General features: G+C 71.6%; 112 protein-coding genes (2 of these 112 running past the window's edge). 56 read left to right on the top strand and 56 right to left on the bottom strand.

Annotation, left to right across the window (positions count from 1 at the left end):
- A protein-coding gene (locus ACNYS0_RS39805; RefSeq protein WP_422481279.1) for a tetratricopeptide repeat protein crosses the window boundary here: on the top strand, positions 1–116 show its end. It extends 1669 nt beyond the left edge of the window; the window shows 116 of its 1785 coding nt (coding positions 1670–1785); its start codon lies off the left edge, out of view; its stop codon occupies positions 114–116.
- 387 nt (positions 117–503) lie between these two features.
- Here the strand turns inward: ACNYS0_RS39805 and ACNYS0_RS39800 are convergent, their stop codons facing one another.
- Positions 504–1328 (bottom strand): class I SAM-dependent methyltransferase, encoded by an 825-nt coding sequence (locus tag ACNYS0_RS39800; RefSeq protein ID WP_422481277.1) that lies wholly within the window; start codon positions 1326–1328, stop codon positions 504–506.
- An 80-nt stretch (positions 1329–1408) separates the two neighbouring features.
- On the opposite strand from ACNYS0_RS39800, the gene ACNYS0_RS39795 reads away from it, so the two are divergent.
- Both ACNYS0_RS39795 and ACNYS0_RS39790 read left to right on the top strand, forming a co-directional pair.
- Positions 1409–1999, top strand: a complete 591-nt coding sequence (locus tag ACNYS0_RS39795) for a TetR family transcriptional regulator (protein ID WP_422481275.1) — start codon at positions 1409–1411, stop codon at positions 1997–1999.
- Between the two features lie 200 nt (positions 2000–2199).
- A complete protein-coding gene (locus tag ACNYS0_RS39790) occupies positions 2200–3483 on the top strand; it encodes a phytase (RefSeq protein ID WP_422481273.1) in 1284 nt (427 codons plus the stop codon).
- On the opposite strand, the gene ACNYS0_RS39785 is transcribed toward ACNYS0_RS39790, so the two are convergent.
- Entirely contained in the window at positions 3461–3934 is a 474-nt protein-coding gene (locus ACNYS0_RS39785; RefSeq protein ID WP_422481271.1) for a MarR family winged helix-turn-helix transcriptional regulator, read from the bottom strand. The two genes, ACNYS0_RS39790 and ACNYS0_RS39785, sit on opposite strands and share 23 nt — an antisense overlap.
- A 113-nt stretch (positions 3935–4047) precedes the next feature.
- On the opposite strand from ACNYS0_RS39785, the gene ACNYS0_RS39780 reads away from it, so the two are divergent.
- The 3 genes from ACNYS0_RS39780 to ACNYS0_RS39770 all read left to right on the top strand — a co-directional run bounded on the left by ACNYS0_RS39780 (position 4048) and on the right by ACNYS0_RS39770 (position 6702).
- Entirely contained in the window at positions 4048–4605 is a 558-nt protein-coding gene (locus tag ACNYS0_RS39780; RefSeq protein ID WP_422481269.1) for a quercetin 2,3-dioxygenase, read from the top strand.
- A complete protein-coding gene (locus ACNYS0_RS39775; RefSeq protein ID WP_422481267.1) occupies positions 4590–5474 on the top strand; it encodes an alpha/beta hydrolase fold domain-containing protein in 885 nt (294 codons plus the stop codon). Before ACNYS0_RS39780 ends, ACNYS0_RS39775 begins: the two co-directional genes overlap by 16 nt.
- Before the next feature lie 70 nt (positions 5475–5544).
- Positions 5545–6702, top strand: coding sequence for an alpha-hydroxy-acid oxidizing protein (locus tag ACNYS0_RS39770; RefSeq protein WP_422481265.1), 1158 nt, complete (start codon positions 5545–5547; stop codon positions 6700–6702).
- Here the strand turns inward: ACNYS0_RS39770 and ACNYS0_RS39765 are convergent.
- Positions 6682–7545 carry an N-formylglutamate amidohydrolase gene (locus ACNYS0_RS39765; RefSeq protein WP_422481263.1) on the bottom strand — a complete coding sequence of 288 codons (864 nt, stop codon included), beginning with the start codon at positions 7543–7545 and terminating at the stop codon, positions 6682–6684. The genes ACNYS0_RS39770 and ACNYS0_RS39765 overlap by 21 nt on opposite strands.
- A gap of 128 nt (positions 7546–7673) precedes the next feature.
- Between ACNYS0_RS39765 and ACNYS0_RS39760 the strand changes: the two genes are divergently transcribed.
- The 5 genes from ACNYS0_RS39760 to ACNYS0_RS39740 are packed head-to-tail and all read left to right on the top strand — an operon-like array spanning position 7674 to position 12985.
- Positions 7674–9689 (top strand): CocE/NonD family hydrolase, encoded by a 2016-nt coding sequence (locus ACNYS0_RS39760; RefSeq protein ID WP_422481261.1) that lies wholly within the window; start codon positions 7674–7676, stop codon positions 9687–9689.
- 2 nt (positions 9690–9691) lie between these two features.
- On the top strand, positions 9692–10588 hold the full coding sequence (locus ACNYS0_RS39755) for an ABC transporter substrate-binding protein (protein ID WP_422481259.1): 897 nt from the start codon (positions 9692–9694) through the stop codon (positions 10586–10588).
- Between the two features lie 23 nt (positions 10589–10611).
- A complete protein-coding gene (locus ACNYS0_RS39750; protein ID WP_422481256.1) occupies positions 10612–11574 on the top strand; it encodes an ABC transporter ATP-binding protein in 963 nt (320 codons plus the stop codon).
- Complete coding sequence (locus ACNYS0_RS39745) at positions 11571–12335, top strand: ABC transporter permease (protein ID WP_422481254.1); 765 nt, start codon at positions 11571–11573, stop codon at positions 12333–12335. Before ACNYS0_RS39750 ends, ACNYS0_RS39745 begins: the two co-directional genes overlap by 4 nt.
- Positions 12335–12985 (top strand): ABC transporter permease, encoded by a 651-nt coding sequence (locus ACNYS0_RS39740; RefSeq protein WP_422481252.1) that lies wholly within the window; start codon positions 12335–12337, stop codon positions 12983–12985. The genes ACNYS0_RS39745 and ACNYS0_RS39740 overlap by 1 nt, the downstream gene beginning before the upstream one ends.
- On the opposite strand, the gene ACNYS0_RS39735 is transcribed toward ACNYS0_RS39740, so the two are convergent.
- Complete coding sequence (locus ACNYS0_RS39735; RefSeq protein WP_422481250.1) at positions 12982–16221, bottom strand: amidohydrolase family protein; 3240 nt, start codon at positions 16219–16221, stop codon at positions 12982–12984. The two genes, ACNYS0_RS39740 and ACNYS0_RS39735, sit on opposite strands and share 4 nt — an antisense overlap.
- A gap of 223 nt (positions 16222–16444) precedes the next feature.
- Positions 16445–17416 (bottom strand): esterase/lipase family protein, encoded by a 972-nt coding sequence (locus ACNYS0_RS39730; protein ID WP_422481248.1) that lies wholly within the window; start codon positions 17414–17416, stop codon positions 16445–16447.
- Positions 17417–17735: 319 nt separating this feature from the next.
- Between ACNYS0_RS39730 and ACNYS0_RS39725 the strand changes: the two genes are divergently transcribed.
- Complete coding sequence (locus tag ACNYS0_RS39725) at positions 17736–19142, top strand: PucR-like N-terminal domain-containing protein (protein ID WP_479685803.1); 1407 nt, start codon at positions 17736–17738, stop codon at positions 19140–19142.
- Between the two features lie 121 nt (positions 19143–19263).
- Positions 19264–19605 carry a tetratricopeptide repeat protein gene (locus tag ACNYS0_RS39720; protein ID WP_422429113.1) on the top strand — a complete coding sequence of 114 codons (342 nt, stop codon included), beginning with the start codon at positions 19264–19266 and terminating at the stop codon, positions 19603–19605.
- A 102-nt stretch (positions 19606–19707) separates the two neighbouring features.
- Here ACNYS0_RS39720 and ACNYS0_RS39715 read toward each other — a convergent pair whose 3' ends face one another.
- On the bottom strand, positions 19708–20598 hold the full coding sequence (locus tag ACNYS0_RS39715; protein ID WP_422481244.1) for an alpha/beta fold hydrolase: 891 nt from the start codon (positions 20596–20598) through the stop codon (positions 19708–19710).
- A gap of 176 nt (positions 20599–20774) precedes the next feature.
- On the opposite strand from ACNYS0_RS39715, the gene ACNYS0_RS39710 reads away from it, so the two are divergent.
- Positions 20775–21410, top strand: a complete 636-nt coding sequence (locus ACNYS0_RS39710) for a TetR/AcrR family transcriptional regulator (protein ID WP_422481242.1) — start codon at positions 20775–20777, stop codon at positions 21408–21410.
- A 270-nt stretch (positions 21411–21680) separates the two neighbouring features.
- Positions 21681–21989: a hypothetical protein gene (locus ACNYS0_RS39705; RefSeq protein WP_422481240.1), complete on the top strand. Its 309-nt coding sequence runs from the start codon at positions 21681–21683 to the stop codon at positions 21987–21989.
- A gap of 146 nt (positions 21990–22135) precedes the next feature.
- Here ACNYS0_RS39705 and ACNYS0_RS39700 read toward each other — a convergent pair whose 3' ends face one another.
- Positions 22136–22588 carry a class I SAM-dependent methyltransferase gene (locus tag ACNYS0_RS39700; protein WP_422481238.1) on the bottom strand — a complete coding sequence of 151 codons (453 nt, stop codon included), beginning with the start codon at positions 22586–22588 and terminating at the stop codon, positions 22136–22138.
- Between the two features lie 127 nt (positions 22589–22715).
- Here ACNYS0_RS39700 and ACNYS0_RS39695 point away from each other — a divergent pair, with 127 nt between their 5' ends.
- From ACNYS0_RS39695 to ACNYS0_RS39685, 3 genes are all read left to right on the top strand, one after another.
- Positions 22716–23144 (top strand): cupin domain-containing protein, encoded by a 429-nt coding sequence (locus tag ACNYS0_RS39695; RefSeq protein WP_422481236.1) that lies wholly within the window; start codon positions 22716–22718, stop codon positions 23142–23144.
- A 99-nt stretch (positions 23145–23243) separates the two neighbouring features.
- Positions 23244–23621 (top strand): VOC family protein, encoded by a 378-nt coding sequence (locus ACNYS0_RS39690; RefSeq protein ID WP_422481234.1) that lies wholly within the window; start codon positions 23244–23246, stop codon positions 23619–23621.
- A gap of 123 nt (positions 23622–23744) precedes the next feature.
- Positions 23745–24950: a methyltransferase gene (locus tag ACNYS0_RS39685; protein ID WP_422481232.1), complete on the top strand. Its 1206-nt coding sequence runs from the start codon at positions 23745–23747 to the stop codon at positions 24948–24950.
- Positions 24951–24956: 6 nt separating this feature from the next.
- On the opposite strand, the gene ACNYS0_RS39680 is transcribed toward ACNYS0_RS39685, so the two are convergent.
- The 3 genes from ACNYS0_RS39680 to ACNYS0_RS39670 form a co-directional block, all read right to left on the bottom strand.
- Positions 24957–25700, bottom strand: coding sequence for an HAD family hydrolase (locus ACNYS0_RS39680; protein WP_422481230.1), 744 nt, complete (start codon positions 25698–25700; stop codon positions 24957–24959).
- A gap of 12 nt (positions 25701–25712) precedes the next feature.
- On the bottom strand, positions 25713–26828 hold the full coding sequence (locus ACNYS0_RS39675) for a PP2C family protein-serine/threonine phosphatase (protein WP_422481228.1): 1116 nt from the start codon (positions 26826–26828) through the stop codon (positions 25713–25715).
- Positions 26829–26912: 84 nt separating this feature from the next.
- The gene (locus ACNYS0_RS39670; protein ID WP_422481226.1) at positions 26913–27272 is read right to left on the bottom strand and encodes a hypothetical protein; all 360 of its coding nucleotides are present in this window, start codon (positions 27270–27272) and stop codon (positions 26913–26915) included.
- A 390-nt stretch (positions 27273–27662) separates the two neighbouring features.
- Here ACNYS0_RS39670 and ACNYS0_RS39665 point away from each other — a divergent pair, with 390 nt between their 5' ends.
- On the top strand, positions 27663–27884 hold the full coding sequence (locus tag ACNYS0_RS39665) for a hypothetical protein (protein ID WP_422481224.1): 222 nt from the start codon (positions 27663–27665) through the stop codon (positions 27882–27884).
- Positions 27885–28031: 147 nt separating this feature from the next.
- Positions 28032–28709, top strand: a complete 678-nt coding sequence (locus ACNYS0_RS39660; protein WP_422481222.1) for an AIM24 family protein — start codon at positions 28032–28034, stop codon at positions 28707–28709.
- A 117-nt stretch (positions 28710–28826) separates the two neighbouring features.
- Here ACNYS0_RS39660 and ACNYS0_RS39655 read toward each other — a convergent pair whose 3' ends face one another.
- Positions 28827–29303 carry a MarR family winged helix-turn-helix transcriptional regulator gene (locus tag ACNYS0_RS39655; RefSeq protein ID WP_422481220.1) on the bottom strand — a complete coding sequence of 159 codons (477 nt, stop codon included), beginning with the start codon at positions 29301–29303 and terminating at the stop codon, positions 28827–28829.
- Positions 29304–29370: 67 nt separating this feature from the next.
- Between ACNYS0_RS39655 and ACNYS0_RS39650 the strand changes: the two genes are divergently transcribed.
- Complete coding sequence (locus ACNYS0_RS39650) at positions 29371–30294, top strand: alpha/beta hydrolase (protein ID WP_422481218.1); 924 nt, start codon at positions 29371–29373, stop codon at positions 30292–30294.
- Between the two features lie 490 nt (positions 30295–30784).
- Here the strand turns inward: ACNYS0_RS39650 and ACNYS0_RS39645 are convergent, their stop codons facing one another.
- Positions 30785–31678, bottom strand: coding sequence for an NADP-dependent oxidoreductase (locus ACNYS0_RS39645; protein WP_422482894.1), 894 nt, complete (start codon positions 31676–31678; stop codon positions 30785–30787).
- 123 nt (positions 31679–31801) lie between these two features.
- Here ACNYS0_RS39645 and ACNYS0_RS39640 point away from each other — a divergent pair, with 123 nt between their 5' ends.
- Complete coding sequence (locus tag ACNYS0_RS39640; RefSeq protein ID WP_422481216.1) at positions 31802–32446, top strand: TetR/AcrR family transcriptional regulator; 645 nt, start codon at positions 31802–31804, stop codon at positions 32444–32446.
- Here the strand turns inward: ACNYS0_RS39640 and ACNYS0_RS39635 are convergent.
- A complete protein-coding gene (locus ACNYS0_RS39635) occupies positions 32443–32901 on the bottom strand; it encodes an SRPBCC family protein (RefSeq protein WP_422482893.1) in 459 nt (152 codons plus the stop codon). The two genes, ACNYS0_RS39640 and ACNYS0_RS39635, sit on opposite strands and share 4 nt — an antisense overlap.
- Positions 32902–33089: 188 nt before the next feature.
- On the opposite strand from ACNYS0_RS39635, the gene ACNYS0_RS39630 reads away from it, so the two are divergent.
- On the top strand, positions 33090–34610 hold the full coding sequence (locus tag ACNYS0_RS39630; RefSeq protein ID WP_422481214.1) for an MFS transporter: 1521 nt from the start codon (positions 33090–33092) through the stop codon (positions 34608–34610).
- A 20-nt stretch (positions 34611–34630) separates the two neighbouring features.
- On the opposite strand, the gene ACNYS0_RS39625 is transcribed toward ACNYS0_RS39630, so the two are convergent.
- Together ACNYS0_RS39625 and ACNYS0_RS39620 are read right to left on the bottom strand one after the other, a co-directional pair.
- Positions 34631–36115 (bottom strand): sensor histidine kinase, encoded by a 1485-nt coding sequence (locus ACNYS0_RS39625; RefSeq protein WP_422481212.1) that lies wholly within the window; start codon positions 36113–36115, stop codon positions 34631–34633.
- Positions 36112–36846 (bottom strand): response regulator transcription factor, encoded by a 735-nt coding sequence (locus tag ACNYS0_RS39620; protein WP_422481210.1) that lies wholly within the window; start codon positions 36844–36846, stop codon positions 36112–36114. Before ACNYS0_RS39620 ends, ACNYS0_RS39625 begins: the two co-directional genes overlap by 4 nt.
- 127 nt (positions 36847–36973) lie before the next feature.
- Between ACNYS0_RS39620 and ACNYS0_RS39615 the strand changes: the two genes are divergently transcribed.
- From ACNYS0_RS39615 to ACNYS0_RS39585, 7 genes are all read left to right on the top strand, one after another.
- Complete coding sequence (locus ACNYS0_RS39615; RefSeq protein WP_422481208.1) at positions 36974–38341, top strand: ferredoxin reductase family protein; 1368 nt, start codon at positions 36974–36976, stop codon at positions 38339–38341.
- A gap of 7 nt (positions 38342–38348) precedes the next feature.
- Positions 38349–38798, top strand: a complete 450-nt coding sequence (locus ACNYS0_RS39610) for an FMN-binding protein (RefSeq protein WP_422481206.1) — start codon at positions 38349–38351, stop codon at positions 38796–38798.
- Positions 38791–39546 (top strand): FAD:protein FMN transferase, encoded by a 756-nt coding sequence (locus ACNYS0_RS39605; protein ID WP_422481204.1) that lies wholly within the window; start codon positions 38791–38793, stop codon positions 39544–39546. Before ACNYS0_RS39610 ends, ACNYS0_RS39605 begins: the two co-directional genes overlap by 8 nt.
- Before the next feature lie 147 nt (positions 39547–39693).
- Positions 39694–40128: an Hsp20/alpha crystallin family protein gene (locus ACNYS0_RS39600; RefSeq protein WP_422481202.1), complete on the top strand. Its 435-nt coding sequence runs from the start codon at positions 39694–39696 to the stop codon at positions 40126–40128.
- 25 nt (positions 40129–40153) lie between these two features.
- Complete coding sequence (locus ACNYS0_RS39595) at positions 40154–40366, top strand: DUF2180 family protein (protein WP_422481200.1); 213 nt, start codon at positions 40154–40156, stop codon at positions 40364–40366.
- Positions 40367–40386: 20 nt separating this feature from the next.
- Positions 40387–41169: a universal stress protein gene (locus tag ACNYS0_RS39590; protein WP_422481198.1), complete on the top strand. Its 783-nt coding sequence runs from the start codon at positions 40387–40389 to the stop codon at positions 41167–41169.
- An 85-nt stretch (positions 41170–41254) separates the two neighbouring features.
- Positions 41255–42019, top strand: coding sequence for a GNAT family N-acetyltransferase (locus ACNYS0_RS39585; RefSeq protein ID WP_422482892.1), 765 nt, complete (start codon positions 41255–41257; stop codon positions 42017–42019).
- 23 nt (positions 42020–42042) lie between these two features.
- Here ACNYS0_RS39585 and hypE read toward each other — a convergent pair whose 3' ends face one another.
- The 17 genes from hypE to ACNYS0_RS39500 all read right to left on the bottom strand — a co-directional run bounded on the left by hypE (position 42043) and on the right by ACNYS0_RS39500 (position 58899).
- Complete coding sequence (gene hypE / locus ACNYS0_RS39580) at positions 42043–43077, bottom strand: hydrogenase expression/formation protein HypE (RefSeq protein ID WP_422481196.1); 1035 nt, start codon at positions 43075–43077, stop codon at positions 42043–42045.
- Positions 43074–44189, bottom strand: a complete 1116-nt coding sequence (hypD, locus tag ACNYS0_RS39575; RefSeq protein ID WP_422481194.1) for a hydrogenase formation protein HypD — start codon at positions 44187–44189, stop codon at positions 43074–43076. Before hypD ends, hypE begins: the two co-directional genes overlap by 4 nt.
- Positions 44186–44839 carry a CBS domain-containing protein gene (locus ACNYS0_RS39570; RefSeq protein ID WP_422481192.1) on the bottom strand — a complete coding sequence of 218 codons (654 nt, stop codon included), beginning with the start codon at positions 44837–44839 and terminating at the stop codon, positions 44186–44188. Before ACNYS0_RS39570 ends, hypD begins: the two co-directional genes overlap by 4 nt.
- 9 nt (positions 44840–44848) lie before the next feature.
- Positions 44849–46192 (bottom strand): Ni/Fe hydrogenase subunit alpha, encoded by a 1344-nt coding sequence (locus ACNYS0_RS39565; protein ID WP_422481190.1) that lies wholly within the window; start codon positions 46190–46192, stop codon positions 44849–44851.
- Positions 46189–46956 carry an NADH-quinone oxidoreductase subunit B family protein gene (locus tag ACNYS0_RS39560; RefSeq protein ID WP_422481188.1) on the bottom strand — a complete coding sequence of 256 codons (768 nt, stop codon included), beginning with the start codon at positions 46954–46956 and terminating at the stop codon, positions 46189–46191. Before ACNYS0_RS39560 ends, ACNYS0_RS39565 begins: the two co-directional genes overlap by 4 nt.
- Positions 46957–46961: 5 nt before the next feature.
- Positions 46962–47771 carry an FAD/NAD(P)-binding protein gene (locus tag ACNYS0_RS39555; protein WP_422481187.1) on the bottom strand — a complete coding sequence of 270 codons (810 nt, stop codon included), beginning with the start codon at positions 47769–47771 and terminating at the stop codon, positions 46962–46964.
- Complete coding sequence (locus ACNYS0_RS39550) at positions 47768–48232, bottom strand: Crp/Fnr family transcriptional regulator (RefSeq protein ID WP_422481185.1); 465 nt, start codon at positions 48230–48232, stop codon at positions 47768–47770. The genes ACNYS0_RS39555 and ACNYS0_RS39550 overlap by 4 nt, the downstream gene beginning before the upstream one ends.
- Positions 48229–49383: a 4Fe-4S dicluster domain-containing protein gene (locus tag ACNYS0_RS39545; protein ID WP_422481183.1), complete on the bottom strand. Its 1155-nt coding sequence runs from the start codon at positions 49381–49383 to the stop codon at positions 48229–48231. Before ACNYS0_RS39545 ends, ACNYS0_RS39550 begins: the two co-directional genes overlap by 4 nt.
- 123 nt (positions 49384–49506) lie before the next feature.
- Positions 49507–49725 carry a hypothetical protein gene (locus ACNYS0_RS39540; RefSeq protein ID WP_422481181.1) on the bottom strand — a complete coding sequence of 73 codons (219 nt, stop codon included), beginning with the start codon at positions 49723–49725 and terminating at the stop codon, positions 49507–49509.
- Between the two features lie 100 nt (positions 49726–49825).
- Positions 49826–50353 carry a flavodoxin domain-containing protein gene (locus ACNYS0_RS39535; RefSeq protein WP_422481179.1) on the bottom strand — a complete coding sequence of 176 codons (528 nt, stop codon included), beginning with the start codon at positions 50351–50353 and terminating at the stop codon, positions 49826–49828.
- A 15-nt stretch (positions 50354–50368) separates the two neighbouring features.
- A complete protein-coding gene (locus ACNYS0_RS39530) occupies positions 50369–51103 on the bottom strand; it encodes a CBS domain-containing protein (protein ID WP_422481177.1) in 735 nt (244 codons plus the stop codon).
- Between the two features lie 33 nt (positions 51104–51136).
- On the bottom strand, positions 51137–53821 hold the full coding sequence (locus tag ACNYS0_RS39525; protein WP_422481174.1) for a bifunctional acetate--CoA ligase family protein/GNAT family N-acetyltransferase: 2685 nt from the start codon (positions 53819–53821) through the stop codon (positions 51137–51139).
- A gap of 45 nt (positions 53822–53866) precedes the next feature.
- Positions 53867–54223, bottom strand: coding sequence for a HypC/HybG/HupF family hydrogenase formation chaperone (locus tag ACNYS0_RS39520; protein ID WP_422481172.1), 357 nt, complete (start codon positions 54221–54223; stop codon positions 53867–53869).
- A gap of 9 nt (positions 54224–54232) precedes the next feature.
- The gene (gene hypF, locus ACNYS0_RS39515) at positions 54233–56530 is read right to left on the bottom strand and encodes a carbamoyltransferase HypF (protein WP_422481170.1); all 2298 of its coding nucleotides are present in this window, start codon (positions 56528–56530) and stop codon (positions 54233–54235) included.
- A gap of 4 nt (positions 56531–56534) precedes the next feature.
- Positions 56535–57035: a hydrogenase maturation protease gene (locus ACNYS0_RS39510; protein WP_422481168.1), complete on the bottom strand. Its 501-nt coding sequence runs from the start codon at positions 57033–57035 to the stop codon at positions 56535–56537.
- 29 nt (positions 57036–57064) lie between these two features.
- A complete protein-coding gene (gap, locus tag ACNYS0_RS39505) occupies positions 57065–58087 on the bottom strand; it encodes a type I glyceraldehyde-3-phosphate dehydrogenase (RefSeq protein WP_422481166.1) in 1023 nt (340 codons plus the stop codon).
- Positions 58088–58206: 119 nt separating this feature from the next.
- Positions 58207–58899 carry a response regulator gene (locus ACNYS0_RS39500; protein WP_422481164.1) on the bottom strand — a complete coding sequence of 231 codons (693 nt, stop codon included), beginning with the start codon at positions 58897–58899 and terminating at the stop codon, positions 58207–58209.
- Positions 58900–59199: 300 nt separating this feature from the next.
- Here ACNYS0_RS39500 and ACNYS0_RS39495 point away from each other — a divergent pair, with 300 nt between their 5' ends.
- Positions 59200–60966: a GAF domain-containing sensor histidine kinase gene (locus ACNYS0_RS39495; protein WP_422481162.1), complete on the top strand. Its 1767-nt coding sequence runs from the start codon at positions 59200–59202 to the stop codon at positions 60964–60966.
- A 15-nt stretch (positions 60967–60981) separates the two neighbouring features.
- Here the strand turns inward: ACNYS0_RS39495 and ACNYS0_RS39490 are convergent, their stop codons facing one another.
- Positions 60982–61983, bottom strand: a complete 1002-nt coding sequence (locus ACNYS0_RS39490) for an Acg family FMN-binding oxidoreductase (RefSeq protein WP_422481160.1) — start codon at positions 61981–61983, stop codon at positions 60982–60984.
- A gap of 189 nt (positions 61984–62172) precedes the next feature.
- Here ACNYS0_RS39490 and ACNYS0_RS39485 point away from each other — a divergent pair, with 189 nt between their 5' ends.
- Positions 62173–63036, top strand: coding sequence for a universal stress protein (locus ACNYS0_RS39485; RefSeq protein WP_422481158.1), 864 nt, complete (start codon positions 62173–62175; stop codon positions 63034–63036).
- 48 nt (positions 63037–63084) lie between these two features.
- On the opposite strand, the gene ACNYS0_RS39480 is transcribed toward ACNYS0_RS39485, so the two are convergent.
- Genes ACNYS0_RS39480 through ACNYS0_RS39470 form a run of 3 tightly spaced genes read right to left on the bottom strand, consistent with a single transcriptional unit; the run spans position 63085 to position 67609 of the window.
- Positions 63085–63978, bottom strand: a complete 894-nt coding sequence (locus tag ACNYS0_RS39480) for a universal stress protein (RefSeq protein WP_422481156.1) — start codon at positions 63976–63978, stop codon at positions 63085–63087.
- Positions 63979–64026: 48 nt separating this feature from the next.
- Entirely contained in the window at positions 64027–66714 is a 2688-nt protein-coding gene (gene ppdK / locus ACNYS0_RS39475; RefSeq protein ID WP_422481154.1) for a pyruvate, phosphate dikinase, read from the bottom strand.
- Between the two features lie 10 nt (positions 66715–66724).
- Positions 66725–67609 (bottom strand): universal stress protein, encoded by an 885-nt coding sequence (locus tag ACNYS0_RS39470; RefSeq protein WP_422481152.1) that lies wholly within the window; start codon positions 67607–67609, stop codon positions 66725–66727.
- Positions 67610–67768: 159 nt separating this feature from the next.
- On the opposite strand from ACNYS0_RS39470, the gene ppk2 reads away from it, so the two are divergent.
- The gene (ppk2, locus tag ACNYS0_RS39465) at positions 67769–68605 is read left to right on the top strand and encodes a polyphosphate kinase 2 (RefSeq protein WP_422481150.1); all 837 of its coding nucleotides are present in this window, start codon (positions 67769–67771) and stop codon (positions 68603–68605) included.
- Between the two features lie 195 nt (positions 68606–68800).
- Here ppk2 and ACNYS0_RS39460 read toward each other — a convergent pair whose 3' ends face one another.
- The gene (locus ACNYS0_RS39460; RefSeq protein ID WP_422481148.1) at positions 68801–69466 is read right to left on the bottom strand and encodes a septum formation family protein; all 666 of its coding nucleotides are present in this window, start codon (positions 69464–69466) and stop codon (positions 68801–68803) included.
- Positions 69467–69731: 265 nt separating this feature from the next.
- On the opposite strand from ACNYS0_RS39460, the gene ACNYS0_RS39455 reads away from it, so the two are divergent.
- Positions 69732–70373, top strand: a complete 642-nt coding sequence (locus ACNYS0_RS39455; protein ID WP_422481146.1) for a DUF4389 domain-containing protein — start codon at positions 69732–69734, stop codon at positions 70371–70373.
- A 28-nt stretch (positions 70374–70401) separates the two neighbouring features.
- Here the strand turns inward: ACNYS0_RS39455 and ACNYS0_RS39450 are convergent, their stop codons facing one another.
- From ACNYS0_RS39450 to ACNYS0_RS39420, 7 genes are all read right to left on the bottom strand, one after another.
- On the bottom strand, positions 70402–73680 hold the full coding sequence (locus ACNYS0_RS39450) for a glycosyltransferase (RefSeq protein WP_422481144.1): 3279 nt from the start codon (positions 73678–73680) through the stop codon (positions 70402–70404).
- A 48-nt stretch (positions 73681–73728) separates the two neighbouring features.
- The gene (locus tag ACNYS0_RS39445) at positions 73729–73977 is read right to left on the bottom strand and encodes an acyl carrier protein (RefSeq protein WP_422481142.1); all 249 of its coding nucleotides are present in this window, start codon (positions 73975–73977) and stop codon (positions 73729–73731) included.
- Positions 73974–75305: a dihydrolipoamide acetyltransferase family protein gene (locus ACNYS0_RS39440; protein ID WP_422481140.1), complete on the bottom strand. Its 1332-nt coding sequence runs from the start codon at positions 75303–75305 to the stop codon at positions 73974–73976. Before ACNYS0_RS39440 ends, ACNYS0_RS39445 begins: the two co-directional genes overlap by 4 nt.
- Position 75306: 1 nt before the next feature.
- Positions 75307–76359 carry an alpha-ketoacid dehydrogenase subunit beta gene (locus ACNYS0_RS39435; protein ID WP_422481138.1) on the bottom strand — a complete coding sequence of 351 codons (1053 nt, stop codon included), beginning with the start codon at positions 76357–76359 and terminating at the stop codon, positions 75307–75309.
- Positions 76356–77411: a pyruvate dehydrogenase (acetyl-transferring) E1 component subunit alpha gene (pdhA, locus tag ACNYS0_RS39430; RefSeq protein WP_422481136.1), complete on the bottom strand. Its 1056-nt coding sequence runs from the start codon at positions 77409–77411 to the stop codon at positions 76356–76358. The genes ACNYS0_RS39435 and pdhA overlap by 4 nt, the downstream gene beginning before the upstream one ends.
- Positions 77408–79222 (bottom strand): acetate--CoA ligase, encoded by a 1815-nt coding sequence (gene acsA / locus ACNYS0_RS39425; RefSeq protein ID WP_422481134.1) that lies wholly within the window; start codon positions 79220–79222, stop codon positions 77408–77410. The genes pdhA and acsA overlap by 4 nt, the downstream gene beginning before the upstream one ends.
- A gap of 101 nt (positions 79223–79323) precedes the next feature.
- Positions 79324–79614 (bottom strand): hypothetical protein, encoded by a 291-nt coding sequence (locus ACNYS0_RS39420; RefSeq protein ID WP_422481132.1) that lies wholly within the window; start codon positions 79612–79614, stop codon positions 79324–79326.
- 245 nt (positions 79615–79859) lie between these two features.
- Here ACNYS0_RS39420 and ACNYS0_RS39415 point away from each other — a divergent pair, with 245 nt between their 5' ends.
- The 13 genes from ACNYS0_RS39415 (at position 79860) to ACNYS0_RS39355 (ending at position 91083) form a co-directional block, all read left to right on the top strand.
- Positions 79860–80312: an OsmC family protein gene (locus ACNYS0_RS39415; protein ID WP_422481130.1), complete on the top strand. Its 453-nt coding sequence runs from the start codon at positions 79860–79862 to the stop codon at positions 80310–80312.
- Between the two features lie 22 nt (positions 80313–80334).
- Entirely contained in the window at positions 80335–81408 is a 1074-nt protein-coding gene (locus ACNYS0_RS39410) for a DUF475 domain-containing protein (protein ID WP_422481128.1), read from the top strand.
- Positions 81383–81658 (top strand): hypothetical protein, encoded by a 276-nt coding sequence (locus ACNYS0_RS39405; protein WP_422481126.1) that lies wholly within the window; start codon positions 81383–81385, stop codon positions 81656–81658. Before ACNYS0_RS39410 ends, ACNYS0_RS39405 begins: the two co-directional genes overlap by 26 nt.
- A 628-nt stretch (positions 81659–82286) precedes the next feature.
- A complete protein-coding gene (locus tag ACNYS0_RS39400; RefSeq protein WP_422481124.1) occupies positions 82287–82931 on the top strand; it encodes a universal stress protein in 645 nt (214 codons plus the stop codon).
- Positions 82931–83197 (top strand): SHOCT domain-containing protein, encoded by a 267-nt coding sequence (locus tag ACNYS0_RS39395; protein ID WP_422481122.1) that lies wholly within the window; start codon positions 82931–82933, stop codon positions 83195–83197. Before ACNYS0_RS39400 ends, ACNYS0_RS39395 begins: the two co-directional genes overlap by 1 nt.
- Before the next feature lie 160 nt (positions 83198–83357).
- On the top strand, positions 83358–83813 hold the full coding sequence (locus tag ACNYS0_RS39390) for a hypothetical protein (RefSeq protein WP_422481120.1): 456 nt from the start codon (positions 83358–83360) through the stop codon (positions 83811–83813).
- Positions 83814–84043: 230 nt separating this feature from the next.
- Positions 84044–84337, top strand: a complete 294-nt coding sequence (locus tag ACNYS0_RS39385) for a dsRBD fold-containing protein (protein ID WP_422481118.1) — start codon at positions 84044–84046, stop codon at positions 84335–84337.
- Complete coding sequence (locus ACNYS0_RS39380; RefSeq protein ID WP_422481116.1) at positions 84334–84840, top strand: flavodoxin domain-containing protein; 507 nt, start codon at positions 84334–84336, stop codon at positions 84838–84840. Before ACNYS0_RS39385 ends, ACNYS0_RS39380 begins: the two co-directional genes overlap by 4 nt.
- A gap of 153 nt (positions 84841–84993) precedes the next feature.
- Positions 84994–85875, top strand: coding sequence for a universal stress protein (locus tag ACNYS0_RS39375; protein WP_422481114.1), 882 nt, complete (start codon positions 84994–84996; stop codon positions 85873–85875).
- A 58-nt stretch (positions 85876–85933) separates the two neighbouring features.
- Positions 85934–86929, top strand: coding sequence for an Acg family FMN-binding oxidoreductase (locus ACNYS0_RS39370; RefSeq protein WP_422481112.1), 996 nt, complete (start codon positions 85934–85936; stop codon positions 86927–86929).
- Positions 86930–87043: 114 nt separating this feature from the next.
- Positions 87044–87925, top strand: a complete 882-nt coding sequence (locus ACNYS0_RS39365) for a universal stress protein (protein ID WP_422481110.1) — start codon at positions 87044–87046, stop codon at positions 87923–87925.
- Positions 87926–87946: 21 nt separating this feature from the next.
- Positions 87947–88693 (top strand): HAD family hydrolase, encoded by a 747-nt coding sequence (locus ACNYS0_RS39360; protein ID WP_422481108.1) that lies wholly within the window; start codon positions 87947–87949, stop codon positions 88691–88693.
- On the top strand, positions 88690–91083 hold the full coding sequence (locus tag ACNYS0_RS39355; RefSeq protein WP_422481106.1) for a glycoside hydrolase family 65 protein: 2394 nt from the start codon (positions 88690–88692) through the stop codon (positions 91081–91083). Before ACNYS0_RS39360 ends, ACNYS0_RS39355 begins: the two co-directional genes overlap by 4 nt.
- 35 nt (positions 91084–91118) lie before the next feature.
- Here ACNYS0_RS39355 and ACNYS0_RS39350 read toward each other — a convergent pair whose 3' ends face one another.
- Positions 91119–91706: an Rv1733c family protein gene (locus ACNYS0_RS39350; protein WP_422481103.1), complete on the bottom strand. Its 588-nt coding sequence runs from the start codon at positions 91704–91706 to the stop codon at positions 91119–91121.
- Between the two features lie 692 nt (positions 91707–92398).
- Complete coding sequence (locus ACNYS0_RS39345) at positions 92399–93322, bottom strand: universal stress protein (RefSeq protein WP_422481101.1); 924 nt, start codon at positions 93320–93322, stop codon at positions 92399–92401.
- Positions 93323–93640: 318 nt separating this feature from the next.
- On the opposite strand from ACNYS0_RS39345, the gene ACNYS0_RS39340 reads away from it, so the two are divergent.
- Entirely contained in the window at positions 93641–94057 is a 417-nt protein-coding gene (locus tag ACNYS0_RS39340; protein WP_422481099.1) for a response regulator, read from the top strand.
- Positions 94058–94089: 32 nt separating this feature from the next.
- Here ACNYS0_RS39340 and ACNYS0_RS39335 read toward each other — a convergent pair whose 3' ends face one another.
- Entirely contained in the window at positions 94090–94272 is a 183-nt protein-coding gene (locus tag ACNYS0_RS39335) for a hypothetical protein (RefSeq protein WP_422481097.1), read from the bottom strand.
- A gap of 203 nt (positions 94273–94475) precedes the next feature.
- Here ACNYS0_RS39335 and ACNYS0_RS39330 point away from each other — a divergent pair, with 203 nt between their 5' ends.
- Complete coding sequence (locus tag ACNYS0_RS39330; protein ID WP_422481095.1) at positions 94476–94913, top strand: NfeD family protein; 438 nt, start codon at positions 94476–94478, stop codon at positions 94911–94913.
- Between the two features lie 45 nt (positions 94914–94958).
- Positions 94959–96074 carry an SPFH domain-containing protein gene (locus tag ACNYS0_RS39325; RefSeq protein WP_422481093.1) on the top strand — a complete coding sequence of 372 codons (1116 nt, stop codon included), beginning with the start codon at positions 94959–94961 and terminating at the stop codon, positions 96072–96074.
- Positions 96075–96108: 34 nt separating this feature from the next.
- Here the strand turns inward: ACNYS0_RS39325 and ACNYS0_RS39320 are convergent, their stop codons facing one another.
- The 4 genes from ACNYS0_RS39320 to ACNYS0_RS39305 all read right to left on the bottom strand — a co-directional run bounded on the left by ACNYS0_RS39320 (position 96109) and on the right by ACNYS0_RS39305 (position 100260).
- Positions 96109–96606, bottom strand: coding sequence for a quercetin 2,3-dioxygenase (locus ACNYS0_RS39320; protein WP_422481091.1), 498 nt, complete (start codon positions 96604–96606; stop codon positions 96109–96111).
- A 103-nt stretch (positions 96607–96709) separates the two neighbouring features.
- A complete protein-coding gene (locus ACNYS0_RS39315) occupies positions 96710–97705 on the bottom strand; it encodes a 3-hydroxyacyl-CoA dehydrogenase NAD-binding domain-containing protein (protein ID WP_422481089.1) in 996 nt (331 codons plus the stop codon).
- Positions 97702–98814: an NAD/NADP-dependent octopine/nopaline dehydrogenase family protein gene (locus ACNYS0_RS39310; protein WP_422481087.1), complete on the bottom strand. Its 1113-nt coding sequence runs from the start codon at positions 98812–98814 to the stop codon at positions 97702–97704. Before ACNYS0_RS39310 ends, ACNYS0_RS39315 begins: the two co-directional genes overlap by 4 nt.
- Before the next feature lie 54 nt (positions 98815–98868).
- Positions 98869–100260: a spinster family MFS transporter gene (locus ACNYS0_RS39305; protein WP_422481085.1), complete on the bottom strand. Its 1392-nt coding sequence runs from the start codon at positions 100258–100260 to the stop codon at positions 98869–98871.
- A gap of 294 nt (positions 100261–100554) precedes the next feature.
- Between ACNYS0_RS39305 and ACNYS0_RS39300 the strand changes: the two genes are divergently transcribed.
- Complete coding sequence (locus ACNYS0_RS39300; protein WP_266719140.1) at positions 100555–100761, top strand: EF-hand domain-containing protein; 207 nt, start codon at positions 100555–100557, stop codon at positions 100759–100761.
- Positions 100762–100821: 60 nt separating this feature from the next.
- On the opposite strand, the gene ACNYS0_RS39295 is transcribed toward ACNYS0_RS39300, so the two are convergent.
- Positions 100822–101286, bottom strand: coding sequence for a VanZ family protein (locus tag ACNYS0_RS39295; RefSeq protein WP_422482891.1), 465 nt, complete (start codon positions 101284–101286; stop codon positions 100822–100824).
- A gap of 370 nt (positions 101287–101656) precedes the next feature.
- On the opposite strand from ACNYS0_RS39295, the gene ACNYS0_RS39290 reads away from it, so the two are divergent.
- The 5 genes from ACNYS0_RS39290 (at position 101657) to ACNYS0_RS39270 (ending at position 106957) form a co-directional block, all read left to right on the top strand.
- Positions 101657–102175: a lytic polysaccharide monooxygenase auxiliary activity family 9 protein gene (locus ACNYS0_RS39290; protein ID WP_422429142.1), complete on the top strand. Its 519-nt coding sequence runs from the start codon at positions 101657–101659 to the stop codon at positions 102173–102175.
- A 128-nt stretch (positions 102176–102303) separates the two neighbouring features.
- Positions 102304–103029 (top strand): chitinase, encoded by a 726-nt coding sequence (locus tag ACNYS0_RS39285; protein ID WP_422481083.1) that lies wholly within the window; start codon positions 102304–102306, stop codon positions 103027–103029.
- A 175-nt stretch (positions 103030–103204) separates the two neighbouring features.
- Entirely contained in the window at positions 103205–104407 is a 1203-nt protein-coding gene (locus tag ACNYS0_RS39280; protein WP_422481081.1) for an MFS transporter, read from the top strand.
- Between the two features lie 89 nt (positions 104408–104496).
- Positions 104497–105984 carry a glycine betaine/L-proline transporter ProP gene (proP, locus tag ACNYS0_RS39275; protein ID WP_422481079.1) on the top strand — a complete coding sequence of 496 codons (1488 nt, stop codon included), beginning with the start codon at positions 104497–104499 and terminating at the stop codon, positions 105982–105984.
- A gap of 115 nt (positions 105985–106099) precedes the next feature.
- Positions 106100–106957 carry a maleylpyruvate isomerase family mycothiol-dependent enzyme gene (locus ACNYS0_RS39270; protein ID WP_422481077.1) on the top strand — a complete coding sequence of 286 codons (858 nt, stop codon included), beginning with the start codon at positions 106100–106102 and terminating at the stop codon, positions 106955–106957.
- A gap of 15 nt (positions 106958–106972) precedes the next feature.
- Here the strand turns inward: ACNYS0_RS39270 and ACNYS0_RS39265 are convergent, their stop codons facing one another.
- The 4 genes from ACNYS0_RS39265 to ACNYS0_RS39250 form a co-directional block, all read right to left on the bottom strand.
- Entirely contained in the window at positions 106973–108193 is a 1221-nt protein-coding gene (locus tag ACNYS0_RS39265; protein ID WP_422481075.1) for a cation:proton antiporter, read from the bottom strand.
- Between the two features lie 180 nt (positions 108194–108373).
- Entirely contained in the window at positions 108374–110104 is a 1731-nt protein-coding gene (locus ACNYS0_RS39260; protein ID WP_422481073.1) for a family 43 glycosylhydrolase, read from the bottom strand.
- Between the two features lie 50 nt (positions 110105–110154).
- Positions 110155–110664 (bottom strand): hypothetical protein, encoded by a 510-nt coding sequence (locus tag ACNYS0_RS39255; RefSeq protein WP_422481071.1) that lies wholly within the window; start codon positions 110662–110664, stop codon positions 110155–110157.
- Between the two features lie 173 nt (positions 110665–110837).
- Positions 110838–111400: the final stretch of a coagulation factor 5/8 type domain-containing protein gene (locus tag ACNYS0_RS39250; protein WP_422481069.1), read on the bottom strand. It continues 1219 nt past the right edge of the window; 563 of the gene's 1782 nt are visible here — the last part of the coding sequence; its start codon lies beyond the right edge, outside the window — the gene reads right to left on this strand; its stop codon occupies positions 110838–110840.

Raw genomic sequence — 111400 nt, 5'->3', positions numbered from 1 at the left:
AACTGACGACGGCACTCGCGGTGGCGGACGTCCCGGTCCGCTCGTCGTGCTACTGCCGTCTGGAGACAGCCGACCCCAAAGAGGAGGACGACGACTGCTGCTCAGGCCCGGCGTAGCCCCTGAGCACCCCCTCCCGTATGTCCCCCTCGCTCACTCCTGTTCCTCCAGCAGACAGAATCCGCCGCCACGGCATTCAGCACACACCTCCCCCTCACGCCTCCCGTTCCCATGGCAGGCACCGCACAGCCCGTCGTGCCACGTCGTCCCGTCCAAGGCGTGGTGCGGGCGCGGATAGTGCGTATCGGGCAGCACGCACTCCACCTGTGTGTCCGGATGCCGCCGGACACACAGGTCCCGACCGGGCTGCCGACGCCGGATCTCCTCTGTCATGACTGCCGCTTCCCCTTCCGCTACGACTCCAGGTAAGCACCCGCCACTGACAATCGGGGGCCGTCGGCGTCTGTTCGGAGGAGGAGCCGGATTCGGCGGTGCACTGAGCGCCGTCAGGCGGCGCCGGCCCGCTTCGCGGTGACCGCCACCGCCGTGTACGGCAGCGTGAATCCGCCGCCCAGCGCGTCGATCGCGGCCCCCGTGCGCGCGAGCAGGTCCTCCAGCTGCTCGGGCCGGTACGTGCCCGCCTCCCCACTGGTGCGCATCTGCTCCAGCCACGCGTCGCGCGTGTACGTGGCCGTCCAGTCGACGTGCCACTCCTCGGGTTCGCCGAACAAGGCGGTGTCGCTCAGGCCGTCGGCGACCTTGGCGAGGATCGCGCCGTACGCGTCGAGGGTGGGGCGGGCCCAGGGGTTGCGCGGGGAGTCGGGCAGGGCCGAGCGGTGGGCGGCGGCGAAGGCGTCCGCGAGTTCCGGGCCGGGGCGGAAGACGTTCCAGATGAGCGCGAGGCGTCCGCCGGGCCGCAGCACCTCGGCGGCTTTCGCGGCGCCCGCGACGGGGTCGACCCAGTGCCAGGTCTGGCCCGCGACGACCGCGTCGAAGGTGCGGCCCCGCGCGTCCCAGGTCTCGAACCTGCCGACTTCCACGTCGAGTCCGAGGCCGCGCGCGTACTCCGCCATGCGCGCGTCGACGTCGACGCCGAGAACGGTGCTGCCCGCCGCGCGGAACTGGCGGGACACGATGCCGGTTCCGCAGCCGACGTCGAGGACGTCCGGGCCGGGAGCCGCGGCGGCGATCCTGGACACCAGGGCGTCGGGGTAGCGGGGCCGAGTCCGGTCGTAGCGCTCGGGATCGGTGCCGAAGGACTCGGCCATGGCGCGGGCCTTGTGCGGTTCGTTCGGGGCGGTTCCGGGCTGCTTGGACTCACGAGTGGGCATGCGCCCACCATAGTGGGCACTCGCCCACTCTTCTACCCTGGGCCGAACCCGAATCCAGGACCGGCAAAGGAGACGCGCAGGTGCCGACCGGTGTGGCCATACGAGATGCGCGCGAGCAGCTCTTCGACGCGGCCGAGCGCGTCCTCATGCGGGACGGAGCCGCCGCGCTCACCAGCCGGGCGGTCACCACGGAGGCCGGCTGCGCCAAGGGCGTGCTGCACCGCCACTTCGCGGACTTCGACGCCTTCTTGGCCGACCTCGTCATCGACCGCGCTGGCCGCATGGAGGAACGGGCCGCCGCGCTCGTCGCGTCCGCCGGCACCCGCCCGGTCGTCGACCTCCTCACGGACGCCCTGACGGACCTGTTCACTCCGGTCGTCGTCGCCATGGTCGGCCTGCTCACCTTCCGCGACGGCCTGCGCGCCCGGCTGCGGGCGGCGGGCCGCCCCGGCGTCACGGTCCTGTCGGACGCCACCGCGATGCTCCGCTCGTACCTCGAAGCGGAGCGGCGGGCGGGCCGGTTGGCCCCCGACACCGACATCGACTCCCTGGGCCTCACCCTGATCGGCTCGGGCCACCTGCTGTACGCGAGCGGGGAGGACGGCTCACCCAGCGACGCGGATGTCCGCCGGGTGGTCACATCGGCCGTCGCCGGGGCCCTCCCCCGCTGAGCGTCGGCCCGCCCCGGAGTCCGGACGAGCTTCTCCCGGAATCCACCCTCCCTGAGTGAGTGCGCGTCGACGCTCAGGCGAGCGATCCCGCGCCGCGCGTTCACCCCGCGTACGCCTCCGCTTCGTGCGTCACCCCCTCGCCCCTCACGCCAAGATCACAGAATGCGGATGCCATGTACGCGACATGAAGGAGCTTTCACGTGGGCATTCCACGGACCTCCCTGCCGACCCTCGCCATCGCCGTCGCCGCGCTCGCCGTCACCGCGACGGGCCCGGCGCAGGCCGCCTCCCGGGCACTGCCCGCCGTCCCGCCGCGCGCCGAGACCGCCGCCCTGCACGACGACGACGCGGGCGGCGACGCGGACGCCGACGACCCGGCGATCTGGCGCAATCCCGCGGACCCCGACCGCAGCCTCGTCGTCGCCACGGCCAAGCAGGGCGGCCTGCGCGTCTACGACCTCGACGCGCGCGAGGTGCAGTCGCTCCCGGCCCCCGCGGGTCCCGGCGCCGACGACGCGCCCGGCCGCTTCAACAACGTCGACCTGGTCCACAGCGCGGGCCTCGGTGACCTGGCCGTCACCTCGGACCGCGGCAACGACCGGCTGCGCCTGTACCGCATCGACCGCGACCGCTCCGGCGGCCCGCTCACCGATGTCACCGACCCGAAGGCGGCCCCGGTCTTCTCCGCCTCGCAGGACGAGATCAACGAGCAGCGCACGGCGTACGGCCTTGCCACCTGGACGGACCCGGCGAGCGGCCGCTCGTACGCCGTGGTCAGCCAGCGCGAGCGCACCCGCCTCGCACTCCTGGAGCTCAAGGCGAACGCCGACGGGACGGTCGGCTACACCAAGGTCCGCACCCTCGAACTGCCGTCCTCCTTCCGCCTCCCGAACGGCAGTTCCTGGTCACCGTGCGGCGAGCCCGGCGAACTGCCGCAGGTCGAGGGCATGGTGGTGGATCCGGCGACCGGCACGCTCTACGCAGGGCAGGAGGACGTCGGCATCTGGCGGCTGCGCGCCGACCTCGGCGGCACCCCGAAGCTGATCGACAAGGTGAAGGAGTACGGGGTTCCCGGCACCTACGACGAGGCGAGCGAGGAGTGTGTCGCGGGCGCCGACCCGGGCTTCGGCGGCAAGCACCTCACCGCGGACGTCGAGGGCCTGACCCTGGTCGACGAGGAGGACGGCGACGGCCTGCTGCTCGCCTCCAGCCAGGGCGACAACACCTTCGCCGCCTACGACCGCGAGGTGTCCGACGCCAACGCGCACGAGGGCGGCTTCCGCGTCACGCCCGCCTCGGCCGGGCTCGACGGCTCCGAGGAGTGCGACGGCGCCGCCGCCCTGAACGAGCCGCTCGGCCGGCGCTACCCGAACGGCCTTCTGGTCGTGCAGGACGGCCACGACGCGCCGGGCGACCCGGACCGCCCGTCCACCAACTTCAAGTTCGTCGACCTGGGAACGGTCACGGACGCGGTCGACGACTGACGGCCGCGGCGGGCCGCTCGTCGACCGGCCCGCCCCACGGCGCCTCCAGCGCCGTACGCAGCGCGCCGAGCGCGTCCTCGCCGATCCGCTCCGCGAGCCGCGCCTCCAATCCGTCCAGCGCGCGCCGCGCCCGCTCATGGGCGCGGCGCCCCTGCACGGTGCGGCGCACCAGGCGCTGCCTGGCCGACGCCGGATCGGGCACCTGCTGCAACAGTCCGTCCTCGATCAGCGTCCGCACGGCCTGGTGGACGGTCTGCCGGGTCACGCCCATGCGGCGGGCCAGCTCCGCGACGGTGGTGCCGTCCGCGTCGAGCATCGCGAAGAGCTGCACCTGGGTGGGCGTTATCGGCGCGATGCCCTCCGCCTCGAGGGTCGCGAGCAGACCGTCCTCGAACCAGCGGCGGGCCTCGCCGAGCAGTTGCGGCAGATCACGTCGGGGCGAGCTCGTCACTGTGTCCGTCCTTCCGGGTGGGTCTCGTCACGGCCCCTTGCCTCCCGGCCGCTCACCGTGTCAGGCTACCTGACATGAATCGTCAGGCACCCTGACACAGTGAGGACGACACCATGACCATGGAATTCGCGACGCGTTACCGCAGCGCCTCCCGCATACCTGCCGACCCGTCGAAGCCGTACGTGATCGAGAAGGGTGAGGGCGACCGGGCCCACCTCTTCGGTGATCTCGTCACCGTCTACGCGGGCGGCGAGCAGACCGACAACACCTTCAACTTCTTCACGGTCGAGGGCCCCAAGGGCGACATCATCCCGGCACATGTGCACGCGGACACCCACGAGGTGTTCTACGTGACGCAGGGCGCGGTCCGGCTCTTCGCCGAGGACCCCGAGGGCGAGCAGCTGGAACGGCTGCTCACACCGGGCGACTTCGGGTTCGTGCCGAAGAACTGCGCGCACGCCTACCGCATGGAGCGCCACCACTCACAGGTCGTCGGAGTCGCCGCGGGCCCCGGCGGCACCTTCGAGCGGTTCTTCGAGACGCTGGGCACTCCGGTGGAGGGCATGGGTCTGCCGGCCCAGCCGTTCGTCCCCGAGCCGAGCAAGTTCGGCACGGTGCCGCAGCAGTACGACGTGCGCTTCCTGGCCGACCACCAGTGGCGGACCTCGTGACGCCGGGCGAGTTGCGGCAGTTGATCGCCGCGCCGCACCCGGACATTGCACCGCTGCCCCGGGCGACGTCGTACGCGCACGGCGTGCGGGCGCTGCGCGGCGTCCCGTACGCGGACGTGGAGGGCGCCCGCCCGCTGGAACTCGACCTGTGGCTGCCCGCGTCGGCGGCCCCCGCCCCACTGGTGCTGTTCGTGCACGGTGGGGCGTGGCGGCGCGGCCGACGCGACGACATGGGTGTGCGTACGCGAGGGTGGACGCCCGGCCCGTTCGAGCGGCTCGCGGCGGCGGGCCTCGCGGTGGCCTGCGTGGACTACCGGCTGAGCGGCGAGGCGATATTCCCCGCGCCGCTGGAGGATCTGCGCTCGGCGCTGCGGTGGCTGGGGCTGCGCGCCGATGAGCTGGGGCTCGACCCCGAACGCACCGTCGTGTGGGGCGAGTCGGCGGGCGGCCATCTGGCCTCGCTGCTCGCCCTCACGCACGACGAGCCGCGGCTCGCGGGGGCGGTGATCTGGTACGGCCCGGCGGACCTGACCTCGCACCGGCCGCCCTTCGACCCGGCGGACGCGGCGACCCCGGAGGCCCTGCTGCTGGGCGGCGCGCCGGCTTCGGTGCCGGAACTCGCGGCGGCGGCGAGCCCGTTGAAGCGGGTGCACGCGGGCGCCCCGGCCTTCCTCGTCGTACACGGTGAGGCCGACACGATGGTGCCGTGCTCGCACGGCCGCGACCTGGCGGACGCGCTGCGGGCAACCGAGGTGCCGGTCGAGCTGCGGGCGATACCGGGCGCCGACCACGGCTGGCACGGCGCGACCGAGGACGAGGTGACACGGATCTTCACCGCGTCCCTGGACTTCGTACGACAGCACACCTGACCACCCCTTTGCTCGGCACCGCCCACCTGGCAGATTGGGGTGCCCCTGCCCCCTGGTGAAGAGGTACGTGATGAGCCCGCAGTTCGGTGACTACCAATTCGAGATCTACCTCGACGGACTGCGCGGCGTCACGCCCACGCAGCCGATGGACTACGCCACCCTCGAACAGCGGGCCCAGGCGGCCCTCTCCCCCTCCGTGTGGTCCTACGTCGCCGGGGGCGCGGGCGACGAGCACACGCAGCGCGCCAATGTGCGGGCCTTCGAGCGGTACGGGCTCGTGCCCCGGATGATGGTGGGCGCCACGCAGCGGGACATGTCCGTGGACCTGTTCGGGATGCGGCTCGCCTCGCCGCTGTTCATGGCGCCGGTCGGTGTCATCGGGCTGTGCGCGCAGGACGGGCACGGGGACCTGGCGACGGCGCGGGCCGCGGCGCGCACGGGCGTGCCCATGGTGGCGTCGACGCTGACGGTCGATCCGATGGAGGACGTGGCGGCCGAGTTCGGTGACACACCCGGCTTCTTCCAGCTGTACACACCCACCGACCGTGCGCTCGCCGAGAGTCTGGTCAAGCGGGCGGAGGCGGCCGGCTACAAGGGCATCGTCGTCACGCTCGACACCTGGGTCACCGGCTGGCGCCCGCGCGACCTGTCGACGTCCAACTTCCCGCAGCTGCGTGGCCACTGCCTCGCCAACTACTCGTCCGACCCGCGCTTCCAGGAGATCGCGGCGAGCACCGACCCCACGGACCTCGTCCGTTCCTGGGTCGGCCTGTTCGGCAACCCGCTCACCTGGGACGACCTGCCGTGGCTGCGCTCGCTCACCGATCTGCCGCTGATCCTCAAGGGCATCTGCCACCCGGAGGAGGTGCGCCGTGCCAGGGACGGCGGCGTGGACGGCATCTACTGCTCCAACCACGGTGGCCGCCAGGCCAACGGCGGTCTGCCCGCGCTCGCCGCGCTGCCGGGGGTCGTCGAGGCGGCGGACGGCATGCCGGTGCTCTTCGACTCCGGGGTGCGTTCGGGCGCCGACATCATCAAGGCGCTCGCGCTGGGTGCCACGGCGGTGGGAGTCGGCCGCCCGTACGCGTACGGTCTCGCGGTCGGCGGCGTCGACGGGCTCGTGCACGTCCTGCGTTCCCTGCTCGCCGAGGCCGACCTGATCATGGCGGTGGACGGCTATCCGACGCTGGCGGATCTCACGCCCGAGTCACTGGTCACGCTGGGCTGAGCCCGCGATCGCGCGCGTCACCGCGTCGACCAGGTGCGCGAGCGCGTCGGCGGCCTTCGCCAGACCGTCGTGCGGGGTGACCGGTTCGTCGAGGTAGTGGTCGCGCCGCAGCTCCAGCATCAGGGCCGTGACGCGAGGTTCCTGGCCGTAGTACGCGAGTGGGACGTATGTGCCCGCGAAGGGTGTGTTCTGCGCCGTCCCCCCGTAGGGGGCGAATGCCTCACGGGCCGCGGCGAGGAGCGCGTCCGGGGTGTGGAACGGGTCGACGCCCAGGCAGACCGGTGGGCGCGGGTCGCTGCCGTGGAGTTCATAGGGCAGGGCGTGACTCGGGTAGGAGTGGACGTCGATGACGACCGCCCGGCCGGTCGCGGCCAGGCGGTCCGTCACGGCCCCTGTCATGGCCTGCGCGTAGGGGTGGAAGTACGTGTCCAGCAGGGTGCCCTCGTCCGCAGGGGGTTCCGGGCGCAGGGGCTCGCGGTGTGTGGTGCGGGTGTAGACCGCGCCCATGCCGACGGCCCGCATCTCCTCGCGTTCGCCGGGGAACCGCTCCGGGTCGACGACCAGGCGCGAGCGCTCGTTGACGAACCGCCAGGGTGTGACGGACGCGGCCCGCGCTGCACGTTCCGCGATGACCTCGGTGTGCGCGTCGGTGATGAGGTCCAGTTCGTGGGCGAGTGCCTCCCCTTGGAGCAGCAGACCTTCGCGTACGTGCGCCGGGATCGCGCGAGAGGCGTGCGGTACGTGCAGGAGCACCGGGGAGGTCGGGTCGCCGGGGTGCAGCCGGTAGGGCGGAGTGCCGGCGCCGTCCTGTACTGAAGTGTCCGCGGAGTCCGAGGTGTCCATGCGCCCCACTCTCCCACCCCGTCCACTTTCTGGGACACGTGGTTTCGAGGTGTGGGCGCGGGGTAGGGAGCGGTCCGCTACTACTGAATGGACAGTGAGTAGCTGGAGCGCGACAGGAGTACCTCACCTTGCCCGAAGCACCTTCAGAACTCGTGCGTCATCTGTGGATTCCGCTCGCCGACGGCACCCGCCTTGCCGCCCGCGTCTGGCTCCCGGAGGGTGCCGCCCGCCCGGCACCCGCGATCCTCGAGTACATCCCGTACCGCAAGAACGACGGTACGGCCGACCGCGACAACAGCCTGCACGCCCGCTTCGCCGCGAACGGCTACGCCGCCGTCCGCGTCGACCTGCGCGGCAGCGGCGACTCCGACGGGCTGATGCTCGACGAGTACGCGCAGCAAGAGCTGGACGACGGCGTCGAGGTCATCGCGTGGCTCGCCGCGCAGGAGTGGTGCGACGGCACCGTCGGCATGATCGGCAAGTCGTGGGGCGGCTTCAACGGCCTCCAGATCGCGGCCCTGCGCCCGGCAGCCCTGAAGGCGATCGTGACGGTCTGCTCGACGGACGACCGGTACGCCGACGACGTGCACTACACGGGCGGTTCGCTGATCGCCTCGGAGATGCTGCCGTGGGCATCGACGATGCTCGCCTACAACGCACGGCCCGCCGACCCGGCCGTCGTCGGCGACGAATGGCGCGAGCGGTGGCTTCAGCGGATGGCCGACACCCCCGTGTACGTGGAGGAGTGGCTGCGGCACCAGACCCGCGACGCCTTCTGGAAGCACGGCTCGGTGTGTGAGGACTTCTCGGCCATCGAGGCCCCGGTGCTCGCGGTGGGCGGCTGGTACGACCCGTACTGCGGGGCCGTGCTGCGGCTCCTTGAAGGCATCGACAACGCTCCCGTGCGCGCGCTCATCGGGCCATGGGCGCACACCTATCCGCACCAGGCGGCTCCCGGTCCCGCTATCGACTTCCACGGTGAAGTGGTGCGCTGGTTCGATCAGTTCCTGCGCGGCAAGGACACCGGCGCCCTGGAGGATCCGGCGCTGCGGGCGTGGCTGCCGGAGTGGGCGGCGCCCGGTGGTGACCGGGACGAGCGGCCCGGCCGGTGGGTGGCCGAGGAGCGGTGGCCCTCCGAGCGCGTCGAGCGGCAGGAGTTCGCGCTGGCCGGCGAGTCGACGGGCGAGGCCGTCGGGCACGACCCGCTGCGCTTTCGCGACGCACACCTCGACAGCACACGGGTGCTCGGCACGGCGGGCGGCAGCTGGCTCCAGTTCGGCGACGCGGCCGGGCAGTTCGGGCCGCAGGGCGGCGACGACGGGTTCGCGCACTGCTTCACCACCACACCGCTGGACGAGCGCGCGGAGATCCTCGGCGCGCCGTCGGTGACGCTGCGGGTGAGCGCCGACCGGCCCGCCGCACAGCTCGCGGTGCGCCTGAACGACGTGGCCCCGGACGGCAGTTCGCGGCTCGTCACGCGCGGACTGCTCAACCTCACACACCGCGAGGGCCACGAGGAGACGCTGCCGCTGGAGCCCGGGCAGGCCTACGACGTGACCGTGCCGCTGGTGGCGACCGCGCACGCCTTCGCGCCCGGACACCGCATCCGCGTCGCGGTCTCGTCCTCGTACTGGCCGCTGGCCTGGCCGTCCCCCGAACCGGTCACGGTCACCCTGCACCCCTCCCCCGCCGCCGCGCTCCACCTCCCCGTACGTCCGCCGCAGGACGCGGACGCCGAGCTGCGCCCCTACGGGGAGCCGCAGCCGGACCTGCCCGTCGACCTTTCCACGTCCGGCGACGGCTCCTCGCGGCGCATCGAGCACGACCCGGTCACCGGCCGCACCACCGTCGAACTCGTCGTCAACGACGGCGACTTCAAGGACCTCAGCGACGGCCTGTGGAAGTCCGGCGACGCCGTCGACCGCTTCTCGCTCACCGAGGGCGACCCCTCCTCCGCCGTCGTGGAGTGCGAGCGCACCGAGGAGGGCGGGCGCGGCGAGTGGCACTGGAAGGTCGTCACGCACAGCAGGATGACCTCCGACGCCACCTCGTTCACCGTCGTCAACACCCTCACCGCCTACGAAGGGGACACCCGCGTCTTCCATCGCACCACGGACGCAGTGATTCCCCGGCAGGGAGTCTGAGCATGCGCAGACGCACGTTCCTCACCGGCTCGCTCGGTGTCGTCGCGGCCGCCGGGGTGGCCACGGCCACCGGGTCGGCGGCCGGCACCGGGCCCGTGATCACGGTCGGCTCGAAGCAGTTCACCGAGTCGTGGGTGATGGGCGAGCTGTACGCCCAGATCCTGCGCGAGCGCGGCTTCGACGTCGTCCTCAAGTCCAACGTCGGCAGCGCCGACCTCATCGACCGCGCGCTGCGCAACGGGCAGATCGACCTGTACCCCGAGTACACGGGCGTCATCCTCCAGACGTTCGCGATGCCCAAGCACATGCCGACGACGGCGCGCGGCACATACGAGGCGGCGAAGAAGTTCGAGGCGGGGCGCGGCATCTCACTGCTGCCGCCGACCCCGTTCCAGAACCGCAACGCCGTCGCCGTGCGCACCGCGGACGCCCGCAAGCACGGCCTCAAGACCGTCGGCGACCTGAAGAAGCTGGGCAAGATCTCGTACGCCGAGTACCCCGACAACATCACGGGCCCGCTCGGCTTCGACGCCATCGTCAAGGCGTACGACCTGCACGACATGAAGGTGCGGCCGCTCAACATCGGCCTCCAGTACCCGGCGCTGAAGAACGGGGACGTGGACGCGGCCGACGTGTTCACCACCGACCCGCAGCTGCGCCGCTACGACTTCACCATCCTCGACGACGACCAGGCCATCTTCGGGTTCCAGAACGTCTCCCCCGTGGTGCGCACCTCCCTCGTCGAGAAGTACGGCGAGCGGCTCACCGAACCGCTGAACGCCGTCGACGAACTGCTCACGGAGGAAGCCATGCAGGCCCTGAACGAGGCCGCCGCGATGATGCGGCTCAGCCCGGCGAAGGTCGCCGACCGGTTCCTGAGAGCGAACGACCTGATATGACCGTGACCGAGGAGCATTCCACGATGCAGACCGCCGGCGCCGCAGCAGACATCGTCTTCGACGCGGCCACCAAGACGTACGACGGAACGGACGAGGCTGCCGTCGACGCACTGTCCCTGACGGTTCCCGCGGGCGAGATCTGCGTCCTGCTGGGCGCCTCCGGGTGCGGCAAGACGACCGCGCTGACCCTCGTCAACCGGCTCACCGAGCTGACGAGCGGCGACATCCGGATCGGCGGCAGCAGCATCCGCGAGCAGGACGTCATCGAACTGCGCCGCGGCATCGGCTACGTCATCCAACAGGCCGGTCTCTTCCCGCACTTGACGATCGAGGAGAACGTCGCGACGGTGCCGCAGGTGCTCGGCTGGAAGAAGCCGAGAATCGCGGAGCGCTCGCGCGAGCTGCTCGAACTGGTCGGCCTCCCGCACAAGGAGTACGCCCACCGCTACCCCTCGCAGCTCTCCGGCGGTCAGCGCCAACGCGTCGGCATCGCACGGGCGTTGGCGGCCGACCCGCCCATCATGCTGATGGACGAGCCGTTCGGCGCGCTCGACCCGGTGACGCGCGAGCACGTGCAGGACGAGTTCCTGAGGCTTCAGGAGCAGGTGCAGAAGACGACGCTGTTCGTCAGCCACGACATCGACGAGGCCGTCCGCATGGGCGACCGCATCGCGATCCTGGCCAAGGGCGGCAAGCTGCTCCAGTACGACACCCCGGAGCGGATCCTGCGCGAGCCCGCCGACGACTACGTGGCCCGCTTTGTCGGCACGGACCGGGGCCTGAAGGCACTGACACTGCGCACGCTCGGCGATCTGAAGCTGGACGCGGCGGACGACGGCGCCGAGGGTTCCCTGCGCACGAGCGACACCCTGCGCACCGCCCTGTCGGCGCTGATGGCCGGTGGTGCCGAGCGGCTCTCGGTCGCGGACGAGGCCGGCAAGCCGGTCGGCTCCGTCACCGTCGCGCTCATACGGGAGGCGGCGTGAGCGGCCTGCTGTCCCTCGCGGCCGGGTCCCTGGCAGCCGGGCCCTTGGCGGCCGGCTCCGACCCCGTGATCCCCGACTTCGGCACGGCCAGTTCGTGCGTGCGCGACAACGGGGTGTTCTGCGTCGACTGGTTCACCGCGAACTTCTCCAGTGTGTTCGGGCCCGCCCTCGTGCAGCATGTACGGCTCACGGTGATCGCGGTCGGGATCGGTTTCCTGATCGCGTTCCCGCTGGCGCTGCTCGCACATTTCCGCAGGTGGCTGGTCCGCCCGCTGGGCGGCCTTACGTCGTTCCTGTACACGATCCCGCCGATGGCGCTGTTCACGCTGCTCGTCCCGGTGACGGGCCTGTCCGTGCTCACCGCCGAGATCGCGCTGGTCGGGTACACACTGATGGTGCTGTTCAAGTCGACGGTCACCGGGCTCGGCGAGGTGCCGGAGGACGTGCGCCGTGCCGGGGTCGGCATGGGCCTTACCCGGCGCGAGGTCCTGTGGCGCATCGAGCTGCCGCTCGCCCTGCCCGCCGTGATCAGCGGTCTTCGGGTGGCGACCGTGACCACGATCAGCGTGGTCGAGATCGCCGCGTTCATCATCGACCAGGGGCTCGGTTCGCCGATCATCCAGGGCCTCCAGTCGCCGTTCAACACACAGTTCATCGGGGCGGGGCTGCTCGCCGTGGCGCTCGCGCTCGCCGCCGACGGACTGCTCGTGCTGCTCGGCCGGGTGCTCACGCCGTGGGCCAGGACGCGGAGGACCGTCTGATGCACACCTTCCTCGCGAGTTTCTCTTTCATGGCCGACCACTTCGGCCTGCTGCTCAGCCGGACCGTCGACCATCTGCTGCTCTCGGCGGCCGGTGTCGCCGTGGCTCTGGTGATCGCGGTGCCGCTCGGTGTGTGGCTCGGGCACCGCGGCAAGGGCTCGTTCCTCACCGTGAGCATCTCCAACATCGGCCGGGCGCTGCCCTCGCTCGCGCTCATCGCGATCTTCCTGGGGCTGCTCGGCATCGGGTTCGTGAACGTGATGACGGCGCTGGTCATCATGGCGATCCCGCCGGTGCTCACCCACGCGTACCTGGGCGTGGAGCAGGTGGACGCCGATCTGGTGCGTGCGGCACGCGGCATGGGGCTGACGCAGTGGCAGATCCTGTGGCGGGTCGAACTGCCCCTCGCGCTCCCGGTGTTGTTCACCGGCATCCGGATCGCCGTCGTCTACGTGATCTCCAGCGCGACCCTGGCCGCCGTCGCCGGCGGTGGTGGGCTCGGTGACATCATCCTCAACCAGGTGTCGTACGGCCTGTCGGGGGTCATCGCGGCGGCGCTGTGGGTGGCGGTCCTCGCGCTGGTTGCCGACGGCCTCTTCGGGGCCGTCGGCAACCGGCTCGCGCCACGGGGAACGAAGGCTCAGGCCTAGATTCCCGCGTCGCAGCAGCCCTCGCGGCGCATGAGGCGGCCCACTTCCAGCCAGTCGTCACCGGTGGCCTTCAGTGATCTGGAGGCCACCGGTTCGAACGAACCGACCAGGTCGGCCTGCTGGAAGGGGACGCCGCCGCGCAGCACCGCCGTCGTACGGATCAGGTCGTCGAAGTCGGTGAACGGATCGCCGTCGACGATCGTGAGGTCGGCGAGCTTGCCCTCCTCCAGGGTGCCCAGGTCCGCGTCCGCCCCGAAGACCCGGGCGGGCATCAGCGTCGCCGTGTGCAGGGCCTGGGCCGGGGAGAGTCCGCCGCGGTGCAGGGCGCGCAGTGCGAGGTGGAGGTGCAGGCCGACCGGGACGAGCGGCTGGTCGGTGCCGAGCGCGATGTGTCCGCCTGCGGCGAGGATGCGCCGGTAGACCGCGAGCTCCGTGTCCAAGGTGACGAGCTGGGCGGCCGTGGGCGGGGTCTTGGCCAGCTTCTCCACGGCGGCGGTGTCCCACGGCGGCATCAGCCGCGTCACGCGCGGGTCCTCGGCGATGGCCGGGTCGGCGCCGATCAGCGGCTGCGCGGTGAACGGCGTGGCGATGAGGTGGAAGTCGCCGGTCTTCGAGTAGATCTCCTGGACGTCCTGGCCGGAGTGCCCGGTCGCCGTCGTCGCGTGCCCGAACTCCAGGCGCTGCGTGGCTTGCAGATGGGTCGTCAGGTCCTGGCCGAGCTGGATTCCCGGTGTGCACAGGTGGCTTCCGCTGCGTACGCCGAGCCGCTCGTGCGCGAAGGTGGCCGCTTCCTTCATCACCCAACCCGGCGCCCGTACATAGGTCTTGACGAAGTCCCAGTCCAGCTCGGCCGCCCGGTCGAGCGAGCGGCGCAGTCCGGCGCGGGTGCGGTGGGCGCGGCCCATGCTGTAGGCGACGCGCGGACCGTCGAGCAGTTCCCCGGTGGCGAGCAGCCGCGGCCCTGCCAGTGCGCCCGCGTACACCGCTTCCCTGATGCGGGCCTGCTCGTAGGCGAAGCCGCCGAGGGAGACCGCGGTGGTGATGCCGTACGCGAGTTGGAGCGCGGTCTGGCGGCCGCCGTAGGTGGACTGCCAGGGGTGGGTGTGGGCGTCGAAGAGGCCCGGGAGCACGGTCCTGTCGGAGGCGTCGATGCGCTTGACGGACGCCCGGCCACCCGCTCGGTGCGGGGCGACGGCGGTGATGCGGCCGCCCTCGACGGTGAGGTCCACGTCGTCGCGCACCTCGGACCCCGTGCCGTCCCAGAACCGACCGGCGTGCACGACGGTGTCGGCGGGGCGGGGGCGGCGGTGGTCGAGCGGGATCCTGACCGTACGGGCGGTGCCCTTCGCGACGTCGAGGAGGCGGAGCCTGCCCGCGCTCAGGTACAGGAGCCGGCGGCTGTCGGCGGACCAGCTCGGGTGGTCGGCGGCCTCGTCGGTGACCTGGCGGGGCTCGCCGTCCGGGGTGCCGTCGGGGCGGACGGGCAGCAGCCACAGCGCGGACTCGACGACCACCGCCATGGTGCGGCCGTCGGGCGACCAGGCGGGCCCGGAGTCGTAGCGGTCGGCGATCGAGACGTGCGGGGCGACGGCGTGCACGACCGCCTTGCCGGTCTTGGTGTCGACGACGCGGATGAGGTTGTAGCCCTCGCGGAAGCGCTGGTTGAGGCGGCCGCGGTCGCACAGCGCCACGTATCTGCCGTCCGGGGACCAGCAGGGTCTGCCGGGCAGTCCGCCGCTGCCCATGGGCGCGGCGAGGACGCGTTCGGTGCCTGCGGCCGGCTCGCGCAGGACGAGGTTGCCGGACATGTCGATGCACGCCAGGCGCTGACCGTCGGGCGAGAGCGCGGGGAACACCCGGCCGCCCTCGGCGAGCACCGTCTCCTTGCCGCTGTCCAGGTCGTGGCGGCGCACGGAGAACAGACCCGCCCGGTCGTCGGCGTAGACGAGTGACTTGCCGTCGGGCGTCCAGGTCGGGGCGAGGACGTAGCGGGTCCGTGGGGCCTGTACGACCTGGCGTGGGGCGCGACCGCCCGAAGTGCCGCCGACCCACAGCGAGTTGAGGGCGGCGAAGGCGACCTGCTCGCCGTCGGGCGACAGGGCGGGCAGGTGCGGGGAGCGGACCGGGCGGACTCCCCCGGCCTCGAAGTCGTAGCGCTTGACGCGGTAGCGCGGCCGGTCGACGGGGAGCTTCGCGGTGAACGCGATCTGTTCTCCCTCGCTCGGGGCGGCGGGGCGCACGAGTCGGAAGCGGCCGTCGACGGTGAGCAGCAGGGTGTCGGGCCCGGTCCAGCGGGGCGGCACGGGGGCGACGTCGCCGGGCACGTCGACCGGTTTCCCGTCGACGACGAGGGTGCAGGTGGCGGCCCCATTGATGGCGGCGGTGGTCCGCAGGTAGGCCAGTGCCCCCTTCGCGCGCGGGGCGACGGCGGGGGTCATGACCTGGGCGCCGGAGTCGTCGGTGTGTTCGGCGGTGACGGCTCCGGTGCCGTCGGCGGCGACCGAGGCGACGGTGGACGCCTGGAGGGTTCCCGCGTCGGTGACCATTCCCCGTACGAAGAGCACGCGGGTGCCGTCGGCCGACCAGGTGGGGTCGAAGTCCTCCCAGGCGCCGCCCTGCCCGGGGCCGTCCTGGCCGGGAGCGCCGGTGAGGCGGGTGAGGGTTCCGTCGCGTACGTCGATGGTCCAGATGCGGTACGGGGCGGCGTGCTCGGGGTCGCCGCCGCGCTCGGAGGCGAAGGCGATCCGGTGGCCGTCCGGGGACCAGGCGGGGCCGCGGTCGTCCCACGGCCCGTCGGTGAGCCGCTTCGGTGTGCCGCCGTCGGCGTCCAGGAGCCACAGGTGGAAGCCGCCGCCCTGGTAGGCGCAGACGACGAGCCGTCTCCCGTCCGGGGCGAACTCGGGGCGGGTGGGCTCCAGTTCGGGGGTAGTGAGCGGTCTGGCGGTGCCGCCCTTGCGCGGGATCGACCACAGGATGTTCTGGATCTCGGCGACGAAGCGGTCGCCGGACGGGGCGAGGGTGGCGGCGCCGTTGGTGGCGGCGGTGAAGGAGAGGGAGGCGGGGGCGTTCCCGGCGGCGGCCGCTGTCGCCGCTGTCGCCGGTTCGAGGAGGGCTCCGGCGCCCGCCGCGAGGGCTCCCGCCGTGACGGTGGTGGTCTGAAGGAAGCGGCGGCGGGTGACGGAGGGGCCGAGGAGGGGCGTGTCGCTGGGGGTGGCGGTGACGGGGGTGTTGTCCATGAGACTCCCATTGCACGGAGGGCGTGTGGACCCACGAGGCCGAGGGGACCCATGGGTCGTGCGGGACCGAACTGTGCGCGAGTCGAACAGGGAACGCACAGCAACATACGTGGCACCCGCAGTGAGTCAACATGGCCGACGGCGCGAACCGGCCGACGAACACACGGAAGCGGCCCGCCGGGGTGAGGGCGGCGGGCCGCTCGTCGCTCGGGCTGCCGGGTGGTTACTGCTCGACCGGCCCGGTGGGCCCGGTGAGCGGGAGCACCGTCCGGCACTTCACCGCGCGGGGGTGCTCGGGGTTGAGCGCGTTGAGCACATGGGTGAGGGTGACCGGGTCGTACGGGGCCTCGAGGTGGTCGGTGTAGTCCTTGGCGCACGTGTCCTGGAGCCGGATGTTGCGCACGCTCGCGCCGGGGCCCGCCTTGAGGAAGGCGTTGGTGTAGGGCGAGACCACCTCGTCGTACTTGGTGGCGATGACGGTGTAGCCGACGCCCGGCACGGTGTCGCCGCCGGCGTCGAGGGCCTTGTTGAAGTCCGAGCCGACCTCCTGCTCGACGAGGGCCGGGGCGGTCTTGTCGAGGAACCCGTTCGCCGGCTCCAACAGGTGCAGCTGACGGCCGAGTTCGGTGATGCCGGACAGGGTGGTGCCGTGGTTGGAGGGGGTGATGCCGATGAGCTTGCCGACCTTGCCAGCGGCGCTCGGGTCGTCCTTGAGATAGGTGCGGGGCAGCGGCCCGCCGCCCTGCGAGTGGCCGACGAGATCGACCTCGGCCGTACCCGTCGCACCGCGCACCTTGTCCACGAAGGCACCGAGCTGCGCCGCGCTGTCCTTCATGTGGGCGGTGCCCTGGATCGGCGATGTCGCCTTGTCCGCGCCGTAGTTGAAGGCGAAGACGCAGTATCCGTTGTTCGCGAGGAGCGGCGCCGCGCCTCGCCAGTTGTCGTTCATGTTCTCGAGCGTGCCGTGGACGAGGACGACGGGCCTCGGATGCTCGGCGCTCGGCTTGCAGCCCCAGTCGTTCGCACCGGGCGGCGCCTCGCCGGCCTTGAAGAATCCGGCCAGGAATCCCTTGGTGAAGTTGTACTCGACCGGCCGCTGTTCCTCCGTGGCGGTCGCATGCGGGGTGCCGAGCGAGACAAGTCCCGCGATTCCGAGGGCGCCCGCGGCTGCCGCGCCGAGAATCCTGCGTCTCATTTTCCAGTACCGTCCCTTGTTCTGGAATGCCGCGTGCTGAGCGGCGTCGGACGGCGTGAAGCTAGGAGAACTCCGGGGCGCCCGGCAATGATGTGGACGCGGTGGCGCTTCGGGCGCGCAGAACGGTGCCAGGATTTCTCGCGCGGGCCGGACGAAAGTGTCACGAAGGTGAGCGCTTCACCGTCCACACACCCCCGGTGGTCCGCAATACCGCTGGTGAAAGACCGACTAGCACTGGTAGTTGACTTCGTGTCAACACCTTGACCGGCGAGTAACCCCGGCCCATACTCGGCGGACGGACGGACCTGGGAGCGAGGGGATGAACGGTTCCGGCACGATCGGCACGCCGAGTTCCGGGGGCGCGTGGGCAGCTTTTCCGCAGCGACTCCCGGACGAGCTGCGCAGAGAGAACCCGACCCTCGCGGCCGAGATCATCCACGAAATCCGGCGGCAGATCCCTGAATTCTCCCGACCGTTGTCCGGGCAGTTCGGAATGTCCATTCAAAGCGGCGTGGAATCCACTCTCGCGGAATTCGTGGATCGGGTCGGCAATGGTGGCGGGGAACTCGACGCGCGGCGCCTTCCGATCTACCGGGCGCTCGGCCGAGGCGAGTTGGCGGAGGGGCGCAGCCTGGACGCGCTGCAAGCCGCGTACCGGCTCGGCGGCCGGGTCGCCTGGCGGCGCTACGTACGGGTGGCACGGCGCCTGTCCCTGAGCACGGACGCGCTGGCCCGGCTCGCCGAGGCCGCGTTCACGCACATCGAGGAGATCGCGGCGGCGTCCGTCACCGCGTACGCGCGCGCCCAGGCCGACGCCGCGGGCACCCTCGGCCGCCGCCGTCACCGCCTCCTCGCCCTCCTGGTCGCTCCCGCACCTCTCGGGCCCGTGGCGCTGGAACAGGCGGCGCAGGAAGCGGAGTGGGAACTGCCGGAGCTGGTGGCCGCGGTGGCGCTGGGGCCTCGGGGAGCGGAGGATCCCAAAGCCGCGGGAGGCGCCGGGACCGTGGAAGGCACCGGGGCCGTGAAAGGCGCCGGGGGCGGACGGTCATGGGGCGCGGCTTCCGGACCGGGGAGGGCGAGCCCCGCGGCCTCCGCCACGGCGCGAGCCTCGGGACGTGTCGGGGAAGGCGTGTCCCCGGTCCGCAAGCCGCTGCCCGAGGCCGTGCTCGCCGATCTCGATGGACCCGCCCCCTGCCTGCTCGTCCCCGACCCCGGCACACGGCTCACCGACCCACGCCTGCGTCGGCTCCTGGACGAGCGGTCGGGCGTCATCGGCCCCGTCGTCCCCCTCGCACAGGCCGCCGATTCACTGCGCTGGGCGCGCGCCCTGCGCGAGCACGGACCCGCAGGCGCCGGCATGGAAATGGGGCAGCCGGAAGCAAGGCCACTGGAGGCGGGGCGACACCTCACGGACCTGCTGCTGCTCGCCGATCCCGCGCTCGTCCGCCTGATGGCCGCGCGCCGCCTCGCGCCCCTCGCGGGACTCACCCCGAAGCAGCGCAGCCGCCTGGCCCACACCCTCCTCGCCCACCTCCAGAGCCCGCACGGCAGCGCACCCGAGCTGGCCGCGCGCCTGGCCATCCACCCGCAGACGGCCCGCCAGCGCCTGCACCACCTGCAACGCCTCTTCGGCCCGGCCCTGACCGATCCCGACGCCCGCTTCGAGCTGGAGGCGGCGCTGCGCGCGCAGCCGCCGGGCACACAGCCTTCGAGCACCCAGCCCTGAGGCGGTGACCTGCGCGGACACCGGAAGACCGGGCCCGTACGACCCGGGCCTGCCCGCCGCGCACCACCTGGGAATACCCCACCCCTTGCCCCCGTTGAAGGCGTCGAGCAAGGAGGCAACAGTGGAGCAGCAGTACTACACGCACGGGACGGCCGCGGAGCGCTGGGACCGTGCCCAGATGTTCTTCGAGGCGAAGGAGTACGCGAACGCCGCCCGGATCCTCGACGGCCTCGTCGAGGAGGTTCCCGAGCAGGTCGGCCCCCGCCTCCTCCTGGCCCGTTCGTACTACCACTCCGCCCAACTGCGCCGCGCGGAGACCGAGTTGCGCACGATCGTGGAGCGCGACCCGGTGGAGCACTACGCCCGCCTGATGCTCGGCCGCACGCTGGAGCGCCAGGGTCGGCACGACGAGGCGGCGCCGCATCTGCGGATGGCGTCGGCGCTCGCGGGCGACTTCGAGTAACCGGACCGGACACCGAGCACGAGACACGCGGGTCCCGCCTTCTGGGCGGGACCCGCTGCCGTTTGCGACTCGACAGAGGGGCGTCAGCTCGACAGACGGGCGTCACCCCTGGCGGGCGACGAAGTCCGTGATCGCGGCGGCGACAGCCTCCGGCTGCTCGTCCGGGATGAAGTGTCCGGCGCCTGGCACGACGATCCCGGTGGCGTTGTCGGCCCACGGGCCGATGGAGGCGGCCATGTCCGGAATGGAGCCGTGGCTGCTGGACATCCCGAGGACGGGCACGGACAGGCGTCGCCGCTCGAGCGCCTCGCGGTTCTTGCGCGCCGATTCCGCGGCGTCCCGGTAGTAGGCGAGGGAGGCGCGCAGGCCACCGTCGGCGGCCTGGGCCGCCGCATAGTGGTCGATCTCGGCGTCGTCGAACGTGTCGGGCGACAGGGCCTTCGCCTTCAGGAACCAGCCGACGTACTCGCGCTCCCGTCCGGCGAGCAGCGTCTCGGGCAGGTCGGGCACGGTGTGGAACGCGAAATGCCAGGTCTTCCACGCACGTTCCGGGTCGGTGGGGATCGTCTCCGGGAGCGTGATGCCGGGAATTCCGGCGTCGAGCAGGGCGACCCCGTTCAGGTCGCCTTCGAAGGTGAGGGCGAGGGAGAAGGCGACCCAGGCACCGACGTCGTGGGCGACCAGGGTGTAGGTCGACACCCCGAGCGCCTGCACGGCGGCGTGGACGTGCGCGGCGACCGTGTGGGTGTCGTAGCCGCGCTCCGGACCCTCGGAGTGCCCCTGCCCCGGCAGGTCGATCGCGATGACACGGAACCGGCCCGCGAGGCCGGGCATCACCTTCCGCCAGGCCCACCAGGTCTGCGGAAATCCGGCGAGCAGGACGACGACCGGACCGCCCGGCCGGCCGCCCTCGACGGCATGAAGGCGGACCCCGTCGGCGTCGACCCAGCGGTGAGTGAATCCATCCAGGTGCTTCAGGGGCAGGCCGGTCACGGGGTCCTCCGTCGGTGTGAGGGGTGTGCGGTGGGGCCTGTGCAGCCCACGCCGGAAAGCTAACACATCTTGGACTGATCAGTTCAAGATAAGATGGCGCACAGCACAGCCCGAACCTTCGAGACACCGGCACACCGGCACACCGGCACACCAACCAGGAAACGAGGAAGTACCGCGTGGCAGGCAAGAAGCAGTTCGACATGGACGCGGCGCTCGACGCCGCGATGATCCAGTTCTGGCGCTCCGGCTATGCCGACACCTCGCTGGACGACCTGTCCCGGGCGACCGGCCTGAACCGCAGCTCCATCTACTCCTCCCTCGGCGACAAGGACACGCTCTTCCTGCGCTGCCTGGACCGCTACGCCGCGCGCTACGGCGAGAAGTACGACGCCGCCCTGTCGTGCGCGGCGTCGGACCCCGTCGCGGCCGTTCGCGCCTTCTTCGACGTCACGCTCGAGCGCATCTCCGATCCCGAAGTGCCCGATGGCTGCCTGATCGCCCAGTCGACCATGGCGATCCCCGTACTGAGCCCGAACGTCGCGACGCACGCCACGCAGTCACTCGGCCTCCAGCGCCGGCGACTGCACGCCGCGCTGAAGGCCGGCCGACTGCCCGACCAGCACGCCGAGTCCTTCGCCGTGCACGTGGCCGCCGTGAACCAGTCGCTCGCCGTCATGAGCAGAGCCGGTACGAGGCCGACGCAGCTCCGGGCCATCGTGGACGTGACTCTCGACGCGCTGTCACAGGCGGTGGACGCGCGGAAGGGCCGCCCGAACCGACTCCGCCGAGAAACGGGCGAGGCGGATCTGTGAGTGCCCGTCAGGCGCCGGTGCGTGTCCTCGTCGACGCCACGGGCAACACCGGCTCCAACGACTGACGCAACAGAAGCCCCCTCTGCCGCGAAGCGACGGCAGAGGGGGCTTTCGCTGTGGGCACTGAACCGAAACCGCAGCGATCCCATCCTCCAGGGCACACGCGCGAGCGATTGACACCTGAGAAGTCGATCTCTTCGTATACAGTGACAGACCGCTATGAACCACCCCAAATGGGCCGAACGGCCCGCCACTTGGAGAGGGACACCCTTGCTTCGACGTTTCGCCACACTCGCCGCGTCCGCCGCCATCGCGGGCGGCGTCCTGTTCTCGGCCGTCCCCGCGCAGGCCGCCCCCACTGCCGACCAGGCCGGTGTGTCGGCCCGTGGCCCGATCACCTGCAACATCCCCAAGATGCGCAAGCAGGCCGACAACTTGAAGTCCAAGGCCGCCAAGTTGGACGCGCTCGGCTACCACAAGTCGGCGGCGAAGGAGCGCGCGAAGGCGCGGGCGATCCAGGCGCGCATCAAGCAGTGCCAGGACGCCGACAACAACAACCCGGGCCCGATCGGCGGCTGAGGCCGGGCCACTTCGGGGCGTCCCGAGGACGGCGCCGAGGATGAACGAGCCCCCGCCCGGCAGCACCGTCGCCGGGCGGGGCCTTTTCGTACCGGCCCATCAACCGCGCCCGCGCTGGGCCATGTTGAGACACAACCCCTGAACGGCTACCGGCGAAGCACGATGCACCGGAGCCCATCCGGCTCCAAGTCCACCCAAGCGCCGCTGCCCCAGCCCGACATCAACTCCCCCACCTCGACCGCGGACAACGCGATGTGCCTGCGCGAGGACAGCCGCTCGACCAGAGGTGTCGTCACGACCCAGGCGCCGCCCGGTCGCAGCAACCGCCGTACGTGTTCGGCCACTTGCTGCTTGTCCGCGAAGAACGGGTGGACGAGCCGCATCGTCACCACGTCGAAGACGTCGACGCCGAGCGTGCGCACGGCCTGCTCGTCGGTGAAGTCCAGACGCCGGGTACTCAGGTTGGGCAGGAGCCCCTGATAGCGGTCACGGACGGCGGACACCGCGGAGGCCGCCCAGTCCACCGCGAGTACGTCGTACCCCCGCCGGGCCAGGGCGGCGGCGTAGGTACCCAGCCCGCACCCCACGTCTGCCGTCACATGCCCTCCCCTCGCTCGACATGGGCACCGCCCGCGCCTGCCGTTCACCGGCCGGGAACTTCATACGATGTCGCACGCCGATGGGGAATGACCGTCCCCGTGGGGGTTACCTGCTACCTTCCGGGCCGTGATCGACAACGTATACGTGGGCAACGCCGGCAAGGACGCGGCACTGGACCGGGGCTGGCTGCTGGGACATTTCAAGGACGCCTCCGACCCTCGGCACAGCGAGGACGTGGAGATCAAGTGGGGCGTCCACCCGCCGGGCGACGAGCGGGCCCAGTGGGTGACCGGCGAAGAACGCACCGCCCTGCTGGTCCTCATCAGCGGCCGCTTCCGAGTGGAACTTCCCGGCCGCAGCGTCCTCCTGGCCGAGCAGGGGGACTACGTCGTGTGGGGCCATGGCGTCGACCACTCCTGGTTCGCGGAGGAGGAGTCGGTGGTCCTGACGGTCCGCTGGCCCTCGGTGCCCGGCTACAAGGTGCCGACCGGGGACGATTCCACGGCCGCCCAGGGCCCTTCGGGCGGACCTTCGGCGGGGACGGTTGACCTGTAGCCGACTGGGGCGTCGCGTCCGGGGGCCGTACGTCGAGCCACTGGTCCGCGCCGCCAAAATCGGTTCGTCACGGCGGGCCGGGTCCCCTACCGTTCCGTCATGCAGATCGTCGTGACGCTGGACTGTGTCGACATCGAGGCGCAGGCGGAATTCTGGCTGGCCGCGCTCGCCCCGCTGAACTACCGGCGCGGCTTCGAAGGACCGCCGTATCTGAGCCTGGTCGCTCCCGCCCCCGCACCCACCCTGCTCCTGCAACAGGTCCCGGAAGCGAAGCAGGCCAAGAACCGCATGCACCTCGACCTCGACTTCGACACCGGGGACCTGGGCACGGAGGCCGAGCGCCTCCAAGAACTCGGCGCCCGGCGCATCTCACCGGAACAGAGCGAACACGGCTTCCGCTGGATCGTCGCCGCCGACCCGGAAGGCAACGAGTTCTGCCTCTTCGCTCCCCCGCCCAAAGTCGACTCGACGGAGTAGCCGCAGCGCCGCCCCGGGCCCGGGCGTCTACGCCACCACCAAGGCGGCGATCCGCAGCCGCCCCGTACTTCGAAGGACCGGCCGCACTCCACTGAGCTGCGTCTCCGCTAGCCTTGCTGCACGATGAACCGCACAGATCAGCCCGCTTCGGCCCCTCTCCTGACCACTCCCTGGGGAGACCTCGGCCTCACCCGTTTCCCGGAGAACCCCCGCGACCAGCTGCGCGCGTGGGACGCCGCGGACACGTACCTGCTGCGGCACCTCGCCGAAGCCGGCACGGACCTGACCGGTGCGGTGACGGTGGTGGGCGACCGTTGGGGCGCGCTGGCCGCGGCGCTCACCGGGGTGCCCGGCTGTTCGCCGACCGTGATCTCGGACTCGTACCTCGGCCAACGGGCGACGGCCGCGAACCTGACGCGGAACGGGCACACGGGCGCGCGCCTGTTCACCACGCAGGACGCCCCGCCCGCGCGCATCGACGTACTGCTCGTCCGCGTCCCGAAGAGCCTCGCCCTCCTTGAGGACCAGCTGCACCGGCTGCGTCGCGCCGTGCACGAGAACACGGTGGTGGTCGGCACCGGCATGGTGAAGGAGATCCACACCTCGACGCTGAACCTGTTCGAGCGGATCATCGGCCCGACGCGTACGTCGCTGGCGGAGAAGAAGGCCCGTCTGATCTTCAGCGAGCCGAGCCCGGCGGTCGACCCCGGCTCCGTTCCGAATCCGTGGCCGCACACCTATCGGCTCCCGTCCGACATCGGACCGTTGTCCGGCCGACCGGTCGTCAACCACGCGGGGGTGTTCTGTGCCGAGCACCTCGACATCGGCACCCGCTTCCTCCTCCAGCACCTCCCGCGGGGAACGGACGCCCGCACGATCGTGGACCTGGGCTGCGGCAACGGCGTCGTCGGCACGAGCGCCGCGCTCACCCACCCCGACGCGGACGTCCTGTTCACGGACGAGTCGCACCAGGCGGTGGCGTCGGCGCGGGCCACGTACGAGGAGAACGCCGGTGACCGCCCCGGCAAGGCCGAGTTCCGCGTCGCCGACGGCCTCGCCGACACACCTCCCGGCTCGGTCGACCTGGTCCTCAACAACCCCCCGTTCCACAGCCACCAGGCCACGACGGACGCGACGGCACACCGCATGTTCAGCCAGGCCCGTGCGGCGCTCCGCCCCGGCGGCGAACTGTGGGTGGTGGGCAACCGTCACCTCGGCTACCACGTGAAGCTGCGCCGCCTGTTCGGCAACAGTCAACTCGTCGCCAGCAACGCCAAGTTCGTGATTCTGAAGGCGGTCAAGCGAGAGGCACGCGGCCGGCGCCCCTGAAGGCGTTCAGGCGTGACCCGGCACGTCAGGTGTGCCGGAACACGCCTCGGTCCGCGCCAGTACGTGGTCGATCGCGGCCGCGACGTCGACGGCGACATGGGTGGGCCGGAAGCCGTCGAACGGTCGGCGTCGCCCGTTCGAGACCCACACGCTGCGCAGCCCCAGGGCGTCGGCACCCGCGATGTCGGCGTGCGGTGAGTCGCCGATGACCCATGCGCCGTCCAGCGGGGCACCGACGGCCGCGGCCGCCGCCCGGAAGATCTCCGGTTCCGGCTTCTTGTGGCCGACCGCCTCGGAGACCACCCATCCGTCGACGATGCGGTCGAGTCCGCTGGTGCGCATCTTCGCGTTCTGCTGGGCGGTGCGGCCGTTGGTGACGACGGCGCAGGTCCAGCCGTCCGACCGAGCCCTGGCCAGCGCCTCGCGGGTCGGCTTCGTCAGGGCGACGCGGTCGGCGCCGCCTTCGCGAAGAAGGCCCTGGACGGCAGCGGGAGGCACCTTGTCGCCATATCGATGAATCATTGCTGCGGCGACATCCTGGCGCGTCGCGTATCCACCCTCGTCCACGCCCATCAGCCAGTCGGCATCGGCGCTCGCCAGGCCGTGCTCCGCAAGGAAGTCGACGACGGCGGCGCGGAAGGCCGCGTCCCGGTCGACGAGGGTGTTGTCCAGGTCGAGCAGCATCAGCGGCATGCCCGGTAGTAGATCACGCGCTTCGCGGGCGCCGGCCTTCTCGGGCCCGGCGGTCACGGGCGCCGCTGTTCACGCCGAGGGCAGCGCCGGGCGCTCTATCGCGATCATGACCGCGTCGTCGTCCAGCTCGCCGCCGACATGGCGCAGCAGGTCGCGCCGGAAGCGGTCGAGGAAGGCGTCGGAGTCATGGCCGGTCCAGCCGGTGATGCGCTCGGCGAGCGGGTAGAAGGCGCCCGCGGTGTCGCGGGCCTCGGTGACCCCGTCCGTGTACAGCAGCAGGAGGTCTCCCGGCTCGAAGTCGAAGCTCTCGACGTGGCGGCTCGGGTCCGTGAGTTCTCCGAGGCCCAGCGGAGGGGCGGGATGCTTCGCGTCCACCGTCATCGGCTTGCCGTCGCGGAGGACCACCGGCGGTGGGTGACCGCAGGACACCATGTGCACCGGGCCGTCCCCGTCCGGGATGTCGAGGACGGTGGCGGTGATGAACGTTTCCGCGTAGCGGCCCGCCTCCCCCGGCTCCATCAGGCCCCAGCACACGCTCCGCTCGAGGTAGGCCACCAGTTCCCCCAGGCCGGCCTGGCGGTGGGCCGCGCCGCGGAACGCCCCGAGCAGCAGCGCGGCGTCGCCGACCGCGGTCATGCCCTTGCCGCGCACGTCGCCGACGATCAACCGGGTGCCGGTCGTGGTGCGCACCGCCGCGTACAGGTCCCCGCCGATCCGGGCCTCGGCCTCCGCGGCGAGGTAGAAGGAGGCGGCTCGCAGGGGGCCGAGCTGCCGGGGCAGCGGTGGAAGGACCACCCGCTGGGCGGCTTCGGAGACGTACCGCACCTGCGACAGCTCCTTCGCGCGGCGCTCGCGCAGCACGCAGAAGACGACGAGGCTGATCCCGACCACCAGCAGCGCGACGATCTGCGCCTCGTGATTGGCGGAGAGCAGCTCGTCGGGGTCCCGCAGGATGCCTATGACCGTCTGCGCGACAACCGCGAGCGCGGCCACCAGACCCACCGTTCGGGGCCCGCCGAACAGCGGTGTGATCGCCGGTGCCGCGACGAGCAGCGGCCCCAGGTGGATATGGGGCGGTGCGAGCACATCGACGACGGACACGAGGACGATCCAGGCGACCGGGACGGCGACCAGCGCCCGCCCCGCTCGCACCGGCGGGCCAGGCACGTCGTGACCTTGCGACATGCCTCCTCTCTACACTGCCCCCGCCGCACGTGCAGCGGCAGCCCCCGGCGTCCGGGCGGCAGCGGACCGGCACACGGGCGACGGCTACCGGGCTCGCCGGTCGTACCTCGCCCTGGCGACGCCTCGACAGACACCGCTCCCGACCGCCACGCAGAAACTGATCAGCGTGGCGGTGCCCCAGCGCGCGTGGTTCATGACGCCGCCATGGACCGCGATGTACAGCCACAGGGTCATGAAGAAGGTCATCGAGCACAGAATGCGCAACGGGACGAGGTACCACGCCGGCTTCCCGACGTTCGCGGCCGTCGCATGCCGAACACGGTCGACCGGGTCTTCTTCGGGTCCCGCGTCAGCCGCCGTGTCCCGTACCCCCTGCCGGACGATGGCGGCGAACTCCCGGTCGATGTCCGCGTCGGAGAAATCTCCCCTGCGTTCCTCGCTCACCGCGACCCCCGATCCGCTGGGCAACGCCCGATGTCGGCGGATTTTCCCGTGGCCGGGAGGGGACCGTCAATGCTGTCGGCGCCGGCCCGGCCCCACCCTTTGTGGTGGCGCCGCAGAACTTGCACAGAGTGTGCGCAACTCCTGAGGCGCTTCGTATCCCCGGTTGGGAAATGTCGCCCTTGGTACGCCGGAGGCAATGCCTGTGATCCGCACTGTGCGGGACGCGAGGTGGAGGAACCGACCCGATTTCGTGCGCGCCTCCACATGATGGTCGGCTCGGTTTCATCAACTGCCCCGGTGGGACCGGCCCTTGACTGGCCGCCTGGCGCGCTCTGTGGTGTGATCGCCCGCGCCACTCCCCTATGAACCCCCCGTACGAAGGACTCCCCCATGAACTCCGCTCAGCAGATTCAGGCCCTCGAGATCTCCGACGCCGACCTGGACGGCGTCTCCGGCGGCCTGAGCCCCGAAGGCAGCATCACCATCGACGACAAGACCGTCGGCACCGCCGACCTGATCGGCCTGGCGCAGGGCACCGCCCTCGGCGCCGCCGCCCAGGCGCAGAACGCCTTCGCCCAGCCGCACCAGATCAGCATCAACGGCTCCCTCTGATCGCAGCACCGAGCCCCCTGCCGACCGGGCAGGGGGCTCGATCATTTCTCCCGGCGCACGCCGGTCGGGCGGTGCCGGGGTCAGCCGGCCCTCATCAGCCCGCCCCCACTCTTGTAGGAATGATTCCCTCCGGGCCACGATGCCCGCATGAAGGGTGATCTTTTCGCGAGTGAGCACATGGTGCAGCCCGCCGCGGCGCCGGGCATGACCGTGCAGAACGCCAAGTCGATCCGGTATGTGATCGACGGCGAGATGCTGGCCCGGCAGGGGGCGATGGTCGCCTACCGGGGGAATCTGCAGTTCGAACGGAAGGGGCAGGGCGTCGGCGGCATGCTGAAGCGGGCCGTCACCGGGGAGGGGCTTCCCGTGATGAAGGTGCGCGGGCAGGGTGAGGCCTGGTTCGCGCAGGAGGCCCAGAACGTGTTCGTCGTGGATCTCGAACCCGGCGACGTGTTCACCGTCAACGGCCGCAACGTGCTGTGCTTCGACGCCTCACTGTCGTACGAGATCAAGACGGTGAAGGGCGCCGGGATCAGCGGCGGCGGACTGTTCAACAGTGTGTTCACCGGGCAGGGGCGGCTCGGCCTTGTCTGCGAGGGCAACCCGCTCGTCTTCCCCGTCTCTCCGCAGCAGCCGGTGTACGTGGACACGGACGCGGTCGTCGGCTGGAGCGCCAACCTCCGTACCTCGCTGCACCGTTCGCAGTCGCTGGGCTCGATGATCCGGGGCGGATCCGGAGAGGCCGTGCAACTGATGCTCGAGGGCGAGGGGTTCGTGGTCGTACGCCCCAGCGAGGCCACTCCGCAGAAGCCGCAGCAGCACTAGGTGTGCTGTTCGGGAGCACTGGGGCGCGTATCGCGTCGTGATCAGTCCGAGGGATTCACCCTCGTGACGAACGCTGCTCACGCGGCTAGGGGCAGTCGCACTGGATGCGCATGCCGGTCAGCCTGTGGGCAGGCCGATCTGGTCGCGTTCGAGTACAGAGCGCAACTCCGAGAAGATCTGTGCGGCGGCCAGTCCTGAGGGACCACTCAGGACGTCTGCGGTCAGCTCGGTCAGTGTTTTGGTGAAGGTCGCCTCCGCCGCCTCGACGAGTTGCAGGCCTCCGGCGGTCAGGTCCAGCAGTGATGAGCGGCGATCCGATGGATTAGTTCGCCGTATGACCCATGCCTGCTTCTCCAGGCGGTCGATGCCCTTGCTGGTCGCGCCGATCCCGATGGCGAATTCGGTGGCGAGGTCCGCGATCCGGGACCCGGGGTGGTCGCGCAGGAAGCGCAGGAACTCGAACTGCGAGGTGACGATCCCGTGCCGCTCGCGAAGGCGGTCGTTCAGCGCGTTGTAGAGGCGTGTCTCGCAGCGGACGAGATCGGCGAAGAAGCCCGGGAGGTCGATCGGGCCACGGCTTGACTTAGATGCCATGGCATATATTCTAACCTACATGCCTAGGCATATAGTTCCTTGGCATGCACTCGCGATGGGGGCGACAATGAGCAGGCAGCAGCGCGCGGAGATCGACGCGATGGTCCGACGGCCTCAGCCGGAGGCCCTTCGGTCGGTGGAGGAGATCCGCGCCGGGTTCAGGGCGATGATGGGGGAAATGATCGTCCCGGCTGGGATCCGTACCCGGACTGCGACGCTCGGCGATCGCCCCGCGGTGCTCGTCGAGCCGCCCGGCACTCCGAAGGCCGGGATGATCCTCTACTTTCACGGCGGCTCTTACGTGGTCGGTTCACCGGAGACGGCGATGTCGCTGACGGGGAACCTGGTGACCAAAACAGGGTTCAGGGCGTTCTCCCTGGATTACCGGCTCGCCCCTGAGTATCCGTTCCCGGCCGCGATCGAGGATGGAGTGAGCGCCTACCGCGCACTTCTCGACAGCGGCGAAGACCCTTCGGCGATCGCGTTCGCCGGGGACTCCGCCGGTGGCGGCCTCACCGTTACCACCTGCCTCGCCGCCCGCGATGCGGGCCTGCCCATGCCCGCCGCAATCGTGGCGTTCTCCCCCGGACTCGACATGACCAGGACGGGCGAGAGCATGGACACCAAGGCGGGCATCGACCCGTTCTTCACGCGTGAGGGCCTGGAACACACCGCGACCATGTACCTCGCGGGACAGGATCCGCATCAGCCCATGCTCAGCCCCGCCGCCCTCGCCGACCTGACCGGCTTCCCTCCGATGCTTCTGCAGGCGGGCACCAACGAAATACTCCTGGACGACTCCGTACGCATGGCCACGCGCGCGAGGGAAGCCGGAGTGGACGTCATCCTTGACATCACCGCTGACGTTCCACATGTCTTCCAGGCGTTCACAGGCATCCTGGACGAGGCCGACGAGGCACTGGACCGCGCCGCTCTCTTCCTCAGTCAGCACATCCGCACCAGGGGCACGGCACGCACGTCGGCGGGCTGACGCCCGCAGGCGGTCTCATACGGACCACGGTCCGAACCCCAGGCCCTGGCTCGCCGTTCCTCTTCCCGACGGCCGGCACCCCACCCCGCTCCGAAGGCCGTTCAAGACTCCGGGGGTGCGTTCTCCGTGGGCGGTGGCTCATGCCGGGATGCCAGATCTTCTTACGTGACGCGAGTGCAACTGGCCGACAACGAATGGGAGTTCGTCGAGCCGTACCTGCCGATCGGCGGGAATGGTCAGGAACCGAGTTCCTGCCGCCGTCGGACGCGTCGCCACTCTTCCCGCTCGGGTCCGATCCCGCCCCCTGGGAGGACTTTGGCAGGTGGTGTCGTAGGGCTGCCAGGGTGCGGGGTGGTGGCAGGTCGGGCAGGAACAGGTGGGCCGTGGTCACCGGCAGCAGGCTGGGGAGCCAGTACTTGACCAGCTCGTCGGCGTTCCTGGGCCACCGAGCGATCAGCCACCTAACAAAGTCCCACTAGGGGAAAACCACTCAGACGACCAGGACCCGGCGCCCGCGCGTGTGACCGGCGTGGCTGTCGACGTGTGCCGCCGGGGCCTCGGCCAGTGTGTACGACGTCTCGACCGGGATGTGCAGCTTTCCCCGCGAGATGAGGGCCACGGCCTCGGCGAGGGCTTCCGGCACGCTCCCGGCCACGCCGGAGAACCGGACCCCGAACTCGGGTGCTCCCAGGTCGGCGATGGTGATCACCTTCTGCGGGTCACCGGTCAGTTCGACGAGTTCGCGGATCACGCCCGAGCCGGCCAGGTCGAGCGCCGCGTCGACCTGGCCGAGCTGCCGTACCCGCTCGACCCAGCCCTCTCCGTACGTCGTGGCACGGGCGCCGAGGCCCCGCAGGTAGTCCTGGTTCGCGGCCCCGGCCGTACCGATCACCTCGACGCCCCGATCGCGGGCGATCTGGAGCACCGCGGAGCCCACTCCCCCGGACGCGCCGCTGACGAGCAGCGTCTGCCCCGGCTCGACACCGACCTCGCTGATGAGGCGCAGCGCGGTCTCCACCACGGAGGGGTACCCGGCGGCCTCCTCGAACGTCAGCCCCTCCGGCATGTGGGCCCAGGCCGTCAGCACGGCGAACTCCGCGTAGGTGTCGATGCCTTCACCGAAGACCCGGTCCCCGATCTCGACTCCTGCGACGCCCTCGCCGACCTCGTCCACGATCCCAGCGGCGTCCAGCCCGAGCCCTGAGGGCAGCTGGGTCGGGTGGGCCCCGAGGACCTGCCCTTCGCGGATCCGCCAATCAACGGGGTTCACACCGGCCGCACGCACGGCGATGCGTATCCGGCCGGGGCCCGTACGGGGCTTCTCCGCATCGATCAGGTGCAGCACGTCCGGGCCGCCGAACTCGTCGAAGTTCACTTTTTTCATGGTCTTCGTGGCCTTCATGGCCGTTGCGTTCTCCATGCGGCCGACCGTAGCACTAACCGTTAGCTTTTCATGACGGTTAAGTTTTCAGAGTTGTTGTTCTTTTGGATCTGCTAGCGTTCGCGCATGAACGAGCCGCAGCCCGGACGTCGCGAGCGCAAGAAGGCCGCGACCCGCCAGAAGATCGCCGAGACCGCTCTGCGGCTCTTCCTGGAGCGCGGGTACGACGCGGTGGGGATCCGCGACGTGGCGGCCGAGGCCGACGTGGCCGTCACCACGGTCTTCTCCCACTTCGCCTCGAAAGAGGCCCTGGTGTTCGAGCAGGACCAGGACTTCGAGCAGCGGCTCACGCGGGCGGTCTCCGACCGGGGTCCCGACGAACCGCTGATCCCCGCACTGCGCCGCGAGATCGAGGCGCTTGTCCGGCACTGCACGGCGGACGGCTCCGTACCGATCTGGCAGATGATCGAGTCTTCCGCGGCCCTGCGGAAGTACGAGGAGTCGATGCGGCTGCGCCACGCGGAGTCGCTGGCCGCGGCCATCGCCGCCGACCCCGGCCTGCGGCACACCGCGACGGCCTGCCGGACGATCGCGAGGTTCGTGATCGATGCGTTCGCGCTGGCCCGCGAGGCGGCCGAACCGGATTCCGCGCTCGACGAGATCTTCCGGATGGTCGAGGCCGCCTGGGAGGCCGGACGCCCGGCGGCCGATTGCGATACCGGTGCCGATACCCATGCCGACAGCGGCGCCGCCGCCCGGAGTCGGCGCTAGAAGGCGGTGCGCGGCGCGTTCGCGTGTTCCTCCACCGCGATCCGCGCCAGCTTCGTCAGCATCATCCCGTTGCGGACCGCGACGAGGTAGTCGACCGGGAGCCCGTGCATCCGTGTGCCCGGCCCCCTCAGCGGGTGCCAGTCGAGGACGAAGAGGGTGTGTTCGGCCCACGGGATGAGGTTCATCGCGATGCGGGCGGCACCGAACGGGTCCGCCTTCGCCTCCAGTTCGAGGCGGTGTTCCGGCTCGCAGATCCGGACCGTACTGGTGTCGTCGAGGGTCAGCGGGCCGAGGCCGACCCGCACCTTCAGCGCGGTGCCCACGTCCGGCCAGGCGGGGTCGACGTCGAGCACCCGCTTGGTGCCCGTCACCCACTCCCCGTAGCGATAGCCGTCCGAGAGCAGCGCCCAGACCTCGGCGGGCGAGCTCAGGATCAGTCGGCGGGTCCTGGCCATGGGGTCGGTCACGCTCCTGTTCCCAGGTTCCCGGCGGGTGCCGGCGAAACCGGCGACACGTGCGGATACGGCTGGCACATTTCAGGACAAAGCTAGCAGCGGGCTCCTCGCCGCGCCTGGGAGGCGTACGCCGCCGGAGGGGATACCGACAGTCGCGTACGGACGGTGGCTCGGCGAGAATGTGCGCCATGGCAGCGACGGCCGGTCCTCCACCCGACACCGCCCCCGGCGTCCGGCTCTCGTCGGCGCGCGGGCGGTGGATCCTCGCCTGCGTGGTGCTGGCGTCCGGGATGGCCATGCTCGACGGCACCGTCGTGAACGTCGCGCTGCCGACCATGGGGCGCGACCTCGGTGCCTCCCTGTCCGCGCTGCAATGGGTCGTCAACGCCTACATGCTGACCCTGTCGGCGCTGCTCCTGTGGGGCGGCGCGATGGGCGACCGGATCGGGCGGCGGCGGGCGCTCGTACTGGGGGTGGCGTGGTTCGCTGTCGCCTCCGCGGCGTGCGGACTCGCCCCGAACGAGGGCACGTTGATCGCGGCGCGGGCGCTCCAGGGGGTCGGCGGGGCGCTGCTGACTCCCGGGTCGCTCGCGCTCGTGCGGTCGGTGTTCCATCCCGACGACCAGGCCCGCGCGGTGGGCGCCTGGTCGGGGCTCACCGGTGTCGCGGGCGCGCTCGGACCGTTTCTCGGCGGGTGGCTGATCGACGGGCCCGGGTGGCGGTGGATCTTCCTCATCAATGTGCCGATCGCCGCCGTCGTACTGGTCATCGCCGTGCGGTACGTCCCCGAGAGCCGGGACGCCGCGGCGGCGGATGCCCCCTTCGACCAGCTGGGCGCCGTGCTGGCGGCGGTGTGTCTGGCCGGGGTGAGCTACGCGCTGATCGGATCGTCGGGCGGTGGCGCGTCCGCAGTGTCCACCGGAGTGCCCGCGCTCGTCGGCCTGGCCGCCGGTGCCGCCTTCGTGGCCGTGGAGCGGCGGCGGGCCGCTCCGATGCTGCCGCTGTCACTGTTCCGCTCGCGCCTGTTCAGCGCCGCGAACGGGATGACGCTGTGCCTGTACGCGGGGATCGGCGGCATCCTGTTCCTGCTGCCGGTCCAGCTTCAAGTCGCCCTGGGGTACGACGCGTTGGAGGCGGGGGTGGCCACGTTGCCGGAAACCGCGCTGATGCTGCTGCTCTCCCCCAGGGCCGGCGATCTGGCGCGCCGGGTGGGGCCGACGCCTCCGCTGGTCGTGGGGCCCGCCGTCGCCGCGGTCGGGGTGCTGCTGATGCTGCGGATCGGCCCCGGGTCGTCGTACGCGGCCGATGTGCTGCCCGCGGTCGCCGTTCTCGGGCTCGGCATGAGCCTCTTCGTGGCCCCGCTCACCACGACGGTCCTCGCGTCGGTGGAACCGGAGCACGCCGGTCTCGCGAGCGGGGTCAACAACACCGCGGCGCGGGTGGCGCAGTTGCTGGTGGTCGCGGCGCTGCCGCTGGCCGTCGGCCTGTCGGGCGATGCCTATACGCGGCCCGAGGCGGTGGACACGTCGTTCCACCGGGCGGCGGTCGGCTGCGCTTCGCTGTTCGTGCTGGGTGCGGCCACCGCGGCCCTGTTCATCCGGCCACGGGCGGTGCGCCCGCGCCTGGCGGACGCTCCCCGCCCGCAGTGCCGGTCCCATCTCGGCGTCTGCGCACCGGCGTTGGAGCCGGGCGAGGAGTCACTCCGGTAGGGCGCCGTCGAGGGCGAACCTCAGTCGGGTCGCCCGTGGTCGCGCACGCTCCGCGGCAGTCGCACCGTGAACGTCGTCGCGCCCGGCTCGCTCTCCACCGCGACCGACCCGTCGTGCGCGGCCACCACCGCCGCGACGATGGAGAGCCCCAGGCCGGTGCCCGCCGTACCCGCCGTGTCCTCGCGCGGTCCTTCGCCGTGCACGAACCGTTCGAAGAGGTGGGGGCGCAGCTCGGCGGGGATGCCGGGGCCGTTGTCGGAGACCGTCAGCTCGACGGTGTCTCCGGTGACGGCCAGACCGGAGGTGACCTCCGAACCGGGCGGGGTGTGTCGGCGGGCGTTGGTGAGCAGGTTGGCGAGGATCTGCTGGAGGCGGTGGGCGTCCCCGACCACGGTCACGGGCTCCTCGGGGAGGTCGAGGAGCCAGCGGTGGCCGGGGCCCGCCGCCCGTGCGTCGGTGACGGCGTCGAGGACGAGCCGGGTGAGGTCCACCGGTTCGCGTTCCAGGGGGCGTCCCGCGTCGAGGCGGGCGAGCAGCAGCAGGTCGTCGACCATGGCGCCCATCCGGCCCGACTGCGCGGCGATGCGTTCCAGCGCGTGGGTGACCTCGGGCGGAACGGGGCCCCGGTGGAGCAGGGCGAGTTCCGCGTGGCCCCGCACGGAGGCGACCGGGGTGCGCAGTTCGTGGCTGGCGTCGGCGGAGAAGGTGCGCAGCCGCTCCTCGCTGCGCTGGCGTTCGGTGAGGGCGTTCTCGACGTGGCCCAGCATGCGGTTGAACGCGAGGGTGACCTGGTCGACCTCGGTGCTGCGGGGCCGGGTGTCCGGGGCCCGGGCGGGCAGCGCCACCTCGCCGCTGGCCAGCGGGAGTTCGCTGATGTGGGTCGCGGTCGAGGCGATGCGGCTGAGCGGGCGCAGCGACCAGCGCACCCACAGCGCGCCCGCGACGCCCGCGCCGACGAGGACCAGGCCGAAGACGCTGCCCGCCACGAGTTCGAGGCGGTGCACGGCGGCCTCCACCGGTTCCAGCGGGAGGCCGGTGAGCAGCACGTCGCCGTCCCGTCCGGTCCAGGCCATCACCCGGTAGTCGTCGAGCGAGGACAGCTCCACGCTGTGGCCGCGCCCGTCCACGGGGACGGCGGCAAGCGCCCGTTCGTCACCGGTGTCGAGGTCGACGGCGACGAGGTCGCTGGTGTCGCTGCCCTGGCGGACCACGGCGGCGTTGGTGACGGCGCCGTCGACCAGGCGGATGCCGAGGGTGCCGGAGGCCTGGCGGCGGGTGTCGCCGTGCTCGTCGCCGTCGTGGTCGTCGTGTCCGGAGACCGGGTGTTCGAGGCTCGCGGGGAAGGCGCTGCCGGTGTCGGAGAGCTGCTGGTCGAGCCGGTCCGTGAGGAAACCGCCGAGTTCCAGGACCGCGGCGAGGCCCACGGCGGCGGAGCCGACGGCCAGCAGCACAAGCAGCGCGGCGGTGAACCTGGCCCGCAGGGTGCGCAGCCGCGGGTACCTCACCGGCCGTCCGCCGGCTTCAGGACGTACCCCGCTCCGCGCACCGTATGGATCATCGGCTCGCGACCCGCGTCCACCTTCTTGCGCAGATACGAGATGTACAGCTCCACGACATGGGCCTGGCCCCCGAAGTCGTAGGACCACACGAGGTCGAGCAGCTGCGGCTTGCTCAGGACGCGGCGCGGGTGGCGCATGAGACAGCGCAGCAGCTCGAACTCCGTTGGCGACAGGTCGACGGGAGCGCCGCCGCGGGTGACCTCGTGCGCGTCCTCGTCCATCTCCAGGTCGCCGACCACCAGCAGCGAAGAGCTGGCCCGCTCCCGGGTCATCCCCGCCCGGCGCAGCAGTCCGCGCAGCCGGGCGACCAGTTCGCCGAGGCTGAACGGCTTGGTCACGTAGTCGTCGCCGCCCGCGGTGATCCCCGCGATGCGGTCCTCGACGGTGTCGCGCGCGGTCAGGAACAGCACGCACACATGGGGCTGCACGGCGCGCAGGTCGCGCAGCACGGACAGGCCGTCGCGGTCGGGCAGCATGATGTCGAGGACGACGGCGTCCGGCAGGAAGTCCCGGGCCTCGCGCTCGGCCGCACGGGCGGTGGCCGCTGTGCGCACCTCCCAGCCCTCGTAGCGCAGGGCACCGGAGACGACCTCCGCGAGGTCGGGCTCGTCGTCGACGACGAGGACACGCACGGGCGTGCCGTCGGGGCGGGTCAGTGCCGCTGGGCGTGAGGTCATGGCCGCTCCAGCATCTCTCGGTTCCCTCTGAGTTTCCTCTGAGCCTGCCGCGCGTGTCCGCCGTTCAGAGCCGGCTCAGAGGTTCGCGCACCACAGTGGGCAGCCCACCGCCCGTGAGGAGCAGCCCATGGCCACCACCCACAGTCCACCGCCGGTGCGGCACCGGCTGTCCGCCCCGCGCCGTCACCGCTCCCCCGCCGTACCGCTGCTCGCGGCGGCCTGGGCGGGGGGATGCGCCGTACTGGCCCTGTGGTGGCACGACACCGGCTCGGTGCTGGGCCAGGCGGGCTGGCTGAACGGCGCGGGCCGGATCACCGGACTGCTCTGCGGCTACATGTGCGCCCTGCTGATCATGCTGATGGCCCGGGTGCCGTGGCTGGAGCGGGGGGTCGGCAGCGACCGCACGGCCCGCTGGCACGCCTCGGCCGGCCGCTGGACGATCGGCCTGCTGCTGGCCCACATCGTGCTGATCACCCTCGGTTACGCGGCCCAGGCCCACCTGAACCCGCTGCGGGAGCTCGGCACGATCGTCCTCGACCTGCCGGAGATGCTGAAGGGCACGGCGGGCGCGGTGATCCTGCTCGCCGTCGGCTACACCTCGGTGCGGGCCGTGCGCCGCCGGATGCGCTACGAGACCTGGTACTACCTGCACCTGCTCACCTATGCCGCCGTGTTCCTCGCCTTCTGGCACCAACTCGCCCTTGGCGCGGACTTCGTGGCGAGCGCGCCCGCCCGTGCGGCCTGGTACATGCTGTACGGCGCGGCGGCCTGCCTGGTGTTGTGGTTCCGCGTCCTGACGCCCCTGCGGCTGAATCTTCGCCACCGGATACGCGTGGAGGCCGTCGTCCGCGAGGCACCCGACGTCTACTCGGTGTGGCTGCGCGGACATCGACTCGACCAACTCGGCGCCGTGCCGGGGCAGTTCCTGCGTTGGCGGTTCCTCTCCCCCGGCATGTGGGGCGCCTGCCATCCGTACTCGCTGTCGGCGGTGCCGAACCCCGACCACCTGCGGATCACGGTCAAGGCGCTCGGCGACCACAGCGGGGCCGTCGCCACGCTGCGGCGCGGCACCCGCGTCTGGGCGGAGGGCCCCTACGGGGCACTGACCGCGGGCCGCCGCAGCCGCGGCAAGGTGCTGCTGATCGCGGGCGGCACCGGCATCACCCCACTGCGCACCCTGTTCGAGACGCTGCCCGCGGCGCCCGGCGACCTGACGCTGCTCTACCGGGCGCGCACCGCCGAGGAGCTGGCGCTGCGCGGTGAGCTGGAGGCCATCGCGGCGACGCGCCGGGCCCGCCTCGTGTACGCCCTCAACGGCCCGGACGGCGCGCGCACCCCGATCACCGCCGAGCGGCTGCGAGCCCTGCTGCCGGACCTGGCCCGGCACGACGTGTACCTGTGCGGGCCGCGCGGCATGTCGCTCGCCGCGTACGACGCCCTGCGCGCCGCCGGGGTCCCGGCCGGGCGCATCCACTACGAGTCCTTCGAACTGTGAGGCCCGCATGCGCGCCCATTCCGTCCGCCGCACGGTCCTGACCTGCGTGTCCACGGTCGCCGTGACGGTTCTCGCCCTGTCCCTCAAGCCGCACCACCCGGCTTCGGCGACCACGCCGTCCGCCTCCGCACCCTCCACGAGCAGCTCGTCCGGATCCTCTGGTTCCTCGGGCTCCTCCGGTACGCGCACGGTCACCGGTCCCACCGTCCGGACCCGCTACGGTCCCGTGCAGGTGGAGCTGACACTCGACGGTTCGAAGATCACGGCGGCCCGGGCCGTGCAGCAGCCGAGCGGCGATCCGCACAGCCGGCAGATCAACGTGTCCGCGGTACCGACCCTCGTACAGGAGACCCTCGACGCCCAGAGCGCCCGGATCGACGCGGTGTCCGGAGCCACCTACACCAGCGAGGGCTACATCAACTCCCTTCAGAGCGCGCTGGACCAGGCCCATGCGTGACAGCGACACGCTCCACCGGGTGGTGCACACCATGGGCACGGTCTTCTCCTGCGCCGTGCGCGCGGCACCGACACCCCGGCTCACGCGCGCCCTCGACGAGGCCGAGGCGCTGCTTCACCACATCGACGCGGCCTTCTCCCCGTTCCGGGAGGACAGCGCGGTGTGCCGGGTCCGGCGGGGAGAGCCGGTGCCCGAGGCGTGGCGGGACGAGCTGAACGAGGTCCTGTCCCTGTGCGAGGACGCCCACCGTCGTACCGACGGCTGGTTCTCCGCGTGGCATTCGGGCGTCTTCGATCCCAGCGGCGTGGTCAAGGGCTGGGCGGTGGAGCGCGCGGTGCGGCTGCTGCGGGAAGCGGGCGCCGAGAACGTCTGCCTCAACGGCGGAGGGGACGTCCAACTGCACGGCGGGCCCTGGCGCATCGGGATCAGTCACCCCCTGATTTCGGGGAAGATCGCCGCACACATCGAGTCCGCCGCGGGCCCACTCGCCATCGCCACCTCGGGCCCCGCCGAACGCGGCTGCCACATCGTCGACCCGAGCACCCGGGAACCGGTCACCGGCACACTCGCCTCGCTCACCGTGGTGTGCGAGTCCCTCACCGACGCGGACGTCCTCGCAACGGCCGCGTACGCACGGGGAGTTCAAGCACAGGAGTGGCTGGAGCGGCTTCCCGGAGTCACGGCCTTCGCGGTCACGACGTCCGGCGCGACCTGGGCGACACGCGGCCCGGCTCCCTGCGCTCCCTGACCTGTCGGCTCGCGGGAAGGGCCCTCGCGGGAGGGGCCACACGTCCCGCATTCGGGCCGATACGGCCCTGGGCCGACGGCGCCGTCGGCGGGACCCTGAAGGTGACCGGCCCAGTGAACCGGTACTGAACCGGATGGGAGGTTCCACATGACCGGCATGCTCGAATGGCGGCCTCCGATGCTGCCCGATCTGTTCGACTGGATCGAATCGGGGCTCGGCGGCCTGCCCGCGCACCGTGCCGCTCCCTCGCTGCACGGCATCCGCATCGAGGAGCAGCTCACGGACGACGGGTACACCTTGTCCGCCGAACTGCCGGGCCTCGACCCGGAGAAGGACATCGAGATCAGTGTCACCGGCGATGTCCTGACGCTGCGCGCGGAGCGCACGGCCCAGACGGCACAGAAGCGCCACACGGAATTCCGCTACGGCAGTTACGCCCGCGCCGTGCGGCTCCCCTCGGGAACGCGTTGGGAGGAGGCGAAGGCCGAGTACAAGGACGGCATCCTCATGGTGACCGTTCCCCTGGCCCAGACCGCGAAGGCCGACACCCGGACGATTCCCGTGCGCCCCGCGAGCGGCTGAGCCCGGGGTCCCTCACACGGAGAGGATGTCCATGAACTGCTACGACTGCGCCGCAGCGGACACATCGGTGTCCGCTGTGGCGGTGTGCCGACGTTGCGGGGCAGGCATCTGCGTTCAGCACGCGCACGTCGGCCATGTCTCCGTCCCGCGGACGGCAGGCACGGGGCTCAGCGAGAGCCATGCCCTCGCACGTCACCTGACGTGCGACGTCTGTCACCACGCCGAGGTGGCCGAGTAGCAAGCAGGAAAGGGACGGCGATGACCGTGCGGTGCGTTGTGGTCGGGGTCGACGGTTCGGTGCATGCCGATGCCGCCGCCGAGTGGGCGGCCGAAGAGGCACTGCTCACCCGGGCGGTGCTGCGGGTGGTGCATGCGGGAATGCCCGGCGCCGCCGACCAGAGTGCCCGCACGGTTCGTAAGCTGTCGGCGACCCACCCTGCGCCGGCGGTCGACCCCGTGCACACCGACGGCCCGCCCGTCCGGCGGCTCCTGGAGCAGGCACGCGACGCGGACCTGCTCGTCCTCGGTGTGCACGGCGCCGGGCTCCGCGCGGGGTCCGTCGCCCGCGCCGTGGCCGAGAGGTGCCCGGGCCCCGTCGTGCTCGTGCCGGTTCGGCCCTCGGCGGAGGCGTCCCGCCTCATGGGCCGGATCGCCGTGGGGGTGGACGCCCCGCACCCGGCCGAACGGGCGCTGGAGTTCGCCTTCGAGCGCGCCCGGGACCGGGCTACCGGGCTGCGCGCGATCCGGGCGTGGAAGCCGCCGGTGCCGACCGGCCCGCTGCCTCCGTTGGAGGCGGACCGGGCCACATGGGAGGACCAGGAGGTGCAGTCGCTGTCCGACACCCTGCGCCCCTGGGAGGAGAAGTATCCGGAGGTCCGTGTCCTGGAGGACGTCGTGCTGCTTCCGCCGGAGCGCGCGCTGCTCCTGGCGTCCGAGCGGGCCCGGCTGCTGGTGGTCGGCCGGCGCGGGCAGCGGCTCGGCCCGGCGACCACGCGGCTCCTCGCCGGGACGCGTGCGGCGGTGGCCGTGGTGCCGGAGTGAATTCACGTGCGTTCTGCACCCGGACATGTTGGGGTCGTTCCTTGTGAACGACGATTGCCTCGAGCCCGCGGACCTGATGGACAAGATGGAGCGGAATCTGGCGGAGCACGCCTGCCACCTGCACCGGAGCATGGCCGGTGCGACCGTCACGGAGGCCGAAGACCTCCTGCTCGCCGACAGCGGCCTGCACGACGACACCTTCAACATCGTGGCCGCGGCCCGCTTCACCGACGGCACGGCGACGACCCGCATCGCCGAGACATCACGGGCGCTGGCGCGCACCGGGCGCCCGTTCTCCTGGTGGGTCGGGCCCGCCTCCACGCCGCCGGACCTCAGCGACCGCCTGACGGCGGCGGGCCTGCCGGTGGCCGAGCGCGAGACGGCGATGTGGGCCGAGCTGGACGACAGCCTGCCGCTCCCCGCCGCGCCCGGCCTTGACATCCGGGCGGTGGCCACGCCCGAGCAGCTCGCCGACTACGCCACCGTCCTCGCCGCGAACTGGGACCCGCCCGCCGACACGGTCCGCCGCTTCTTCGCCCAAGCCGCCCCGCAGGCCCTCGCCGCGCACAGCCCGGCCCGCTATCTGGTCGGCTACGTGGACGGCCGTGCGGTCTGCTCGGCCGAGGTGTTCCGGCATGCCGCGGTGGCCGGGATCTACAACATCAGCACCCTGACCGCCCACCGCCGGCGCGGCTACGGCGGTGCCATGACGCTCGCCGCGCTCCACACCGCCCGCGACCGCGACCACAGGATCGCGGTCCTGCAAGCGTCGCGGGACGGCGAGCCCGTCTACCGCAGGCTGGGATTCCGCACCTGCGGTCGCTTCACCGAACACGCCGTCACCGCTTGACCGGGCCCCGGCGAGTACACCCCTCAGCAAATACGCGGCAGTTGCTCCCCCAACGGCATGTCCACGATGCGCTGCGAGCCGACGAGGGTGCGCAGGGTCACCTTTTCGGGCCGGTCCGCGACCGCCTGCCCGATCCAGGTGGCGTTCCAGCCCTCCGGCAGCCCGCGCAGCGCCTCCAGCGCCGCCTCGGCCGAGCTCCGCGCCACGAACGCGACGAAGCAGCCCTCGTTGGCGACGACCAGGGGGTCGAGGCCCAACAGGTCGCAGGCCGCCGCCACTTCGGTCGGCACGGGCAGCACGCTCTCCTCGATCTCGACGCCGACCCGGGCGTCCCGGGCGATCTCGTTCAGCACGGCGGCGAGTCCGCCGCGGGTCGGGTCGCGCAGCACGTGGACGTCGGGGCCCAAGGGGGCGAGCGCGGCGACCAGCCGGTGCAGCGGTCGGGTGTCGGATGCGATGGCGGTCTCGAAGCCGAATCCCTCGCGGGTGGAGAGCACGGCCGTTCCGTGCAGCCCTATGGGGCCCGAGACGAGGACCTGGTCGCCGGGCCTGGCGCGGGCGGCGGACGGCTGGAGGCCGGGGATCCGGCGCCCGACGCCGGTGGTCGTCAGGAAGAGACGGTCCGCCGCACCTCGTCCGACGACCTTGGTGTCACCGGTGATCACCGGGACGTCGGCATCGCGCGCCGCCTTGCCCGCGGAGTGCAGGACGGCCCGCAGTTCGGCGAGCGGGAGCCCCTCCTCGGCGATGACCGCGAGGGCGAGGGCGACCGGCAGCGCCCCGCGCATGGCGAGGTCGTTGACGGTGCCGTGGACGGCGAGCGAGCCGATGTCGCCGCCGGGGAAGACCAGGGGGTCGACCACGAACCCGTCTGTGGACAGCACCAGTTGACCGTCGCCGGGCAGCGGGGCCGCGTCCTCCAGGATCCCGTCCGGCGGAGCACCGAGGGCGGGCAGCACCACCTCGCCGAGGAGCTCGGCGGTCAGCCGCCCACCCGCGCCGTGGCCCAGCAGCAAGGTCTCCTCGTCGTGGTGCGGCGCGGGGCAGGCCGGGGTCATGGTGTGCTCCTCGTGGTGGACTCGGCCCGGGTGCGGCCGGCGGTGTGGAAGGCCGCGCAGGTGCCTTCCGTGGACACCATCGGGGCGCCGAGCGGGGTACGGGGTGTGCAACGGGTGCCGTACGCGGGGCAATCGGTGGGCAGTGCCGCACCGGTCAGGATGGCGCCCGCGATGCAGACGGGGTCCTCGACCGGGCGCAGGTCCGCGACGTCGAAGCGGCGGGCGGCATCGAACCGCTCGTAGGACGCGGCGAGTTCGAGTCCGCTGGCGGGCAGGACGCCGATGCCGCGCCAGGCGCGGTCGGTGACGCGGAAGACGCGGGACACCGCCTGCTGAGCCGCGGTGTTTCCGTCGCGGCGTACGGCGCGCGCGTACTGGTTCTCGACGGTGTGCCGCCCGCGCTCCAGCTGCCGCACGGCCATGAGGACGCCCTCCAGGAGGTCGAGCGGCTCGAACCCGGTGACGACGATGGGCACCTCGTAACGGGCGGCGATCGGTTCGTACGCCCTCCAGCCCATGACCGCGCAGACGTGCCCGGCGGCGAGGAAGGCCTGCACCTCGCAGTCGGGGTCGTCGAGCAGAGCCGTCATGGCGGGCGGTACGAGGACGTGGCTGACCAGGAGCGAGAAGTTCGCCAGGCCGAGCCGCTCCGCCTGGAGCACGGCCATGGCGTTGGCGGGGGCGGTCGTCTCGAAGCCGACCGCGAGGAACACGACCTCGCTGTCCGGGTGTTCGGCGGCGAGGCGGACGGCCTCCATCGGACTGTAGACGACGCGGACGTCCGCGCCCCGGGCCCGCAGCGACAGCAGGTCCGTCGTCGACCCGGGCACGCGCAGCATGTCGCCGAAGCTCGTGAACACGACACCGGGGCGGGCGGCGATGGACATGGCCCGGTCCAGGGTCTCCAGCGGGGTGACGCAGACCGGGCAGCCAGGTCCGTGGATCATCCGGATGCCCGCGGGCAGCAGTTCATCGATGCCCTGGCGGACGAGGGTGTGCGTCTGGCCGCCGCACACCTCCATGATCCGCCAGGGCCTGCTCGCCGCGGCCGTCAGTTCGGCGAGCAGCCGCCGGGCCAGGGCGGGATCGCGGTACTCGTCCAGGTACTTCATCGCGGCTTCGAGGACGGGTCGGTGAAGTCCATGCGGATGTCCACCACTCCTTCGACGGCCCGGGCGAGCCGGGCGGCCACGGGCACCAGATTGCGGTTGGCCAGCGTTCCTCCGAAGGTGACGACGCCCTCGGTGACCGTGACGGTCACCGGCTGGTCCGGGAACAGGTACGCGGCGACCGTGCGCCGCACCTCCTCCTCGATGTCGGTGTCGCTGCGCAGGAAGACCTTCAGCAGGTCGGAGCGGCTGACGACGCCTTCGAGCATGCCTTCGGCGTTGACGACCGGCAGCCGCTTGACCTTGCGGTGGGCCATGATGCGGGCGGCCTCGGCGAGGGTGGCGTCGGCCCGCACGCAGACGGCGGGACTGGACATGAGCTCGCCCGCGCTCACGGCGCCCGCCTTGGCCAGGTCGGACAGCCGGCGCAACTGGTCGTAGCGGGTCGGGTCGGCGTCCCGGAACTCCTCCTTGGGCAGCAGGTCCGCCTCGGAGACGACGCCGACGACCCGGCTCTCGCCCTCCAGGACGGGGACGGCGCTGACCTTCCACTGCTCCATCAGCTCGACGACCTCCTTGAAGGGGGCGTCGCGCCCGACCGCGACCACGGTGTGGGTCATCACGTCACTGACGATGTGCGGGCTGTGGTTCACGGGAGCCTCCTACGGGGCGGGCACGCGCTCGACGGTGAGGTCGAGGAAGTGGGTGGAGCAGGAGATGCACGGGTCGTGGTTGCGGATGGCGCGCTCGCACAGGTGCGTCAACTCCGCGTCGTCGCAGTGGTTTTGTGCCAGGGCGTCCTCGGCGATGCGGCGCAGGTCCTCTTCGATCGCGCCCTGGTTCTGGGAGGTGGGCGGCACGAGGCGGGCGTCGGTGACGGTGCCGTCCGCGTCGAGTACGTAGCGGTGGTAGAGGAGACCCCGGGGCGCCTCGGTGGCTCCGTGGCCGGCGCCCGCGCGCGGCGGCACCTCGACGCAGGGGCGTGCGGGCGGTTCGTAGGTGTCGATGATGCGCAGGGCCTCCTCGACGGCGTACACGACCTCCACGGCCCGGACGAGGATGCTGCGGAACGGGTTGCGGCACACGTCCCCTGCGCGCGGGTCCCCGAGTCCGGCCTCCCGTGCCGCTTCCAGCGCGGCGGGGGACAGAAGCCCGCCGTTGATCGCGTAGCGCGCGAGGGAGCCGGTGAGGTGGCGCCGGCCGCGCAGTGCGGCGTGCAGGGCCGTGGAGTGCTGGACCTGTGTCTCGACGACCTCGTGGGTGAAGTCGGCGAGGGCGAACCGGCGGGTGCGGTCGGTGCCGTGGGCGAGGACGGTGGGCGTGCCCGTGTCGATGGCGTACCGGTCCGGCTCGGACAGGGCCAGGAGGTCGTACGGGCTCGTCGCGTCGGGGAAGTCGAATCCCGTCACCCACCGCACCGTCGCCCACGCGTCGTCGAGCGCGCGGCGCAACTGCTCGGCGAGCGGGCGCAGTTCGCCCTTGGCCGGGGCGCGATGGAAACCTCCGACGCGGACGTTGACGGGGTGGATCGCCCGCCCGCCGAGCAGCTCCAGCAGGGCGTTGCCCGCCTGCTTCAGGCGCAGTCCGCGCTCGACGTCGGTGCGGTGGGTGCGGGCGAGGTCGATGGCGCCGTCGCGACCGAGGAAGTCGGGGGCGTGCAACAGATAAATGTGCAGCGTCTGGCTCTCGATCCACTCGCCGCAGTACAGCAGCCGTCGCAGCTCCTGTATCTCGTAAGGCACTTGGACGCCGCAGGCGTCCTCGATCGCCGCGCAGGCGCTCATCTGGTAGGCGACCGGGCAGATGCCGCACACCCGGGCCGTGATGTCGGGCGGCTCGGTGTGGGCGCGGCCGCGCAGGAACGCCTCGAAGAAGCGCGGGGGCTCGTAGATCCGCAGCCGGGCCGCGGTGACCGCCTCGCCGTCCACGGTGAGGTGCAGGGCGCCTTCTCCCTCCACGCGGGCGAGGGAGCCGACGTGCAGCACACGGGTTCCACGGTGGGTCACGGCCTGGGCTCCTCGTCGAAGGCGGCGAACGCGGCGGCGTTGAAGGTGTGCAGGAGTCGTTCGGTGTCCCGGTCGTCGAGTCCGTCGCGGTGCAGCACGGGGATGAGTGCGGGCAGGTTCACCGATCCCGAGGGGCCGAAGCAGCCGTAGCAGCCGCGCCCGTACGCGGGGCAGATCGCGCCGCATCCGGCGTGGGTGACGGGCCCCAGGCAGGGTGTGCCGTGGGCGACGGTGACGCACACCGTGCCGCGCCGTTTGCACTCGAAGCACACGCTGTGGTCGGGGACGTCGGGCTTGCGGCCGGCCAGGAACGCCGTGCTGACCTCGATGAGTTGACGGCGGTCGATGGGGCAGCCGCGCAGTTCGAAGTCGACGTCGACATGGGCGGAGACCGGGGTGGAGGTGGCCAGGGTCTCGATGTAGTCGGGGCGCGCGTAGACGGTGCGCCGGAACTCCTCGACATCGGCGAAGTTGCGCAGTGCCTGGATGCCGCCCGCTGTCGCGCAGGCCCCGATGGTGACGAGGTGGCGGGAGGCCTCGCGGATGTCCCGGATGCGGGCGGCGTCGGCGGCGGTCGTGATCGAGCCCTCGACGAGCGTGAGGTCGTACGGACCGGGTAGCACCTGACTGGACGCCTCCAGGAAGTGTGCGACGCGGACCTTGCCCGCGAGGGCGAGGAGTTCGTCCTCGCAGTCCAGGAGGGTGAGCTGACAGCCGTCGCAGGAGGCCAGCTTGAACACGGCGAGCGTCGGGGTCTCGGTCATCGTCGTCACAGCTCCCTGACGGCCATGAGGGGTGCGGCCCGGTCGTAGCCGAGGACGGGGCCGTCGCGGCACAGCAGGACCGGGCCGAGCTGGCAGTGCCCGCAGTGTCCGGTGGCGCAGCGCATGTTGCGTTCCAGGGAGACGCGGATCCGCTCGGGTGCCACACCCCGGTGGACGAGGTCGCGGCCGGTGGCCCGGATCATCGGCTCGGGCCCGCACACGAACGCGGTGGTGTGCGCCGGGTCGAAGCGGGCGCCGTCCAGGAGCCGTGTGACCAGACCGATCTCGCCGCGCCAGGAGGTCTCGGGGTGGTCGACGGTGACACCGGTGTACGCCGTGGCCCACTCCCCCGTCTCCGTACGGCAGATGAGGTCGGACGGGGTGCGGGCGCCGATGAGCACGTTCGTGCGCCCGTAGCCGCCCGGGTCGGCGACGGCGTGCCGGATCAGCGGCCGCAGCGGCGCGAGCCCGATGCCTCCCGCGACCACCACGAGGTCCTGGCCGAGGGCCTTCTCCACCTCCCAGGAGGTGCCGAAGGGGCCGCGCAACCCGACGATGTCACCGACCTGCTTGCCGCACAGCGCCGCCGACACGGCGCCGACGGCACGGATCGTGTGGGCGAGACCGTCCCCGGACTCGGCGATCACACTGACCGAGACCGGGATCTCCCCCACCCCGAACGCGTACACCATGGCGAACTGGCCCGGGGTGAAGCGCGGCAGGGGCGCGTCCGTCGGGACCAGGCGCAGGGTGACCGTGTCCCGTGTCTCCTCCCACCGCTCGACCACCCGGTACGGAGCGGGGACCGCGCTCATCGCGGCAGCCCGCTGCCGTGCGGGGCGTACAGGTCGAGGAGGCGGGTGCGCGCGGCGAGCAGCCGGTGGGCGAGGACCTCGCCCACCCAGTGCTCGACCTCCCGGCCGAAGTCGGCGTCGCTCGCGCACAGCTCCCGGACCTTCGCGGCGTCGAACTCGTAGGCGCGCACCGGGCTCATCGTCTGGGCGCCCAGCTGCCACACGTGCGGTTCGAAGAGCCAGGACCAGCCGACGAGTTCGCCGAATCCCAGGGATTCGATGACGGCCGGACGGCGTCCGGGGACGTGCATGTCGAGAGCGACGGTCCCGGTGCGGATGATCCAGAAGTGGTCGGCGTGTGCGCCCTCCTCCAGGATCCGGGCCCCCTCGGGGAAGTTGACCTGCCGTGCCAGTCCCATGAGACGGGCCCGGTGGATGCCGGAGAGTGCCTGGACCATGCGGGGTGTCGTCGTTGCGATCATCGTGGGGCCTCCTCTGCGATGGCCGCGACTTCCTCGGTGATGTCGATGCCGACGGGGCACCAGGTGATGCAGCGCCCGCAGCCCACACAGCCGGTGGAGTCGAACTGGTCGTACCAGGTGGAGAGTTTGTGGGTGAGCCACTGCCGGTAGCGGCTGCGCGGGGTCGCGCGGACCGGGCCTTCGTGGAGCCGGGAGAAGTCGAGGTCGAAGCAGGAGTCCCAGCGCTGCCAGCGCTCGGCGTGGTCACCGGTGAGGTCGGTGACCTCCTCCGTGGTGGTGCAGAAGCAGGTGGGGCAGACCATGGTGCAGTTGCCGCAGGTCAGACAGCGTGCGGCGACGTCGTCCCAGCGGTCCGCGTCCGGGTTCGCGCCGAGCAGGGCCCGCAGGTCGACCGGGGGCATGGCCCGGCCCATCCGGTCGCGGGCGGCGTCGACGGCGGAGCGGGCGGACTCGGTCGAGGCCATGTCCGCCTCGGTGCACGGGACTTGGGACAGGATCCGGGCACCGTCCGCGCTTCCGACGCGTACGAGGAAGCGGTGGCGGTCGCCGTCGACGAGTTCGGTCAGGGCGAGGTCGAACCCCGCGTCGGCGCCGGGGCCGCTCCCCATCGACACGCAGAAGCACGTCTCGCCGGGCTCGGTGCACTCGACGGCCACGAGGAACGCCTTCCCGCGCCGCGCCGCGTAGCCGTCGTCCTTGAAGTGCCCGCCGGCCAGGACGCGGTCCTGGATGGCGATGGCCCGCAGATCGCAGGGCCGGACACCGAGGAAGGCGTAGGCGGGCTGCTCCGCACCGGACGGCCGTACGGTCAGCCGGCCGCTTTCGGGGTCGCGGTCCGCGTCCCACTGCTTCTCGCGCTGCGGGTGCAGGAAGCTCTTCCAGGACTGGGGCCCCGAGGTGTGCGCGAAGGCCGAGCCGTCCTCCCTGCGCACCAACCGGTAGCGGCCGGCGTCCAGTTCGGTCCCCCACCCCCAGGGCAGTGCCTGGGCGCCGTCGAGCTCGGCGAGCACCACGGCGCCGTCGCGCACGGTGGGTCCGACGACGGTGCGCCCGTCGGCGATCAGGGCCGCGACGAGGGCGTCGAGTCCGTGCCGGTCGAGGACCGCGGTGGCGCCGGTGTCGGGCAGGGACGTGGCTCCGGTGGCCTCCATGGCCGCCTCCTTGGTCGGGTGTCCGGTCCGTGTCCACCGTCGGCCACCGGGTCCTTCGGGGATATGGGCCAAGCGGCCCTCATGCGGCCACCGGGCCCTCCCCGGCCGAGCCGATGTCGTCGGTCAGCGCCAGTAGCCGTCGCGGCGATCGGGGCCCCCGATGTAGTGCCGCTCCTCGACGACTTTCCCGCGCTCGCCCGGCAGCCGGCGCACCCCCGTGAGCGTGGTCAGACCGATGATTCCGCCGGCCATCAGAATCAGGCCGATGATCGGGGCGTGGAAGCCGAACACCAGACCGGCCCCGAGGATCACCGCTCCGAGCAGAAGCAACATGGCGAACATGCCGTGCCTCCTCCCTGCGGGCCTCGGGGACAAGGCCCCGAGGCCCCTCACCATCAGAATCCACCTCGCAGGAACCCGTGTCCTGGGCCGAAGGTCCCTGTCACCGGCCGTTTTGGCCCGACCGCTCGACGAGCTCCCGGGCGATCCCCTCCGCCCAGGCGGTGATCTGCTCGAAGTCGCGGAAGTCACCGCCCTTGCCGGACTTGACGATCATCCGGGCCATGCGGCCCCGGGCGGTCTCGTCGAGGCGTCCGCCGAAGGTGACGTGCCCGCGCGCGTCGATACGGTCCGCCACGCGACGCACCCCGGGCGTCGGCGGGATGTCCCGTTCCACCGCCGAGGCGTCCAGGGGACCGCTGCTGAACAGCCACACAGGGCGCCCCTCCAGCGCACGGGAGTTGCGGCGCGCGAAGGCGCGGGCGTGGCGGTGCCACCGCCCCGCGTAGAGTCCGCCGCCGAGGACCACCGCGTCGTACTCCTCGGCCTTCGTCCGTGTGTCGTTCGCCGGACGCACCGTGACGGCGCAGCCCGCCTTCTTCAGTACGTCACCGATGTGCCGGGCGATCTCGGCGGTGGAGCCGTTCTTCGTCCCGTAGGCGACCAGCACCGCGGGGGTCGCATCCGCCATGGTCCTCATCCTCCTTCAGAGCTTGCGCAGCCAGTCGTCCGCGATGCCGTGCAGGGCGTCGCTGTCCGGTCGCAGGTGCGAGTCGTCGAGGCGGTACGTCAGCTTGTCCACCACGCCGACGACGCCGTCGATGTGGCCGGCCATGCGGGCCGCGATCTCCTTCTCGCTGATCCGCTCCACCTGTCCGGACAGGGTGACGACGCCCTCGTGCACCTGGACGGAGAGGGTCTGTGGTGACAGCCACAGGCTGCGCACGAGCACTTCGTCGATCACCTCGCGGCGGATGTCCGAGTCGGCCCGCAGGAACGTCTGGAGCAGATCACGGCGGGTGACGATGCCGACGAGGCGTTCCTCCTCGTCCACCACGGGCAGCCGCTCCACCTTGTGATGGGCCATGGTGCGGGCGGCCTCGGCGATGGTGTCCTCGGCGTGCACCGTGACGGGCGGCTGTGACATCAGCGCGCCCGCGGTGCGCGCGGTCGCCCTGCGCGCCTCCTTGCGGGCGGCGCGGTGGAGCGCGGGAAGCCGGATGCGGCGCGCACGACCGTACGTGCCGTCATCGGCCCGTACCTGCCTGGCCAACAGGTCGGTCTCCGAGATGACGCCGATGACGTGGGAGTCCTCGTCGACGACCGGGAGACCGCTGATGCGGTGGCCGCTGAGCAGGCGTGCCACTTCCTTGAACGAGGTGCCGTACGTGGCCCGGACGACGTCGCTCACCATGACGGTGCCGACCTTGCTGTGTTTCATCCTCTTGCCTCCTTCGGGATCGTGCGGAGCCGGTCAGCGCAGCCGACGCAGATACGGGTCCTGGGGACGGGCCGGTGTCAGCCGCACCCGCGCGTCCAGGACCGTCACGCCGTCGCTCCGGGCGAGCACCGGGTTGAGGTCGGCCTCGGCCAGCTGTGGAAGGTCGCCCGCCATCGTGGACAGGCGCAGCAGGAGCCGCTCAAGCTCCTCCAGGTCGACCGGCCCCTCGCCGCCGTGCCCGAAGAGCAGTGGGGCACAGCGCGGGGCGGTGATCAGGTCGTGCACATCGTGGTCGGTGAGCGGGGCCAGGCGGGCCGCGTGGTCGGCGAGGACATCGGTCGCGGTGCCGCCGAGCCCGAACAGGACCAGCGGGCCGAACACGGCGTCCTGCACGACTCCGGCGAACAGTTCGGTGCCGCGCTGGGCCAGCGGCTGCACCAGCACTCCGGTCATGAGTCCGGCGAACCGGGTCTCCAGGTCCCGCCAGGCCGCGCGGACCTGCGCATCACCGCGCAGGTCGAGGTGGACGGCGTGCTCCTGCGTCTTGTGCAGCAGGCCGGGCCAGTGGGCCTTGAGGACGACGAGGCCGCCGGGCCCCTTGACGCGTTCGGCCGCGAGCACCGCGTCGTCCTCCGTCTCGGCCCAGGCCCAGGGCAGTTGCGGGATGCCGTAGCAGCCGAGGAGTTCGGCGCAGGTGCGCGGGTCGAGCCAGCCGCCCTCCTCGTTCGCGGCGAGGTACTGGGTCACGACCGCCTCGGCGCGAACCCGGTCGGTGCCGGCGATCTCGGGCACCGTGCCGCGCGGCCGGGCGAGTTGGCGGGCACGGGTCACCGCGTGCGCGAGGGCGCGGGCAGCGGACTGCGGGTCCGCGTACGCGGGGACGTGTCCGTCGCCGGCGGGCAGCAGGCGTACGGGGGCGCCCTGGTCGAGGAGGACCGCGGCGGTCGTTCGGGAGCCGCGCGGTGCGCAGGCCCCCGGGGCGGGGGCCAGCGAGCGGACGAGGTCGTCGCCGGTGGCCGCGGCGACCGCCGTCGGCACCAGGGCCACCAGGACGGCGTCGACCGCGCCGGTGTCGGCGAGCCGGTCGAGGCAGGCCCGCAGCTCGTCCTCGGACACGGCGGCCGTGGCGTCGACGGGGTTGGCGGCCGTGGCGCCCGAGGGCAGGACCGCCAGCAGGTCCCCGGCGAGTTCGGGGGGCAGCTCCGGCAGGTCGAGCCCGGCCTCGGCGCAGGCATCGGCGGCGAGTACGCCCGCGCCTCCCGCGTTGGTCACGACGGCGACCCGGCTCCCGCTCGGCAGCGGCTGGGTGTGCAACAGGGCCGCGGTGTCCAGGAGTTCGCGGATGGTGCGGGTCGCGGTGATCCCGGCCTGGGTGAACAGGGCCTGGCGTGTCATGGTGCGGGTGGCCGCCGCGGCCGTGTGCGAGGCCGCCGCGCGCCGGCCGGCCTCGGTGCGTCCCGCGTCCACGGTCAGCACGGGCATCCGCCGGGTGATCCGGCGCGCGGTGCGGGAGAACGCCCGCGGGTTGCCGAAGGACTCCAGGTGCAGCAGTGCCAGATCGGTGCGGCCGTCGCTCTCCCACCACTGCAACAGATCGTTGCCGCTGACGTCGTACTTGTCGCCGAGGGAGACGAAGCTGGAGACCCCGATGCCGAGTCGTTCCAGGCCGCTCAGGAGCGCGATGCCGACGCCTCCGGACTGCACCGCGACGCCGGCGGTGCCGGGGCGCGGGTGCGTGGCGGCGAAGGTGGCGTCGAGGCTCAGGCCCGGCTCGGTGTTGGCGAGTCCCAGGCAGTTGGGGCCGGCGCAGCGCATTCCGTGCGCGCGGCACGTCGCCAGCAGCGCGGCGGCCTGCGCGGCGTCGAGCCCGGCGGTGACGACCAGCAGGGAGCGCACTCCGGCCTTGCCGCACTCCTCGGCCACGGGACCGACCTCGGCGGCGGGGACCGCCACGACGGCGAGGTCCGGTGGCGTGGGCAGGGCGGCGACCGACGGGCTCGCGTGCACGCCGAGGATGGTGGTGGCCCGGGGGTGGACGACGTGGATGCGTCCCGTGTATCCGCCGGAGCACAGGTTGCGCAGGATGGCCCTGCCGACGGATCCGGGCTTGCGGCCTGCGCCGATCACCGCCACCGAGCGGGGCCGCAGCAGGGGCACGAGGCTCGCCACGTCAGCCGCACGGCCGCGCTCCTCCACGGACGTCAAGTAGTTGTCGTCCTGGGTGAGTTGTACGGTGCAGTGCACCTCGGGGCCGTCGAAGCGGCGGGCTGTGCGCATCCCCAGGTCGGCGAAGACCTTCAGCATCTCGTGGTTCTCCGCGAGGGCGTCGGCGGTGAACGCGGTGATGCCTTCGGCGCGCGCGGCGGCGGCCAGGTGCTCAAGGAGCAGCGTGCCCACGCCCCGGTGGTGCCAGGCGTCGGACACCGCCAGTGCGATCTCCGCGAGGTCCGAGTCGGCGGTCTGCTCGTACTCGGCGACACCCACGAGCTGTTCGTGCACCTCGGCGAGCAGGCCCCGGTGACCGGGCGGCCGCGGGGTCGCGCACATGCGGTCCGCGGCCATCCGCGCCGAGTTCCGGCTGAGGCCGAAGAAGCGCAGCCGCAGGTTCTGGTCCGACATCTCCTCGTACAGTCCCTGCACCGCGTCGTGGTCCGAACCCCGGGCGGGCCGGATCCGGACGGTCGTACCGTCGGTGAGCAGTGCGTGTGTCTCGGCCACGGCCTCTCCCCTGTCCTTCGCGGGCCGGCGCGGAGTCGGCCACGGTCACTTCGAGGGTCCGGCGCCCGTGCCCAGCTCCCCAGGTGCCGGGCGGGCATCGCCGTTGGGCCGTACGGCCCTTGCCGCCGCGCCGTCGGGCCCGGCCGCGGGCAGCGCCTCGCCGAGCTCCCCCTCGACCGCGCCTGCCATGGCGCGCAGCACGTCGAGGGTGCGGCGCGCCTCGGCCTCGTCGACGGTGGTGATGGCGAAGCCGACGTGCACGATGACGTACGTCCCCGTGCCGGCCTCCGGCGTGTAGGCCAGGCACACCTCGCGGCGCACCCCGCCGAAGTCGACGGTCGCCATGGGCAGTCCGGCGCTGTCGTGAACTTCCGTGATCCGTCCGGGGATTCCGAGGCACATGACGCGCGCTCACTCCTTCGTGCTGTTGAGTCGGGCGGCGGCGACGGCCGCCTGCCCGTAGCTGATGCCGCCGTCCCCGACCGGCACCTCCCGTCCCACGAGGACCCGCAGCCCCTGGGCGCGCAGAAGGCGTCGCACGTCGGCGAGCAGCCGCCGGTTGACGAAGCATCCACCGGCCAGGCAGACGGTGCGCGGGGCGCCCGACTCGACGGCTCTGCCGACGAGTTCGGCGGTGACCTCGGCGAGAGTGGTGTGGAAGGCCGCGGCGAGCACGGACTCCGGTTCGCCGTCCGCGCGGCGGGCCAGGAGGTCGGTGAGGGTGGGCAGCGGGTCGTACACCCACAGGTCCTGGACCCGCACGAGGCGGTGGGCGAGCGGTACGGCGCGCCGCCTGCCCGCCGCGGCCTCCAGGGCGACGGCCGCCTCGCCCTCGTACGTCACGCTGTCGACGAGACCGAGCAGGCTCGCCGCCGCGTCGAAGAGGCGGCCCGCGCTGGAGGCGGGCGGACAGTTGAACCGCCGCCCGATCATGGCGCTCACGGTGGCGACGTCTCCGGGTGCGAGACGCGCGGTCAGGGTGCGGATCAACTCCGGTGCGGGGAGCGGCGATCCGAGCGCCTCGGTGCCGAGCAGACAGCCGAGCGCGGCCCGCCACGGGTTGCGTACGGCCGCGTCCCCGCCGGGCAGCGCGGCGGTGGCGAAGCGGCCCACGCGCCGGTACGAGGTGAGGTCGGCGACCATGATCTCTCCGCCCCACAGGGTGCCGTCGGCGCCGAGTCCGAGGCCGTCGTAGGCGACCCCGGTGAACGGCCGGGTCAGCCCGTGCTCGGCCGCGCAGGCGGCAAGGTGCGCGTGGTGGTGCTGGACCGGGACGAGCGGCAGCGCCCGGGCGCGCGCCCACTGGGTGGACAGGTATCCGGGGTGCAGATCGTGGGCGACGGCCCGCGGAACGATGCCCGTCAGCGCGCTCAGGTCGCGGTACGCGGTCTCGAAGGCGTCGTACGTCGCGCGGCCCGCCAGGTCGCCGATGTGCGCCGACAGATGGGCCCGGTCACCGTCGGCGAGCGTGAAGGTGTGCTTGAGCTGGGCGCCGGCGCCCATCAGCGGTGACGGGGCCCGCGGGGACAGCCGCAGGGGCGCAGGCGCCAGCCCGCGGGCCCTGCGCACCGTGAGGACGCTGCGGCCCGCCACCTGGACCACCGAGTCGTCGTAGCGGGCGCGCACGGGCCTGTCGTGGCCGAGGAAGCCGTCCGCGATCGCCCCGAGGGACCGCCGTGCCGCCGCGTCGCCCACGGCGATGGGCTCGTCGACGCCGTTGCCGCTGGTGACGACGAGGGGACCGGCGAACTCGCGCAGCAGCAGGTGGTGGAGTCCGGTGGTCGGCAGGAACAGCCCGACCTGGTCGGTGCCGGGATGGACGGCGTCCGGCAGACGGGGGCCTCCAGCGGGAAGCAGCACCACCGGCCGGACGGGCGTCGTGAGCGCCGCGCGTGCCGCCGCTCCGACGCGGGCCAGGCGCCCCGCCTCGTCCAGGTCGCGCACCATCACGGCGAACGGTTTGACGGGGCGGTGCTTGCGCTGCCGAAGCCGCGCGAGGGCGGCCTCGTCGGTGGCGTCGCACACCAGTTGATAGCCGCCGAGGCCCTTCACCGCGACGATGCCGCCCGCCGCAACCGTCTTGACCGCCGCCCGCAGTGCCTCCTCTCCTCGGAAGTCCTCCCAGGACAGGGTGGGCCCGCAGTCGGGGCAGGCGATCGGTTCGGCGTGGAAGCGCCGGTCTCGCGGGTCGCCGTATTCGGCTGCGCACGCCCCGCACATCGGGAACCGGCGCATCGTCGTGCGGACCCGGTCGTAGGGCAGTGCCTCGATGATGGTGGCGCGCGGGCCGCAGTCGGTGCAGTTGACGAACGGGTAGCGGTGACGCCGGTCCCACGGGTCGAACAGCTCTGCCAGGCATGCCGGACAGGTGGCCGCGTCGGGCGGGATCTCGCGCGCGACGGCCGGGACGCAGCGCGGGCCCGCGCTGGCGCGCACGGCGAATCCGCTGCCCGGCGTGGGGGCGGCGGCCGCCCCTTCGGACATCCGGACCGAGCGGACCCGGGCCAGCGGCGGCGCGGCATGAGCGAGCAGACGGCCGAACTCCTCGACGGCGCGCGGCGGTCCGGCGATCGTGCCCGCGACGTGTCCGTCCACGTTGGCGACCCAGCCGTCGAGGCCGAGGGCCGTCGCGGTGCGGTGCACGAACGGTCGGAAGCCCACGCCCTGGACGGTGCCCGCGGCCTCGAAGTCCCGCACGACGCGGCTCATGCGGTCACCCGCGGGCTGCGGCGTCACGGTGGCGGACGATCTCGTCCTCGACCGAGGCGGCGAGCGGGTCGACCACCGCGGCCACGGCCCCCGACATGTGCGTGCCGAGCGAACTGTCGCCACCCTCGACCGCGTACACGACGAGGCGTCCCGGCAACCGGCCCAGCACCCGGGCGAGTTCGACGGCCTCGCCCAGGCCGAGGCCGTGCGAGCTGGTCGTGGGCGGCTGATTCAGCCGCTCGGCGTCGAGCTCGATGCGGTGCACCCGGCCGGGCTGCCCGGGGTGGGCGTGCGCGGCGTCGACGAGAACCGCAAGAGCCGCCCCTTCCCACAGCCCGATCAGCCGGCCCGGGTCGCCGTCGCACGTGGCGAGCACCGTCCCGGCGGGCAGCGGCCGCCGAACGGCGTGCTCGCGCAGGCGGTCGACGACGGCCCAGCCGACACCGTCGTCGCGCCGGAACTCGTTGCCCACACCGATCACCGCGATACGGGTTCGCGCGGCCATGGCCACTCCCTCCGCCGGTCGCCGCGGGGTCACGTCAGACGTGCGGCGACATGTTCCGTGAGGTCGAGGAGGCGGTTGGTGTAGCCCCACTCGTTGTCGTACCAGCCGAATACCTTGACCAGTTCTCCGTTGACCTGGGTGAGCGGGGCGTCCAGGACGCACGAGGCGGGGTCGCCGACCACGTCGCGCGAGACGATCGGGGCGTCGGACACCCGCAGGATGCCCTTCAAGGAGCCGTCGGCCGCCTCGCGGTAGGCCGCGTTGACCTCGTCCGCCGTCGCGGACCGTTCAAGAAGCACGGTCAGATCCGTCAGCGATCCGTCCTCCACCGGTACGCGCACGGCGAGCCCGTCCAGCGTCCCCGCCAGCTCCGGCAGCACCACGCCCACGGCGCGGGCCGCCCCGGTGCTGGTGGGGATGATGTTCACGGCGGCGGTGCGGCCCCGGCGCGGGTCCTTGTGCGGGCCGTCGAGGACGACCTGGTCGTTCGTGTAGCCGTGGATGGTGGTCATGAGCCCGGCGGCGATGCCGAACCGCTCGTCGAGCACCTTCACCATCGGGGCGACGCAGTTGGTGGTGCACGAGGCGTTGGAGATCACATGGTCCCGGTCCGGGTCGTAGGTCTCCTCGTTGACGCCCATGACCACGGTGGCGTCGACTCCCCTGCCCGGCACGGACAGGAGTACCTTGCGCACCCCCGACTTGAGGTGCGCCCCGGCGTCCTCGCGGCCCCGGAAACGGCCGGTCGACTCGATGACGATGTCCACCCCGTACGCGTCCCAGGGCACGGCGCCCGGATCGCGTTCGGCGGTCACGGCGACGCGCCTGCCGTCCACCGTCAGCGCGGCGCCGTCGTGGGTGACGGTGCGGCGCAGCCTGCCGTACGTGGAGTCGTACTCCAGCAGGTGCGCGAGCGCCGCCGGCGAGGTGATGTCGTTGACGGCGACGACGTCGACCGATGTGCCGTCCTTGCCCTCCGCGCGCTCCAGCACGCAGCGCAGGTAGTTGCGTCCGATGCGGCCGAAGCCGTTGATCCCCACACGTACGCTCACGTTCCCCGCCCTCCGGGTCGTCTCGATGCGCCTGTGCTGCCAGCCTGCTGGCCCACCCGCGAGGCCGGCATGGGCCGCCCGGGGCGCGGGACAGGGACGTTCGGCCCTCCCTGACGGCCTCAGGCTCCGTCCTGCCGGTGCCGCTCATGGGTCTGCGTGGCGATGACCGCTGCCTGGATGCGGCGTTCCACACCGAGCTTGTTCAGCAGCCGTGAGATGTGGTTCTTGACCGTCTTCTCGGCGAGGTAGAGCCGCTGTCCGATCTGCCGGTTGGTGAGGCCCTCGCCGATCAGGTCGAGGATCTCCCGCTCGCGTTTCGTCAGCTGCGCCAACTCGTCCGGCTCCACGGCCTTCGTGGGCTCGCCGCGCAGCCGCGCCATGAGTTTCGTGGTGGCGCTCGCGTCGAGCAGCGACTGGCCGGACGCCACCGTGCGCACGGCCGTGACCAGGTTCGCGCCCTCGATCTGCTTCAGTACGTAGCCCGCGGCGCCGGCCATGATCGAGTCGAGCAGCGCCTCCTCGTCGTCGAAGGACGTGAGCATGAGGCAGGCGAGGTCGGGCATGCGCGAGCGCAGCTCTCTGCACACCGTCACACCGTCGCCGTCGGGGAGCCGGATGTCGAGCACGGCGACGTCAGGGCGCAGCGCCGGTATGCGTACCAGGGCCTGTTCGGCCGACGCGGCCTCGCCGACGACCGTGATGTCCTGCTCGTCCTCCAGCAGATCGTGCACACCGCGGCGCACCACCTCGTGGTCGTCGAGGAGGAACACCCGGGTCGGCGGCTTCGGGGCAAGGTGCTGGCTGTCCTGCATGGACGGCTCCTGTTCCTGGGTGTCGCTCTCTCACGGGCGGAGTCAACAGCCGCCCGGGCGAAGGCTGTCGGGCGCTCCTCGCGCCTCCCGATCCTTCGCGATCGCGCGCCCGGGGTCCAGGGCCGGTCGGCCCTAGTACGCCCGGGAATCCGCTCACTCGATGTCGAACGTCCCGTTCCCAGGGCTCCGGCGGGTCGCGGGGGCCACAGCGGCGTGATCCTGCTTGTTCCGGTCACAGGAACTCGACACGTGTGAAGGAGAATCGAACAGGACAGCCGGGTGAATCGCCGAGGGGGCGGGATGGAACAGCACGCACACGACCCACGCGAGCCTGCTCGCGCCGCGGCGCCGACGCCTCAGTCGCGCCTGGACAGGCTCATGGAGGACCTCCAGGACCAGGTTCAGCGCGTACGCACCACCCAGAACCGGGTGAACACGCTCCTTGAGGCGGTGCTCGCCATCGGCAGCGATCTGGATCTGGACGTGATGCTGCACCAGATCGTCGAGTCGGCCGTCCAGTTGGTCGACTGCCGCTACGGCGCGCTCGGCGTGGTCGACGACGAGGGCGGCATCAAGCAGTTCATCACCCACGGCATCGACGAGGAGACCATCAGGCGCATCGGTCACCACCCCCGCGGCGAGGGCATCCTCGGCCTGCTCATCCGCGATCCGCGTCCGCTGCGGCTCCCGGTCCTGAGCGATCATCCCGACTCCGTGGGATTCCCGCCCGGTCACCCTCCGATGACCACCTTTCTCGGCACCCCGGTCCAGCTCCGCGACCGGGTCTTCGGCAACCTCTATCTCACCGAGCGGAACGACGGCCGGGAGTTCGACGCGGACGACGAGGCGGTGCTGCGCGCCCTCGGCACCGCCGCCGGCGTGGCGATCGACAACGCACGCCTGTACGACGACGCCCGCCGCCGCGAACGCTGGCTCGCCGCGAGCAGCGAGCTCGCCCGCACCCTGCTCTCCGGGGCCGACCCCACCGAAGCACTCCAGTCGTTCATCGCCTCCGTGCGCGAGCTCTCCGAGGCGGACCTGGTGACTCTGGCGGTCCCGGTGGGCGGAACCGATGACCTCGTGGTCGAGGCGGCGGTCGGCCTCGGCGCGGAGCGCCTGCACGGACTGGCCCTGCCCGGCGGTACGAGCCTGGCGGCCAAGGTGTTCGGCTCCGGCGAGACGATCGTGAGTACGGCGCTGAGCGAGGACGCGCGGGCGGAGTCGGAGGGCGCGGCGGAGGAGCCCCGGCTGGGCTCCGCGTTCCTGATCCCCCTCGGCACCCACGAACAGGTGCGGGGAGTTCTCCAGGTGGCCAACCGGGAGAACGGCCGGGTCTTTCCCGACGCGACCATCGCGATGATCACCGGTTTCGCGGGCCATGCGGCCCTCGCACTGGAGATCGCCGAACACCGCCGTGACGCGGAGCAGTTGCTCGTCGCCAACGATCGCGACCGGATCGCCCGGGACCTGCACGATCTGGCCATCCAACGCCTCTTCGCCAGCGGTCTGAGCCTGCAGTCCGTTCTCAACCGGCTCACGGACCGGCCCGAAGCCGCCCAGCGGGTGCGGCGCGTGGTGGAGGACCTGGACGGGACGATCAAGGTGATCCGGTCCACCATCTACGCGCTGCGCCACACCGAGCGGGCGGAGACGGCCGGTCTCCGGGGTCGTCTGGTCGCCCAGGTGGCGCGCTCGGCCGAGGCACTCGGCTTCGCGCCGGCGTTGCGGATGAGCGGCCTGCTGGACACGGTCGTTCCCGAACAGCATGCCGAGCACGTGCTGGCGGTCCTGCACGAAGCGCTCTCCAACGTGACGCGGCACGCAGCGGCGACCGTCGTCGAGGTCTCGGTCGACGCGTCCCCGGACCTGCTGCGGCTGCGGGTCTCGGACAACGGCCGCGGCCTCGACCCTTCGGTCACCCGCCGCAGCGGACTCACCAATATGCGTACGCGCGCCGAGAGCCTCGGCGGCGCCTTCGCCGTCTCCGCGGGCAGCCCCACCGGCACCCTGCTCGAATGGTCCGTGCCACTGGGGCCGACGCCCGCGCAAGACGTGCGGGGCTCTTGACCGCTTCCTCATCGCCTACGCGCCGCGCGCGGACGTGAGCAGGCTCTCGCTGGACGCCGAGCGTGGGCTGGCCGCGCCCTCCGGGCCGTACCCCAGGCGCACCAGCATGTGGACGTGCCCCGTGTGCTCGGGTTCGGGGCGCAGGGTCCTGCGCAGGTCGGGCCACTCCATCGCCTGATGGAGCAGCGAGGACCGCAGGCCGTGGGCCGTCGCCACGAGCAGCACGTGCTGGAGAGCCTGCCCGGCCCGCACCCAGTCGGCCCGGCGGTCGTGCGCGGTGCTCAGCACGGCGATCACCGGGTGCCGCTCGAACTCCTGGGCCGACAGCCGCGCCACGTGCCGCTGCGCGGTGAAGTCCCGCATGGGGAGCTGCTCATGGGCGTCCTGCACTCCGAGGGTCGCACGCGGCATTCCGGCCGCGCCATGCTCGTACTCGTCCCGGTGCACCCAGCGACGGCTCTCGGACGCACGGTCGGGGTCGCGGCGGTTGCGCTCCTCTGCCTCCCGCGTGACATCCAGCAGGAAGGCCTTCTCGGCCGACGTCGGGAACGTCAGCACGCCCCCGCTCATGTGCGCCGCTTCGATCAGCTCGGCGCAGACGTCCGCGCTCAGCGGGCGGTTCGCGAACGGGAAACGCGAACTGTGGCGGCGCCATATGGCGTCGTACAGGTCGGTCCGATGGCCCTGGACACGCCGCTGCGGCGCCTGGACCGTGCGGACACTGGCCAGCAGTTCCGGGTCGTCGGGGTCGGGCAGCAGGCGCGTCACCGGCGTCCAGCCGTCATGGGCCACCGCGACACGGAGGTTGAAGACGGCCGCGCCGACCGACAGGTGCAGCGCCCGGCCGGTGGGGTCCGCCTCCCGCAGGCCCCGGTCCGGTGCGGCGCGCACCTCCACGGACGTGGTGTCGATGTCGAGGCGGAACCGCCACGGCTGTGTGTTGAAGATGGACGGTGCCGCGACCGCCGCCGACAGCCAGCCCTCCAGAAGCGATGCGTTCAATGGCGTGGTGATCATCACCACCACCTCCCAACCCGGGGCGTGCGAGGGCCTCTTCGCCCAGGGTGCGCATCGGGGCGGCGGACCGGAATGGGCCGGACGTCCCATACGCGCATGCCGATCGGGCCCTGCTCGCCGGCCCGGCCGGGTGGCAGCGTGAGAACGACGGGCCCCGGAGGCGGGCCCGGCCCGAAGGAGGCGGGAACAGTGGACCGAGAGATGATCGTGGGCATCGACGGCTCGGACCCGAGCCTGCAGGCCCTGGACTGGGCGGTCGACGAGGCCGTCCTGCGGAACACCGATCTGCGGATCGTGCACGCCTCGCGCTGGGAGCGGTACGAAGCGCTCCAGCCGTCCTCCGGTCTCACCCGGAGCGGTCTGCGCCAGCACGCGGAACATCTTGTGGCACAGGCCGTCGAGCGAGCCCAGAAGCGTGCCCCGCAGGCACGGGTCTCCAGCCACATCGCGGAGAAGGACCCGTCGGCCGCGCTCGTCGAAGCCTCGCGCGAGGCGGGCGTCCTGGTGGTGGGCAGCCGCGGCCGCGGCACGTTCACCGGCCTGCTGCTCGGCTCGGTGAGCCTGCCCGTGGCCGCCCACGCGGAGTGCCCGGTGATCGTGGTGCGGGGGAACGACAAGAACGTGCACGGAGGCTTCGGGCAGATCGTCCTCGGCGTCGGCGACCCCGAACGGGCCTCCGCGGCCGCGGAGTTCGCCTTCCGCGAGGCGGAACTGAGGCGGGCGGAGGTGCTCGCCCTGCGCGCCTGGCGCTGCCCCGCCCATGAGCTGCCCGACTACCCGACGGACGACAGCGAGGCCCATGTGGTGCGCGCCGAGAACGAGTTGACGACCGCGCTGCACGACCCCCGCGAGGCCCACGGCTCGGTGCGGGAGCACGCCGAACCCCGCGAAGGCCGGGCGCGTGACGTCCTGGTCGAGGCGTCCGCGCTCTCGGACCTCCTGGTCGTCGGAGCCCATCGCCGCCGCAGCTCGGTCGGTCTCCAACTCGGTCCGGTCGGCCACGCGGTGCTGCACCATGCGGCCTGCCCGGTCGCGGTCGTGCCGCACGACTGACGGCGGGCACCAGATCCCCGTTCGCGGTGTCACCCGTGGTTCGCGGTGTCACCCATGCGGCACCACCGCCACCGGGCACCCCACGTGGTGGATCGCCGCATGGGTCACCGCCCCCGAGTGCGGCCCGGGCGCGGCCGGTCGCGGCCGTCGGCCGACGACGAGCAGTCCCGCGCCGGCCGCCGCCCTGGGCACGTGGTGGGCGGGCCTGCCCTCCACCACGACCTCATTGACCGGCACCTTCGGGAACTTGGAGCGCCACACGCCCATCGCGGCCGCCAACCCGCTCTCCGCACGCTCCTTGGCCGCCGCGCGCTCGTCCCGGCCCACCAGCCCTTGCCGCAACGGAACGTGCCACACATGCACCACCCGCAGCGGCGCGTTCCGCAACTCCGCTGCGTGAAAGGCGAATTCGGCCACCGTGCCGCTCGGCTGCCGAAGATCCAGGGCCAGCATCACGTCGCGCGACGGGCCGCGCGCGCCCGCGGCACCGCCGAACGGCAGGCGCTCACTGTCCTGCGTGTACGCGGCCCGCACGAGTACCAACGGGCACTCCGTCCGGGCCGCGGCCGCCAGGGCCACCGAACCCGCGAGCACCCCGCTCACGCTCCCCAGCCCCTGGCTGCCCAGCACCAGCAGCTCGGCCGCTGCCGACTCGTCCAGGAGCGCCGGGACGGGCGACAATTTGACCTGTTCGGTGGACACGTACAACTTGGGGTAACTGCCGAGAAGTTGAGCACTCACGGAACGCAGTGCCCTGCGGGCCCAGTACTGCGGCGCACGCAGCTCGGGCAGCGTCACCTCCGCGCCCGGCTCGGGGAGTCCTTCCCAGGCGTGGACCAGACGCAGGGGCAGGCCGCGGCGGAGCGCCTCCCTGGCCGCCCAGTGCGCGGCGGCGGTGCTCTCACGCGAGCCGTCGACCCCGACGACGATCGGCTTGACCATGTCCGTCCCCCTCTCGCTCTCGCTCTCGGATGCGCGGCGCGGGCACCCTCACCGGGTGTCGCTCTCGTCCACCGGACCGAGTGCCGCCCGACCCGCTTCGAGCCGCGCCGCCGGGACCCGGAACGGCGAGCACGAGACGTAGTCGAGGCCGGCCCGGTGGAAGAAGTGGATGGAGGCGGGGTCACCGCCGTGTTCGCCGCACACTCCGGTCTCCAGGCCCGGGTTGGCGGCGCGTCCCGCGGACACCGCCCGCGTCACCAGCGCGCCCACCCCCTCCTCGTCGAGGCTCTCGAAGGGCGACACGGCGAAGATGCCGCGGTCCAGATAGAGCGGGAAGAAGGAGGCCTCGGCGTCGTCGCGCGACATGCCCCAGACGGTCTGCGTGAGGTCGTTGGTGCCGAAGGAGAAGTAGTCGGCGTGCGGTGCGATGCGGCCGGCCGTGAGGGCGGCGCGGGGCAGCTCGATCATCGTGCCGATCGGGCAGCGGATGCGGCGTTTCGTCGCGCGTGACACGTCCTCGATCACTCGTTCCGCCTCGGCCCGGGTCAGCCGGAGCTCGGCGGCGTCGGCCACCAGGGGGATCATGATCTCGGCGCGCGGCTCCCCTCCGTCCCGCAGGCGCCGGGCGACCGCCTCGGCAATGGCGCGGACCTGCGTGGCGAACAGCCCGGGGACCGCGAGCCCCAGACGTACGCCGCGCAGACCGAGCATCGGGTTCTGCTCGTGCAGTGCCCGTACGGCTGCCAACAGTTCGCGGGTGCGGGGATCCACCCGTTCGTCCGTCGCGACCCGGACCGACAACTCCGTCAGGTCGGGCAGGAATTCGTGCAGCGGGGGGTCGAGCAGCCTGATGGTGACCGGCAGCCCGTCCATGGCCCGCAGGATGCCGGTGAAGTCGTCCCGCTGAAGGGGCAGCAGCGCGTCCAGGGCCGCAGAGCGGCGGGACGCGTCGTCGCGCGCCAGGATCATATCCTCGACCAGGACGCGGCGTTCCCCGAGGAACATGTGCTCGGTGCGGCACAGCCCGATCCCCCGCGCTCCCAGACGCCGGGCGAGTGCCGCGTCCGCCGGGGTGTCGGCGTTCGCCCTGACCTCGAGGCGGGCGGCCGCGTCGGCGTGCGTGAGGGCGCGCAGCACCGCCGCGTCCAACGCTCCCCTGTGCACCCCGGTTTCGACGGTTTCCCGGACCTCGGAGTCCACCAGGGGCAGCGCCCCGAGGTGGACCGTTCCCTCGGTGCCGTCGACGGAGACGGTGTCGCCCTCGTGGACCACCACGCCCGAGGGCGCGGTCAGCCGACGGGCCGCGGTGTCGACGGTGAGGGTGTCGGCGCCGCAGACACAGACCTTGCCCATTCCGCGGGCCACCACCGCGGCATGGCTGGTCTTCCCGCCGCGACTGGTGAGCACGGCCTCCGCGACGATCATGCCGGGCAGGTCGTCCGGCGTGGTCTCGCGCCGCACGAGGACGACCCGTTCACCGGCCTTGTGCCGACGTACCGCGCTCTGCGAGTCGAAGACGACCGCGCCCACCGCCGCGCCGGGCGACGCGGGCACGCCGCGGGCGAGCGGCACGTCGGAGGACCGCCGGGCGAAGCGCGGGAACATCAGCCGGTTCAGGGCCGTGCCGTCGACGCGCTTCAGCGCCGCGTCCTCGGTGACGCGCCGCTCGTCGACCAGGTCGTACGCGATGCGGAAGGCCGCCTCCGCCGTCCGCTTGCCGATCCGGGTCTGCAGGATCCACAGGGTGCCGCGCTCGACGGTGAACTCGACGTCGCACATGTCGCGGTAGTGCCGCTCCAACGTCCGCAGGTGCTCGGCGAGTTCGGCGTACACGTCCGGCCGATCCCGGCGCAGCGCGTCGAGTGGCAGTGCGTCGCGCACCCCGGAGACGACGTCCTCGCCCTGGGCATTGGGGAGGTAGTCGCCGTACAGGCCGGGGGCTCCGGTCGCGGGGTCCCGGGTGAAGGCGACGCCGGTGCCGGAGTCCGGCCCGAGGTTGCCGAACACCATGGCCTGGACGTTGACGGCGGTGCCGAGGTCCTCCGGGATGTGCTCGCGGGTCCGGTAGATCCGGGCGCGTTCGCTGTTCCAGGAGGTGAAGACGGCCCGCACGGCCCGCTGGAGCTGCTCGACGGGGTCCTGGGGGAAGTCCGATCCGCTCTCCCGCCGGATCAGCGCCTTGAACTCCGCGACCAGGTCCCCCAGTTGAACGGCGTCCAGTTCGCTGTCGTCCTTGACGGCGCACGCCCGTTTGTGGTCGTCGATGAGGTTCTCGAACAGCTCCGCGTCGACGCCCATGACCGTGTGCCCGAACATCTGCAACAGCCGCCGGTACGAGTCCCAGGCGAACCGCTCCTGCCCGGTGGCGCGGGCCAGACCCTCGACGCCCGCGTCCGCCAGGCCGATGTCCAGGATCGTCTCCATCATCCCCGGCATGGAGAACCTGCCGCCGGAACGCACCGACACGAGCAGCGGATTCTCCGCGGCCCCCAGGGTGCGCCCCACGGCGCGTTCGAGAGCCGCCAGGTGCTGCGCCACCTCGACGCCCAGGTCCGTCGGTTCCGAGCCGGTGGTCAAGAACGCCCGGCACGCCTCGGTGGTCACCGTGAAGCCAGGAGGAACGGGCAGTCCCAGGCGGCTCATCTCGGCGAGACCCGCTCCCTTGCCGCCGAGCAGGTCGGCCATGTCGCGGCCGCCGTCGGCGAAGGCGTACACGTACTGCTTGGGCTTGCTCATGGCATCCCCTTCAGGAGTGCGGCACGACGGCGACGGGGCAGCGGGCGTGGTGGATCACCGCGTGGGTGACCGGACCGTTGCGGTGGCCGGGCAGATGACTTTCGCGCGTGCGCCGCCCGACCACGACGAGGCCCGCCCCCTCCGTCGCGTCCAGCAGCGGCCCAGCGGCCCGCCCTTCGACGACCGCGGCGCTCACCTCGACGCCGGGGAACTTGCCGCGCCACGACTCCAGTACGGCCTGCTGGAAGCCGTGCCACTCGTCCGCCCGCCGCGGGCCCTCGGCGAGGGCGAGCTCGCCCGGACCCAGCGTGTAGAAGGCGGGACCGTGCCAGGCGGACACGACGCGCAACGGCACACCATGCAGGGCGGCCGCCGCGAAGCCGAACGCGATCACCTCGTCGCACGGGTCGGCGAGATCGAGCCCCAGCACCACCTCCTCAGCGGCCGTACGGGGCCGCTCGGACGCACCGGCCCGGACGAGCACCACCGGCACGGTCGCGGCGGCCGCGACGTGCTGCGCGACGGATCCCGCGACCACGCCGCCGATGGCGCCCAGCCCTCGCGACCCGAGAACCAGCAACTCGGCCTGCCCACCGGCCCGGATCAACGCGCTCGAAGCCGGCCCCTCCACGGCATCGGCGGTCACGCTCAGGTCCGGGAAGGCGGCACGCACGCCTGCTTCCGCCGCGCCCAGCGTCGAACGCGCCCGCTCCCGCTGGGCGGCACTGGCCTGGAAGACGCCGGCAGGCACGTCCGACGTGGGGTGCGGGCTCCAGTTCCAGGCGTGCACCAGCCTCAACGGCCTTTCACGCAGGGCCGCTTCCCTGGCCGCCCACCGCGCGGCGGTCCTGCTCTCGGGCGACTCGTCCACTCCGGCGACCACAGCTCGCAGCATGGCGCGGCACCCTCCGTGAGGTCGGTTGCTCCGTCCGAGTTCATCGTTGCGCCGGGGGTGCGGCTCCAGGAGGGGCCGCCGGTCCCCGGGGAGGGCCGTTCGGCCCATGCCGGTCGCGCCCCGTGCTTGACCCCGCGAGCCGGCTCGTCCGTAATGTCGATGCACGGACGCCCGCTCGACGAACGCGGTGCACGGCGAAAGAGGCGAGGACCGGTGAACAAGGACCGCTACGAGCAGGAGCTGTACCGGTTGCAGACGGAGCTGGTGAAGCTCCAGAGCTGGGTGCGCGCGGAGGGCGCCCGGCTGGTCGTGGTCTTCGAGGGGCGCGACGCCGCGGGCAAGGGCGGCACCATCAAACGGGTCGCCGAGCACCTCAATCCGCGGGTCGCCCGGATCGTCGCCCTGCCCGCCCCGACCGAGCGGGAACGCACGCAGTGGTACTTCCAGCGGTACGTGGAACACCTGCCGGCCGCCGGCGAGATCGTCCTGTTCGACCGCAGCTGGTACAACCGGGCGGGCGTGGAGCACGTGATGGGGTTCTGCACACCGACCGAGCACCGGCGCTTCCTCCATCAGTGCCCCATCTTCGAGCGGCTGCTGGTGGAGGACGGGGTCCTGTTGCGCAAGTACTGGTTCTCGGTGAGCGACGCCGTACAGGAACAGCGGTTCCACCGCCGCCTAGAAGATCCCACCCGGCGCTGGAAGCTGTCCCCGTTGGACATCGAGTCGATCACCCGCTGGGAGGCGTACTCGCGGGCCAAGGACGAGATGCTGGTGCACACCGACATCCCGGAGGCGCCCTGGTACGTCGTCGAGAGCGACAACAAGCGCAGCGCGCGCATCAACATGATCGCGCACCTGTTGTCGACGATCCCCTACCGGGACGTCCCGCCGCCCCAGCTCGAACTCCCGGCGCGACCGCCCGCCACGGGCTACCAGCGCCCGCCGCGGGATCTCCAGACGTTCGTGCCGGATCACGCCGCCGACGTGAAGTAGCTGTCGGCTTCCGCCCGTCGCGCCCCGCCGGAGGAGACATCCGGTGGTGGTCGTGAATCGTCCCGAACACTTCGATCGGCATCACCCGCACCTCGTCGTCGGCGTGGACGCGGGCTGGGAGGGAAAGCGCCAGCGGCGTCGACCCACCCACCCCGTCCGTGCTCAACTCCGGTGGTTCCGTGGGGGTCTGGTGGTCTACATATGGCTGTCCGCGACGCTCCCCCGAAGCGTCTCCTTCGTATGGAACGCGACGCACACGACATCGCGATCGCCGTCGGTCCAGGTGCCCTTCGACGGGTAATAGCCGAGAAAATCCAAGACCGAACGCCGGTATTCGATTCCCACGTAGGTCTCGAACTTCCGCTCGCAGACTTCGTCGAACGTCGCTTTCGCCTTGCGGTCCCCGGGGAAGGGAGCAGCGGCGGGCCATGTCGTGCCGGCCCAGAACACTTCGGCTTCGTGCTCGACTTCGCAGGACACCACTCGGACGGGATCGGGAAGCCCCTTGTATTCCGCCCCTCGAATCCCCTTCGCCTCGAAGCACTCGCCGGTTCGCAGCTCGGACGACATCTTCCATTTGCCGGGCGGGGTCTCGTTTTCCGGTTGTCCTCCCCGGCTCGCGGAGATCAACGACGGAACGAGCAACAAGACGACAACCGCGACGCCCGCACCCGCGCCGGCGAGAGCGAACCCTCTGACAACCGCACGGCGGTCGACGCGACGCACGGAGCCCGGATCGGTCCCGTCATCGTCCCGCCTGTTCCTGACGCGTCTCCTCAACCAGGCAGCAGTCGGCGGAACAAGTGTGGCAAAGGTGTAGATCAGCGTTTGCCACACAGCCGCCAGGTCCCCCCACCTCATGCTGCCGAGCGTATGGCGGGCTCCACGAATGGTCGAGATGTCATTGCCCCGCTCCTCGGGGGCTCCTCGGGGGAACCACATGCCGACCTGATGCGGATCGACGACGGGGAGCAGCCTCTCGAAGCCATGGGCCCTCGCCCGGACGCCCGGGCAGGGGCCGTTCGGCCCACGGTCGAGGCCCAACAGATCTCGCCGCCCCCTCGGGCACTGCGCCACCGTGGATGCCCAGGACCCGTTCGCCCCGTCCTCTCGGAGGTGACCGAAGATGCCCGTACGCGTCGAAGCCGAACTCGATCTGCCTCTGTCCCGCTGGCTGTGGCTGGTGAAGTGGCTGCTGCTGATCCCCCACTACATCGTTCTCTTCTTCCTCTGGATCGCGTTCACCGTCACGACCGTGATCGCGTTCTTCTCCATCCTGTTCACGGCGCACTACCCGCGGCCCCTGTTCGACTTCAACCTGGGTGTGCTGCGCTGGAGTTGGCGCGTGGCCTACTACTCGTACGGCGCGCTGGGCACCGACCGGTACCCGCCCTTCAGCCTCGGTGAGGAATCCGGCTACCCGACCCGCCTCGCCATCGACCGCCCGCCACGCTTGTCCCGCGGTCTGGTCCTGGTGAAATGGTGGCTGCTGGCGATCCCGCACTACCTCGTCGTCGGGCTCTTCCTCGGCGGATACCACCTGGGAGGATGGGACGGGGGCCTGATCTCCGTACTGACGCTGATCGCCGGGGTGGCACTCGCGTGCACCGCCAAGTACCCCAAGGGCCTGTTCGACCTGGTCGTCGGACTCAATCGGTGGGTACTGCGCGTGGCCGCCTACGTCGCCCTGATGACCGACGTCTACCCACCGTTCCGTCTCGACATGGGCGGAGCGGAGCCGGGCGCCCCGGTGGACCACACTCCGTGAGCGTGGCACGCGGCGCCCCGTCACCGGCTCACGGTCCTGCGCGCCCGCCCCGGGCGGGCAACGGCCACAGCCGTACCGGACGTTTGGCGGCGAGGTCCTCGACCCAGCCGGCGAGCACGATCGCCGCGCCGATGAGCGGCCAGACGATCAGGAACAGGAACCACTGGGAGCCGAGCGGGAGAGCCTTCTCCAGTGCGGGCACCTGCCACATCCGGTCGATGAGGACCACGCCGAGGACCAGGGCCACCTCGTGCCACAGATAGACGGTGACGGCCCGCGCGTTGAGCAGGACCACTGTGGCGTGCACAGGCCGCAGGCGTCGTACCCACTGGTCGCCGCTCGGGGACAGACGCAACAGGAGAAGGACGAAGCCGAAGGACCACAGGGCCTGTGCCAGCGGGATCTCGCCGAGGTCGTACCCGACGTCGCCTCCGTGCGCGAGGGCGAACCAGCCGCCGAGTGCCATGGCGAGTGCCGTCAGCAGGACCACCCGGCCGAGCGGCAGCCGATCCAGGAGCCGGTCACGGTGCGCGAAGCCCAGCAGCCAGCAGGCCGCGAACGTGACCAGGTCGGTGACGGGCCCCTCCAGACGCTCGGGCGTCGGCATACGCCCACTCTGGGCGAGGGCGGCGAGCGCGAGGAACGCGGTCAGGCACCACCACGGCCGACGGCGGAAGAGCCGCAGCAGGAGCGGGGAGAGCACGACGAAGAGAAGGTAGGCGCGGATGTACCAGATGGGTGCGGCGATCTGCTGGGCCCAGTCGCTGTCGGCCGCGGCGGGATCGTTCAACGGCACGATCCACCACAGCAGATCGACACTCCCGCTGCGTGCGGGCCTCCAGCCCGAGACGAACATCGCGGTGACCACGCACACGGCGAACAGCCACAGCGGCGGCAGCAGCCTGCGCATCCGGGCCCGTACGACGGCCGGCGCGCTGCGGTCGCGTCGGTCGAGGGAGCGGGCCATCAGCGAACCGGCCAACGCGAACATCACTCCCATGGCAGGGAAGGCGAAGGTCAGCCAGGCCCAGTTGAAGGTGTGGTATGTGACCACCCGCACCAGGGCGAGGGCGCGCAGGAAGTCCAGGTAGAGATTGCGGGGTGCCTTCCGGCCCCGCGCCGACGGCGTTCCCGGTACGGGAACGGAGGACGTGGCCGGCGCGGGCCCCCAGGGCAGTGCGGGCGCCGTCACCCGTCCCGTGCGGCGCAGCTTGTGCCAGCGCAGCCGGGCCCCGGTCACCGCGGTGGCGCACGACTGCAGCAGTACCAGGTAGAGCAGTTGCCGGTAGACGATCTGCTGGAGCGGCAGGGCCCACAGGGACCGCAGCTTCTCCCCGTCGAGGTGCAGTGCGTAGCCGGCGCACAGCGTCTGCAGGGCGAGCAGTCCGCCCCATACGAGGAGCGTGCGCCGAGGGTCCTGGAACAGCAGGCCGTACAGCAGGAACAGGTCGACAAGCGGTGCGAGCAGCGGGGTGACCGCTGTGAACAGCACGACGAGGACGAGACCGTAGCGTCCGAAATGGCCGGCGTGGCCGCGCTCCACGACGGCATGGCGGTGTTTCCACATCGACTGGAGCGTGCCGTAGCTCCAGCGGTAGCGCTGCCGCCAGAGCTGGCCGAGGCTTCCGGGTGCTTCGGTCCAGCCGCGGGCGCGCTCCTCGTAGACGACGTCCCAACCGCCGCGGTGCAGCGCCATGGTGAGGTCGGTGTCCTCGGCGAGGGTGTCACCGCTGAGTCCGCCGACGTTCCGAAGAGCGGAGCGGCGGAAGGCACCGACGGCCCCGGGCACGGTCGGGATGCAGCGGAGCAGGTCGTACATCCGCCGGTCGAGGTTGAGGCCCATCACGTACTCGAGGTGCTGCCACGTCCCCAGCAGGCGGGAGCGGTTGCCGACCTTGGTGTTTCCCGCGACGGCGCCGATCCGGGCGCGTGCGAACGGCTGGACGAGGCGGTGCACCGTGTCGGGTTCGAAGACGGTGTCGCCGTCCATCATGACGAGCAGGTCGTGGGAGGCGCGGGCGATCCCTGTGTTGAGGGCGGCCGCCTTTCCCTGATTGGGCTGTCGAATCAGCACGACGCCCGGCAGGCCGAGCGATTTCACGACGGCGGCCGTGTCGTCGGTGGAGCCGTCGTCCACCACGACGACTTCGACGGGGTGCGTGCTGCCGGTCACCGACAAGAGCGTCTGGGCGATGCACGCGCTCTCGTTGTAGGCCGGGATGATCACACTGACCGGTTCCGTGACCTCTGGCCCCCAGGCGAAGCCTGGACGGGCGCGCAGATGGGCGTGGTGGTGGGCCAGGAAGAGCATCGCCATCAGGCGCAGGAGCAGCAGTGCGCCGACCACCACGAGCAGCACGGCCAGGAAGGGCACGACCTGGTCCGCGGTGACGACCGCGAGGACGAGGACCCGGCCGCTCCACAACTCCGTTCCACGAACGGGCTGTTGCGCGCCGTCGGCACCGAGCGCCTCGCTGACCGTGGCGAACCGGTAGCCGCGCTGCTTGAGCTCCGGCACGATCCGCTCGAGTGCGCGGACCGTCTGGGAACGGTCCCCTCCGGAGTCGTGCAGCAGGACGACGGCGCCGCGGCCGTACAGCGGCCGCGTGACATGATCGACGATCGCGTCGGCCCCCGGCCGCCGCCAGTCCTCGCTGTCCACGTCCTCGAAGACGGTGAGATAGCCCTTGTCGCCGAGCCGCCGCACCACGGGCCAGGACCGATTGTCCAGATCCGCCGCCCTGGAGGAGTACGGCGGGCGCACCAGCGTGCTGTGCGCACCCGCCGCGCCCGCCAACGCCAGCTGCGTCTGGGCCAGTTCACGGTCGAGCCGGGCCTGCGTGCTGTGCACGAGTTCGGGGTGGGTGAAGGTGTGGATCCCGATCTCGTGCCCGGACGCGGCCAGGTTCCGCACGATCCCGGGTTGCCGCGCGGTCGCCGCCCCGATGACAAAGAACGTGCCGTCGACGTGGTTGCGGTCCAGTACCCGCTGCACGCGTGGCGTCCACGTCGGATCGGGTCCGTCGTCGAAGGTGAGGGCGACCACGTGGTCCGGCATGCGGTGGCCGCGCGGTCGGGAGCCGCTGAAGTCCACGACCGGGCCGCCCCGCAACACTTCACGGGGGACGCGGTCGGACGCGACAGGCCGGTGCGCGCGGTGGTCCGCGCCGAACTCTCCGTGGACATAGCCGTGCAGGAGCAGTACCCCGACAGCCATCGCCAGCGCGAACAGCAGGAGCGCAGGCCACGGCCCCGGGCCGCGAGCGCGGCGCCGACTCGTTCTGGCCCGGGACTGCTGCGCGCTCATGGCCCTCTCCTGCCGCCGGCGGGAACCGGCGGCGCGGTTCCCGCCCGGTCACACTCCGGCCCGGGCGGCGACCAGGCGGGCGCCGTCGGCGAGCGTGGTCAGGTCCTGGTAGTCGTCCTCGTCGAGACGGACCCCCGTCAGTCCGGACAGTGCCTCGACGAATCGCAGGAAATCGAGCGAGTCCACCTCGAGGACCTCGCGGAACTTCTCGTCGGGGCCGAGCGAAGCGAGTTCGGCGTCCGGTACGACGCCGTTGAGTGCCTCCGTGACGAGGCCGAGTGCCTGTTCGTGGGTCATAGCTCCTCCGGATGTTGCAGCAGGCGGTCGACTGTCGTGAGGTAGCGGGCTCCCACCACGCCGTCGGACGCCCGGTGGTCGGCGCTGAGCGTCACGGTCACCGAAGGGTGCACGCCGAGCAGTCCGTTCACCGCGCACGGGCGGTCGGTGACGGCACCGAAGCCGACGAGGGCGACCTGGGGCGGGTGGATGACGCCGAACACGGTCTCGACGCTCTGGTCGCCGAGGTTGGTCACGGTGAGCGTCGCACCGGTCAGTTCGCTCGCCCGCAGCCGGCCGGTGCGGGCCCGGCCCGCCAGGTCCTTCACCTCGGCCATGAGCGCGGCGAGTTCGAGCTCGTCCGCGCCCCGCAGGACGGGAGTCAACAGGCCACCGCCGCGCAGCGACACGGCCATGCCGAGATGGACGCCGTCACCCGCTTCGAAGTGGTCGTCACGCCAGAAGCCGTTGAGATCGGGGACCTGCCGTGCCGAACGAGCCGCGGCTTTGAGGAGCAGCGCCGCGGGCAGCACCCGCTCGGCCACGGGACGCCGGCGGTTGCTGGTGTGCAGCCAGGCGAGCGCCGTGGCGAGGTCGACGGTGGTGGAGAGGTAGTAGTGGGGGATCTCGCGCTTCGAGCGGGCCATCAGGCGGGCGATGCTGCGGCGCATGGCCGTACCGTCGCCGTGGTCGTCGGATGTGCGGGCCGCCGGTGCCGGCCGTGAGCCGGTCGCGGGCGAGGACGTCGCGGCTGCGCGCACGTCCGCCGCGCGTACGGCGCCCAGTTCGCCCGTTCCCGTGAGCGCGGTGAGATCGATGCTCAGCTCCTCGGCGACCTTCCGTGCGTACGGGGTGGCCCGCACGCGTACGGTCCCCAAGGACGTCGCGCGCTCGACGTCGTGGCGGGTGACGCGCCCGCCGCGCCCCGTGCCCCTCATCCTGGCGAGGTCCAGGTGCTTGTCCTTCGCAAGATGCCGCACCAGGGGGCCGGTGGCGGGCTGAACGGCGACCGGAACCCTGGTCGCCGGCTCGACGGTTCGCGCCACGGTCTCCTCGGCAGGGCCCGCGAGGACAGCGGCGGGCGCGTGCCGATCGTTCGCCGCGGCCTGCCCGCCCGCCGCCTCGATCACAGCGAGAGGGGTCCCCACGGGCACCCGAGTGCCCGGCTCGACCAGCAGGGCGCCCACGGTGCCGCTCTCGAAGCACTCCACCTCGATGGTCGCCTTGTCCGTCTCGACGACCGCGACCACGTCCCCCTTCGCCACCCGTGCTCCCGGCGCGACCAGCCACTCCTGCACTGTGCCCTCGTCCATGTCGGCGCCCAGCGACGGCATGGTGAACTCGGCCATCTCAGCCCACCGCCTCCCGTGCGGCCTTCACGATGTCGGCGATCTGGGGCAGCGCCGCGGCCTCCAGCTGACGCGCGTAGGGGATCGGGACCTCCGCACTGCACACCCGCCGCACGCAGGCGTCGAGCGCGTAGAAGGCCTGTTCAGCGATCCGCGCCGAGACCTCGGCGGCCAGGGAGCCGGTGCGCCACGCCTCGTCGACGACCACGGCCCTGTGGGTGCGGAACACCGATTCGATGATCGTGGTGTCGTCGAGGGGGCGCAGGCTTCGCAGGTCCACGACCTCCGCCGAGACACCCACCGCGGCGAGCTCGTCCGCGGCTGCCAGGGTCTTGGGCAGGCACCCTCCGTACGTGATGAGACTGACGTCCGTTCCGGGGCGACGGATCACCGCCCGGTCCAGTGGCAGCGGCTCGGCTGCCGGATCGAGTTCTCCGGAGGCGTTGTAGAGCGTGCCGTGCTCGAAGATCAGGACCGGGTCGGGGTCGGCGAGCGCCGGGCCCAGCATGTGCCGGGCGTCCTCGATCGTCGCGGGCGCGAGCACCCTAAGGCCCGGAATGTGCGCGTACCAGCCCTCCAGGCTGTGGGAGTGCTGCGCGGCGAGCTGCCGGCCGGCTCCCGTCGTCATCCTGATCACCAGCGGCACGGGCAGCTGACCGCCCGACATGTGCAGCAGAGTGGCTGCGTTGTTGAGGATCTGATCGAGGGCCAGCAGGCTGAAGTTGACCGTCATGATCTCGACGATCGGCCGCATCCCGGCCAGCGCCGCGCCGATCCCCGCGCCGACGAACGCCGACTCCGACAGTGGCGTGTCCCGGATGCGCTCGGGGCCGAACTCCTCCAGCAGGCCGAGGCTGACCCCGAAGCAGCCGCCGTACGCACCCACGTCCTCGCCCATGAGGAACACCCGCTCGTCCGCACGCAACGCGTCGCGCATCGCCTCCCGAAGCGCCTCCCGGTAGGTGGTCTTGTGTTCGGCGGCGGACGCGTCGCTCGACGTGGCCTTCGCACTCGTCTCCGGCGCCGTCGGGTCGTGCACACTCTCGGCGGTCATGACCGCGCCTCCTCCTTCTCCGGCTCCTTGCCCGCCCCGCTGGTGACGTGCAGCAGCAGGTCCTCGACGGGTTCGGCCGCGGCCAGATCGGCGGCCTCGACCGCGCGCTCGATCTCGGCGTTCACCCGCGTCTCGATGGCCTGCAGACGCGCCGCGGGCAACGCGTGTTCGCGGCGCAACCGGTCGGCGAACGTGACGAGGGGATCCCGCTTCTTCCACCGTTCGATCTCGCTCTTGTCGCGGTAGCGGTCGGGGTCGTACATCGAGTGGGCCCGGAAGCGGTAGGTCCGCAGTTCCAGGAAGTGCGGGCCGCCGCCCGCGCGGATCGCCTCGGTGGCCCGCCGCGCGGCGGTTTCGACGGCCTCGACGTCCATGCCGTCGACTCCCCAGGCGACCATGCCGTAGGAGGACGCCCGCAGCGCCAGATCGGTCTGTGCCTGGGCCCGGTCGAGCGCGGTCCCCATCGCGTACTGGTTGTTCTCGCAGACGAAGAGCAGCGGCAGTCCCCACAGGGCGGCCAGGTTGGCGGTCTCGTGGAACTCGCCCTCGGCCACCGCCCCGTCCCCGAAGAAGCAACAGGTCACGCGGGAGCGGCCGTTCATCCGGTCGGCGAGGGCGAGTCCCGCGGCCAGCGGGAGGCCGCCCCCGACGATCGCGTTGCCGCCGTAGAAGCGCCGGTTCGCGTCGAAGAGGTGCATCGAGCCTCCGCGTCCGTGGCTGCATCCGGTGCTCTTGCCGAACATCTCGGCCATCACGGCTTCCGTGGTGAGTCCGCGCGCGAGCGCGTGCCCGTGCTCCCTGTACGTCGACACGATCGCGTCGTCCAGGGACAACGCCTCATTGACACCGACGGCGACGGCCTCCTCCCCGATGTAGAGGTGGACGAAGCCGCGGATGCGGGCGGCGCTGTACAGCTCCACGCAGCGTTCCTCGAAGCGCCGGATGCGCAGCATGGACTCCAGCAGCTTCTGCCCGTGTTCCGTACGCGCCTTCTGAGCCGCGGCCCGCTGGTTCGACGCGCCTGCGGCGCGCGTGGTGCGCTTGGTGGTCATGACGCCTCCTCCGGCCCCTCCAGGGTCGAGAGGTCTCCTTCGGGCAGTCCCTGTTCACGGGCCCTCAGCAGTCGTCGCATGACCTTTCCGCTGCGGGTGTGCGGCAGCCGCTCGTCGAAGGCGAGCTCGCGCGGGGCAACGGCGGGGCCGAGCCTGCGTCGCGCGAAGGCGAGCAACTCCCTTTCGAGCTCCGGCCCTTGCTCGTGACCGGGCCTGAGCGACACGAAGGCCTTGACGATGTTCCCGGCCACCGGATCGGGGCGCCCCACGACCCCGGCCTCCGCGACGGCCGGATGCTCCATGAGGACGCTCTCGACCTCGAACGGCCCGATGAGGTGACCCGACGACTTGATCACGTCGTCCGCCCGGCCGACGAACCAGTACCAGCCGTCGGCGTCCCGGCGCACCAGGTCCCCCGTGAGGTACCAGCCGTCCACGAAGGCCTCTTCGTAGCGCGCCTTGTCATGGAGGTAGCCACGGAACATCGAGGGCGAATCGGAGCGCAGCGCCAACTCGCCCTCGACGTCCGGCGTTTCAAGAACGTGTACGTGCCCGTCGGGGCCGACCCTCGCCCGTCCGTCGGCGTCCTGTTCGAGCACGGCCGCGCTGACACCGGGCAGCGGCCGTCCCATCGATCCAGGCCGGATCTCGCAGGCCGCGAAGTTGGCGATCATGATGGAACCCGTCTCGGTCTGCCACCAGTTGTCGTGCACGGGCAGTCCGAGGACCTCCTGCCCCCACACCACGGCCTCGGGGTTGAGGGGCTCGCCCACGGAGGCGATGAAGCGCAGGGCCGACAGGTCGAAGGAGCGCGGGAGGCTGTGGTCCCCCTGGCGCGGCGTGGTGCGCATGAGCATGCGCAGCGCCGTGGGAGCGGTGTACCAGACGCTCACGTGCTGCTCGGCCAGGATCCGGTACCAGCGCCGGGCGTCGAAGTCGCCCTCGTCCACGATCAGGGTCAGGCCGTGGGTGAGCGGGGCGATGACCCCGTACGACATGCCGGTCACCCAGCCGGGGTCGGCGGTGCACCAGAACACGTCGTCATGGTGCAGGTCCAGCGCATAGGCGGCGCTCACATGGTGTGCGAGCACGGCTTCATGAACGTGCACGGCCCCCTTGGGGGCAGCGGTCGTGCCACTGGTGAAGTGCAGGAGGGCCATGTCCTCGCCGCTCGTCGGCGGGATGGTGAACTCGGGCGGGGCCGCGGCCATCAGCTCGTCGAAGGACTGCGTGCCGGGCAGGTCCTCCGCCCCCTCCCCCACAATCAGCACGTGCCACAGACCGGGGAGAGCGTCCCGGATGCCGGCGACCTTGCGCCGGTAGAGGGCAGCAGTGGTGACCAGGACCCTCGCCTCGCTCAGCGCGAGGCGCTGACGTACTGGTTCCGGGCCGAACGCGGAGAACAGCGGGCACAGGACGCTGGTGTTCTTCAGCGTGCCGAGGACGACGGTGAACAGGTCGGGCCCGCGCCCCATGAGCGTGCACACGCGGTCACCGCGGCCGATGCTCAATGAACGCAGGACGTTCGCGAACCGGTCGGAGCGCCGGGCGAGTGCGGCGTAGGTGACGGTGGTGAGGGCGTCGTCGCGTCCGACGCAGCGCAGCGCCGCCGTCTCACCGTGCCCCGCGTCGACATGCCGGTCGACCGCCTCGTACGCCATGTTCAGGCCGCACCCGCCCGGCAGGCCGTGCAGCTGCCCGCGCGCGTTGGACCAGGTGAACCAGCGGCGCTCCCGCTCGTAGTCGGCCAGGTTCGGTGCCGCACGGAACGCTGTTGCCTCCGTCGGCTTGTGGATGGTCTGCCACGGCATGACGGCCCCTCCCTTTGACTGCGGCTCCTGCTCCGACCCTCCGCCCGGACGCCGGGGGCCTGCGCGGGCCGAACGACCCCGAACAGGGGGCCGGCCGGACCTCATTCGGCACTGTCGAGGCACTCACGGGCCAGCTCTCGCAGCCGAGCGGACTTCTCCCGCAGGAACGCCCCTTCCTCGAGCCAGCGCCGTCGCGCCCAGATCCGTCGGCGTGACGGCTGGCGCCTGCGCCAGTCCTCGTACGCGAAGCGGGTGCAGGCATCCTCGACCGCGAGCACCATCACGCTCGGCAGCCACCGCACCGCCTCGACGCCCACCGTGCGCCTCGCGTACCGCAACCGGAGCATGTCGGACCGCGTCCGACGGAACCGGCGCCAGAGGACGTTCTCCATGCCAACCTCCCTGCGATTACGGCCACTTGGGAAGACGCACAACCGCATGGTGCGCGGTGGAAGCCCTCGCGGCATGGGGCCGGTCGGCCCCGAACCCCGGACCGCCCGCCCCTGGCCCGTGCCCGCACGCCGGAGCACACTCGCCACCGTGCGACAGGCGCACCGGACCGAACGCCCACCGCCGCGTCGTGGTCCTGCCGCACGACGGCACGGCGTCGGCGCCCACATCAACGTCAGGACATGTCATGAACCCCGCCGACCCCACCCCTGCCACGCGCCTCGCTTCGGCCGGCCCCGCACCCTCCGGGCACGTGGAAGTCGTGCATCGCACGCTGGAGGCGTACACCGCCCAGGTGCGCGGACACGAGGTCACCGTCGATCAGCCCGTGACGTCGGGCGGCCGGGACGAGGGCCCCACTCCGGTGGAACTGTTCGTCGCGTCGCTCGCCTCCTGCGTCGCCTACTACGCCGGTCGTTTCCTTCAGCGTCACCAGCTGCCGTACGAAGACCTGCGGGTCGACGCCGACTTCGTCATGGCCGCGGACCGGCCGGCGCGCGTCGCCTCCGTGGATCTGCGGATCCGTCCGCCGGACGGCCTGAGCGCGGCGCGTCTGGAGGGCCTGCGCGCCGTCGCGTCCCACTGCACGGTCCACAACACTCTGGGGAGCCCGCCCCGGATCACCGTCGAGACGTGCTGACGTACGACCGGGGCGGCCGCTGATGAGCGTCCTGCGCACCTTCGGCTGGTCCATCGGCGTCACGGTGACGGTTCTGGCCGCCGCCCTGTTGTCGTGGGGCCCGCAAGGCCTGGGCTCCGTGGCTGTCCTCGGTGTCCTGGAGGTCTCGTTGTCATTCGACAACGCGGTCATCAATGCCACGGTGCTGCGGCGCATGAACGCCTTCTGGCAGCGGATGTTCCTGACCGTGGGCATCCTGATCGCCGTCTTCGGGATGCGACTCGTACTGCCTCTGCTGGTCGTCGCGGCGGCCACACGACTCGGTCCAGGGGCCGTCCTCGATCTCGCGATCAGCGAACCCGCCGCGTACGCCGAGCACCTCCATCGGGCGCACCCTGCCATCGCCTCGTTCGGCGGGATGTTCCTGCTGATGATCGCCCTCGACTTCTTCCTCGCTCCACGCGAGATCCGCTGGCTGAAGCCCTTTGAGCAACCCCTCGCGCGACTAGGGCGGTTCGACAGGCTCGCGGTGCTGGTCGCGCTGAGTGTGCTGGCAGTCGCGGCCATGGCACTGGCGGGGGACGCCGTAACGACCGTGCTCGTCAGCGGTCTGCTGGGGTTGCTGAGCTACCTGGTGGTCCGTGGCCTGTCCGCACACTTCGAACAGCGCGACGGCGGGGGCGCGTCGGCCGCCGGCCGCGCCGGCCTCTTCCTCTTCCTGTACCTCGAAGTGCTCGACGCGTCCTTCTCGTTCGACGGCGTCGTCGGCGCGTTCGCCATCAGCCAGAACGTCTTCCAGATCGCCCTCGGTCTGGGGATCGGCGCCATGTTCATCCGTTCGCTGACCGTCCAGCTGGTGCGCAAGGGTGTACTCGACGACTACGTCTACCTGGAGCACGGCGCCCACTACGCGATCGGAGCACTCGCCCTGATTCTCCTGCTGACGATCCGTTACGCCGTGCCCCAGGCCGTCACCAGCGGAGTCGGAGTCGCTTTCATCCTGGCCGCGTTCCTCTCGTCGCTCTCCCGCAACCGCCGCGTGGCGGCCTCACGACCCGGCGGAGGACGCGGAGGACTGGTCAGGAGTGGCGGTGGTGGCGCCGGTGGTGGGCGATGATGTGCCGCCGCCACCGGTCGGGCCGGTACTCGTGGGGCTCGACGGCTCCGGGCTGGTGGGCGGCGCCGACGTCGGCGCGGTCGGCGAACCGGTCGTGGGATGCGCCGGCGGCGGGACGACACTGCCGGAGGGCGCGGTACCCGACTCCGACGGACTCGGCGCGGGTGGATGCGGAGCCGGTGACGCGGAGGGTGTCACGGACGGCGGCACCGGGCTGCGCAGGCGTTCGGGAGGCGTCGAATGGTGCTGAACCGTCCCGGGCTCCCTGGACGGCACACCGGGCACCGGAAGCACCGATCGCGGCGCGAACGGAGTCGCTCCCATGAGACTCAGTACCAGCACGAGCACGTACCCGGCACACAGCGCGGCGGCCGCGTACACGAGACGCCGGACGACTCGTCCGCGCCGGCCGGTGGCGTCGACAAAGACCGGGGTGCGCGCCCCGGCCCCCGAGCCGCTGAGCCGTGCACGCAACAGGGGCAGGGTCCGTGTCCGTGACCGTCCTTCGCCGTCGGGCCGCGGGTCACGACCAGGCCGTCCCTTCCTGTGCAACAGCATGGCCACCCACCCTCCATCCGGAACGCTCCCTCCTGGCGGCATGCTCCCGCGCGCCCGCGCCCTCGCGGATGGGCCCCATGGCCCCTATGGGGGCCGGGCGGCCTCCTCCCGCGGAGGCAACGGGCGAGACATGGTGGTGGCAGAAAGGGAATCCAGCGGAAGACAGCGGAGACCGTGAAAGGACGGCGCTCCATGTACGCGTTCGCGATGCTCGCACTGCTCGGCCTCGCCGTGCTCGCCGTGGCTCAGGCCGCCCACCGCTGCGTCGCGTCGCGTGAAGTCGGCCTGCACACACAGCACTTGAGAGGAGAAAGAGGACAATGGACCGTCGTTCCGGGCCGCTCGTCGTGGGAGTCGACGGCTCCCCGGGCGCACTGGCGGCACTCCGTTGGTCGGTCGGGCAGGCCCGCCTGCTCCGGACCGATGTCGTCGCGGTCCACGCGTGGCAGCCCAGCGGAGCGCTGCGCGCGCCCTATGCCCCGGTCGTCGGCAGCCCCACGGCGGCGGACGACCGGAGCATCGCGGACCGCTTGCTGCGCGACGCCGTGTCCCACGCTCTCGACACCGAAAGCGGCATGCGTCTGAGGCTCCTCCTCGCCGAGGGCCCTCCCGTGCCCGTCCTCATCGCCCGTGCCGAACAGGCCCTCCTGCTGGTCCTTGGACGCCGCCTGCGCGACGATCCCGCTTGGCCGGCGCTCGGCACGGTGGCCCGCGAGTGCATGCGCCGGGCACCCTGCCCCGTCGTCATGGTGCCTGAGTCCTCCCATGGGCCCAGCGCCGCGGCGGCCGCGGTCACCGGCGTCGGACGGCAGGCACGCGGAGCATGTGTCCCATGGCCGGCAACCTTGGCCCCATCGGCCCAAGACTCCCCGCTCTGCCGGGACGACGGTGAAGACGGGACCGCGGGAAAGAAGCGGGCTCCGTCCCGCGCCTCGCACGGTCTCCGCCGAAGGGGGCGAACGTGATGTTCAGGTATGACCACGACCTCAGCGGATGGGACTGGTTCGCCATGTCGGCCGGCATGGTCCTCTTCTGGGTGTTGCTCATCGCGGTCGGTGTGCTGCTCTTCCGTGTCCTGTCCCGTGCGGAAGACACCGGGACGACGTCCCGCGGCGCGTCGTTCCGGCCCGAGGACGTGCTCGCCGAACGCTTCGCGCGCGGCGAGATCGACGAGGACGAGTATCGGCGCCGTCTGTCCGTCCTGAGCGGAACCGGGGGCGTCAGGCCCTGAGGGCTGCACCTATGGCCCCGCGCCGGGCGGGGGCTCCCGGCGTGCAATGAAGAGTGAAGGGCGTTGCTCTTCCTCATGGTTGGGAGGGAACATCATGGCCACACCACAACAAGTGCCCCGTCAGGTACGTCGCGCGGTAGCCTGCGCTGCCGTACTCGTGATGGGAGCGGCGGGCTCGGCAGTCGCCCACACCCCGGCCACTTCCACCGCACCGGCACCGACGTCGACCACCGTCGCCGTCCGCGACACCGGCCGCAGCGGCGCACCGGCCTCCGCCGTCGACCGGGTCGCGGACTTCTACGGCAGCTACATCGACATCCTGTACGACTCCGGGCACGGCCCCCTGTCCCACTCGCTGCGGGCCCACTACCTGACACACAACCTGCAGCGGACCCTCTCGCGCTGGGAGACCACGCACCGCAGGGACGGTGTGCTGCGGTCCAACGCGACTCCGGTGGAGTGGCGGGTCGACTATCACGACAGCGGCATGGGCCACTGCTGGTCGACTGTCACCCTGACCTGGAAGGGCCGGGGTCACCACACACACCACACCAGCCTGACCGTTCGGTCCGACCTCGCCACTCGGCTCATCTCCGACATCCGACCGGCGAGTTGACCCATCACGGAGGTACGGCCCCAAGGGGATGATCCCGATGCGTACGATCCTGCCGGCCGAGTTCTGGTGGATGTTCGCAGCGCTGCTGGCCACCTCGATGCTGCTGATCCTCGCGCTCACCGCCGCAGCCGACGCTCTCCATCTGTGGTGCGCGCGCCGTGCACCGGACGGGTACCGACCGGCCGTCCGGCAGTCCGAGTACACGTCGCCCGAACAAGAAGGTACTCGTCATGGCCACCAAGGAGTGGACCGTTCGTATTCACCTCGTCGAGGACGGCACGGTGACCCGCGCCCGCGCGGAACTCACCGCACCCGGGTCGTCCATGAAGGTCCTCGGCCACGGAACCGCCCGCCGCAATCCGATCGACCGGCCCGTGCCGGAGATCGGTGACGAACTCGCCGCCGGCCGCGCCCTCGAGGACCTGGCCCTGCGTGTGCACGACGTCGCGGTCGACGACCTCGTGGAGCTGGCGGGTCCCGTTGACACGGTGCGACGAGACCTCCCGGCCTGGTGGTCCCCGTGACCGCACTGGTCGCCTACGCCAGTGCGCACGGCTCCACCCGGACGGTCGCGGAATGCATCGCGGCCCGCCTCTCCGGCCGCGGGCTCGAGGTGGTCGTGGCACCGCTCGGCCCCGACCCGGAGCTCGCCCCGTACCGAGGGGTCGTCCTGGGCAGCGCCGTGCACAGCGGCGCCTGGCTGCCCGAGGCGGCGGCGTACGTCCGACGCCGCCACGAGGCTCTGACCGCCCGGCAGGTGTGGCTGTTCAGCGTCGGGATGGCGGCCGCCCTGCCGGGCCCTCTGCGGCGACTGGCCGCACGAAGGGAACCAGGGCCGATCGCCGGCGTCGTCCGGTTGCTTCATCCGCGCGGGTACCGGCGCTTCTCCGGAGTGATCCGGCGGGAGCACCTGGACCGGCGCGGCCGACTCCTGTTCCGGCTGCTCGGCTGCCGCTACGGGGACTACCGCGACTGGGCACAGGTCGACGCGTGGGCGGACGGCATCGCCGAGGCACTCAGCGGCTGAGCCGGCGATGGTGGCGGTCCCGCGGGACGAGGGCCGTCCGGCCACCCGGCGAGGCCCCAAGTGCCCTGTCCCGCCCGGCCCCTGGGGAAGGACGATGGATGCAGGAGCCGTAAGGCTCGTCGCGGCAACCGCATTCCCGGGGAGGCGAAGATCATGACCAAGCCGGTCGTCGTCGGTGTCGACGGATCACGCCAGAGTCTCGCCGCGGCCGACTGGGCCGCGCGCACGGCCCTGCGCCGCGGGCTGCCCCTGCGGCTCGTCCACGCCTGGGAAAACGTGCCCGGCCATGACACCGCCGAGACATGCCCGCCCGGTCACGCGGTCCCGCAGTACTGGGCACGGCGGGTGCTGCGCGGTGCCATGGAGCACATCAGCGAACGGTATCCGCGGCTCTACATCAGCGCGGAGCAAGTACACAGGCCCCCACAGCAGGCCCTGCTGGCCGAGGCCGAGGATGCCGAGCTGCTGGTCATCGGGAACGAGGGCCTCGGTGGAATCGGCGGGCTGTTCTCGGGAACCGTGGCCCTGTCGGTCGTGGCCCATGCGCCGCTTCCCGTCGTGCTCGTGCGGGCAGGCTTCACGGCCTCGGACGAACACGCGCGCGACGACTCCGGCGCCGCTTCCGGGCTCACCCCGCATCGGGACGTCGTGGTGGCCGTCGAGTTCGGCAGGCCCTGTGACGAACCGCTGTCGTTCGCCTTCGACGAGGCCTCCAGGCGCGGCGCCGCGCTGCGTGCCGTGCACATCCGGCACCTGCCGATCACGTCCGTTCCCGGCGAGCACGGCTCGGAGCGGTCCACGCTCGAGGAGATGCTGCGACCGTGGCAGGAGAAGTACCCGACGGTCCCTGTGACGGCCGCCACCGTTCACGCCCGCACCCCTCATGAGATCGTCCACGCCTCGGAGGGCGCCGGTCTGTTGGTGCTGGGGCGCAGGCCGCACCACCGCCCCGGGCTCGGGCCGCACGCGGGAGCGGTCACCCACGCGGTGATCCACCATGTCGCCTGCCCCGTCGCCTTCGTGCCGCACCCCTGAACGCGTCGGCAACGGCGCGGCGCACCGACTGCGAATGTGAGCGAGGGGCGCCATGACCATGTCCCGGACGAAGGACCTTCGCTACGGCACGGCCCGCCACGCGGCACACCATGTGGTGCGCGCGGCTGTCAGCGCTCCCTCGCTCCACAACTCCCAACCGTGGCTCTTCACGTACGACGCCTCGGGAGTCGACTTGTTCGCCGACCCCGCACGGCACGTCCGGCTGGCCGATCCGAGCGGCAGAGAACTCGTCGTCAGTTGTGGCGCGGCACTCTTCAACCTGCGTGTCGCCATGCGGCAGCTCGGCTTCCGCCCTGCTGTCCACCCCTACCCGAGTCCGTGCAAGCCCGAGCACCTGGCACGGGTCTCCTGGGGTGCCCACGACAGAGCGAGCCCGGCGGAGAACCGGATGTACCGCGCCCTGCGCAAGCGACACACCCACCGTGGCCCGTTCCCGCTGCCCCAGATCCCCCAGCAACTCGTGGACGAGCTGCGCGAGCACGCGCGCGCCGAAGGCGCCGACATGCATGTCATGGAGTCCAAGCAGCAGCGGGCTCGCATCGCCGACCTCGTCCGTGCCGGCGAGGCCGCCCAGCGGGGCGACCCCGCGCACCGCGCGGAACTGGTGCGCTGGACCCAGGAGTTCAATGGTTCACGGCTCGACGGGGTTCCGCTGGCCGCCTGCTCGTACCACCCCGACTGCGTCACACTCGCCGGGCGCGACTTCGTCGGCCTGACTTCCGCCCTGCCGAGAGCACCCGAGGTCTGGCCCGCACGCACCGGCCTCGTCGCGGTGCTCACCACACGGCACGACAGCCGTCTGGACTGGCTGCGCGCGGGGCAGGCCCTCCAGCGGGTCCTTCTGCACGCCACCGATCACGATGCCGCGGTCGCCTTTCACACTCAACCGCTGGAGTTCCCGCGGCTGCGCTCCCAGGTGCGGGCGGCGATTCTCTTCGGGGAGTTCCCGCAGATGATCCTCCGCATCGGCCGCGCGGTCCCCGATGTTCCAACGCCACGGCGCCCGGCCACCGAAGTACTGCGCGGCCGGTGACCACAGGCCGAACGTCCTCGCCCCTGGCCGGACCGGCCCCTCCTTGCGGCTGGTCGCCCGTGCCACGGTGCTGTACAGGGAGAGCCGTTCGCTCGGGGAAAGGTGGTGGACGCAATGGCGCTTCCCTTGGTCGTGGGGGTCGACGGGTCCGAGTCCAGCCTCAGGGCGGTGGACTGGGCCGCCCAGGAGGCCGCGTTGCGCGGCTACGACCTGCGGTTGGTGCACGCGTCGCTCTGGGAGAAGTACGAGGGGGACGAACCCGCCGTGCCGCTCGATGCCGGGTCCGACCAGCACGACATGACCGAGCAGATCCTCCGGGCCGCCGCCACCCGCGCCGCCGTACGGCAGCCGGAGGTGAAGGTCCGCACCGAGGGGCTGGCCGAGGACCCCCGGACGATGTTGCTGCATGCGTCGCGGAACGCCGTGGCCGTGGTGACGGGGCGGCGCGGCCGGGGGCCCGTGCAGGAGCTGCTGCTCGGCTCGGTCAGCCTGGCCGTGGCCGCACACGCGCAGTGCCCGGTGATCGTGGTGCGGGGCAGCGAGGCAGGGATCGAGGGCACGCACCAGCGCGTCCTCCTGGGCGTGGGCGATCCCGACTCCGCGGGCTCGGCGGTCCGTTTCGCGTTCGCGGAGGCCGCCGCCCGTCACTGCGTGCTCGACGCGGTCCGGGCCTGGCGGGCGCCCGCACGACGCCCGACCGACCATCCGCTCCTCACCGGCGACACCCCATATCAACTGGCTCAGAGGGCACGGCACTTGATGTCCGATGCACTGCGCGGCCCCTCCCGCGCCGAGCCCGACGTGCCGGTGCGCCCGGTCACCGTCGAAGGGCCGGCCCGCAGAGTCCTGATCGACCGCTCGGCCGCCGCGGACCTCCTGATCGTCGGCGCGCGCAGGCGTCACGGCCACTTCGGCCTGCAACTCGGCCGGGTCGGCCACGCCGTTCTGCACCACGCGGACTGCCCGGTGGCCGTGGTGCCACAGCACGGACCCTGAAGGACCTCGTGAGGAGTTGTCGTGCGTGACCTCGCCCCACCCCTGCGGACCGTCCGCGCCGTCGTCCTCGACACCGACGGCGTGATCACCGACTCCGCCCAGCTGCACGCGGAGGCATGGAAGGCCGTTTTCGACGGCTTCCTGCAAGAACACCCACCGCGACAGGCCACGGATCGAAGGCCGTTCGACCTCGGCGTCGACTATCCGCGATACGTGGACGGAAAGGCGCGCCGCGACGGCGCGGCCGCCTTCCTCGCCTCGCGGGGTGTGTACCCGGCCCCGGCGACGATCGAGGCGGTGGCCGCCGAAAAAGACCGCCGGTACACGGAACGACTGCACCGCGGAGCGACCGTGCCCGCTTACGCCGGCACCGTGAGTCTGCTGCACGCGCTGCTGGGCTCCGGGAAGCTGCTGGCCGCCGCGTCCGCGTCACTGCACGCCCGTGAGCTGCTCACCCGTGCCCATGTGCTGGACCTCTTCGACGCCGTGGTGGACGGCAAGGAGGCGGCGCGCCTGGAGCTGCGGGGCAAGCCCGCTCCCGACCTGTTCCTCGAAGCGGCTCGCCGGCTGCGTACCGATCCCGCCGACGCGGCGGTCGTGGAGGACGCGCTGGCCGGTGTGGAGGCAGGCAGGCGCGGCGGGTTCGCCCTCGTGATCGGGGTCGACCGTACCGCGGGGCGCAAGCGCACCCCCGAACTCCTGCGCCATGGCGCCGACCTGGTGATCACCGATCTCGGCGAACTCCTCAAGGAGGGAGCGGTCACGTGACCGACGCGACATGGAGTTACGACGGCTACGTTCCGCCCGAGGAACGCCTCCGCGAGTCGCTGTGCACGCTGGGCAACGGCTACTTCGCCACGCGCGGCGCCCTCCCCGAGTGCGAGGCGGACGAGATCCACTACCCGGGAACCTACGTCGCGGGCTGCTACGACCGCCTCACGTCCATGGTGGCAGGCCGCGAGGTCGGCAACGAGGATCTCGTCAACGTGCCCAACTGGCTGCCGCTGCGCTTCCGTTGCCTGAGCGAGGAGGGCGTCGGGCCGTGGCTGCACCCGGACACCGCCCAGGTCCTGGAGCATCGCCAGAGCCTCCTCCTCAGCAGCGGCCTGCTGGAGCGCCGCACCGTCTACGAGGATGCCGTGGGACGACGCGTCACCGTGCGCCAGCTCCGGCTGGTGCACATGGCCGACCCTCATCTCGCGGCGCTGCGAACGGAGTTCACCGCACGGAACTGGACGGGCGAGCTCGAGGTCGAGTCCGCCCTGGACGGTGCCGTCCGGAACGCGGGCGTGGCGCGCTACCGCGACCTGGCCGACCGCCATCTCGTGCACGGTCACAGTGGCACCGCGGCGCCCGACCTGTTCTGGCTGCGCTGCCGCACCCGCGCCTCCGACGTCCGCATCGCCCTCGCGGCTCGCACCACCTGCCCCGATGCCGCACAGACGTACAGCAATCACACCGACCGCCGCGCGGCACAGCTGCTGCACCTGCCGATGGCGCCGGGCCGCACCGTGACCGTGGACAAGGTGGTCGCCCTGCACACCTCCCGCGACCCCGCCATCAGCGACCCGCTCCAAGCGGCCGTGGACCGGGCGCGACGGGCCCCGTCCTTCGACGATCTGCTCGACTCCCACCTCACCGCGTGGGACCAGCTGTGGCGGCGGGCCGAGCTCGACGTGCCCGGCGCGGCGGGCCGCATCCTGCGGCTGCACCTCTTCCATGTACTCCAGACACTGTCGCCCCACACGGCCGACCTGGACGTCGGGGTGCCCGCACGCGGACTGCACGGCGAGGCCTACCGCGGCCACGTCTTCTGGGACGAACTGTTCGTCCTGCCCTATCTGAACCTGCACTTCCCCGAGGTCTCCCGCGCGCTGCTCACCTATCGTCACCGGCGTCTGGAACGGGCTTGCCGCGCCGCCCAGGACGCCGAACGCCAGGGCGCCCTGTACCCGTGGCAGAGCAGCAGCGACGGCCGCGAGGAGACCCAGCAGCTGCACCTCAACCCGAACTCCGGACGCTGGCTGCCCGACCATACCCATCTGCAGCATCACGTCGGTTCGGCGGTCGCGTACAACATCTGGCGCTACTGGGAGGCCACCGGCGACGCCGAGTTCCTGCACACCAAGGGCGCCGAGATGCTGCTGCAGATCGCCCGCTTCTGGGCGGACACGGCCACCTACGACGCCGGCCTGGCCCGCTACCGGATCCGCGGCGTCGTCGGCCCCGACGAGTACCACGACGCGTACCCGGACGCCGACCGGCCGGGCATCGACGACAACGCGTACACGAACGTGACGGCGGCCTGGGTGCTGACCCGCGCCCTCGACCTGCTCGACCTGCTGCCCCCGCCACGCCGCCAGGAGCTGGCGGAGCGAATCGGATTCGACGGTGGCGAGGCGGAACTGTGGCGCGACGTCTCACGGTCGCTCCACGTCCCCTTCCACGACGGGGTGATCAGCCAGTTCGCCGGATACGAGCTGCTGACCGAACTGGACTGGGAGGCGTACACGAACAAGTACGGGGACATCCGCCGCCTGGACCGGATCCTGGAGGCCGAGGGCGACAGCGTCAACCGGTACCAGGCATCCAAGCAGGCGGACGCCCTGATGCTCGGTTACCTCTTCCCGCCCGCGGAACTCTCCGCCCTGTTCGCCCAGTTGGGCCACCGGCTCGACGACGTCGCCTGGCAGCGCACGGTCGACCACTACCTGCGCCGCACCAGCCACGGCTCCACCCTGAGCGGACTCGTGCACGGCTGGGTGCTCGCTCGCGCCCGCCGCGCCGACGCATGGCGGTTCGCGCACGAAGCACTGGTCGGGGACATCGCGGACGTCCAGGGCGGCACCACGGGCGAAGGCATCCACCTCGGCGCGATGGCCGGCACGGTGGACCTCGTCCAGCGTGGCCTCACCGGCCTGGAGACCCGCGGCGACGCGCTGCGTCTGGATCCGGCCCCGCTCCCCGAACTGACGGGGTCCTCTTACGGATTCGCCCTCCGCTACCTGGGCCACTGGGGGATCCGGCTGCGTATTCTTCCCGACCGCCTGCGCATCACCGTGCCGGCCTCCGACCGCTCCCCCATCACCGTCGAACTGCCGGACCGTGCTGTGACGGTCCGGCCCGGCGACACGTGTGAACTGGCCCTGGAGAGCTGAGCGTCGGCGCGGGCGCGCGGTCCGTCGCAGGTGACTCAGGCCGCCCTGCGCCCTCGCTCGGGCCCGTCCCACAGAGCCCACTCCCGCTCCCATTCGGCGAGGCGGGACCGGTCGAGCCGGCGCCGCAGGCACCAGCCCACCAGGCCTGCCGTCCCCGCGACCCCGGCGCCGGTCCCCAAGCCCGTGGTCAGCGTGCGCGTCCATACGTCCGAATCGCTCAGCGGCTCACCGGCCAGGCGATCCCGACGATCCAGCCAGATGTCAGTGCGCTCGCCCTGTCGCGTACCCACGTGGACCCGGACCGTCCCCGTACGCGCCTGCCCCGCGGCCGTGGTCCAGCGCACCGGGGTCCAGTACGTCGTCTGTACGCCGGGCCCGGCCCACATCCCGTGGGACGGAACCTGGCCGACGACCTCGGCGCGGGCCCGGTGCCGCTCGTGCCGCTGGGCCGCGGCGGTCTCCCGCGCATCGGAGTGCGCGGCCGCCCCGGTGGCGAGCCCGGCAGCGGGCGCCCCGACGGCCACAGCGGCCCCGAGCACGAGAACCGCCCACCCCTCCACTACGTCGGACCGCCGCCGAAGGGTGTTGCCGCGCCATCGCCACGCCCTCCGTTTGCCCTCCATGGGGCCCTCCTCCCTCGCTCAGGAAAGCCGCCCACGCCACTGGCGACCACCTTCAGCATCCGGCGCCGGAGCCGGGCGCCCCAGGGCCGGCCGGGACACGGTGAGTGCCGTCCGGCCCTCCGTTCGCCCCGGCCCGCAATGAAGCCGGCGCCCTGGAACGGACGCCGGGTTGCACCTGATGCCTGGAGACGCACGGGGCCGACCGCCCTCGATTCGGGGCCGGTCGAGTCACGCCAGAGGCCCATGCCGTGCGCGACGGTGAAGGTGGCGCGGGAGGGCTCCCCCGACGGCCCGCGCCGGGAACACCCCGGCAAGCCGGGGCGCCGGGGTGGCGTCCGCGAAGCGCGGGAGCAGAGGCGGACGCGTGCCCGCTCGACGGGTCGCCCCTCGCGGGCACTTCCCCAGGAGCACGACAACCGCACCGGATGCCCGACCGGCGCCCCCTCTCTCAGCGCCGGCCGGACACGGCCCGCCCGGCCGCCCCTGGCCTGCCTGGCGCGCCCATCGGGATGGTCAACTCGTCGGCGCCCGGCCAGAGTTCGAACAGGGGCGCAGACCGCAGGGACGGGGCCAGTTCGACACCCCTGCGGCCGACGCTCACACCGATGCGCCGGGGTCCGGGACGCCATGGGGTGAAACTAGGGCACTCCACCGAGGCCGTCGAGGGGTTTTCGGCCCAATCTGCTACCGCTTCAGTCGTGCGGGACCACCGCGACAGGTGCCGCACAGTGATGCAGGACGGCCTGCGTCACCGGCCCGATGTGACCACCGACCGGCGCACGGCGCTTGCGGCGCCCCACCACCACCAAGGACGCGTTCCGCGACTCCGCCACAAGAGAGAGACCCGCACTGCCGACGAGCGCTTCCTCCACCACCTCGACACCAGGGAATTTCGCCCGCCACGGCCGCACGACGTCGGCCACGTCCTGGCGGACGCGCGACTCCAACTGCCCTTTCAAGCCCGGTACGTTCACGCCCCCGTATCCGTAGTAGTACGGCGGAACGTTCCAGACGTGCACAACGCGCAGCCGCACGTCGCGGCGGACAGCGGCGTCGAAGGCGAACCCGAGCACGGCGGCATCGGGGTGCGCGCAGTCGAGCCCGAGCACGACGTCCCGGTACGGGGTGGCGGCCGACGCCCTCCCCTGCGCGTGCTGCCCGTGCTCGTCCGAGGCGTGTTCGCGCCCCCGCACGAAGACGACCGGCCCTGCCGCCCGGGCGGCGACGCCATGCGCGACGGAGCCGACGATGAAGCCGGTGATGCCGCTCAGGCCACGCGAACCCAACACGAGCAGCTCGGCCCGGGCGGCCTCATTGAGCAACGCGGAAACGGGCTCATCAGAGACGACACGGCTGCTGACCTCCAAGTCGGGGTAGCTGCGTCGGAGAGCGGATCCGACATCAGCCAGCAACTTCTCCGGACCGTTCCGTTCCAGCTCACGAGCGTCCGGCGGCAGACTCATCCCGGCCAGCGGCGCGTAGACGTAGGGCTGCCAGTTGCGCGCGTGGACCAGCGTCAGGTCGAGAGACCGCAGGCGGGCCTCCCGGGCGCCCCAGTCGGCCGCGGCCCGGCTCTCCGCGGTGCCGTCCAGACCGACGATGACGGTGCGAGACATGTGCGAACCTCCCAGGAACTGACGACCGCGCCTTAAGTGCCAATGTCTCCCCCCGGACGATGAGTTCGCCGGGGCCTGTGGGCCTCCAGCAGGAGGGCCGAAGGTCCCTGACATTTGAGGCTGGTCAGTCACCCTCGCGCGGCGGGCGGCGAGGCCGGTGCTCGCGTCGGTTCAGGGACGACCGTCTCCGCTCCACGTTTCATCAGGTGCGACAGCACATGCCGATCACGGCAAAGACTGTTCCATGTACCCCGATGGCCCAACGCGCCACTGCCTCCCGGGCGTACGGTGAAGCGCGCCTCAGTAAGGAGCGGGACCATGTGCGGCATCACGGTGCTCCTCGTGGACAACCACCGCGAGACCCTCGTCGCCCTCGAAGGCGCACTGACCCCACTGCCCTGCCGCATCGAGACGGCCCAGAGCGGGGAGCAGGCGCTCAAGGCGGTGCTGCGCGGCGGCATCGATCTCGTCGTGCTCGATGTCGTCATGCCCGGAATCACCGGCTTGGAGCTCGCCCGCCACCTCCAACGCCTCGACCAGACCCGGCACATCCCTGTGATCCTCATGACGGGTATGGTCGGCCACTCGCAGCTCACCGAAGAGGCCTACGAGATCGGCGTCGCCGACCTCCTCGTCAAGCCCGTGGGGCCCTGGCTGCTGCGCCTCAAGATCGCCGGCCACCTGCGCTATCTCCGGCGCATCCACGAACTGACCGCCGAGTCGGACCCCGCCTGACCGCTTCGCTCCCGAGGTGCGACTCAACGGCCTCAAGTCGATACGAGCGCCGACGCAGCGCAGCCCCGCCACTCGGCCTCGAGGGCGTCCTCGGCCTCGGGGGCTATGAGCAAGCGGGCCCGGTCATCGAGCGGGAAGAGCGCGCCTTCCGCATCGCGGGCGTCGGTCACCATCACGGCGGCAAGCCCCCCGCCCTGTACGTCGCCGACGATCACCGCACCCCGTGCGGCGAGGCCACACGACCTCGTACAGGTCACCGCTGATCCGCACCTCGGTGAATCGACCGGACACTGGCCGGCTCCGCTTCGTGTCGCCCGCTGAGCTCGCACCACGCCAGAAACACGCCGGTTACGTCTGTTCTGTCCGGTGTTCCAGACGGTAGCTTTGACGAGAGGTCGCTTGACGGAGGCTGATCGCCATGCCGTGGTACTTCTGGCTGCTTGCCGCCGCGGGGCTGGGCGCCGCGGAGTTCTTCACGCTGACGCTGGTCTTCGGGCTGTTCGCGGGTGCGGCCCTGGTGACGGCGGTGGTCGCCGGTGTGGGCGTCGGTCTGCTCGGGCAGCTGGTGGCGCTCGGGGTCACGGCGGCGGCGGGTCTCGTCCTCGTACGGCCAGTCGTCATGCGCCATCTGGCCCAGACACCCCTGTCCCGCGACGGCAGCGACGCGTTGATCGGCAAGCATGCGGAGGTCATGCAGGAGGTCACCGCGACCCGCGGCCTGATCAAGCTGTCCGGGGAGGAATGGTCCGCTCGCGCCCTCGACGAGAGCCAGGTGATCCCCGTGGGGGCGCTGGTCGACGTCATGGAGATCCAAGGCGCGACGGCCGTCGTCTACCCCCGGGAGCTCCTGCCCTGAACCTGCACTGCACCGCACTGCTGACCATCCAGCAACGGAGGAAGCGTGGACGCCATTCTCATCCCGATTCTGGTGGCGATCATCGTCGTCATCTTTCTCGTGGCCACCTCCGTGCGGATCGTCCCGCAGGCCCGCCGCTACAACATCGAGCGGTTCGGACGCTATCGCCGGACACTCCAGCCCGGCCTGAACCTCGTGGTGCCGGTGGCCGACCGCGTCAACACCAAGCTCGATGTGCGTGAGCAGGTGTACTCGTCCGACCCCCGGCCGGTCATCACCGAGGACAACCTCGTGGTGAACATCGACACCGTGCTCTACTACCAGATCACCGACCCGCGGGCGGCGGCCTACGAGGTCTCCGACTACCTCCAGGCGATCGACCAGCTCACCGTGACCACGCTGCGCAACGTGATCGGCAGCATGGACCTGGAGGAGACGCTCACCTCGCGCGAGGAGATCAACACCCGGCTGCGCACCGTCCTCGACGACGCCACCGGCAAGTGGGGCATCCGCGTCAACCGCGTCGAGATCAAGGCCATCGACCCGCCGAACACCATCAAGGAGGCGATGGAGAAGCAGATGCGGGCCGAGCGGGACAAGCGTGCGGCGATCCTGCACGCCGAGGGCGAGCGACAGGCCAAGATCCTCACCGCTGAGGGCACGAAGCAGAAGGACATCCTGGAGGCCCAGGGCACGCAGCAGGCCATGATCCTGCGGGCCGACGGCGAGGCGAAGGCGGTCGAGCGCGTCTTCCAGGCCGTGCACCGCAACAACGCCGACCCGAAGATCCTCGCCTACAAGTACCTCGAGACGCTGCCGCACCTGGCGAAGAGCGAGAACAACACGTTCTGGGTGATCCCGGGAGAGCTGACGGAGGCGGTCCGCTCCGTCTCCAGCGCCTTCGGGGACCACTCGACGATGGGCCTGCCCAAGAACGCGCAGCAGCCGGAGGAGTCCGCCTCCGATGACACGGACGCCGACACCGGCTCCCCGGACGACACCGGTACCCCGGAGATCGAACCGGTCCCACGGACCACCGCCGCGGCGGCGGCCGACGAGGTTGCCAAGCAGGCCGCCGCCGCGGTGAACAACGCGAAGGCGGAGGCGGAGGCCGCGAGGACGACCTCGTCGCCGGGCCGGGGGAAGCCGTCCGGCGACTGAGCGGGCACACCCTCAGGCCTGTGGCATAGAAGGCCTATGCCTCCGTGCCGGAGTTCGGAGGCGGCCCGAGGATCTCGATGTGGTGGCGGGCCGCGGCATGGCCCAGGGCCGCGGGGTCGACCGGCCCCGGGGTGGGCAGTCGACGCTCGGGAGCCGGGTCTCCGACGTCCATGGCGAACTCTTCGAAGCCGGACGGCGTGGTGACCTGAAGACAGCGCAGGGGTTCCTCGGATCCGACGACGAAGGTGTGCGGCAGCCCCACGGGAAGAAGCACGAAGTCTCCTGCCCCCGCGGCCAGTTCTTCCCCGTCGCACAGGAAGCGGGCCGTGCCCGACAGGACGTAGAACATCTCGTCCTCTTCCAGGTGCCGGTGCAGGGGCGGAGCGAAGCCGGCCGGGTTGAGGAACTCCGCGACGGTCACCCGGCCCCGGGTCTGCGCTCCCGCGGCCTTGACCGTGACGAGGTTGCCGAGGAACCACACCGCCTGACCCTCGTCGCTGGTCAGGACGTAGGGGCGGTTGAGGGACGCCATAGCCGCCTCCAAGGTGGATGGACCCGCTGGACCCGTCGCATCAATTTTACGCTCCACCGTCGCCCCAGGAGCGCCCACGGACGGCCGCGGCGGTCAGCTCCGCTCAGTCACCGTCCGGACGCGGATCCGGACGCTCCGACAGCACCGGCGCCGCCCGCAGTTCCGGCCCCCGCAGCCGCAGCAGGTCCTCGAATTCCCGCATGCGACCCGCCTGGTACGCGGCGATGCTCTCGGGGTCGTACTCGTAGAAGCCGGTGTGGTCCTGGAGGCCGCGGCGGTGGGTCGTCATGTTGTCCTCGACCACGGCCGGGGCGCGGAAGCGGTCGCCCAGCCGGGCGGTGAGGTAGCGGGAGGCGTAGTAGAGGATGTCTCCGCCGCCCCAGTCGATGAATTCGAGCGGGCCGAGGACGGAGAAGCGTGTGCCGAGTCCGGCGCGGACCGCCAGGTCGATGTCGGTGGCGGTCGCGACACCCTCCTCGACCATGCGGGCCGCCTCGTTCATGACGAGGGCCTGGAGGCGGGGGACGATGTAGCCGGCCGCCGGGCCGCAGACGACGGGTATCTTGCCGATGCGGCGCAGCAGGCCGGTCATGCGCTCCACCTGCGCGGGGTCGGTGCGGTCGCTGCGGCTGACCTCGACGAGGGGCATGAGGTCGGCGGGGTTCAGCCAGTGCGCGTTCAGGACGCGGCTCGGGTCGGCCACCAGGTCGGCGATCTCCGTGACGAGGAAGGTCGACGTCGTCGAGGCGATGACCGCGTCGGCGGACACATGTGTGTCGACCCATGACAGGGTGTCCCGCTTGACCTCGATGACCTCGGGCACGGCCTCGAAGACGACGCCCGCGGCGGCGAGCCGGGGCTGTGCGGACTCGCGGTCGCAGAGGAGGAGTCGGGGCGTCCGGCCGGAGACGGCAGCGGTACGCAGGCGGTCCAGGATCTGTTGCTCGGCCGCCTTGCGGTACCCCGCGCGGTCCTCGTCCGTCTCCTTGATGTCCGCGAGGGTGACATCCATCCCCGCGGCCAGGAAGGCGCGGGCGATGCCCTGGCCCATGCGCCCGGCGCCCACCACCACCACGTCGGTGCGTTCCGTCTCCGTCATGCGGGCAACCCTTCGTGCAGCAGCTTGGTCAGTTCGGGGCGGGAGAGGCGGGCCAGGCCGAGGGACTCCAGCGTGCGCCCGTCGGCGTACAGATCCGTGCCGGTGACGGCGGACGCGAGGCTCAACAGGCCCTGCGCGACCGGCGTGGGGACGTCGGCCCAGCGTCCCACCGAGACCAGGAAGGACAGGCCGAGGCGGGTGTCCTCCAGCATGTAGCGGTGGCAGAGGAGGTCGATCTTCTCCCGCCAGTCGCCGCTGTCCGTGAGCCGTTCGTGGGCGGCGCGGCCGTACATCCACTCGTCGCCGTCCGCCGCGTAATGGTCGGCGAGCGGGAAGTGGGGTGCCGCGTAGCCGAGTGCCTCGCGGACCGCGATCCGTTCGGCGTCGAGGGTGTCGGTGACCCGGCGGATCGCCGGCTGGGTGCCCTCGTTGTGGATGTCCCAGGCCGAACTGTGCTCCAGCGGACCGGCGTTCATGAGGATGAGCGGCGGATGGATCACCGGTCCCGCGTTCATGAGCGCGCCGCTGAGGGCGTCCTCGACCGGCTCGATCGACGGGTAGGCCTCCCGCAGCACGCGGAACGCGGCGTCGGACGAGCGCGCGGGCAGGACACCGGTGGGCAGGCGCGTCGCGTACCCGCTCACCACCACCTCGTGGGGTCCGTGCGTACGCGCCAGATACGGCAGTGTCCCGGTCTCGGCGAACGCGACGTCCGCCGTGTTGCCCGCCTCGGCCATCGCCTTGGCGAAGAGCACCGTGCCGAAGGTGCCCGGCGGGAGGAACACCACCTGACCGTTCCGCAGCAGCGGTGCCACCTTGGCCGCCAGGTCCTCGTGCACGGTCGCCGGCAGGGGGACGACGACGAGGCGCGCGCCGCGTACGGCATCGGCGAGGTCCGCGACGGGGTGGATCGTCCCGGCGCGTGCGGTGTCGCCCACGGTGACGTGCCTGGTGCCGCGGTGGTCGCGGACGGTGAGGGTGCCGAGCTCGCGCAGGCCGTCCAGGGCCTTGGTGTCCCGCCGCCACCAGCGCACGGTGTGGCCGTTCTCCGCGAGTTCCGCCGCCGCGGCGAAGCAGCCGTGCCCGCCGCCGAGGATCGTGATGTCCATGTGCTCTTCCGTTCCCTTGAGTTGAGCGTACGAAGCGCGGTGCGCGGGTCCCGGTCAGCTGACGGCGGCGTCCGGCGTCCGCGCGGCGAGCCGTTCCTCGCGGGCGAGGCTCCTGCGGAAGTGGGCGCACCCGCGCCACAGCAGCACGATGCTGCCGACCGAGGCGATGCCGTACACCAGCGACAGGGACGTGCCGATGCGCCGGCTCGATCCGAGCAGCTCGTCGGTGACCAGCGCGACCAGCGTCGTGCCGAGGCCCACGGCGGACAGGTTCGAGATGAGCAGGAAGACGGCGGAGACCTGGGCCCGCATCTGGTTCGGGCTGAGCACCTGCATGGCGGCCGTGGACGCGGGCATCGGGAACGAGGCGAAGAACATCGTGACCGCGAGCAGCACCAGCGACAGCCACAGGGGCCTGACGTGCGGGAAGACGATGACCGGGACGAGCATGCCGACGGCGCCGATGACACCTGCGCGCATCGCCCCGTCCGGGTGGCCGAGCTTGGTGAGCCGGTCGACGAGCCACCCGCCGAACAGCACGCCAGAGCCGTTGGCCAGCAGCACGACGCCACCGAGTACGTAGCCGACCTCGGTCGGGGTCAGCCCGAAGGCGCGCATGTAGAAGGCCGGCACCCAGGCCATGAGGCCGAGCAGCACCATCGCGTAGCAGGAGAAGCCCACGTAGTGGCAGAGGAACGTACGGGCGTGGCCGCGCAGGAAGGTGAACACGTCGCGCATGGCCACCTTGCGCACGGCGCCCGCGGCGTCCCGTGCCAGGCCGCGCCGCACCGGGTCGCGGACCGTCAGCAGGAAGACGAGCGCGACGAGCAGTCCGGGCAGGCCGATGATGAAGAACGTCAGCTGCCAGGCGCGCACTTCGCCCACGAGCGGGACGGCGACGCTGTCGACGTCCTTGAGCAGTCCGATGACGTACCCGCCGATGAAGAACGCGGCGCTGCCTCCGATGAACGAGCCGAGCGAGTAGATTCCGGCCGCCCGGCCGAGCCTGCTCTTGGGGAACATGTCGCTGAACATCGAGTACGCGGACGGGGTCAGCGAGGCCTCGCCGACCCCCACCCCGACCCGGGCCAGGAACATGTGGGCGAACCCCTTGCTCAGCCCGGACAGCGCGGTGGCCAGGCTCCACAGCGCGATGCCGATCGAGATGATCACGGGACGCGAGCGGCGGTCGGCGAGCGCCGCGATGGGCAGCCCCATCACCGAGTACAGGACGGAGAAGGCGAGCCCGCTCAGGAGGCTGAACTGGGTGTCCGTCAGGCTCAGGTCCCGTTTGATGGGCTCGATCATCAGCGACAGGGCCTGGCGGTCCACGAAGGACAGGACGTAGGCGGCCGTGCAGATGCCGACGATGTAGTTCTTGTACCGCTCGGACATCCGGGGGCCGGGGTCGAGATGGATTTCGGACAGCTGGGACTGCTCGGTCATGGGACGGCGCCTCATCGGGTCTGGGTGGGGTGGTGCCCGGTACGAGATGCAGCTGGCGGCCAGGGAGCGGAGCCGGTGGACCGGGGCGGCCAACTGGGCCGCGGGTACCGGCGAGTTGAACCGGATCAACGAGTTCAGAGGCTAGCCACGCCCCACTCGGCCGGCCATCCCTGGAATCCCGGTGCGGGGTCGGGGATTTCCCGCATCACATGGGCCGGGTCGGGGTGGGTGCCCGGAGGTCCTAGAGTGGGGGCGGTCTTGGAACAGCAAGGAAATGAGGATCAAGTGGTCGACATGGCAGCCGCGGCGCGGAAGGTCTTCGACCGGTACGACGTCGACGGGGACGGGCAGTTGACTGCCGAAGAGTACCGGCAGGTCGTCGCGGAGCTCGGTGACACGGGTGTCACGGCGGAGGCCGCGCAGGAGCTCATCGACACCATCGACAGCGACGGTGACCGCAAGGTCTCGTTCGAGGAGTTCCGGGCCTCCATGGGGCTCTGACCCCTCACCTCGCACCACCGCCTGTGCCCCTGGGGTCGTGACCTCGGGGGCACACGTGTGTCAGCCGCCAGGTGTCCGGGTCGGCTTGCTCAGCGGCCGCCACCAGTGGGCGCGGCGCGGGTGCAGCGCCCGGCCGAGCCGACGCCCGGCGACGAGGTATCCGAGGAAGGCGCCCCCCGCGTTGAGGATCACGTCGTCGATGTCGAACGCCCTGCCCGCCACCAGGAGCCCCTGGGCGATCTCGACCGTCAGCATCACGAGCGCCGTCATGAGCACCACCCGGACGAAGCCCCGGGTGCGCGGGAAGAGCACCGGCAGCAGCACCCCGAACGGCACCCCGAGGAGGACGTTGCCGCCGACCTGCTTGATCGTGTCGCGCCAGTCGGGCTGGTCGAAGTACAGGCCGATCGACCGGCCCGGGTGCAGGTTGGTGTGCGTCAGCGATTCCGACCCTGGCGAGGGGACGAGGGTGGCCCTCGCCAGCGCCACGGCGAAGGCCACCATGCAGACGAAACCGACCGCCATCACGAAGGCCCGGACCAGCCGCCGACTCCACGAGTACCGCCGCGTACGGGATTCGTTTTCCATGTACCGCCGGTTACCACGGAGTTGGCGCCGCACACGCCCGGCCAGGCCACAGCCCGCCGGGCGGCCGGAATTCACCGGTCCGCGGCGGCCCCTCGTTCCCCACGAAGACCTTGACACGCTCACGACCACTTGTATGGTCTAGTCCAAGCAACGGCCGTTCTGCTCAAGGGAGTTCACCCGCGCCACGCGTCGGGTGGACCCCTCCTGCCCCCTTCGCGCCTCTTGGTCCCCACCCTCGAGAGGCCGACCCGAGCGTGCGCCCCCACTTCACGCACGCCCCGGGAAGACCTGAAGTGAAGGAGTACGCATGAACGCCAGAAGGAAGACCGCCGCGCTCATCGGCGCGGCCCTCGCCCCCGTCATCGCCGTCAGCCTTCCCGCCGGTTCGGCGAGCGCGCACGGCTACATCTCCTCCCCGCCCAGCCGACAGGCGCAGTGCGCGGCGGGCACCGTCTCCTGCGGTGACATCACCTACGAACCGCAGAGCGTCGAAGGCCCCAAGGGGCTGACGAGCTGTAGCGGCGGCAACAGCCGGTTCGCCGAGCTCGACGACGACTCCAAGGGCTGGGTCGCCACCCCGGTCTCCCGCAACGCCACCTTCGAGTGGAAGCTGACGGCGCAGCACGCCACCAGCACCTGGCAGTACTACGTCGGCGGCCAGGAGATCGCCGAGTTCAACGACAACGGCGCGAAGCCGGGCGCAACGGTCACCCATGACGTGGACTTCGGCTCGCTGACGGGCAAGCAGAAGGTGCTGGCCGTCTGGAACATCGCCGACACGTCGAACGCGTTCTACGCCTGCATCGACGTGAACGTCGGCGGCTGAGCGAGTACTTCGGTACGGCGGCGCCGCGGACCTTCCCCCACGGCGGGCTTCCCGGCCTGTCACGGCCCGCGGCGCCGCACACCACCCCCACACCCCCCACCACTCCCCTTCGATCGGAGTGCTTCACCATGCGCCTCCGCACACCCACCCTGCTGACCGCCACCGCATGCGCCGCCGTCCTCGGGTCACTGACCCTGGCCGGCCCCGCATCCGCCGAAAAGGTCGGCGCGCAGGCCGACTTCGTCGTCAGCCAGAGCCAGTTCGACCAGATGTTTCCGGGCCGGAACTCCTTCTACACGTACGAGGGCCTGACGGCCGCGCTCAGCGCCTACCCGGAGTTCACCGGGACGGGCAGCGACACCGTGCGCAAGCAGGAGGCCGCGGCCTTCCTCGCCAACGTGAGCCACGAGACCGGCGGCCTGGTGTACGTCGTCGAGCAGAACACCGCCAACTACCCGCACTACTGCGACAGTTCGCAGCCGTACGGCTGTCCTGCGGGCACCGACAAGTACTACGGGCGCGGCCCGATCCAGCTCAGCTGGAACTTCAACTACAAGGCGGCGGGCGACGCGCTCGGCATCGACCTGCTGCACAATCCCGACCTCGTGCAGAACGACGCGGCCGTCGCCTGGAAGACCGGCCTGTGGTATTGGAACACCCAGAGCGGCCCGGGCACCATGACCCCGCACGACGCCATGGTCAACGGGGCCGGGTTCGGCGAGACCATCCGCAGCATCAACGGCACCCTGGAGTGCAACGGCGCCAACCCCGGCCAGGTCCAGAGCCGTATCGACAACTACAAGAAGTTCAGCCAGATCCTGGGCGTCGACCCGGGTGCGAACCTGAGCTGCTGAAGCGGCGGTGACGGCGGCCGGTCCGCGGCGGCGACCCGACGGTTGCCCTTGAAGGGGCGTTGCCTCGACGCGGGCCGGCTGGAACGCTTCTGGGGGTCGAGCAGGTGGCTCCTGGGATCGAGCAGGTGAGGGGCTGATCGCCGTGTCCGCCGATCCGTCAGGCCACCGGATCCCGATGAGCGGTGAGTTCATCGTCTGGTCGCTCGTCTCGCTGGCGAGCAGGACACCCGTGGCCATGGCGCCGCTGGCCCTGGTGTTCCTCAGTCGGCACGGCGCGGGCGGTTACGCCTCGGGGGCCGTTCTGGCCTCCGCCTACGTCCTGGGCGAGGTGACCGGCGCGCCACTGCTCGGGGCGCGCCTGCGCGGAGCCCGCATACGGCGGCAGTTGGCCGGCGGCCTGGCGGTCGGGGCGTGCGCCTTCCTGGCCCTGCCGTTCGCGCGTTCCGCCCCGCTGCCCGTACCGATCGGCCTCGCCTTCCTGGCCGGCGCGGCACCGGCCGCCTGTCCCGGTGGGGCGCGCGTCCTGCTCACGCGCATGGTGAAGGACACCGCCGTACCGCGCGCGTTGAGCGTGGAGGCCACGCTGACCCAGGTCATCTGGGCCGTGTCGCCCGGCCTCGTGGTCCTCCTCGCCCTGGAGATCGACGCCGGGGCACCGCTGCTGCTGGGCGGCGCCCTCGCGGCCACCGGCTCCCTGCTGCTCTTGCGTCTGCCCGAACACCCCGCCGCCGGGCCCGCAGGGCGCTCCGGAACAGCGGCGGGCCGGGTCCTGCTGTCCGCCTGGCCGGTCCACCTCACCAGCGCGGCCGCCATGACGATGCTGGCCACGGCGGAACTCGTGCTGCCCGCGCTCCTTGAGGACCGACAGGTGGCCGTCGGCTGGGCCGGTCCGCTGCTCGCCGGTTTCGCGCTGGCGGGGGCGGCCGGGGCGCTCTGTTACGGCTCGCGGTCCTGGCGTGGCTCCGCGCGGACCCAGAGCCTGGTCCTGCTCACGGTCACCGCCGGGTGCGTGGGGCTCATCGCGGTCCTGCCGGGCCTGCCCGGTATCGCCGCCGGACTCCTCCTCGCGGGCCTCTTCCAGTCGGGCGTCATGATCACCCGAAGTCTCAGCCTGCGTGAACGCCTGCCCGAGCACGCGCACGCCGGCGCCTACTCCGTCATGTACGCGGCCGGGGGCATCGGCTACGGCCTCACCGCCGTGCTGTCCGCGGTGGTGCTGAGCGCGGCATCGCCCGCTGTCGCCGTCGCCGGGGGCGCCGGCGTCGCCCTTCTGGCCACCGCCGTCAGCGCGATCGCCGAGCGTGGTGTGCCGAAGCACATGCCGGGAAGTCGTCCCCGAAGTGCGCCGAGTGATCAATGTGCGGAGACTCGGCCCTGACGCGCAGAGAAGAGGACGACAGCGAGAGGTGGCATCGGCACGTGGCCCACACACCTTCTGACGGCCCGACCACCAGAGGCCGCAAGCGCATGCCGGAGACGGTCGCGGGCCTTCCCCAGCATGTGCGCGAGGAACTGGTTCGCCGGCTGCGCCGCACCAAGCGGGGCTATCGCAAGCAGGACGTCCAGGTCGTCGAGAAACCCCTGCTCAAGCGGGCTGTCGGGGCGTCGGCGCTCGGCAACTGCATGGAGTGGTTCGACTTCGGTGTCTACAGCTATCTCGCCGCCACCATCGGCAAGGTCTTCTTTCCCGGCGCCTCCCCCGGCGCCCAGCTGATCTCGTCGTTCGCGACTTTTGCTGCCGCGTTCGTGGTGCGACCGCTCGGCGGCCTGGTGTTCGGCCCGCTCGGCGACCGCATCGGGCGGCAGAAGGTGCTCGCCACCACCATGATCATGATGGCGGCCGGAACGTTCTCGATCGGCCTCATCCCGAGCTACGAGACCATCGGCATGGCCGCTCCCGTTCTCCTCCTGATCGCCCGAATGGTGCAGGGCTTCTCGACCGGTGGCGAATACGGCGGCGCCACCACGTTCGTCGCCGAGTACTCACCGGACCGACGGCGCGGCTTCCTGTCCAGCTGGCTCGACTTCGGCACCTTCGTCGGCTACGCCCTGGGCTCCGCGCTGGTCACCGTGCTGAACATCGCCCTCACTGACGATCAGATGCTGTCCTGGGGCTGGCGCCTGCCGTTCCTGATCGCGGGCCCGCTGGGTGTCATCGGCCTGTACATGCGGCTCAAGCTGGAGGAGTCCCCCGCCTTCCAGCAGCAGCTCGACGAACACGAGAAGAGCCTCGCCCAGAAATCGGTCGGCAGTGAGTTCAGGACCATCGTCCGCGAGCACTGGCGTCCGCTGCTGGTGTGCATGGGCCTGGTCCTGCTCTACAACGTCACGAACTACATGGTCACCGGCTATCTGCCGAGCTATCAGACGGAAGCGCTCGGCCGCTCCAGCGGCTCGGCGGACATCCTGGTGCTCATCGGCATGGTGTGGATCGTCCTCCTCATCACCTTCCTGGGGCGTCTCAGCGACCACATCGGCAGGCGTCCCCTGTACGCGGGCGGGGCCATCGCCATGATCCTCCTGGCCATCCCCGCGTTCCTCCTCATCAAGTCGGAGGGCACCTGGCCGCCCATCTTCGGTGTGCTGATCCTGTCCACGCTCCTGGCGTGCTTCGCCGCACCGAGCGCCGCCACGCTGCCTGCGCTGTTCCCGACAGCGGTGCGGTACGCGGCGATGGGCATCGGCTTCAACTTCGCCGTGGCGGCGTTCGGCGGCACCACACCCCTGGTGACGGAGGCCCTGGTCAACGCGACCGGCGACAAACTGATCCCCGCCTACTACCTGATGGTGGCCGGTGTCATCGGCCTGGTGACCGTCAAGTTCCTCCCGGAGAGCGCACAACTGCCGCTGAACGGCTCCCAGCCGATGGTCGGCTCGAAGGAGGAACAGAAGGAACTCATCGACACGTCCCAGGACCTGTACCGCTACGCCAAGGAAGAGGCCGAGGCACGCTGACCGACCCGTCGCTCCTGTCACTCCCTGACGGGCGCACCCGTGCCTCGAATCCCCTGCCCGCGCCCGCTACTCGACGGTAATGTTCGAGCCCGTCCGACACCCCAGAGGGAAGGGCATGGGCACCGTCATGGGATTCGATCCCGGCACCGAGCACGCGAGAACCCGGGCCGCGCTGGAGTCCGTCCTCGTCCGCCTCGTCCGTACGGTGCGGGAGGCGCCCGACCAGGACGCGGCCTCGGGTCTTCCCGGCTGGACGGTCGGTGACGTCGGCGCACACCTCGCCGCGGTCCATCTGGCCTGCGGCGCGCACTGGTCGGACGAGCCCGTGCCCTGGGACGACGTGCTGCCGCGGGGCGACGGGCCGCTCGTCGAACGGATCACCACGCTGAACGCCCGGTCCGTCGGGCTGCTCGACCCGGCGGGGCGGGCGTCGCTCGCCGACCTGCTCGCCGAGCGCGGCGCGGCCTTCCTGCGCGGGACCGAGGGCCTGGCCCCGGACACCCCCGTCCCAACGCCCTGGTACGGCCCCGGTGTGACGCTCACCCTGGCGGCCGTGACCGGGCTGATGCTGAGCGAGAGCCTTGTGCACGGCCTCGATCTCGCCCGCGGCACGGGGGCGCCCTGGCCGATCGGGCCGGACGAAGCCGCTCTTGTCCTCGGCCAGTTGATGCCGACGATGATGCCCATGACGGTGGACACGGCGAAGGCACGTGGCGTACGCATCGCCTTCGACCTCGCCATCAAGGGCGGCCCCCGGCTCGCCGTGGTCGTCGAGGACGGCGCGGCGACCGTCACCCGGGACGCTCCGGCGCGCCGCTACGACTGCCGGATCACGGCCGCCCCGGCCACGTTCCTGCTGGTGTCGTTCCGGCGGATCCCGGTCTGGAAGGCGGTCGCGAGCGGCCGCATGCGCGCGGGTGGCCGCAGGCCGTGGCTCGCCCCGCGGCTCGGCGAACTCATCGGCACACCCTGAGGGGTCCCGTCGCACTCACCACGTCTCGGACTCGCCTGCCCCGGCCCCGGCCCGCACGCGTGCCACCTTGCGTTCCTTGTTCCGCAGGCGGAGGCCGAAGAGCGGAAAGACGAGGACGGAGAGCATGGCGGCGCCCACCATGGCCGCGGCCTCGCTCCTGCCGAGGAGCTCCTCGTCGAGCCCGATCGTGGTGATGGCGACGACCAGTGGCAGACAGGTGGCCGAGTGCAGGGTCAGGGCCCTGCGGCCGGGCGGAGAGAGGTCGCGTGGGGCGAGCGCGTACACCGGGCCTCCTCTGACCAGCAGGAAGAGGACCAGGAAGACGGGCAGTAGGACGAGCGGGCGCCCGCCGTCCAGGAGCGAGGACAGGTCGAACTGGATGCCCGTCACGATGAAGAACAGCGGCACGAGAAAGCCGAACCCCAAGCCCTCGATCTTCCGGAGGACGTCCTCGCCCGCCTCCGGCGCCGCGCCCTGCAACACCAGCCGGGTCAGCAGCCCGGCGGCGAAGGCCCCGAGCAGCACGTCGAGGCCGAAGGCCTCCGACAGGGCGAGCATCGAGACGAGCAGCAGCATGACGAAGCGGACCCCGAACTGGCCGCTGGTGTGCAGCGTGGTCTGGATGACGCGGGTGAACCAGGGCGGCCGCGGGCGCAGCGCCCAGTACACGGCGCCGGCGGTGATGGCGGCGAACACGGCCAGGATGACCGTCGACAGGCCGGGATCCCGCCCGCTGAGCAGGACGGACATGGCGATGATGGGCCCGAACTCGCCGACCGCGCCGAACGCCATGGTGACGGTGCCGAACCGGCCCTGGAGATCGCCACTGTCCCGCAGCACGGGCACCACCGTGCCCAGGGCCGTGCTGGTGAGGGCGGTACCGATGATCACGCTGCGCGGAAGGTCGAGCCCGGTCAGTGCCAGCGCCGCCGCGAGCCCTGCCACCAGCGAGATCACCCAGGCCCACACGGCGCGCCGCAGGGTGTCACCGCGGATGGCGTCGAACTGGATCTCGTAGCCCGCGAGAAAGATCAGCAGGGACAGGCCGAGGTCGGCGAGCACGTCGGTGAGCTCCTCGGAGTGCGCCCATCCGAGGACGTCGGGGCCCATGACGATGCCGAGGACGATCTCGAAGATGACCAGGGGCACCCGGACCCAGCGGCCGAGGCCGTGTGCCAGCAAGGGCGCGAGCACCGCCGCGGCCATGATGAGGATCAGCGTTCCTGGATGTTCCACGACGACGTCCCCTGATGTGCGGCCGGTACCTGCTGTTCCGAGGATCCGGGGAACGGGCCGGTACGGCACCCATGGGCGGGCCATGCGGGTGAACATGCCGCCGGGTCTGGCCAGTTGAGGCCATGCGGGTTCGAGGCCGTGGCGCCGTCACCGAGGTCACCTCCGGCGGCGGCACGGATCTCAGCGCACCACGACCGGCACGGTCACCGTCACCGCCTCCGGTCGTCCCCCGCGGCGCGCCTGGTGCACGTCGCGGTACGAACCGTCCGCCCGGCGCCGCTGGTACACCAGCGTGAGGCGTGCCGTGCCCCTGCGCAGCCCGCGGAGTGTCACCCTGCCGTCCTCGACGCTCACCGACGCCGGGCCGGCCGGACGCAGTTCGGCCCGCAGCCGGTTCTCCGGTGCCGTCAGGTCGAACGCGGCGCCCGCGGCGCTGCGCACCGCGCAGACGGTGTCCGCCGTCCCGCCCACCCGCACCGCGACCGGCCGGGCGGTGAACGTGAACGGGGCGGTCCCGGACGGCACGGGTTCGTCGCCGGTGGACTGGTCGATGGTGAGGCGCGGGAAGCCGGCCGCGCGGTCGTCGATACGCAGCCGCTCGGTGTAGACGACGCGGTCGGGCGAGGTGGGTGACGTACGGCCGTGGTGCACGTAGTACAGCTCGCTGCCGTCGGGCGAGGTCGTCAGGCTGCCGTGGCCGGTGGAGTACATCCCGACGTCGGGGTTCTGCGAGAGAACGGGGTTGTCCGGGTACTTGCGCCACGGGCCCAGCGGGTGCTCCGCGACGGCGTAGCCCACGCCGTAGTACTGGTTCTCGAAGTTGTTGGCCGAGTAGGTCAGGTAGTACAGGGTGCGCCGCTCACCGGCGTGGACGTAGTCGTGCCGCCAGGCCGTTGAGCCCTCTTCCCAGCGGCGGTCCTTCTTCGAACCGCCGGACTTCGCATGGTCGTTGACGTGTGCGTCCTCCCAGGGCTGCGGGTCGGCCGCGTAGGTGAGGATCGGCACGAACCCGTCCCGGCGCCGCGCCTCGGAGGTGCCGGCCCGCGCGTTGGCGTCGACGTAACGGGGGTGAATGGTCGGCATGGTGGCGCCCTCGGGGTCCCGCCACCAGCGCGTGGTCAGCTCGACGGCGGCGATGTTGGACTCCTCGATGTACTTGCCGAGGCGGGTGTCCCACACCCAGTTCCGGTAGGCGTTGCTGGAGAAGTAGAGATAGATCCGCCCTTCGTCGAAGAGCAGGTTCGCGTCGATCATCGGGATGTACGAGCCCAGCGGCGCGGTGCGCCCCTCCTCCTCGGTGGCGGGCGGGGTGAGCTGGTCGTCGCCCATGATGAGGTTGACGTCGTGGTAGTCCGGTTTGTACGGGTGGTAGTCGATCGGCCGGTCGGCGATGTTGCGGAACGGGCCCTCGGGCGTGCGGGACACCGCGACACCGATCGAGCACGGCTCCTCGAAGTCCGCGTAGCCGAAGTACTGTTCGCCCATGGCGCTGCCCATGCGGGCCGCGTAGAACAGGAAGTACAGGCCGGTGTCCGGGTTGCGGTAGACCTCCGGAGCCCAGAACCAGTCCTTGCCCCACCGCTTCGGGTCGTCCGCGCGCAACGCGCCACCCGGCAGCCGCTCCCACGTCGACAGGTCGGGCGAGCGGTGCACCCCGAAGAAGTGGCCGTCGTCCGAACCGCCCGTGCAGTACGCGTAGTAGTAGCCGCTGGGCTCGTCGAACAACACGTAGGGGTCGCCGCCGGACGTCTCGGCGTCGTTGGCGTACGTGGCGTCGGTGACCTGCGCTCCGCGCCGTGGAGCCGCACTGGCGACACCCGGCACCAGAGCTGCTGCGGCGACGGCGAGCGTCCCACCGAGAACGGCACGCCGGGCGGGCGGGATCGAGGGACGCGCGGGCTCATGACTCATGACGACACCTTTTTCAACTCACCTACGGACATTGGATGTTGCGGGGGTGGTCAGCAGCCGCCGCAGTTGTAGAACGTCACGTCCCAGTGGTTGCCCTCGTCCGCGTACACGTTGCCGGACCCGGCCTTGTACTGCGGGGCGCCGTCGCCGCGCAGGCCGATGTAGGTGAAGTGGTTCTTGACGTAGCTGGTGACGCAGGTGTTCTTGCCGAAGTCGAGCTTGTAGCCGTTCCAGTGCGAGTACGTGCCGCTCGCGTGGCCGGTCTCGGTGCCGCCCGTGATGTTGAGCGCGCACGCGCTGGCCTTCTTCAGCGTCTGGGCGCCCTGGGCGGTGGCGAGATTGAGCTGCTCGAACGACGTGCACGTGGACACGTTCCGGTCGGAACAGCCGCCGGAGGACGACCAGGTGATCCCGACCGAGCGGAACATCGACGTCGCCGTCGCATGCGAGATCTTCGTGGCGGCGAACGCGTCGGTCGAGGTCGTCAGCACGCCGAAGCCGGGGGCGACGAGAGCGCCCGTGGTGAGGGCGAGCGCGGTGAGCGCGGAGCGGATACGCATGGGGATCGCGGCCTTCCTGCCAGTGCCTGAGTCCTGAGTCCTGAGCGGGATGTGACAGCTGTGGTGCAGGTGGATCGGCCCAGATCGTGCCAGGGTCTACGCGCGTGCGGAAGACCCCCGGACGGCCGGCCGGTGCCGTGGCGGCCGACCGTCCGGGGCCCGCATGGCACCCGTCAGGGGTAGGAGACGACCGTCGAGGGGACGGTGTCGCTGCCCGAGGTGGCGGCACCGGTGTCGTTGATGACGTGTTCGTACTGCCCCTTGCCGCCCAGTGACACCACGAGCAGGTCGTGGAACTTCACGCCCGGCGCGTTCGGAGCGGAGAAGCCGTGGTGCTGCACGATGGTCGGGTCGACGTTGTAGAAGCAGTACGAGCCGAGGCCCCAACCCTCGTGGCTCGTCACGGAGTCGGCGACCTTGTAGGCGGCGAATCCCTTCATGTCGCCGTTCTGGATGGCCGCCTGGTTCGGGGCGTCGTACGCCTTCTCGTTCTGGAAGAAGATCGTGCGCCCGCGCTCGCCGTTCCACTGGACGTCGTACTTGTTGAAGTGCTCGACGAACAGGCCGGTCATCAGCACGTCGTCGCCGTTGACGACGACGCCGTAGTCGGCCCGGTTGGTGTCCCAGCCCACGCCCTCTCCGTGGTCGGCGCGCCACACCCACGTGTGGTCGACGATGGTGTGCCGGGCGTTGACGACAAGGCTGGTGGTGGCCTTGCCGGCACCGGCGCCACCGA

Source organism: Streptomyces anthophorae, assembly GCF_049310305.1.
Classification (GTDB): Bacteria; Actinomycetota; Actinomycetes; order Streptomycetales; family Streptomycetaceae; genus Streptomyces.
This window is presented reverse-complemented; position numbering and strand designations above follow the sequence as displayed.

Coding starts and splice junctions, on each gene's coding strand:
- ACNYS0_RS39435 (WP_422481138.1), bottom strand. CDS start 76,359: ATGACCGCCGAGAGTGTGCACGACCCGACGGCGCCGGAGACGAGTGCG.
- ACNYS0_RS39400 (WP_422481124.1), top strand. CDS start 82,287: ATGGACCGTCGTTCCGGGCCGCTCGTCGTGGGAGTCGACGGCTCCCCG.
- ACNYS0_RS39555 (WP_422481187.1), bottom strand. CDS start 47,771: ATGAGCGCGGTCCCCGCTCCGTACCGGGTGGTCGAGCGGTGGGAGGAG.
- ACNYS0_RS39800 (WP_422481277.1), bottom strand. CDS start 1,328: ATGCCCACTCGTGAGTCCAAGCAGCCCGGAACCGCCCCGAACGAACCG.
- ACNYS0_RS39420 (WP_422481132.1), bottom strand. CDS start 79,614: ATGGAGAACGTCCTCTGGCGCCGGTTCCGTCGGACGCGGTCCGACATG.
- ACNYS0_RS39395 (WP_422481122.1), top strand. CDS start 82,931: ATGTTCAGGTATGACCACGACCTCAGCGGATGGGACTGGTTCGCCATG.
- ACNYS0_RS39470 (WP_422481152.1), bottom strand. CDS start 67,609: ATGCTGCGAGCTGTGGTCGCCGGAGTGGACGAGTCGCCCGAGAGCAGG.
- ACNYS0_RS39725 (WP_479685803.1), top strand. CDS start 17,736: ATGAACGGTTCCGGCACGATCGGCACGCCGAGTTCCGGGGGCGCGTGG.
- ACNYS0_RS39375 (WP_422481114.1), top strand. CDS start 84,994: ATGACCAAGCCGGTCGTCGTCGGTGTCGACGGATCACGCCAGAGTCTC.
- ACNYS0_RS39315 (WP_422481089.1), bottom strand. CDS start 97,705: ATGACGGAGACGGAACGCACCGACGTGGTGGTGGTGGGCGCCGGGCGC.
- ACNYS0_RS39370 (WP_422481112.1), top strand. CDS start 85,934: ATGTCCCGGACGAAGGACCTTCGCTACGGCACGGCCCGCCACGCGGCA.
- ACNYS0_RS39460 (WP_422481148.1), bottom strand. CDS start 69,466: ATGAGGTGGGGGGACCTGGCGGCTGTGTGGCAAACGCTGATCTACACC.
- ACNYS0_RS39560 (WP_422481188.1), bottom strand. CDS start 46,956: ATGACCGAGACCCCGACGCTCGCCGTGTTCAAGCTGGCCTCCTGCGAC.
- ACNYS0_RS39255 (WP_422481071.1), bottom strand. CDS start 110,664: ATGCGTATCCGCTCCGCGCTCACCGCGCTCGCCCTCACCACGGGCGCT.
- ACNYS0_RS39415 (WP_422481130.1), top strand. CDS start 79,860: ATGAACCCCGCCGACCCCACCCCTGCCACGCGCCTCGCTTCGGCCGGC.
- ACNYS0_RS39455 (WP_422481146.1), top strand. CDS start 69,732: ATGCCCGTACGCGTCGAAGCCGAACTCGATCTGCCTCTGTCCCGCTGG.
- ACNYS0_RS39490 (WP_422481160.1), bottom strand. CDS start 61,983: ATGATCACCACGCCATTGAACGCATCGCTTCTGGAGGGCTGGCTGTCG.
- ACNYS0_RS39685 (WP_422481232.1), top strand. CDS start 23,745: ATGAACCGCACAGATCAGCCCGCTTCGGCCCCTCTCCTGACCACTCCC.
- ACNYS0_RS39500 (WP_422481164.1), bottom strand. CDS start 58,899: ATGCAGGACAGCCAGCACCTTGCCCCGAAGCCGCCGACCCGGGTGTTC.
- ACNYS0_RS39295 (WP_422482891.1), bottom strand. CDS start 101,286: ATGGCGGTCGGTTTCGTCTGCATGGTGGCCTTCGCCGTGGCGCTGGCG.
- ACNYS0_RS39645 (WP_422482894.1), bottom strand. CDS start 31,678: ATGAAAAAAGTGAACTTCGACGAGTTCGGCGGCCCGGACGTGCTGCAC.
- ACNYS0_RS39615 (WP_422481208.1), top strand. CDS start 36,974: ATGGCCACCACCCACAGTCCACCGCCGGTGCGGCACCGGCTGTCCGCC.
- ACNYS0_RS39520 (WP_422481172.1), bottom strand. CDS start 54,223: ATGTGCCTCGGAATCCCCGGACGGATCACGGAAGTTCACGACAGCGCC.
- ACNYS0_RS39365 (WP_422481110.1), top strand. CDS start 87,044: ATGGCGCTTCCCTTGGTCGTGGGGGTCGACGGGTCCGAGTCCAGCCTC.
- ACNYS0_RS39650 (WP_422481218.1), top strand. CDS start 29,371: ATGAGCAGGCAGCAGCGCGCGGAGATCGACGCGATGGTCCGACGGCCT.
- ACNYS0_RS39605 (WP_422481204.1), top strand. CDS start 38,791: ATGCGTGACAGCGACACGCTCCACCGGGTGGTGCACACCATGGGCACG.
- ACNYS0_RS39285 (WP_422481083.1), top strand. CDS start 102,304: ATGCGCCTCCGCACACCCACCCTGCTGACCGCCACCGCATGCGCCGCC.
- hypE (WP_422481196.1), bottom strand. CDS start 43,077: ATGACCCCGGCCTGCCCCGCGCCGCACCACGACGAGGAGACCTTGCTG.
- ACNYS0_RS39385 (WP_422481118.1), top strand. CDS start 84,044: ATGGCCACCAAGGAGTGGACCGTTCGTATTCACCTCGTCGAGGACGGC.
- ACNYS0_RS39755 (WP_422481259.1), top strand. CDS start 9,692: ATGCGCAGACGCACGTTCCTCACCGGCTCGCTCGGTGTCGTCGCGGCC.
- ACNYS0_RS39535 (WP_422481179.1), bottom strand. CDS start 50,353: ATGGCGGATGCGACCCCCGCGGTGCTGGTCGCCTACGGGACGAAGAAC.
- ACNYS0_RS39765 (WP_422481263.1), bottom strand. CDS start 7,545: ATGGACACCTCGGACTCCGCGGACACTTCAGTACAGGACGGCGCCGGC.
- ACNYS0_RS39550 (WP_422481185.1), bottom strand. CDS start 48,232: ATGATCGCAACGACGACACCCCGCATGGTCCAGGCACTCTCCGGCATC.
- ACNYS0_RS39320 (WP_422481091.1), bottom strand. CDS start 96,606: ATGGCGTCCCTCAACCGCCCCTACGTCCTGACCAGCGACGAGGGTCAG.
- ACNYS0_RS39610 (WP_422481206.1), top strand. CDS start 38,349: ATGCGCGCCCATTCCGTCCGCCGCACGGTCCTGACCTGCGTGTCCACG.
- ACNYS0_RS39635 (WP_422482893.1), bottom strand. CDS start 32,901: ATGGCCAGGACCCGCCGACTGATCCTGAGCTCGCCCGCCGAGGTCTGG.
- ACNYS0_RS39675 (WP_422481228.1), bottom strand. CDS start 26,828: ATGTCGCAAGGTCACGACGTGCCTGGCCCGCCGGTGCGAGCGGGGCGG.
- ACNYS0_RS39585 (WP_422482892.1), top strand. CDS start 41,255: ATGGAGCGGAATCTGGCGGAGCACGCCTGCCACCTGCACCGGAGCATG.
- ACNYS0_RS39665 (WP_422481224.1), top strand. CDS start 27,663: ATGAACTCCGCTCAGCAGATTCAGGCCCTCGAGATCTCCGACGCCGAC.
- ACNYS0_RS39280 (WP_422481081.1), top strand. CDS start 103,205: ATGAGCGGTGAGTTCATCGTCTGGTCGCTCGTCTCGCTGGCGAGCAGG.
- ACNYS0_RS39730 (WP_422481248.1), bottom strand. CDS start 17,416: ATGAGACGCAGGATTCTCGGCGCGGCAGCCGCGGGCGCCCTCGGAATC.
- hypF (WP_422481170.1), bottom strand. CDS start 56,530: ATGAGCCGCGTCGTGCGGGACTTCGAGGCCGCGGGCACCGTCCAGGGC.
- ACNYS0_RS39305 (WP_422481085.1), bottom strand. CDS start 100,260: ATGACCGAGCAGTCCCAGCTGTCCGAAATCCATCTCGACCCCGGCCCC.
- ACNYS0_RS39270 (WP_422481077.1), top strand. CDS start 106,100: ATGGGCACCGTCATGGGATTCGATCCCGGCACCGAGCACGCGAGAACC.
- ACNYS0_RS39510 (WP_422481168.1), bottom strand. CDS start 57,035: ATGGCCGCGCGAACCCGTATCGCGGTGATCGGTGTGGGCAACGAGTTC.
- ACNYS0_RS39410 (WP_422481128.1), top strand. CDS start 80,335: ATGAGCGTCCTGCGCACCTTCGGCTGGTCCATCGGCGTCACGGTGACG.
- ACNYS0_RS39600 (WP_422481202.1), top strand. CDS start 39,694: ATGACCGGCATGCTCGAATGGCGGCCTCCGATGCTGCCCGATCTGTTC.
- ACNYS0_RS39440 (WP_422481140.1), bottom strand. CDS start 75,305: ATGGCCGAGTTCACCATGCCGTCGCTGGGCGCCGACATGGACGAGGGC.
- ACNYS0_RS39540 (WP_422481181.1), bottom strand. CDS start 49,725: ATGTTCGCCATGTTGCTTCTGCTCGGAGCGGTGATCCTCGGGGCCGGT.
- ACNYS0_RS39545 (WP_422481183.1), bottom strand. CDS start 49,383: ATGGAGGCCACCGGAGCCACGTCCCTGCCCGACACCGGCGCCACCGCG.
- ACNYS0_RS39330 (WP_422481095.1), top strand. CDS start 94,476: ATGCCGTGGTACTTCTGGCTGCTTGCCGCCGCGGGGCTGGGCGCCGCG.
- ACNYS0_RS39300 (WP_266719140.1), top strand. CDS start 100,555: ATGGCAGCCGCGGCGCGGAAGGTCTTCGACCGGTACGACGTCGACGGG.
- ACNYS0_RS39340 (WP_422481099.1), top strand. CDS start 93,641: ATGTGCGGCATCACGGTGCTCCTCGTGGACAACCACCGCGAGACCCTC.
- ACNYS0_RS39655 (WP_422481220.1), bottom strand. CDS start 29,303: ATGGCATCTAAGTCAAGCCGTGGCCCGATCGACCTCCCGGGCTTCTTC.
- ACNYS0_RS39640 (WP_422481216.1), top strand. CDS start 31,802: ATGAACGAGCCGCAGCCCGGACGTCGCGAGCGCAAGAAGGCCGCGACC.
- ACNYS0_RS39480 (WP_422481156.1), bottom strand. CDS start 63,978: ATGGTCAAGCCGATCGTCGTCGGGGTCGACGGCTCGCGTGAGAGCACC.
- ACNYS0_RS39345 (WP_422481101.1), bottom strand. CDS start 93,322: ATGTCTCGCACCGTCATCGTCGGTCTGGACGGCACCGCGGAGAGCCGG.
- ppk2 (WP_422481150.1), top strand. CDS start 67,769: ATGCACGGACGCCCGCTCGACGAACGCGGTGCACGGCGAAAGAGGCGA.
- ACNYS0_RS39740 (WP_422481252.1), top strand. CDS start 12,335: ATGCACACCTTCCTCGCGAGTTTCTCTTTCATGGCCGACCACTTCGGC.
- ACNYS0_RS39310 (WP_422481087.1), bottom strand. CDS start 98,814: ATGGACATCACGATCCTCGGCGGCGGGCACGGCTGCTTCGCCGCGGCG.
- ACNYS0_RS39390 (WP_422481120.1), top strand. CDS start 83,358: ATGGGAGCGGCGGGCTCGGCAGTCGCCCACACCCCGGCCACTTCCACC.
- ppdK (WP_422481154.1), bottom strand. CDS start 66,714: ATGAGCAAGCCCAAGCAGTACGTGTACGCCTTCGCCGACGGCGGCCGC.
- ACNYS0_RS39260 (WP_422481073.1), bottom strand. CDS start 110,104: ATGAGTCATGAGCCCGCGCGTCCCTCGATCCCGCCCGCCCGGCGTGCC.
- ACNYS0_RS39495 (WP_422481162.1), top strand. CDS start 59,200: ATGGAACAGCACGCACACGACCCACGCGAGCCTGCTCGCGCCGCGGCG.
- proP (WP_422481079.1), top strand. CDS start 104,497: ATGCCGGAGACGGTCGCGGGCCTTCCCCAGCATGTGCGCGAGGAACTG.
- ACNYS0_RS39590 (WP_422481198.1), top strand. CDS start 40,387: ATGACCGTGCGGTGCGTTGTGGTCGGGGTCGACGGTTCGGTGCATGCC.
- ACNYS0_RS39750 (WP_422481256.1), top strand. CDS start 10,612: ATGCAGACCGCCGGCGCCGCAGCAGACATCGTCTTCGACGCGGCCACC.
- ACNYS0_RS39595 (WP_422481200.1), top strand. CDS start 40,154: ATGTCCATGAACTGCTACGACTGCGCCGCAGCGGACACATCGGTGTCC.
- ACNYS0_RS39445 (WP_422481142.1), bottom strand. CDS start 73,977: ATGACCCACGAACAGGCACTCGGCCTCGTCACGGAGGCACTCAACGGC.
- ACNYS0_RS39290 (WP_422429142.1), top strand. CDS start 101,657: ATGAACGCCAGAAGGAAGACCGCCGCGCTCATCGGCGCGGCCCTCGCC.
- ACNYS0_RS39530 (WP_422481177.1), bottom strand. CDS start 51,103: ATGAAACACAGCAAGGTCGGCACCGTCATGGTGAGCGACGTCGTCCGG.
- ACNYS0_RS39660 (WP_422481222.1), top strand. CDS start 28,032: ATGAAGGGTGATCTTTTCGCGAGTGAGCACATGGTGCAGCCCGCCGCG.
- pdhA (WP_422481136.1), bottom strand. CDS start 77,411: ATGACCACCAAGCGCACCACGCGCGCCGCAGGCGCGTCGAACCAGCGG.
- hypD (WP_422481194.1), bottom strand. CDS start 44,189: ATGAAGTACCTGGACGAGTACCGCGATCCCGCCCTGGCCCGGCGGCTG.
- ACNYS0_RS39620 (WP_422481210.1), bottom strand. CDS start 36,846: ATGACCTCACGCCCAGCGGCACTGACCCGCCCCGACGGCACGCCCGTG.
- acsA (WP_422481134.1), bottom strand. CDS start 79,222: ATGCCGTGGCAGACCATCCACAAGCCGACGGAGGCAACAGCGTTCCGT.
- ACNYS0_RS39690 (WP_422481234.1), top strand. CDS start 23,244: ATGCAGATCGTCGTGACGCTGGACTGTGTCGACATCGAGGCGCAGGCG.
- ACNYS0_RS39450 (WP_422481144.1), bottom strand. CDS start 73,680: ATGAGCGCGCAGCAGTCCCGGGCCAGAACGAGTCGGCGCCGCGCTCGC.
- ACNYS0_RS39735 (WP_422481250.1), bottom strand. CDS start 16,221: ATGGACAACACCCCCGTCACCGCCACCCCCAGCGACACGCCCCTCCTC.
- ACNYS0_RS39630 (WP_422481214.1), top strand. CDS start 33,090: ATGGCAGCGACGGCCGGTCCTCCACCCGACACCGCCCCCGGCGTCCGG.
- ACNYS0_RS39780 (WP_422481269.1), top strand. CDS start 4,048: ATGACCATGGAATTCGCGACGCGTTACCGCAGCGCCTCCCGCATACCT.
- ACNYS0_RS39350 (WP_422481103.1), bottom strand. CDS start 91,706: ATGGAGGGCAAACGGAGGGCGTGGCGATGGCGCGGCAACACCCTTCGG.
- ACNYS0_RS39770 (WP_422481265.1), top strand. CDS start 5,545: ATGAGCCCGCAGTTCGGTGACTACCAATTCGAGATCTACCTCGACGGA.